Annotated in this window: 99 protein-coding genes, 7 pseudogenes and 1 other annotated feature (1 of these 107 running past the window's edge); of the genes and pseudogenes, 52 read left to right on the plus strand and 54 right to left on the minus strand. The window is 68.3% G+C overall.

Annotated features, from left to right (window positions below; genetic code table 11):
- Positions 1-378: 378 nt before the first annotated feature.
- Positions 379-1,382, plus strand: a pseudogene (locus ASC98_RS29335) (IS3 family transposase); the annotation flags it as partial.
- Positions 657-773, plus strand: a sequence feature (AL1L pseudoknot). (Overlaps the previous pseudogene by 117 nt.)
- Positions 1,383-1,475: 93 nt before the next feature.
- On the opposite strand, the gene ASC98_RS31265 reads toward ASC98_RS29335, so the two are convergent.
- The 3 genes and pseudogenes from ASC98_RS31265 to ASC98_RS07275 all read right to left on the minus strand — a co-directional run bounded on the left by ASC98_RS31265 (position 1,476) and on the right by ASC98_RS07275 (position 3,181).
- Positions 1,476-1,643 carry a hypothetical protein gene (locus ASC98_RS31265; RefSeq protein ID WP_200953083.1) on the minus strand — a complete coding sequence of 56 codons (168 nt, stop codon included), beginning with the start codon at positions 1,641-1,643 and terminating at the stop codon, positions 1,476-1,478.
- A pseudogene (locus ASC98_RS31535) lies at positions 1,567-2,013 on the minus strand (integrase); the annotation flags it as partial. The gene ASC98_RS31265 and the pseudogene ASC98_RS31535, both read right to left, overlap by 77 nt.
- Positions 2,014-2,155: 142 nt before the next feature.
- Positions 2,156-3,181: an IS30 family transposase gene (locus ASC98_RS07275; RefSeq protein WP_056813125.1), complete on the minus strand. Its 1,026-nt coding sequence runs from the start codon at positions 3,179-3,181 to the stop codon at positions 2,156-2,158.
- Between the two features lie 173 nt (positions 3,182-3,354).
- On the opposite strand from ASC98_RS07275, the gene ASC98_RS30150 reads away from it, so the two are divergent.
- Positions 3,355-3,621 (plus strand): hypothetical protein, encoded by a 267-nt coding sequence (locus ASC98_RS30150; RefSeq protein WP_157598133.1) that lies wholly within the window; start codon positions 3,355-3,357, stop codon positions 3,619-3,621.
- A 24-nt stretch (positions 3,622-3,645) separates the two neighbouring features.
- Here the strand turns inward: ASC98_RS30150 and ASC98_RS30155 are convergent, their stop codons facing one another.
- On the minus strand, positions 3,646-3,840 hold the full coding sequence (locus ASC98_RS30155) for a hypothetical protein (RefSeq protein WP_157598132.1): 195 nt from the start codon (positions 3,838-3,840) through the stop codon (positions 3,646-3,648).
- Between the two features lie 350 nt (positions 3,841-4,190).
- Positions 4,191-5,344, minus strand: a protein-coding gene (locus ASC98_RS07280; protein WP_157598141.1) for an IS3 family transposase whose coding sequence is annotated in 2 segments (ribosomal slippage) — positions 4,191-5,077 and positions 5,077-5,344 — 1,155 coding nt in all. Because the reading frame shifts where the segments join, the coding sequence is not laid out codon by codon here.
- Positions 5,345-5,982: 638 nt separating this feature from the next.
- Here ASC98_RS07280 and ASC98_RS32305 point away from each other — a divergent pair.
- From ASC98_RS32305 to ASC98_RS30165, 7 genes and pseudogenes are all read left to right on the plus strand, one after another.
- Positions 5,983-6,519: a GNAT family N-acetyltransferase gene (locus ASC98_RS32305; RefSeq protein WP_162260030.1), complete on the plus strand. Its 537-nt coding sequence runs from the start codon at positions 5,983-5,985 to the stop codon at positions 6,517-6,519.
- A gap of 271 nt (positions 6,520-6,790) precedes the next feature.
- Positions 6,791-7,204: a GNAT family N-acetyltransferase gene (locus ASC98_RS29345; protein ID WP_235581200.1), complete on the plus strand. Its 414-nt coding sequence runs from the start codon at positions 6,791-6,793 to the stop codon at positions 7,202-7,204.
- A 99-nt stretch (positions 7,205-7,303) separates the two neighbouring features.
- Complete coding sequence (locus tag ASC98_RS30160; RefSeq protein ID WP_157598131.1) at positions 7,304-7,687, plus strand: HEAT repeat domain-containing protein; 384 nt, start codon at positions 7,304-7,306, stop codon at positions 7,685-7,687.
- Between the two features lie 235 nt (positions 7,688-7,922).
- Positions 7,923-8,333: a hypothetical protein gene (locus ASC98_RS07290; RefSeq protein WP_157598130.1), complete on the plus strand. Its 411-nt coding sequence runs from the start codon at positions 7,923-7,925 to the stop codon at positions 8,331-8,333.
- A 748-nt stretch (positions 8,334-9,081) separates the two neighbouring features.
- The gene (locus ASC98_RS07295) at positions 9,082-9,285 is read left to right on the plus strand and encodes a lysozyme inhibitor LprI family protein (RefSeq protein ID WP_056813133.1); all 204 of its coding nucleotides are present in this window, start codon (positions 9,082-9,084) and stop codon (positions 9,283-9,285) included.
- Between the two features lie 106 nt (positions 9,286-9,391).
- Positions 9,392-9,769: a hypothetical protein gene (locus ASC98_RS07300; RefSeq protein WP_157598129.1), complete on the plus strand. Its 378-nt coding sequence runs from the start codon at positions 9,392-9,394 to the stop codon at positions 9,767-9,769.
- Positions 9,770-9,870: 101 nt separating this feature from the next.
- A pseudogene (locus tag ASC98_RS30165) lies at positions 9,871-9,999 on the plus strand (IS481 family transposase); the annotation flags it as partial.
- 115 nt (positions 10,000-10,114) lie between these two features.
- Here ASC98_RS30165 and ASC98_RS07305 read toward each other — a convergent pair.
- The 3 genes and pseudogenes from ASC98_RS07305 to ASC98_RS07310 all read right to left on the minus strand — a co-directional run bounded on the left by ASC98_RS07305 (position 10,115) and on the right by ASC98_RS07310 (position 11,748).
- Complete coding sequence (locus ASC98_RS07305) at positions 10,115-10,597, minus strand: GreA/GreB family elongation factor (protein WP_056813141.1); 483 nt, start codon at positions 10,595-10,597, stop codon at positions 10,115-10,117.
- A gap of 102 nt (positions 10,598-10,699) precedes the next feature.
- Positions 10,700-10,941, minus strand: a pseudogene (locus ASC98_RS30170) (transposase); the annotation flags it as partial.
- Between the two features lie 78 nt (positions 10,942-11,019).
- Positions 11,020-11,748: an SDR family oxidoreductase gene (locus tag ASC98_RS07310; RefSeq protein WP_056813144.1), complete on the minus strand. Its 729-nt coding sequence runs from the start codon at positions 11,746-11,748 to the stop codon at positions 11,020-11,022.
- Positions 11,749-11,855: 107 nt separating this feature from the next.
- Between ASC98_RS07310 and ASC98_RS07315 the strand changes: the two genes are divergently transcribed.
- Together ASC98_RS07315 and ASC98_RS07325 are read left to right on the plus strand one after the other, a co-directional pair.
- Positions 11,856-12,752, plus strand: a complete 897-nt coding sequence (locus tag ASC98_RS07315; RefSeq protein WP_056813147.1) for a LysR family transcriptional regulator — start codon at positions 11,856-11,858, stop codon at positions 12,750-12,752.
- 918 nt (positions 12,753-13,670) lie between these two features.
- Entirely contained in the window at positions 13,671-14,177 is a 507-nt protein-coding gene (locus tag ASC98_RS07325; RefSeq protein ID WP_157604798.1) for a hypothetical protein, read from the plus strand.
- A gap of 734 nt (positions 14,178-14,911) precedes the next feature.
- Here the strand turns inward: ASC98_RS07325 and ASC98_RS07330 are convergent.
- Positions 14,912-16,356: pseudogene (locus tag ASC98_RS07330) on the minus strand (IS1182 family transposase).
- Between the two features lie 237 nt (positions 16,357-16,593).
- On the opposite strand from ASC98_RS07330, the gene ASC98_RS07335 reads away from it, so the two are divergent.
- From ASC98_RS07335 to ASC98_RS29355, 4 genes are all read left to right on the plus strand, one after another.
- Positions 16,594-17,106, plus strand: a complete 513-nt coding sequence (locus tag ASC98_RS07335) for a hypothetical protein (RefSeq protein ID WP_157598126.1) — start codon at positions 16,594-16,596, stop codon at positions 17,104-17,106.
- Positions 17,107-17,215: 109 nt separating this feature from the next.
- Complete coding sequence (locus tag ASC98_RS07340; protein WP_056810713.1) at positions 17,216-17,776, plus strand: NADAR family protein; 561 nt, start codon at positions 17,216-17,218, stop codon at positions 17,774-17,776.
- Between the two features lie 238 nt (positions 17,777-18,014).
- Positions 18,015-18,440 carry a VOC family protein gene (locus tag ASC98_RS07345; protein ID WP_056810716.1) on the plus strand — a complete coding sequence of 142 codons (426 nt, stop codon included), beginning with the start codon at positions 18,015-18,017 and terminating at the stop codon, positions 18,438-18,440.
- Positions 18,441-18,693: 253 nt separating this feature from the next.
- On the plus strand, positions 18,694-19,047 hold the full coding sequence (locus ASC98_RS29355; RefSeq protein ID WP_200953081.1) for a hypothetical protein: 354 nt from the start codon (positions 18,694-18,696) through the stop codon (positions 19,045-19,047).
- Positions 19,048-19,421: 374 nt separating this feature from the next.
- Here ASC98_RS29355 and ASC98_RS07350 read toward each other — a convergent pair whose 3' ends face one another.
- Entirely contained in the window at positions 19,422-20,945 is a 1,524-nt protein-coding gene (locus ASC98_RS07350; protein WP_056810719.1) for a glycosyltransferase family 39 protein, read from the minus strand.
- 42 nt (positions 20,946-20,987) lie between these two features.
- Entirely contained in the window at positions 20,988-21,752 is a 765-nt protein-coding gene (locus ASC98_RS07355) for a MipA/OmpV family protein (protein WP_056810722.1), read from the minus strand.
- Positions 21,753-22,002: 250 nt separating this feature from the next.
- On the opposite strand from ASC98_RS07355, the gene ASC98_RS07360 reads away from it, so the two are divergent.
- Both ASC98_RS07360 and ASC98_RS07365 read left to right on the plus strand, forming a co-directional pair.
- Positions 22,003-22,695: a response regulator transcription factor gene (locus ASC98_RS07360; RefSeq protein ID WP_162249325.1), complete on the plus strand. Its 693-nt coding sequence runs from the start codon at positions 22,003-22,005 to the stop codon at positions 22,693-22,695.
- The gene (locus ASC98_RS07365) at positions 22,695-23,933 is read left to right on the plus strand and encodes a HAMP domain-containing sensor histidine kinase (RefSeq protein ID WP_056810728.1); all 1,239 of its coding nucleotides are present in this window, start codon (positions 22,695-22,697) and stop codon (positions 23,931-23,933) included. The genes ASC98_RS07360 and ASC98_RS07365 overlap by 1 nt, the downstream gene beginning before the upstream one ends.
- Positions 23,934-24,139: 206 nt before the next feature.
- Here the strand turns inward: ASC98_RS07365 and ASC98_RS07370 are convergent, their stop codons facing one another.
- Both ASC98_RS07370 and ASC98_RS07375 read right to left on the minus strand, forming a co-directional pair.
- A complete protein-coding gene (locus ASC98_RS07370; protein ID WP_056810730.1) occupies positions 24,140-25,825 on the minus strand; it encodes a hypothetical protein in 1,686 nt (561 codons plus the stop codon).
- Between the two features lie 24 nt (positions 25,826-25,849).
- Positions 25,850-27,316, minus strand: a complete 1,467-nt coding sequence (locus tag ASC98_RS07375) for a glycosyltransferase family 39 protein (RefSeq protein ID WP_056810733.1) — start codon at positions 27,314-27,316, stop codon at positions 25,850-25,852.
- 206 nt (positions 27,317-27,522) lie between these two features.
- Between ASC98_RS07375 and ASC98_RS07380 the strand changes: the two genes are divergently transcribed.
- On the plus strand, positions 27,523-29,781 hold the full coding sequence (locus tag ASC98_RS07380; RefSeq protein ID WP_157604799.1) for a S41 family peptidase: 2,259 nt from the start codon (positions 27,523-27,525) through the stop codon (positions 29,779-29,781).
- A gap of 8 nt (positions 29,782-29,789) precedes the next feature.
- On the opposite strand, the gene ASC98_RS07385 is transcribed toward ASC98_RS07380, so the two are convergent.
- Entirely contained in the window at positions 29,790-30,506 is a 717-nt protein-coding gene (locus ASC98_RS07385) for a hypothetical protein (protein ID WP_157598123.1), read from the minus strand.
- A 148-nt stretch (positions 30,507-30,654) separates the two neighbouring features.
- Here ASC98_RS07385 and ASC98_RS07390 point away from each other — a divergent pair.
- Positions 30,655-30,912, plus strand: a pseudogene (locus ASC98_RS07390) (NIPSNAP family protein); the annotation flags it as partial.
- Positions 30,913-30,933: 21 nt separating this feature from the next.
- Here ASC98_RS07390 and ASC98_RS07395 read toward each other — a convergent pair.
- Positions 30,934-31,824 carry an MBL fold metallo-hydrolase gene (locus tag ASC98_RS07395; RefSeq protein ID WP_056810742.1) on the minus strand — a complete coding sequence of 297 codons (891 nt, stop codon included), beginning with the start codon at positions 31,822-31,824 and terminating at the stop codon, positions 30,934-30,936.
- Positions 31,825-31,936: 112 nt separating this feature from the next.
- On the opposite strand from ASC98_RS07395, the gene ASC98_RS07400 reads away from it, so the two are divergent.
- Positions 31,937-32,839 (plus strand): LysR family transcriptional regulator, encoded by a 903-nt coding sequence (locus ASC98_RS07400; RefSeq protein ID WP_056810745.1) that lies wholly within the window; start codon positions 31,937-31,939, stop codon positions 32,837-32,839.
- Between the two features lie 149 nt (positions 32,840-32,988).
- Positions 32,989-33,834, plus strand: a complete 846-nt coding sequence (locus ASC98_RS07405) for a hypothetical protein (RefSeq protein ID WP_056810747.1) — start codon at positions 32,989-32,991, stop codon at positions 33,832-33,834.
- An 84-nt stretch (positions 33,835-33,918) separates the two neighbouring features.
- Here ASC98_RS07405 and ASC98_RS07410 read toward each other — a convergent pair whose 3' ends face one another.
- From ASC98_RS07410 to ASC98_RS32090, 4 genes are all read right to left on the minus strand, one after another.
- Positions 33,919-35,823: a TonB-dependent siderophore receptor gene (locus ASC98_RS07410; protein WP_162249324.1), complete on the minus strand. Its 1,905-nt coding sequence runs from the start codon at positions 35,821-35,823 to the stop codon at positions 33,919-33,921.
- Between the two features lie 174 nt (positions 35,824-35,997).
- Positions 35,998-37,377 (minus strand): HAMP domain-containing sensor histidine kinase, encoded by a 1,380-nt coding sequence (locus ASC98_RS07415; RefSeq protein WP_056810754.1) that lies wholly within the window; start codon positions 37,375-37,377, stop codon positions 35,998-36,000.
- On the minus strand, positions 37,374-38,039 hold the full coding sequence (locus ASC98_RS07420; RefSeq protein WP_056810756.1) for a response regulator: 666 nt from the start codon (positions 38,037-38,039) through the stop codon (positions 37,374-37,376). The genes ASC98_RS07415 and ASC98_RS07420 overlap by 4 nt, the downstream gene beginning before the upstream one ends.
- Before the next feature lie 175 nt (positions 38,040-38,214).
- The gene (locus ASC98_RS32090) at positions 38,215-39,783 is read right to left on the minus strand and encodes a methyl-accepting chemotaxis protein (protein ID WP_056810759.1); all 1,569 of its coding nucleotides are present in this window, start codon (positions 39,781-39,783) and stop codon (positions 38,215-38,217) included.
- Between the two features lie 320 nt (positions 39,784-40,103).
- On the opposite strand from ASC98_RS32090, the gene ASC98_RS07430 reads away from it, so the two are divergent.
- Positions 40,104-41,366, plus strand: a complete 1,263-nt coding sequence (locus ASC98_RS07430) for an ATP-binding protein (RefSeq protein WP_056810763.1) — start codon at positions 40,104-40,106, stop codon at positions 41,364-41,366.
- Complete coding sequence (locus ASC98_RS32095) at positions 41,363-42,772, plus strand: ATP-binding protein (RefSeq protein ID WP_056810765.1); 1,410 nt, start codon at positions 41,363-41,365, stop codon at positions 42,770-42,772. The genes ASC98_RS07430 and ASC98_RS32095 overlap by 4 nt, the downstream gene beginning before the upstream one ends.
- Before the next feature lie 55 nt (positions 42,773-42,827).
- Here ASC98_RS32095 and ylqF read toward each other — a convergent pair whose 3' ends face one another.
- Positions 42,828-43,736, minus strand: a complete 909-nt coding sequence (ylqF, locus tag ASC98_RS07440; RefSeq protein ID WP_056810769.1) for a ribosome biogenesis GTPase YlqF — start codon at positions 43,734-43,736, stop codon at positions 42,828-42,830.
- Positions 43,737-43,847: 111 nt separating this feature from the next.
- Entirely contained in the window at positions 43,848-44,765 is a 918-nt protein-coding gene (locus ASC98_RS07445; protein ID WP_056810770.1) for an AraC family transcriptional regulator, read from the minus strand.
- Positions 44,766-44,864: 99 nt separating this feature from the next.
- Between ASC98_RS07445 and ASC98_RS07450 the strand changes: the two genes are divergently transcribed.
- Positions 44,865-45,614, plus strand: a complete 750-nt coding sequence (locus ASC98_RS07450; protein ID WP_056810773.1) for an SDR family oxidoreductase — start codon at positions 44,865-44,867, stop codon at positions 45,612-45,614.
- A gap of 14 nt (positions 45,615-45,628) precedes the next feature.
- Here the strand turns inward: ASC98_RS07450 and ASC98_RS07455 are convergent, their stop codons facing one another.
- From ASC98_RS07455 to ASC98_RS07465, 3 genes are all read right to left on the minus strand, one after another.
- A complete protein-coding gene (locus ASC98_RS07455) occupies positions 45,629-46,144 on the minus strand; it encodes a hypothetical protein (RefSeq protein WP_157598122.1) in 516 nt (171 codons plus the stop codon).
- A 14-nt stretch (positions 46,145-46,158) separates the two neighbouring features.
- A complete protein-coding gene (locus ASC98_RS07460) occupies positions 46,159-46,668 on the minus strand; it encodes a hypothetical protein (protein ID WP_056819838.1) in 510 nt (169 codons plus the stop codon).
- A gap of 93 nt (positions 46,669-46,761) precedes the next feature.
- Entirely contained in the window at positions 46,762-47,280 is a 519-nt protein-coding gene (locus ASC98_RS07465; protein WP_056810783.1) for a hemerythrin domain-containing protein, read from the minus strand.
- 192 nt (positions 47,281-47,472) lie between these two features.
- Between ASC98_RS07465 and glf the strand changes: the two genes are divergently transcribed.
- Together glf and ASC98_RS31560 are read left to right on the plus strand one after the other, a co-directional pair.
- The gene (glf, locus tag ASC98_RS07470; protein ID WP_056810785.1) at positions 47,473-48,651 is read left to right on the plus strand and encodes a UDP-galactopyranose mutase; all 1,179 of its coding nucleotides are present in this window, start codon (positions 47,473-47,475) and stop codon (positions 48,649-48,651) included.
- Between the two features lie 1,289 nt (positions 48,652-49,940).
- Positions 49,941-50,609: pseudogene (locus ASC98_RS31560) on the plus strand (sugar nucleotide-binding protein); the annotation flags it as partial.
- Between the two features lie 127 nt (positions 50,610-50,736).
- Here the strand turns inward: ASC98_RS31560 and ASC98_RS07475 are convergent.
- Genes ASC98_RS07475 through ASC98_RS30175 form a run of 3 tightly spaced genes read right to left on the minus strand, consistent with a single transcriptional unit; the run spans position 50,737 to position 53,930 of the window.
- On the minus strand, positions 50,737-52,518 hold the full coding sequence (locus tag ASC98_RS07475) for a glycoside hydrolase family 2 protein (protein ID WP_056810788.1): 1,782 nt from the start codon (positions 52,516-52,518) through the stop codon (positions 50,737-50,739).
- Positions 52,519-52,539: 21 nt separating this feature from the next.
- Positions 52,540-53,760, minus strand: a complete 1,221-nt coding sequence (locus ASC98_RS07480) for a glycosyltransferase (protein ID WP_056819841.1) — start codon at positions 53,758-53,760, stop codon at positions 52,540-52,542.
- Positions 53,761-53,777: 17 nt separating this feature from the next.
- Positions 53,778-53,930 (minus strand): hypothetical protein, encoded by a 153-nt coding sequence (locus ASC98_RS30175; protein WP_157598120.1) that lies wholly within the window; start codon positions 53,928-53,930, stop codon positions 53,778-53,780.
- A 261-nt stretch (positions 53,931-54,191) separates the two neighbouring features.
- Between ASC98_RS30175 and ASC98_RS07485 the strand changes: the two genes are divergently transcribed.
- Both ASC98_RS07485 and ASC98_RS07490 read left to right on the plus strand, forming a co-directional pair.
- Positions 54,192-54,731, plus strand: a complete 540-nt coding sequence (locus ASC98_RS07485; RefSeq protein WP_082542133.1) for a hemerythrin domain-containing protein — start codon at positions 54,192-54,194, stop codon at positions 54,729-54,731.
- Positions 54,732-54,810: 79 nt separating this feature from the next.
- A complete protein-coding gene (locus ASC98_RS07490) occupies positions 54,811-55,575 on the plus strand; it encodes an OBAP family protein (RefSeq protein ID WP_056810793.1) in 765 nt (254 codons plus the stop codon).
- An 18-nt stretch (positions 55,576-55,593) separates the two neighbouring features.
- Here the strand turns inward: ASC98_RS07490 and ASC98_RS07495 are convergent, their stop codons facing one another.
- Positions 55,594-55,851 (minus strand): DUF378 domain-containing protein, encoded by a 258-nt coding sequence (locus ASC98_RS07495; protein WP_056810796.1) that lies wholly within the window; start codon positions 55,849-55,851, stop codon positions 55,594-55,596.
- Positions 55,852-56,009: 158 nt separating this feature from the next.
- Between ASC98_RS07495 and ASC98_RS07500 the strand changes: the two genes are divergently transcribed.
- From ASC98_RS07500 to ASC98_RS07510, 3 genes are all read left to right on the plus strand, one after another.
- Positions 56,010-56,402: a hypothetical protein gene (locus tag ASC98_RS07500; RefSeq protein ID WP_056810800.1), complete on the plus strand. Its 393-nt coding sequence runs from the start codon at positions 56,010-56,012 to the stop codon at positions 56,400-56,402.
- A gap of 81 nt (positions 56,403-56,483) precedes the next feature.
- Positions 56,484-58,133 (plus strand): cytochrome c oxidase subunit I, encoded by a 1,650-nt coding sequence (gene ctaD, locus ASC98_RS07505; protein WP_082542132.1) that lies wholly within the window; start codon positions 56,484-56,486, stop codon positions 58,131-58,133.
- A 69-nt stretch (positions 58,134-58,202) separates the two neighbouring features.
- Complete coding sequence (locus tag ASC98_RS07510) at positions 58,203-59,063, plus strand: MBL fold metallo-hydrolase (protein WP_056810803.1); 861 nt, start codon at positions 58,203-58,205, stop codon at positions 59,061-59,063.
- 25 nt (positions 59,064-59,088) lie between these two features.
- On the opposite strand, the gene ASC98_RS07515 is transcribed toward ASC98_RS07510, so the two are convergent.
- From ASC98_RS07515 to ASC98_RS07555, 9 genes are read right to left on the minus strand one after another with little or no spacing between them, the layout of a single operon-like run.
- Positions 59,089-59,988: a cytochrome c oxidase assembly protein gene (locus tag ASC98_RS07515; RefSeq protein ID WP_056810805.1), complete on the minus strand. Its 900-nt coding sequence runs from the start codon at positions 59,986-59,988 to the stop codon at positions 59,089-59,091.
- Positions 59,988-60,293, minus strand: a complete 306-nt coding sequence (locus ASC98_RS07520; RefSeq protein ID WP_157598119.1) for a hypothetical protein — start codon at positions 60,291-60,293, stop codon at positions 59,988-59,990. Before ASC98_RS07520 ends, ASC98_RS07515 begins: the two co-directional genes overlap by 1 nt.
- A gap of 2 nt (positions 60,294-60,295) precedes the next feature.
- A complete protein-coding gene (locus tag ASC98_RS07525) occupies positions 60,296-60,922 on the minus strand; it encodes a cytochrome c oxidase subunit 3 (RefSeq protein ID WP_056810811.1) in 627 nt (208 codons plus the stop codon).
- Positions 60,919-62,841, minus strand: a complete 1,923-nt coding sequence (gene ctaD / locus ASC98_RS07530) for a cytochrome c oxidase subunit I (RefSeq protein WP_056810814.1) — start codon at positions 62,839-62,841, stop codon at positions 60,919-60,921. Before ctaD (ASC98_RS07530) ends, ASC98_RS07525 begins: the two co-directional genes overlap by 4 nt.
- Positions 62,838-63,836, minus strand: coding sequence for a cytochrome c oxidase subunit II (gene coxB / locus ASC98_RS07535; RefSeq protein WP_200953080.1), 999 nt, complete (start codon positions 63,834-63,836; stop codon positions 62,838-62,840). Before coxB ends, ctaD (ASC98_RS07530) begins: the two co-directional genes overlap by 4 nt.
- On the minus strand, positions 63,820-64,419 hold the full coding sequence (locus ASC98_RS07540) for a cytochrome c (protein WP_056810817.1): 600 nt from the start codon (positions 64,417-64,419) through the stop codon (positions 63,820-63,822). Before ASC98_RS07540 ends, coxB begins: the two co-directional genes overlap by 17 nt.
- A complete protein-coding gene (locus tag ASC98_RS07545) occupies positions 64,400-66,235 on the minus strand; it encodes a methanol/ethanol family PQQ-dependent dehydrogenase (protein WP_369821158.1) in 1,836 nt (611 codons plus the stop codon). The genes ASC98_RS07540 and ASC98_RS07545 overlap by 20 nt, the downstream gene beginning before the upstream one ends.
- 10 nt (positions 66,236-66,245) lie before the next feature.
- Complete coding sequence (locus tag ASC98_RS07550; protein ID WP_056810819.1) at positions 66,246-67,145, minus strand: ZIP family metal transporter; 900 nt, start codon at positions 67,143-67,145, stop codon at positions 66,246-66,248.
- Positions 67,142-68,164 carry a manganese catalase family protein gene (locus tag ASC98_RS07555; protein WP_082542131.1) on the minus strand — a complete coding sequence of 341 codons (1,023 nt, stop codon included), beginning with the start codon at positions 68,162-68,164 and terminating at the stop codon, positions 67,142-67,144. Before ASC98_RS07555 ends, ASC98_RS07550 begins: the two co-directional genes overlap by 4 nt.
- 322 nt (positions 68,165-68,486) lie before the next feature.
- Between ASC98_RS07555 and ASC98_RS07560 the strand changes: the two genes are divergently transcribed.
- Genes ASC98_RS07560 through ASC98_RS07570 form a run of 3 tightly spaced genes read left to right on the plus strand, consistent with a single transcriptional unit; the run spans position 68,487 to position 71,347 of the window.
- A complete protein-coding gene (locus ASC98_RS07560; RefSeq protein ID WP_056810822.1) occupies positions 68,487-68,741 on the plus strand; it encodes a hypothetical protein in 255 nt (84 codons plus the stop codon).
- A gap of 54 nt (positions 68,742-68,795) precedes the next feature.
- Positions 68,796-70,844, plus strand: coding sequence for a S9 family peptidase (locus ASC98_RS07565; protein WP_056810825.1), 2,049 nt, complete (start codon positions 68,796-68,798; stop codon positions 70,842-70,844).
- 20 nt (positions 70,845-70,864) lie between these two features.
- On the plus strand, positions 70,865-71,347 hold the full coding sequence (locus ASC98_RS07570; protein WP_162249323.1) for a hypothetical protein: 483 nt from the start codon (positions 70,865-70,867) through the stop codon (positions 71,345-71,347).
- Between the two features lie 13 nt (positions 71,348-71,360).
- Here ASC98_RS07570 and ASC98_RS07575 read toward each other — a convergent pair whose 3' ends face one another.
- On the minus strand, positions 71,361-71,876 hold the full coding sequence (locus ASC98_RS07575) for a DUF2231 domain-containing protein (RefSeq protein ID WP_056810829.1): 516 nt from the start codon (positions 71,874-71,876) through the stop codon (positions 71,361-71,363).
- Positions 71,877-71,997: 121 nt separating this feature from the next.
- Between ASC98_RS07575 and ASC98_RS07580 the strand changes: the two genes are divergently transcribed.
- The gene (locus ASC98_RS07580) at positions 71,998-72,579 is read left to right on the plus strand and encodes a hypothetical protein (RefSeq protein WP_056810832.1); all 582 of its coding nucleotides are present in this window, start codon (positions 71,998-72,000) and stop codon (positions 72,577-72,579) included.
- Here the strand turns inward: ASC98_RS07580 and ASC98_RS07585 are convergent.
- The gene (locus ASC98_RS07585) at positions 72,531-72,983 is read right to left on the minus strand and encodes a hypothetical protein (RefSeq protein WP_235581198.1); all 453 of its coding nucleotides are present in this window, start codon (positions 72,981-72,983) and stop codon (positions 72,531-72,533) included. The genes ASC98_RS07580 and ASC98_RS07585 overlap by 49 nt on opposite strands.
- Before the next feature lie 86 nt (positions 72,984-73,069).
- Between ASC98_RS07585 and ASC98_RS07590 the strand changes: the two genes are divergently transcribed.
- Both ASC98_RS07590 and ASC98_RS07595 read left to right on the plus strand, forming a co-directional pair.
- Positions 73,070-74,368, plus strand: coding sequence for an SDR family oxidoreductase (locus ASC98_RS07590; protein WP_056810839.1), 1,299 nt, complete (start codon positions 73,070-73,072; stop codon positions 74,366-74,368).
- Positions 74,356-74,820: a DUF2269 domain-containing protein gene (locus ASC98_RS07595; protein WP_056819843.1), complete on the plus strand. Its 465-nt coding sequence runs from the start codon at positions 74,356-74,358 to the stop codon at positions 74,818-74,820. Before ASC98_RS07590 ends, ASC98_RS07595 begins: the two co-directional genes overlap by 13 nt.
- 9 nt (positions 74,821-74,829) lie before the next feature.
- On the opposite strand, the gene ASC98_RS07600 is transcribed toward ASC98_RS07595, so the two are convergent.
- Entirely contained in the window at positions 74,830-75,513 is a 684-nt protein-coding gene (locus tag ASC98_RS07600; protein WP_056810844.1) for a glutathione S-transferase family protein, read from the minus strand.
- 90 nt (positions 75,514-75,603) lie between these two features.
- Between ASC98_RS07600 and ASC98_RS07605 the strand changes: the two genes are divergently transcribed.
- A complete protein-coding gene (locus ASC98_RS07605; RefSeq protein WP_056810847.1) occupies positions 75,604-76,173 on the plus strand; it encodes a cysteine dioxygenase in 570 nt (189 codons plus the stop codon).
- A gap of 13 nt (positions 76,174-76,186) precedes the next feature.
- Here the strand turns inward: ASC98_RS07605 and ASC98_RS07610 are convergent, their stop codons facing one another.
- The 4 genes from ASC98_RS07610 to ASC98_RS07625 all read right to left on the minus strand — a co-directional run bounded on the left by ASC98_RS07610 (position 76,187) and on the right by ASC98_RS07625 (position 81,732).
- Positions 76,187-77,200 carry a lactonase family protein gene (locus ASC98_RS07610; RefSeq protein WP_082542154.1) on the minus strand — a complete coding sequence of 338 codons (1,014 nt, stop codon included), beginning with the start codon at positions 77,198-77,200 and terminating at the stop codon, positions 76,187-76,189.
- A gap of 125 nt (positions 77,201-77,325) precedes the next feature.
- Complete coding sequence (locus ASC98_RS07615; protein ID WP_200953079.1) at positions 77,326-78,747, minus strand: polysaccharide lyase family 1 protein; 1,422 nt, start codon at positions 78,745-78,747, stop codon at positions 77,326-77,328.
- Between the two features lie 149 nt (positions 78,748-78,896).
- On the minus strand, positions 78,897-80,789 hold the full coding sequence (locus tag ASC98_RS07620) for a diguanylate cyclase domain-containing protein (RefSeq protein ID WP_162249322.1): 1,893 nt from the start codon (positions 80,787-80,789) through the stop codon (positions 78,897-78,899).
- A 52-nt stretch (positions 80,790-80,841) separates the two neighbouring features.
- Positions 80,842-81,732, minus strand: a complete 891-nt coding sequence (locus ASC98_RS07625; protein ID WP_056810854.1) for a LysR family transcriptional regulator — start codon at positions 81,730-81,732, stop codon at positions 80,842-80,844.
- A gap of 137 nt (positions 81,733-81,869) precedes the next feature.
- On the opposite strand from ASC98_RS07625, the gene ASC98_RS07630 reads away from it, so the two are divergent.
- Positions 81,870-83,120, plus strand: coding sequence for an MFS transporter (locus ASC98_RS07630; RefSeq protein WP_056810856.1), 1,251 nt, complete (start codon positions 81,870-81,872; stop codon positions 83,118-83,120).
- Here ASC98_RS07630 and ASC98_RS07635 read toward each other — a convergent pair.
- Together ASC98_RS07635 and ASC98_RS07640 are read right to left on the minus strand one after the other, a co-directional pair.
- Complete coding sequence (locus ASC98_RS07635; protein ID WP_056810859.1) at positions 83,099-84,091, minus strand: MBL fold metallo-hydrolase; 993 nt, start codon at positions 84,089-84,091, stop codon at positions 83,099-83,101. The two genes, ASC98_RS07630 and ASC98_RS07635, sit on opposite strands and share 22 nt — an antisense overlap.
- 40 nt (positions 84,092-84,131) lie before the next feature.
- Positions 84,132-84,581, minus strand: coding sequence for a heme-binding protein (locus ASC98_RS07640; protein ID WP_056810862.1), 450 nt, complete (start codon positions 84,579-84,581; stop codon positions 84,132-84,134).
- Positions 84,582-84,648: 67 nt separating this feature from the next.
- Between ASC98_RS07640 and ASC98_RS07645 the strand changes: the two genes are divergently transcribed.
- From ASC98_RS07645 to ASC98_RS07660, 4 genes are read left to right on the plus strand one after another with little or no spacing between them, the layout of a single operon-like run.
- Complete coding sequence (locus ASC98_RS07645) at positions 84,649-85,605, plus strand: LysR family transcriptional regulator (RefSeq protein WP_200953078.1); 957 nt, start codon at positions 84,649-84,651, stop codon at positions 85,603-85,605.
- Between the two features lie 57 nt (positions 85,606-85,662).
- Positions 85,663-86,568, plus strand: coding sequence for a cysteine synthase CysM (gene cysM, locus ASC98_RS07650; protein ID WP_056810867.1), 906 nt, complete (start codon positions 85,663-85,665; stop codon positions 86,566-86,568).
- A 17-nt stretch (positions 86,569-86,585) separates the two neighbouring features.
- Complete coding sequence (locus ASC98_RS07655; protein ID WP_056810870.1) at positions 86,586-87,140, plus strand: NUDIX domain-containing protein; 555 nt, start codon at positions 86,586-86,588, stop codon at positions 87,138-87,140.
- 11 nt (positions 87,141-87,151) lie between these two features.
- Positions 87,152-87,379, plus strand: coding sequence for a sulfurtransferase TusA family protein (locus tag ASC98_RS07660; RefSeq protein WP_056810873.1), 228 nt, complete (start codon positions 87,152-87,154; stop codon positions 87,377-87,379).
- 5 nt (positions 87,380-87,384) lie between these two features.
- Here the strand turns inward: ASC98_RS07660 and galU are convergent, their stop codons facing one another.
- On the minus strand, positions 87,385-88,251 hold the full coding sequence (gene galU / locus ASC98_RS07665) for a UTP--glucose-1-phosphate uridylyltransferase GalU (protein WP_056810876.1): 867 nt from the start codon (positions 88,249-88,251) through the stop codon (positions 87,385-87,387).
- Between the two features lie 100 nt (positions 88,252-88,351).
- On the opposite strand from galU, the gene ASC98_RS07670 reads away from it, so the two are divergent.
- Positions 88,352-89,329: a D-isomer specific 2-hydroxyacid dehydrogenase family protein gene (locus tag ASC98_RS07670; protein ID WP_056810879.1), complete on the plus strand. Its 978-nt coding sequence runs from the start codon at positions 88,352-88,354 to the stop codon at positions 89,327-89,329.
- Here the strand turns inward: ASC98_RS07670 and ASC98_RS07675 are convergent.
- The gene (locus ASC98_RS07675; protein WP_056810883.1) at positions 89,271-92,111 is read right to left on the minus strand and encodes a valine--tRNA ligase; all 2,841 of its coding nucleotides are present in this window, start codon (positions 92,109-92,111) and stop codon (positions 89,271-89,273) included. The genes ASC98_RS07670 and ASC98_RS07675 overlap by 59 nt on opposite strands.
- A gap of 111 nt (positions 92,112-92,222) precedes the next feature.
- Here ASC98_RS07675 and ASC98_RS07680 point away from each other — a divergent pair, with 111 nt between their 5' ends.
- The 3 genes from ASC98_RS07680 to ASC98_RS07690 all read left to right on the plus strand — a co-directional run bounded on the left by ASC98_RS07680 (position 92,223) and on the right by ASC98_RS07690 (position 95,696).
- Positions 92,223-93,560, plus strand: coding sequence for a S41 family peptidase (locus tag ASC98_RS07680; RefSeq protein ID WP_056810886.1), 1,338 nt, complete (start codon positions 92,223-92,225; stop codon positions 93,558-93,560).
- A 115-nt stretch (positions 93,561-93,675) separates the two neighbouring features.
- Positions 93,676-94,389 carry a response regulator gene (locus tag ASC98_RS07685; protein ID WP_056810890.1) on the plus strand — a complete coding sequence of 238 codons (714 nt, stop codon included), beginning with the start codon at positions 93,676-93,678 and terminating at the stop codon, positions 94,387-94,389.
- Positions 94,389-95,696 (plus strand): ATP-binding protein, encoded by a 1,308-nt coding sequence (locus tag ASC98_RS07690; RefSeq protein ID WP_056810893.1) that lies wholly within the window; start codon positions 94,389-94,391, stop codon positions 95,694-95,696. The genes ASC98_RS07685 and ASC98_RS07690 overlap by 1 nt, the downstream gene beginning before the upstream one ends.
- Positions 95,697-95,754: 58 nt before the next feature.
- Here the strand turns inward: ASC98_RS07690 and ASC98_RS07695 are convergent, their stop codons facing one another.
- The 3 genes from ASC98_RS07695 to ASC98_RS07705 form a co-directional block, all read right to left on the minus strand.
- The gene (locus ASC98_RS07695; RefSeq protein WP_162249321.1) at positions 95,755-97,062 is read right to left on the minus strand and encodes a DUF4397 domain-containing protein; all 1,308 of its coding nucleotides are present in this window, start codon (positions 97,060-97,062) and stop codon (positions 95,755-95,757) included.
- A 170-nt stretch (positions 97,063-97,232) separates the two neighbouring features.
- Positions 97,233-98,210, minus strand: coding sequence for a GMP reductase (locus ASC98_RS07700; protein WP_056810899.1), 978 nt, complete (start codon positions 98,208-98,210; stop codon positions 97,233-97,235).
- A 128-nt stretch (positions 98,211-98,338) separates the two neighbouring features.
- Positions 98,339-99,475: an acyltransferase family protein gene (locus ASC98_RS07705; RefSeq protein WP_056810903.1), complete on the minus strand. Its 1,137-nt coding sequence runs from the start codon at positions 99,473-99,475 to the stop codon at positions 98,339-98,341.
- Positions 99,476-99,543: 68 nt separating this feature from the next.
- Here ASC98_RS07705 and ASC98_RS07710 point away from each other — a divergent pair, with 68 nt between their 5' ends.
- The 4 genes from ASC98_RS07710 (at position 99,544) to ASC98_RS07720 (ending at position 107,710) form a co-directional block, all read left to right on the plus strand.
- Entirely contained in the window at positions 99,544-101,910 is a 2,367-nt protein-coding gene (locus ASC98_RS07710; protein ID WP_056810905.1) for a UvrD-helicase domain-containing protein, read from the plus strand.
- A gap of 234 nt (positions 101,911-102,144) precedes the next feature.
- Positions 102,145-105,126 (plus strand): trehalase family glycosidase, encoded by a 2,982-nt coding sequence (locus ASC98_RS07715; RefSeq protein WP_056810908.1) that lies wholly within the window; start codon positions 102,145-102,147, stop codon positions 105,124-105,126.
- A 152-nt stretch (positions 105,127-105,278) separates the two neighbouring features.
- Positions 105,279-105,701, plus strand: a complete 423-nt coding sequence (locus tag ASC98_RS30180; RefSeq protein ID WP_157604800.1) for a hypothetical protein — start codon at positions 105,279-105,281, stop codon at positions 105,699-105,701.
- Positions 105,698-107,710 carry an alkaline phosphatase gene (locus ASC98_RS07720; protein WP_157598116.1) on the plus strand — a complete coding sequence of 671 codons (2,013 nt, stop codon included), beginning with the start codon at positions 105,698-105,700 and terminating at the stop codon, positions 107,708-107,710. The genes ASC98_RS30180 and ASC98_RS07720 overlap by 4 nt, the downstream gene beginning before the upstream one ends.
- Before the next feature lie 3 nt (positions 107,711-107,713).
- On the opposite strand, the gene ASC98_RS07725 is transcribed toward ASC98_RS07720, so the two are convergent.
- Entirely contained in the window at positions 107,714-108,403 is a 690-nt protein-coding gene (locus tag ASC98_RS07725; protein WP_056810911.1) for a mobilization protein, read from the minus strand.
- A 225-nt stretch (positions 108,404-108,628) separates the two neighbouring features.
- On the opposite strand from ASC98_RS07725, the gene ASC98_RS07730 reads away from it, so the two are divergent.
- Positions 108,629-110,587: a PhoX family phosphatase gene (locus ASC98_RS07730; RefSeq protein ID WP_056810913.1), complete on the plus strand. Its 1,959-nt coding sequence runs from the start codon at positions 108,629-108,631 to the stop codon at positions 110,585-110,587.
- Between the two features lie 89 nt (positions 110,588-110,676).
- On the opposite strand, the gene ASC98_RS07735 is transcribed toward ASC98_RS07730, so the two are convergent.
- Together ASC98_RS07735 and polA are read right to left on the minus strand one after the other, a co-directional pair.
- Positions 110,677-111,540, minus strand: a complete 864-nt coding sequence (locus ASC98_RS07735; protein ID WP_157598115.1) for a hypothetical protein — start codon at positions 111,538-111,540, stop codon at positions 110,677-110,679.
- Positions 111,540-112,217 carry the final stretch of a DNA polymerase I gene (polA, locus tag ASC98_RS07740; RefSeq protein WP_056810920.1) on the minus strand. Its footprint extends 2,151 nt past the window's final position, so only the last 678 of its 2,829 coding nucleotides appear in the window; its start codon lies off the right edge, out of view; the stop codon is at positions 111,540-111,542. Before polA ends, ASC98_RS07735 begins: the two co-directional genes overlap by 1 nt.

A 112,217-nucleotide genomic window follows, 5' to 3' on the forward strand; every position in this document is an offset into this window, starting at 1 on the left:
CAATCGTTCAAAACCCGCGGAAACTCGCGCTCGCCGCGGTGCACCGGTGTTCGCAGAGAAGCTGTCGGCTCCAGAAATTGAATTGATCAGCACATCCCTAGACAACCCAAAGCGGAGGTTGGCACGGACTGAGCAAGGCTCCGGAATGCGGACGCTCAACGTTTCCCATGAGGGGCGCGCAAAGGCGCTTGCCTTTGCGCGTCACCCTCGATGGGAAGGGTTCGGCCACACGCGTCACCGCCGTTTTCGTACGTCGCGATTCGTTCCTGAGCTTGGCCGAGTGAAAAGGCATCGAGGTCGCGTGCCCAGTCTTTGAAGTGAGCCATATTGAATCGCCCCGGGTTTCGAGGAGGCTCCAACCCTTGAGAAGATGGAGCCATGAACAAGTCGAACAAGTTTTCACCTGAGGTGCGCGAGCGCGCGGTGCGCTTGGTGCAGGAACATCGTGGGGAGTACCCATCGCTGTGGCTGGCGGTGGAGTCGATCGCGCCGAAGATCGGCTGCGTGCCGCAGACGCTGCTGACGTGGGTCAAGCGCCAGGAGATCGATGCCGGCGTGCGCGAGGGCGTAACGACGTCCGAGGCGCAGCGTGTCAAGGAGCTCGAGCGCGAGGTCAAGGAACTGCGTCGGGCCAACGAGATCCTCAAGGTGGCCAGCGCGTTTTTCGCCCAGGCGGAGCTCGACCGCCGACTCAAGTCCTGAGGGACTTGATTGACAAGCACCGAGACACATTCGGGGTCGAGCCGATCTGCAAGGTTTTGCAGATTTCCCCGTCTGGATATCGACGGTATGCGGCGCTTCGACGCAACCCGCAGGAGCGCTGCGCACGCGCCCAACGTGACGACGTTCTGAGCCCTCGGATCGAGCGCGTCTGGCAGGCCAACATGCAGGTCTACGGGGCTGACAAGGTCTGGCGCCAGCTGGCGCGCGAAGGCACGGCAGCGGCGCGCTGCACGGTGGAGCGGCTGATGCGTCGGCTGGGACTGCGCGGCGTGATGCGAGGCAAGATCGTGCGGACGACGATCAGCGACGGCAAGGCGCCATGTCCGCTGGACAAGGTCAACCGCCAGTTCCGCGCCGAGCGCCCGAACCAGCTCTGGGTCTCGGACTTCACCTACGTGTCGACGTGGCAGGGCTGGCAGTACGTGGCCTTCGTCATTGACGTCTTCGCCAGGCGCATCGTCGGCTGGCGCGTCAGCAGTTCGATGCGAACGGACTTCGTCCTCGATGCCTTGGAGCAGGCGTTGTACGCGCGGCAACCCGAACGGGATCGCAGCCTGGTGATTCACTCCGACCGCGGGTCGCAGTACGTGTCTATCCGCTACAGCGAGCGCCTTGCAGAGGCCGGCGTTGAGCCGTCGGTGGGCAGCAAGGGCGACAGCCTACCCGAGAACAGCCGTTCATGAACTTCTGCTCGTGGCCGGTCGACGTCATTCGTAGAACTTGCCGGCGACCAGGATTTGAGCAGCGCGCCTCTACGGGTTCTCCGGCTTCTCGTAGAAGCGTAAGCCGTCGATCGAGGCTTCACCCCAGGATGCGGCCGCTTCGAGCAGCGCACCGAAGGTCCTGTTCCAGCCCCAGTTCATCGACCCAGTGCCCGAGGATTCTGGCGTACTGCCGAGTACCCAGATGGAGCGACTCATGGAGGCGGCTTGGAAACAGATAGTCCTCCGGCTTCAGCCTAGCGAGCTTGATCCAAGCCTGCACGGCATCTCGGGCGGCTGGCGTGATCTCGAACTGAACCGGGCGCTGGGTCTTGTGCTGGACAACGATGGCACGCGTGGCCACCTGATCGCCGTGACACACATCGCGGACCTTCAGGCCGACCAGATCACAGGCGCGCAGCTTGCTGTCAATGCCGAGGTTGAAGAGTGCCAACTCACGAACCCGGCCTTCCATCTGCAACCGGACGCGCAGGGCCCAGATGTCCTTCAGCTTGAATGGCGCTTTTTACCCGACGAGCTTGCCCTTGTTCCACGGTTCGCGATGAACGGCGCTACATGCAGTGCCCATGATGGTCTCCCATCGAGTTGAGGGCCATGCAGGATGCGCGCGGTCACCGCTTGCACTTGCTCTGAGCCGCACCCCTGGCGGTGTAGCCTCGAATGCTGAAGGGCAGGGCGGTCTCAAGTCTGAAGTGCAACACCCGCCGGCATCAATGCGTGGTTGAGAGTTGACGTTGAGAGTCGGCGTTGAGTATGGCGGCAAATACCCGGATGGGCGAATCCCAGTCGTGCGTTGCGCGAGGTCGGTTGTTCATCTCGTCGGCGATGGCATCGAGCTCGTCCTGGCTGAACACCGACAGGTCCGTGCCTTTGGGCAGGTACTGCCGCAGCAGCCCATTGGTGTTCTCGCAGGTGCCTCGCTGCCACGGGCTGTGCGGGTCACAGAAGTAGACCTTCACGCCTGTGCGACGGGTGAGCTCCTGGTGCCTGGCCATCTCGCGCCCCTGGTCGTAGGTCAGCGTCTGGCGCATCGGCTCGGCAATCGAGTTGAGCTTCGCGCTGAACGCCCGCAGCGCCGATTCGGCCGTCGCATCCGCCATCTTCGCCAGCAACACCAGACGCGTGCTGCGCTCCACCAGCACGCCCACCGCCGACTTGTTCTCGGCTCCGCGGATGAGATCGCCTTCCCAGTGCCCTGGCATCACGCGGTCTTGCACCTCGGGTGGACGCACGTGGATGCTGACCATCTCGGGGATCTGGCCGCGCCGGTCCTGCCCCGCAGAACGCGGCCTGCGCGTGCTCTTGCTCTGGCGCAAGCAGCTGATGAGCTGGCGGCGCAGTTCTCCGCTGGCGTGCGCGTAGATCGCGGTGTAGATCGTCTCGTGCGAGACCTGCATGTCGGGTTCGTCGGGCCACATGCGCGCCAGTGTGCATGCGATCTGGCGAGGCGACCAATGCCACGACAGGCACGTCTTCACCACCAGCCACAGCTTGCCTTCGCGGTACAGCTTCGGCCATGGCCGCCCAGCCTTGCGACGGGTCTGCGCCATGCGTTGCGCCCGGGCCGACGCGTACGCCTTCCTCTGCTCCGTGTTGCGTTGCAGCTCCCGGCGCACTGTGCTCGCCGAGCGGTCAATCGCTCGCGCGATCGCCCTCACTCCAAAGCCTTGCTGCCGCAGGCTCGCAATGCTCATGCGATCTTCTGCCTGCAATTGCTGGTATCTCGTCTTGTGCATTCGCTGACCTTACCCGTTGGCAAGGTGTTGCACTTCAGGCTTGAGACCGCCCAGCTTTGGAGCGGTCTGGCAAACTCACGCTGCCGGCCACAAGCTGTCCGTCGCGGCTGACCGCTTTCGGGAGCCGAGAAAGCGCGGGAGAATGCGGTCCAAGCTTTGAGGCGGGTCCGAAAATGATGAGTGCGTGCGTGCGTGGTGTTGGCTATCTGCTCGTGCTCGTTGGACTGGCGCTGCTATCGCCAGCAGCTGACCTGCTGCCTGTAGATGTCTTGCTCATCTCTCGACCGTCCAGTACCGGTGAACATCAACAATTCCTGCGCCTCGTACCGGGAGCAACCGCGAAGCTCGCTCCGCTGACAATGTGCGGGATCGGTGCCGTAGCGATCGGCGTCTTCACGATCGCGGTTGGTTGGTTCATCGACTCGCGCAAGGCACGTTGAGGTGCGATGTGCAGGCAGTCCTCTTCACGGCTCTGCGATAGTGAGCGCCATGCCAAGATCAATAGGTGCCATCTTGCGGTCGTACTCCCAGGGCTTGAGAAGGTCGAGTGATCTGTCGTGACTTCCAGTGACGAGCTGCCCACCAAATTGCATCGCGGCGCAGCCGGGTTCTTGTTGCTTGGTTTTGCGCTCCTTTTTGCCTCTGTTCCCCTTGAACATGGCATATTGCGAAAGGTTGCCGTGGTCACGTTACTGGCGTCAAGCTGCGCTGTGCTGGCGGCAGATCTCTATCAAATGTTCGCCACTGGCGCAGGTTTCGGAAGGATTGGTCGCGGTGTTAGCCGAAGGTCCACTCCAGCAAGTTTCTGGCTTCACATCGTCATCCGCGTGATCCTGCTCTTACTCTTTGTCAGGCCGTTCCTTGTCTACGCGATGACATAGGGTCCAGTGCCAGACCATTGCCCGGGCGTTCAATCGACAGAACAACCCGAACGGCCTGTGTCGGCCAGATGCGGTCCTGTCGTGGTCAAGTCTTTTCGGACACGCCAATGAGTTGGTTGGGTTGAATATCAGTGAGTGAGTTCGGCGTGTCGCTCATGCTCGACAGGCGAGCGATAGCCGAGAGTGGAATGGAGCCTGACGGGGTTGTAGAAGCAGGCGATGTAGTCGGCGACATCGATCATCGCTTCGGCGTGATTGGCGTAATCGCGCTGCCAGACGCGTTCCATCTTCAGGTTCAGGAAGAAGCGTTCCATCACGGCGTTGTCCCAGCAGTTGCCTTTGCGGCTCATGCTGGCGACCAGGTTGTTGCTCGCGATCAAGGTGGCATGCTCGCTGCTGGCGTACTGGCTGCCGCGATCGGAATGCACGATCAAGCCAGCAGCGGGCCGACGGCTGACGATCGCCATGTTCAGCGCCTGGCACACCAGCTTTGCCGGCATGCTCGGCGCCATGGCCCAGCCAACGACTCGGCGCGAGTACAGATCCAGCACGGCGGCGAGATACAGCCAGCCGCTGCGCGTGCGGATGTAGGTGATGTCCGAGACCCAGGCCCGGTTCGGCGCCGCGGGACGGAACTGCCGATCCAGCACGTTGGCCGCCACCGGCAAGCTGTGACGGCTGTCGGTGGTGTGAACGAACTTGCGCCGCCAACGCGGCTGCAACGCGTGGCTGCGCATCAATGTTCTGGCTCTGTGGCGTCCCACGTTCACGCCCAGCGCCCGCAATGCCGCGCTCACGCGCCGGCTGCCGTAGCTGCGCCCGCTGGCCTCGAACACGGCCTTGGCATGCGTAGCCTGGGCACACGTGCGCGGTTCGCGCTGGCGCCTGGCGTAGTACCCCGAGCGGCTGACTTCCAGCACGCGGCACAACTGTTTGATCGAGGCCTTCCCCGCCCACTGTGTGATCAGCATGTGAATCACTTCAGTTCCCGGGCAAAGAAGGCCGACACTTTTTGTAGCAGGTCGTTGTCCGACTTCAGTTGCCGGTTCTCGGCTTCGAGCTGGCGAATGCGTTGCTGCTCCGCCGTCAGCGGCTTGCCCGCACCGGGGCGGCCCGCCGCTTCCTCGTCGAACTGATCGAGCCAGCGGCGCACGCCACTGTCCGTCAAGTTCATGTCGCGGCACACCTGCCCGACGCTCAATCCCTGGTCTCGCACCATGCGAACCACTTGCAGCTTGAACGCCGCATCAAATGCCCGGCGGGCTCTCTTTTTCTCGGTCATGCTCTTCTCGTCCTCTGCGGGAAAATCTCCCATCGAGGTGTCCATCAGAATTGGACCACGTCAGTCCTTCACGAGAGTCTGCTGTGGGGAAGATACACTGTCCCACCACGGATACGTCCTGTCGCCTATGCGTGCGTTGGTACATGTTCGGCGAGTCGGCTACTTTGCCGTTGCCCACTTCATACTGTGGTTCTCAGCAGCTGTCACCGCATTTGGCTTTGACTTGGATCAGGTACCCAGTCGCTCTGCACTTGCAGGTCGCGCTGCGTCCGTGGCTGCCGTGCTTCAGTACCCCCACGATGTCATCCTCCATGCGCTTCCCAGCACTTGGTTGCAGCATCTGCCACAAGGTGCTCTTGCGTTAGTGCTATTGAACTGCCTTCTGTGGGGTTGCGCGCTGGCCCTCGTCTTTCACGTGGCCGCACGTCGGGCGCGGCCGAACGGTGGGACGGACATCGATGGGCGGCAAGGATTGCGCAGGCGTCCCGGTGGATCATCCCCGTGAAGTTATGACTCAGTGCGGCCAGGAGTGGTCTCTCGCCGACGACCGCTTTCGAGCGGCACCCGTGACTTGAGGCAAGTACGATGTCGTGGTGCTGCTTCCGCCCCACACGTCGGGCCGCACGAAACCCATGCTCATGCGACCACTACTGATTCCAGGCTTTTCTGTGCGTCCAGCTCGGCTCGAAGACGCAGCCTCTTGGGCCAGGTATGCGTGCCTGCCGGAGGTGAAGCAGCACACGAGTTCCACAGCAGAAACTGTGGACGACGTCAGAGCCGAGATTCGCCGCACACTCGCTGGCGAACCCAACACACCTATCCGCTTCGTGCTTCTTCAGCAGGAGAGCAAAGCAATCGTTGCCACCGTCGGCTTTCACACCATCTCTGCTGCGTTTGGCACAGCAGAGGTCACATACGACGTCGCACCTGACCATTGGGGACAAGGCATCGCAACGGCTGCATGCCGCAATGCCGCTCTTTGGGCGTTCGAAGTCAAGAGGTGGAACAGAGTCCAGGCCACTACTGTTTTGCCGAACTTTCGATCTCAACGTGTTCTGGAACGGTGCGGCTTCAGGCGGGAGGGCCTCGTGCGCAATTTGAGGCTTGTACGAGGCACGCCTACCGACTATTGGATGTATGCGGCCATTCCTGGTGAGGTCCAGCAGGTGGCGTGACCCTAAGCATGGCGCGCGTAGGGGCTGCAACCGGCAAGAACCAGCCGATCAACGATGGCTGCTTTGCGGCAGCTTGTGCTGGTACTCTGGATGCGCTGCGCTTCCTGTAAGCGACTGAGGAGACGACGTGCGCCTTGTTTGGCCATCTATTGAGTTCTTGCCGAGCTACGTCACTGCGCTGAAGCGAGGCTGGTCCGCTGACAACGTTCGCGGAAGCGTCGCGGCTGAGGAAGAACTGGCTTCAATATCGCAGGATCCCGAAGCATTCCTTGTGAGCCTGGTCGACCGAGAGGCAACCGGTGCACGGGTCGCGTTGCCCGATGGCTCAACCGTTGCGAGATTGCCCGGATATCGACGCTGGATATGGGACGACGAGTTCTGTGGAGCCATAAGCTTCAGATGGCAGCGCGGAACTTCGGACCTTCCGCCATATTGTCTTGGGCACATCGGCTACGCCGTCGTTCCGTGGAAGCGACGACTCGGTTACGCAACGCGTGCTCTACGGTGCCTGCTTCCGGAAGCGCGCAGCGAAGGCCTGGAGTACGTTGAAATCACGACGGATCCAGACAACCTCGCGTCTCAACGTGTCATTGAGTCCAACGGCGGGGTCTTGCATGAGAGATTTGTGAAGCCCGGGCAGTTTGGCGGCACCGAAGGTCTGCGCTATCGCATCTCGCTTGGCTAACATTCGCGCCACGCCCAGTGTCCGAGTCCGGACAGAAGCAGGCGGTCACCGACGACCGCTGTGGGGTAGGCTAGTGCGAGGAAACAGCGACGTATGACGATGAATGAATCGAAGGATACCGATGCGCTTTGTGCCGCGCTGGATGCACTGCCAGAAGGTGAAGCACGTGTGCCGCTGCTGATCGGGCTTCTCGGCCAAAGCGGACATGAACGTCACGAAGACATCGTGTTTGAGCTGGGCCTGCTAGGTAGCAATGCCGCAGTCCTGTCCATCGCCAAGGCGGTTGTAGATCCCTTCCCATACATGGACGCGTGGGGCAATCGACACGAGTTCCAGCGCAAGTGCGCGTACGCACTGGCCCGAATCGGAACCCCTGAGTCCCGTTCCGTGCTCGAAGACTTGGCGAAGCACTCGGATCCTCATGTGCGAGAGTACGGTGAGGAAGGGTTAAGCCATTGGCCTCTGCCTTTCGAGGCGCGCTGACTCAGTTCGGCCACAAGCTGTCTATCACAGATGACTGCTTTGGAGCTGGTGATCGAAGGGGTTGCAGAGGCGTTTTTGCGCCGAACTTCATGCCGGCACAATGGGGTCGGAGGGGTGGCCCATCGAAGGACGACGAGGCCGTTGCCGAAGAATGCGTTTGCGTACCCTCTGAAGAGCGATTGCTCGGCGACCCTGACGAGCGGACACTCGCGTCAATCTGCTTTCCCTGCTGCGCATGAAAAACGGACTTCTTGGTGCCCTACTCCGATTCATCGCCGTCGGTATTGCCACCGTAGTAGTTTCGGTGCCGACGTCGATACTGTTGTGGGTGTCTTTCAACAACTTCAAGTTCCCGTTCCTGGCGGCCTACTTCTTTCCGTTCCTTGTTGCTGTGAACGCATCGGTATACGACGCCAACGGGCGCCCGGCCGCATCCTTCGACCCACAAGCGGCGGTGGCAGCGACGGTCGCCGAATGGGCAGTGGCCTGCATCGCCTACATCGCGTGGACGCAGAGGGCTTCAGTTGGGAGGCGCATCTGGACCAGCGCCTTCGTTGCGATGCTGATCATGCTCGCATTCAACTACTACTGGATGGTCGCCTTCGGGCTCTCGCTTCCTGAGGCTCACTTTCACTTTCACATCTAGATTCGTTCACCATGCGAGGACTGCTGCATCGTGATTCATTGTCAATGACGTTGAACGACTGCTTCGACGCGTCACGATCCGCATCCTGAATGTCGGAGTTGGGTCGATAGTGCCAGTTCGCGCGGGCGCACAGCGGACGTTCAACCGACCCCGATCCGCTGGCGGCAGTGCGCGTTGACGAGCGTCAGTGAGTGCCGCGTCGCTTGGCCGATCGGTTGGCTACCTCCGTAGCGCTGCTGCGCCCGCATTGAAGCAGCAAGCGGCCGGTCGCTAGCTCGAAGCGACCGACGGCAAACGCTGCACAGCCGACACTCGCAGCAATGCCGATAGACAGGACGGAGCAGGCATGGGGCCACGCTTTCAAGCGGGCACCGATGACTCAAAATCACTGCGAGGAAGCCTCTGAACGAGAGAATTATTTCTCGCAGAGACGTGTGGCAGTGCGCCGAAATTACGCCAAACCATCCGCAAGCAAGCATCTGTGCGGTCTTCCGACTCCGACCCGAGGCACCAGAACCCCTTTCTGGTCTGCGCCACAGTGCGCCACTATCTCCGATGACCTTCCATGAGCCGTGGCCCAGGGCGATCGTGCGCGAGATCATCGTTGTGGGCTGCACTTTCATCGCTGCCGCTCTTCATCGCCCGTCTGCTCACCCCGCCCGAGGCTGCCGGCGCTTCAATGGCGTTTGGCTGAAGACGAGTTGTTCAGCGTCGACTTGTTGAGTGTGCACATGGGGGCACCGCCGAGGTGAAGCTGGAGAACAAGGACATCGGCTTCGTCCGCGAGGGCCAACGAGACTGGCTGAAATTCCAGAAGTCGCATTGCGCATTCGAGGCGACGTATGAAGGCGCGGGCGGCTCTTTTGTTTCAGCCAAACTGGGTGACTGCATGGCCGAAACCACTGCGGAGAGAACGAAGTACCTTGAGGATTTGTTGTCCTACTTCAAGTGAGTTCCCGTCGGCCGCGGTCCGAGTTTCTCGAACAGCTGGCGACAAGTTCCATCGCCTCGCAATCTCAGGGGAGCATGTGCTTCCGAATCAGAAGGTTCTTCTCTTCATGGAGGTCGCGAGTCGCAGTTGCTTCGACGATCTCGACGAACTCGTGCAGAAGCTTTCAGCCCACGGCGTCGAAGAAGAAGACGCGGAATGCCTGATTGCGTTTGTGCCGATGGCGTTCGCGAAAATTCTGCTGTCGCCGCTCGGAGTCAAGTTCCAAGATACGTTTCTGATCAGGGATCTTGACGGCGGCAAAGCCTCACGAGGCGTCCTGGCGAATGAAGCGATCTACACGGCCGCTCTCGAGCTTGCGAGTGTGATGGCATCGGGGGATGCCAATTCGAGAACGCGGTTTGAGCAGATGGCAGCGATCAGCGCGGATACCAGGTTGCGCGGCAATTGGCAGCCGACGACGGCGACCCGCATGGCGTTGTTTTGACGGAGACTGTGTTGCCCCGCGTTCCACTCTCGCACCTGCAGGCCCCAGGTCGGGTACTCTGGCATCGATTCTGGCGCCGCGTTTTGGGTTCGTGACAAACCGAGACCTTCAAGGACGACGAGCCCGGCTTCGTGCTCATCGACATCAAGTACCTGCCGCAGATGCCCGATGGGCACCAGCGGCGCTACCTGTTCGTGGCCATCGATCGCGCCACGCGCTGGGTGCATGTGGGCACCGCACTTGTTCCGCAAACGCGTTCATGATCTCCCGGGGCTGGACAGAGCGTCCCGAAAGGGGTCGGGGGCGAGTGATTTTTGATCAATTCGGCGTCAACTTGCTTGCGCCTCAATGAACTCGCAGCACTTCAAACTGCTGTCGGATTGGAGCGACCTGTATCGACACCTCATCACCCTCGCATTTACCCAGTATGGCCCTGCCCAAAGGCGCTTCGCTGCTGATGACCTGAACGAGCTGACCGCCGCTGACCAACTTCATGCTGCCCCCATCCGGGCCGAGAAAGAGCTGTTGCTGCTTGTCGTCGGAATCGACGAGGCAGACCAGCGCGCCGAGCTGTATACCTTTGCTGGCGTCGTAGGGGCGCGGGCGGAATTGGCGCCAATTGGTCATCGCCTGACGGATGGCCGCGGCGCGGCGAGCTTGGCCGGTGGCCAGGTAGGCGGCTTCGAGTCCCAATGTGTCGTATTTGTTTTCGGCGATGTTTTCTTCGTGAGTCGCCGTTTCATGGGCCGCGCGCATTGCCTGTTCGGCTTGCAGCAGGTCTTCGGCGAGCTGTTTCAGCACCTGCTGCTGCAGCAAGAATTTATCCATGAGGAAAGGTCGGCATCTGGAACAAGCGGGGGTCAGGTTTTGATTATGAAGGGCTCCACCAGCCGTGGATTGCGTGTCGCTTGACCGATCGTTCGGCTAAGTATGCTTGGGCCACCCGGCGATTTGCTCCGGTGACCAAGCATCCGAAGCCTGTCCGCCACGATGCCAGCCAGAGCGCGGTTCTTGATCAACTTGCAGAGCTGCGGTCGAAGAGCGCGCTCCCAGGCGGCTTGGCCTGCCAAGGTCGCCCGATAGTCATCCAGGCCGCCGTTGCGTCCGATCTCCCGGCTGACGGTCGACGATGCTCTCCCAAGGCGGGCGGCGATTGAACGCATCGACTGGCCGAGACGCCTGCGACGCCACGTCGATAAACGGGTGGCGGAAGCCGCTTTCGCTGTCTAGTCCTCTGGCCGACTGCGGCGCTAGACCAACACGCCGCCACCATCCACCACCACGACTTGGCCCGTGGAGTAGCGGTTGCTCATCAGATAAAGGTAGGTTTCCGCGATGTCCTGCGCCTCGCCCACGCGACCCACCGGCAGGGTCGCACCGACGTCCGCGTACATGGCCTCGCGCTGGGCTTCGGGAATGTTGGCCCACAACGGCGTGCGCACGAAGCCCGGACTCACGAGGTTGACTCGGATGGGCGCCAGCTCCACCGCAAGTGCGCGCGTGAAGGCTTCCATCGCACCACAGATGCTGGCACCCACCGTCCAGCCTTTCTGCGGTCGCTGACTGGCCACGCCGCCGGTCAGCACCACCGAGCCCCCGGGGCGCAGGTGTGGCGCCGCGTGCTTCACGGCGGCCATCGCGCCGAAGAGGCGCAGGTCGAAGGCCTTGCGCACCGCGTCGAAGTCGGTTTCGGCGAGCCGGCCGATCTGCAGCGATTCCCCCGCGCTGTAGACGAGGTGGTCGAACGGGCCGAGCCGCTCGAACAGCCCGCGCACCGCGGACTGGTCGCTCAGGTCGACCACATGGCCCTCGGCGCGCTCGCCGAGCATGGCAAGCACTTCGGTCACGCGTTGGCTGCGCGAAGAAACGACGACCACCGAAGCACCGGCGGCCAGCGCCGTCTGTGCCGTGGCCAGGCCGATGCCCGAGGTGCCCCCAAGCAGGACGACGCGTTGATTCTGGAGATTCGTGAGAGTCATGGAGAGCCCCGTACAAGGTGTGAGTCGAACAAGGCCACGACTATCATCCCTGAATGCCGCTTGATAAACAGGTCCGCCCTTCGATCACTCCTTAACAGGGCTTATGAATGGATCGCTTCACCAGCATGACGATGTTCGCGCGAGTGGTCGAGTGCGGCAGCTTCGCGGCCGCAGCCCAAGGCAGCGGCATGACGCCCACCATGGTGGGCAATCACGTGCGCGAACTCGAACGGCACCTCAATGGCCGGCTACTAAACCGCACCACGCGACGCCAGAGCCTGACCGAGCTTGGCAGGCGCTATCACGCGCAGTGCGTCGAGATCATCGCGCGGGTCGAAGCGGCCGAACTTGACGCACGCGAGATGCAGACCCGCCCGCGTGGGCGGCTCCGCGTGAGCTGCCCTGTCATCTACGGCACGCGCGCGCTGGTGCCGGTGCTTGCGAGCTATCTCGATCGCTACCCCGAGGTGCAGGTCGAGCTGTCGCTCAGCGACCGTTTCGTCGACCTTGCGGAAGAGGGTTTCGACGCCGCGATCCGCGTCGGCGAGCTGCCCGACTCGGGCCTGGTCGCACGGCCGCTGCGGCCTTCTCAGCGCATTGCCTGCGCCTCGCCGGCCTATCTCGCGCGGCACGGAACGCCGCAGGTGCCAGCCGATCTCGCCCAGCACAACTGCTTGGCTCTCCTCTTCGCGACCGGGCCCGAGCGCGATTGGCGCTTTCCGAGGCCCGACGGTAGCGGGGTGGAGCACATCACCGTGCGCGGCCGGTTCGACGTGAGCGGTGGCATGGCGCTGCGCGAGGCCGCGCTCGCAGGCTTGGGTGTGATCCTGCAGCCCGAACTGATGCTCAAGGACGACATCGAAACCGGTCGGCTCGTGCGTCTGTTTTCCGACTGGCCGCCACCCACCTGGCCGGTGCACGTCATGCATCTGCCCGACGTCCGCATGCCGCCGAAGCTGGGGAGCTTCATCGCCTTCCTGCAGGAGACGCTGGGGCGCCGGTAGCTCAAATCTTCGCGAAGCGTCCGTCGAACGCCAGGATCGGCAACCCGCTGCTTCGCCAAGCTGCTTCATGGCCTGTCAGTCCGGCGCGAAAGAGACGGCCAGCCGAGAGTCATGCTTGATCTGAAAATGTGAGGCCTCGACTTGGCGGTGAATGACCGCAAAGCACCCTGTCGCCTATGACCGGTTCTGGCCGCCCTCTGCTTTAGCGAAGATCGTCCAAGCAGCCGTTGGCGACCGGCAGCAAGTGGCCGACTGTGCCCTTCGTTCGTGGCCTGCAAGCGGTCGCCCAGCGAGTCGGCATGGCCTCCGACCGACTGCTCGCGGGCGAGGCGGCGAACATGCACTGTCGGCCACTTGCCGGCACTCGCGAAGGGCTGCTTCTCGGCAGCACGATGGTAGGCTCCATAGCATGCAGACGATCAAGGTCCTCCCGGTTGGGGCGCCATGGCCAGGCATCGGCTATGTCGAATCGGCCCTCCTCGCCATCTCTGAGGTGGATCTGCAGGAGCGCATTTCTACAAAGCTAGCCCGGGGCACGGAAGACGGGTTGGGGAGCTGGGCTGCCGTAGGCTTGCGGCTTCCGTCCGGCGGGATTGTCGAGCTCGTCAACTATCACGAGAGGCCTGGGCAGAATGCTTTCATCGTTCGCACGGTCGCTACCGCAGCCCCAGAACTTGTGCTCGACGAACTGCTCTCGTGTCTTGGTCTCACACAACCGTCTGTCATTTGGCGTTGGGGCGATTCCACTGCCTAAGCCTGGCTATCGCTGGTCGAAAGTTCGAGTTGCGCCGAAGCCGTGCCTCGGTTCCACGATGCGTCGGCCGGTACTTCGCGGTCCATGCGAACAGAGGCCGCAGTCTGCCAAGAGCGGCCGCAGGCAAGCGACCGCTATGCGAATGTTTCTAGAGGGACTCCGCTGTGGAAGTTGGAATTCACGCCAACATGGTTGGCCAAGACACCCAGAAGATCGGAAGTGCCCTGCACGCCCCGTTCAAGGAGCTTGCCAATAGGCTGAGCGGCGACTACGGAGGTGTCATGGAGCACCTGTGGATCGACCTGGAACTGTTGCGCAGCCATGCCAAGGAGGACGGCAGCGCGAAGCATCCGTTCAGATTCCAGAAGCGCGTTTCCGGCCGAGGGCCTTTCGGCCTTCCTGATCAGCCAGATTCGTTCAACGTCGGTCACTTCAGCGTGCGACCAGATTTTGATCGCTTGCTATTGCTTCCTATGGACGAGGTCATCCCATATGTTCTGTCGTTGATTTATCGAGCGTCGGGCGTCTTGATTGAAAAGAAGAAGAAGCTCGGCGCATTCGATGCTGAGTTGTTCTTGACCCGATTTAAGGCCGAGTCTCACACGCTCGGATTCGAGTTCGAGAGCTTGTTTCCAACCAACGAACTCGGTAGGAAACTCAAGGGGAAGTAGCGCGTCGAAAGACTGGTTCCGGGCGCCCGAATCGGCCTCTGCGATTTCCGCTATGGGTCGTCGGAAGCCCGTGATCGGCCACTTGCAGTCAATCGCGAACGACGCCTTTCGCGTGCTTCACGAGGTTGCCGCGATGATCCGATTGAGATGGCTGAAGCTCGACGTGGATTGAAGAGCGCCGCGGAATGCGACTAAAGGCGAGAGGTATCGATGTTGAGGATTGCTGTGCAGTGTTCAGGATTGTCAGAGGCGGAGGGGGCCGCCGCGGTGCCCGGCATCCTTGAGGAGTTCTCTCACCGGCCATGGCACACGGATGTGGAATGCAGTTGGGCTTCAGGCACGCTCACCCTTACTGCGTCAAACGACTTCGACTCAAACGGCCAGGCACTTCTTGACGAGTTCGGCGATGCGATCCTCGCGTGCATTCATTGTTCCGGGCCGATACGAGTGGACGTTGTGTCCGTGGTTCTGAGCTGATCAAGGCTCCTCGCCATCATGCCGTGAGACCGGCGCCGGTACGCGGAGCATGGCCCCGTCCAACGGTCCGCCCTGTCGTACCCGGAACTGTCGCATGTCGGCCGAGGCTGTGTGAGAACTACGCAATAGCACCGCATCCATCGGCGATGCGAGCCGTTGAACGATTGCGTCGCGATCCACAGTGTCGTGATGCCGCCTGAGGGCTTCACGCAGGCTACGGGACGCCCCCGAACGGGTATTTTGAGGCAACAAGGGGCTCACACCCCCATCGAACTGACCGCCTTCATCGTCTTGGCCATGCCCAGGATTCGCAACACGCGCTTCAGGTTGTAGGCGAGCACGTGCAGGCTCATCTCGGTGCCGACGTTGCGCAGCGGGCGGGTCAGGAAGTGCGCCGAACCCATCCAGTGCTTGAGCGTTCCGAAGACGTGTTCGACCGTGCACCGGCGCAGCGTCATCGCCTCGGGTTGCTGGTCCAGGCGCCGCTGCATGGCATCGAGAACCTCCTCGTGCTCCCACCGGGAGATCCGCCTGTAGTCGCTGGGCGGGCACTGCGCCTTCATCGGGCATTGCGGGCATGCGCTGCTCCAATAGCGCCGGATCTGCTGGCCACGCTCGTCTCGCGTAAAGCGGTAGATCGCGCGCTGGCCCGCCGGGCATTGATATTCGTCGTCCTTGGCGATGTAGATGAAGTCGCGCTTGTCGAAGCGGCCTTCGGCCTTCGCGTTCGAGGTCAGCGGCTTCGGCACGAACGGCACGATGCCCGCGTCATCGCACCCCTTGATCTGCTGCGCATTGAAGTAGCCTCGGTCGGCGTAGGCGCGTAGCTTCGGCTTGGCCATCGCTTCGCGCGCTGCGGCCGCCATCTTCGTGAGCTGCGCCCGATCGTTGCCGATGTTGGTGACCTCGTGCGCCACGATCAGATGGTGCTTAGTGCCGACAGCACCTGCACGTTGTAGCCCACAACGCCCGTGCCTTTGGCCTGCGACATCATCGAACGCGAGTCCGGGTCGGTCAGCGAGAGTTGTGGCTCGGGTTGCCGCGCCAGGCGCTCCTGCCACCGATCCATGCGCCGCATCTGCTCGCGCAGCGTCTTCACCTTGTCCTTGAGCCTGTCGGTCTTGGCGACGAACTCGCCGGGCTGCGTCCGGTCTGCCGAGTCCAGCACGTCCAGGTAGCGCTGGATGCTCTCCTCGATCTGCTTCTTGCGTGCCTCGATCTTGGCCGGCGTGAAGTTGCGGTCACGGCTGTTGACCGCCTTGAACTTGCTGCCATCGATCGCCACGGCCGCTTGCGAGAACAGCTTCAGGTCGCGGCACAGTTCGACGAAGCGGCGGCACACGGCGCGGATGCCCGCCCCATTGTCGCGGCGGAAGTCGGCGATGGTCTTGAAGTCCGGCGCCAGGCGGCCGGTCAGCCACATCACTTCGACGTTGCGCTGGCATTCCCGCTCCAGACGTCGGCTGGACTGCACGCGATTCAGGTAGCCGTAGATGTAGATCCTGAGCAGCACCGCTGGATCGTACGACGGGCGGCCTGTCACCGCTGGTGTCATGCCCTCGAAGCCCATTGATGCCAGATCCAGTTCCTCGACGAACGCATCGACGACTCGGACCGCGTTGTCTTCGGCAATGAACTCGTCCAGCGACTCGGGCAGCAGCGTCACGTGGTGCCGATCCTGACCTTCAACGAACCTCGGCATATCGACTCTTTCTCGATATGCCTTCAAACTCTACGCGGGCTCTCCAGATCTCGGATCGGGTTTTCACACAGCCTCGGCCACAAGCAGTCCTTCGCCGATGGCCGCTTTGAGGGACTCCGTCACTAACCAGTTGGTCGAGTGGTGGGCAGAGCGACACCTGCGCTGGTGAGATCGGACATTCGGTCGATTCGAACTACGATGCTGCGAGATGCCCCGTCGAGACTGAGAACACGTCCCATGTCGCCACTTCGCCAGCTGAGAGAGCCTCGCAATCTTCTCGCGTTGTTGCCGCTTGCCATAGCGGCAGTTGCGTGGTGGCGAGAGGCCATGTGGTTCCAGTCGTCCGGCTTCGATACGGGCGTTCAAGTGGCACTGTTCATCCTCCTGGCGGCTTCTGCCACCTATCCAGCATCGCTCCTTGTGCTCCACAAGGTCAAATCAAGAATCGGAGTATCCGTGCTCGCACTGGGTCTCGCTGCTGCGACATTGTTTATTGCCCGAGAAGCCGTCATTGCGCTTGTCCAATGGGGGTACAGCCAGGAACTCCACGCGTACACAAGTGTGATCGCCGTTGCGGCAAGCAAGCGAGGGTTGCTCTTCGTCCTGTGCGCAGCGGCAGTGCCTTTGCTCGTGGCCATCTTGCTCTTGCATGGACGCTTGCGTGCGGCAGACGAGTCTGTTGTCTCCCCGTACGAGCCTTCCGAGGCTCGGATTGACGGCTCGTTCGACGACCGACCCACTGATGGTTGACGGCCATGAGCTTCCTCTCGCGAGCGGCGGCTTTTGGATGGGGCTAACTACATCGATCATGCCCCGCGCAGTTCGTCACCGTTATCGATTGCATCTACCAACGACTGCCATGATGGAAAACGTGCGCCCTCGCACTGTCGACGACCTGCTACGTTTGCTCGACGCAGGCGCCTCGCTCAAGTACCTGTTCTTTTGGGGCCACCAACCGACCGCCGACGGCTCCGTCGGAAAGGGGTGTCTCAGCCAGTGGTTCGAGGCCGGCTTCGAGGTGGATGGACAGCACTACCCGACCGCCGAGCATTTCATGATGGCGGAGAAGGCGCGGCTCTTTGGCGATGAGGCGGCCCGCATTCGAATCATGGCCTGCAGAACGCCAGCAGAGGCAAAGAAGCTCGGCCGAACTGTGGAGGCCTTCGACGACGCCGTTTGGGAGACCTCGCGCTCTGAGATCGTCGTGAGGGCAAACCAGGCGAAGTTCTCGCAGAATCTTGCCATGCGGGACTACTTGCTCGCCACGGGAAACCGCGTGCTCGTCGAGGCCAGCCCGGTAGATCGCATCTGGGGCATTGGCTTGGCCGCGAACGATATGGCCGCCTCGCATCCGGGAGCGTGGCACGGGCTGAACCTTCTCGGCTTTGCTCTGATGGAAGTACGAAGCCGGCTGACGTAGGCACCGCTGTCTTACTCCGGCCAGATAAGGACGGTCGAGAACGCCCGGTTTCGGATACCGTTGCCCCTTATGCTCGTCAAGCTACAACCGCTGTCCGAGGAACGCTTCCTAGAAGCGCTCTCCCCATGCGCGACGTCACAAAGTCTGCCGAAGAAATCGTGGACCCGGGCTCCCCAGGTGTTCCAACGCATCGCCGATACAGTCATTGCTCCATCAACTGTGCGCTGGCGATTCGAAGATGAAGCAATCACTTGGGCTGGTTTCTGTCGTGGTTCGAGATTACGACGAGGCCCTGTCGTTCTACGTGGACACACTTGGGTTCTTGCTGGTCGAGGACTCAGTTGTCCCTGAACAGAACAAGCGATGGGTGGTCGTTTCCCCGCCTGGCGCCACAGAGTCGCGGCTTCTTCTCGCTCGCGCATCAGATCCTCAACAGGTGGAGCGGACAGGGGATCAGACTGGCGGGCGAGTTTTCCTGTTCCTCTACACCGACGACTTCGAACGCGACTACGCACGTTACAGGGCCAAAGGTGTGTCGTTCGTTCGCCCTCCAAAGGTCGAACCCTACGGCAAAGTTGCGGTGTTCGAGGATCTCTACGGCAACCTGTGGGACCTGCTTCAACCCAGCCTGCCCGCTGGTTGCGACACTGCCAACCCGCTTTGATGGGGGCCGCGTCGGACAGCGTGTGGAGAGGTCGTTCTTGCATGAACTTCTCGGACTCACCCGCCCGGCTCATCCCGACGCGATCGGCCACAAACCGTCTGTCGCCATTGACCGCTTTGGTGACTGGCTTCTGCCCTCCAACTTCGGTGACCTCTCTGATCAAAGAATCCTTCTTTGATCGACCAACCCCGAGGTTGCGGCCGGCTACCATCGAGAACAATATCCCCAACCCCATCAATACAGAGAGACTTCCATGGAAGAACTGCACCACGGCAGGCCGATCAATGAAACTCGACGGACTTCATCTGCAATGATCTTCGCCGTTGCCATGGGGCTTGCCAGCACTTCAGCCAACGCAGTCGATTGTGGTCCGTACAAAGTCGCGTCAGTACAAGCTCAACAAGGAGATGTCCTCATTTACGTAACTGATCAGAACGGGGGCTTCTGGAAGACGCTTGGCGCATGGTCGGCGCAATCAACGAAGCCTTATATGGCCGTCGCTCAGCAAGCGATAGCCATGGATCGTCCAATCCTCTTGCGCTATGCCGACGGCTACTCCTGCGCTTCAACGGACTTCACCACACAGCCGTATATGGTGCACATGTAGAGCGACTTGGGAAATCGCTGCTGAGCCGCCTTGCATCAACTCCGTGCATCGCCGATACGAGCAAGTCACCTCGACGCTCAGCGACCGCTTCTCGGTGCCGATTCGGCGACTTCGAACATCAGCCTCGGTCGACTGCGTGAATTCGTTCGTCTGCTAGCGACCGTTCAAGCGGCCTTGAATCGGTGAGATCACGCGAGGTTCCACGGGGGCTCGCTTCGGGAACTTCCGGACCAAGGCTGAGGCCCCGCGTCGGGCCACAGAACGCGTGGCCGAGATCGAAGATGGTCGCATTGGCAAGCTGCCTCGCAGGGCCCCTCGACAGGCCTTCGAGTGATACGAGGAAACCGAGTTTGAGGCGCCGATGCTGGTGCTGATCAATTGGGCCGATCACGGGCGCACATTCTTTCGCTGAACAACACGCCGAGAGGCGAAGGCAGGTGGAACAGGACGAAGCCGCCGGCCTCGGTTCGCTGCGTGACGCAGTCGAACCGTGCAAGGAGGCTGGCGTCGTCATCGCGCAGCGCGACAAAGCCGCCGTTCGGTGCCAGGCGCTTCAGCGCTTCGGCCAGGGACGTGACGAACTCCGCCCGGCCTGCGCTGTAGAACGAAGCCGAGTGAAGTCGTTCGGTCACGAACACCAACGGCTCGTCATTCTGTCGGCGCTGCGCTTCCCAGGCGGTGACAACGGCCTTGGCGGACCTGCTGCCGACAGTGCCCGCACGCTCGGCGTGGATGAGAAGTCCCAGTGCGCCGGCGGTCGACAATGCCAGTCCCCCGGCAATCCAGGCGTGCATGCGTCCTGAGCCGACGCGACGCCGCAGCCAATGGCTTGCCAGCAACGCCATCGCCGGGAGGGCCGGCAGCACATACGGCAGGATGATGTTGCGCGCCGTCGTGAAGAACACGAGCGGCGCCAGTGACCAGCACGCGAGGTAGGCTTGCCATGAGCGCGTGTCGGCATCGGGGGTGGCAGCCTCTGACCTCGGCACGCGAGGCGTGGATGCAGCGGCCAGCAGCAGCGGCGGCCACGGCAGGGTCGAAACCAGCGCGAAGAGCCAGATCGTTCCCGCAGGAAAGGCATGGGCAAAGCCATAGCGGTCGCCGGACCATCCCGGCGTGAGGAAGCGGTGCCAATGTTCGCCGACGATGTAGTAGTCGATGAAGCCGGGCGTCTTCAATTCCGCCGCGATGTACCACCAGGCCACCGCCGCGGTCGTCGCGGCCAGCCCCGGAATCCACGGGACGTCCCTCAGCAAGCGGCGCCCCTGCCCTGTCCACATGGCCCAGGCCGCCGTTGGAAAGCCTGCCAGCACGAGTACGAGCGGGCCCTTGGCCAGGAGTCCGATCGCCAGGCCTGTAAACAGCAAGATGGCGCCGTCGCGATGCCGCGGCCCATGCAAGGCCTGCCACAGGCCGCACAGGGCGAGCGTGGTACCGACCACGAGGGCTTCGTCGGTCATCACCGCGCCGGCCGATACCAGGGACAGGGCCGCACCGCACAGCAGGCCGACGGCGGCCAGCGGTGGGGTGTCGCGGCGTGATGCCGCCAGGCGGCCGCATGCCGCGGCGACGAACAGCATGCAGAGGAAATGGGGCAGCCGTGCCGCGAACTCGTTGACGCCGAACACCTTCATGCTGGCCGCGGTGAGCCAGAACGACAGCGGCGGCTTGGCCCAGAACGGCACGCCGTCGTCATGCCAGGGCGTGATCCAATCGCCGAGCTCGAGCATCTTGCGGCCGATCTCGGCATAGCGCGCCTCGGTGGTGTCCATCAACGGCAGCCACGCCATGGCGAACAGGCGCAGCGTCAACAAGGCGGCGATGAGCAGCACCGCGGCCAGCGTCCCGGCTTCGACACGGACGGGCAGCCGTCGGGCACCCGTGGCAGCGCTTGCCATCGCCTTCGACAGGCGACCCGGAGGGCTTGTGGCCTGCATCGCTCAGAAGAGATACAGGTAGCCGAATCGGACGCCGTCTTGCCTGGAGCGCTCCACCAGGGGGCTTTCCTTGATGCTGGAGCCCAGGCGGATCGTGCTCAGGTCGAGCGACAGGTTGTGGCGCGGTGCGAGCGAATAGCCGATCCGCACCCCGGCTTCAAGGTTCGTCGCGGCCTTGCCCAGGTAAGACCCGCGCGTCGAGGTGGCTTCGTCCGCGCGCACGCCGTAGTAGTAGGTGACGTACTTGCCGTCGAAGCGGTGGACTGCGAGGCGCGGCGTGAAGTCGAAGTCTCCGGCCTTGAACTCGCGTTCGATGCCCAGGCTGGCGCGTTTGCCCTTGCTGTTGCGGGAGGCGTCTCCCAGGAGTTCGACGGACAGCGTTGCAACATCGGTCTTCCAACTGCTCGCGCCGCCGACCCAGAAGCTCGCCTTGCGTTCGGCCATGCCGGCCAGGTAGGGGGAGTCGCCGGGCTCGTATCCGTCCCCGGCATAGTGCAGCCTCGCGCTGAAGGACAGGGAGTCGATCGACGGCAGCTTCAGATCGAGGGTCGGTCCGATCAGGCTGACCCAGCGGCTGTCGTAGAAGACGAAGGGCAGGGCCTTCGCCTTGTTGTCGAAACTTCGATAAGGCTTGCGGTCGTACAGGGTCACGAGGCCGAGGCCCCATTGCGAGCCCTGCCGGTCCTCGTCGGCCTGGGCAGGGAACAGTGTGAGGATGCCCAGCGCGAGGACACCGGCTCTGGCGACGAGACGAACGTTGGAAAACATGGAACTCCAGGGGTGGGTTGAAGCGGTGCGCCATCGGGCGCTTGTCTGCCGGACGTGGCCGGGTGGCCTCCGGTCGGTGAGTGCATTGAGGCACCCGATGCGTGAAGCAACCGTGATATTGGCCAGGCGTCCCGAGCCCCCTTTCTGGGGCGGCTTGAGCGAATGAGGTGACAACGGCCAGAATGAAAGGCAGTGACGTTTCCCGGCTGCGCAGCGAATCCGCAGGCGACGTCCATCCATGAGGCCCGTGATGCATCGCGAACGTGTTTTGCTCGTCGAAGACAACCGAGACCTGGCAGCTTCGATCCTGGAGATGCTGGAAGAGTCCGGCTTCGAACCGGACCATGCCAGCGACGGTGCCCAGGCGCTGCGACTGGTGGAGAGCACGTCGCCTCCCTTCGATGCGGTGCTGCTCGATGTCGGTCTCCCGCGCATCAGCGGATTCGACGTCTGCACGCGACTGCGCAATGATGGTTTTCGTTCACCCATCCTGATGCTCACCGCCCAGGGCGCCCCGGACCAGGTTGTCGAGGGGCTCGACCGGGGAGCCGACGACTACATCGTCAAACCCTTCGAATCCAGGGTGCTGGTCGCGCGCGTCCGGGCCGCGATCCGGAGGTTCCTGACCGTCCCGAACAGTGCCGGCGTCGTTCAGGGCGCCGGCCTCACGCTGGACACCAAGCACTGGAGGCTGCTGATCTCGTCGGGCGAGACCTGCACGCTGACGCCGCTCCAGGGACGCCTCCTTCACACCTTGATGCGACACGCGCCCCGCGTCGTCTCGCGCGATGAGCTCGAAAGCGCCTTGTGGGGCGATGATGACCGGCCTGCCAGCGACGCATTGCGCACGCATCTCTACCAGCTTCGCCGACTGATCCACCACGCTGGCGGCCGCGCAGTCATCCAGACGCGAGGCAAACAAGGCTATTGCCTGGAGCCCTGATGGCCATCTTCGTCTCCATCCGCGAGCGGTCGCAGACGCTGTTCGCGAGGATGTGGCATCTGCTGCTGTCGGTCCTCGTGCTGACGTTTGCGGTGAACGCGTTTCTCGTGAAGGGGGCGCTGCACCTGGGCTCGGACTTCCAGACCGAGCGCCGCCTGCAGTACATCGGCGACCACTGGGCCAAGCGGGCAACGTTGGAGGAGCCGCTCGGGATCGATCCTGTCACCGTCATCTATCCCCGCCATGACCTGCTCCCGCCCGAGCTGCAGCGGATGTTGTCGCCGGACAAGCGCGGCATCGTCGAGCTCGGCGACCAGGACCTGGACTACTACGTCCTGGCGCAGTCCCATGCGAGCGGCCGCACCTTCTACGTTGTCGAGTCCCATGCCGAGGTCAAACCGACCGAGACCATCGAATCTCAGGTCTTCATCTGGTACCTGACGGGCGTCGTTCCATTCGGCCTGCTGCTGCTGTGGCTGTGCAAGAGGATCACCGGACGCGTTACCGCGCCGATGCTGGAGGTCGGGCGCCTGGTCTCGGCGCGCGATCCCCGAAGCCTCGAGAAGGTCGCACTGCCGGCCAATTCCCCGGTCGAGATCGAGGCCCTGGTCGTCCAGATCAACAGCGCACTGCAGAGAACCACGGACGTCCTGGACCGGGAGCGCAGTTTCACCCGCTTCGCGAGCCATGAGCTGCGTACGCCGGCGGCCATCGTGCAGGCGGCTCTCGAGCGCATCGAGGCGCACGGCAGGCCTGAGCAGGGGCCGGCCATCGAGCGCGCTCGCCGCGGGCTGCGCGACATGCACGCGCTGGTCGACACGTTCCTGCAACTGTCCGGCGACACGGTGCGGCCGGTGTCGGACGCGGTGTCGATCGATGAAGCGTGGGTGAGAGCGTTGATCCGCCATCTGATGGGCGAGAACCCGAGCCATGCGTTCTCGGTCCTGGAGCGGCATCCGCTGTCGCTGTCGGCCCCAGCGACGACGGTCCACGTGCTCGTGGCCAACATGCTGAAGAACGCCGTCTTCCACGGTGGCCCGGATCGCATCGACGTGGTCGTCGACGAGTGCAGCATCGAGGTGCGGAACGGGCTTCCCGACACGCCATCGACGGCAGGCTTCGGTCTTGGGACCCAGATCGCGCATCGGATCTGCGAGCGGTTCGGCTGGACATTCGAGCTGACGGTGGGACAGCACCTCGCGGTGGCCCGGTTGCAGGTTCCCCCCGAGCGCGCATGACGTCAACGCATCGCATCCGTCCGCGCGGCGGGCATCCCAAGCTGGCGCCGCACTGAGACCGAGGTCGAGGGACCACTGCGTCGTCTTCGATCAGGAGAACTCTCATTCATGCATCCCATGCAACGGGTCAGGGTGGAGGTACTGCCATCGGGGGGCGGCCATGCTGGCCTCGAGGCCTTGGTGGCGACTTGGTCGACAAGGCAGCATCAGAAGCTGCGCTTGGCCTCGACGATGAACTGCACCTTCTTGATCGACTTGTCGCCGTCCATCGGGAAGGCAGCATCCACGTGCACCACGGTGCCCAGGCCGGAGCGGCTGTTGCCCAGGCGCAGCCCGAAACCGGCGTCGCGCAGCAAGCCCTGCGCCGAGTCGCCCGGCAGTGCGCCGTCCCAGGTGCGGCCCATGTCGTAGAACACGGCGCCGCCGACGTGGAAGAGGCGGAACGGGAACCAGTCGGAGAACGCCCGCTCTTCGATGGTGGCGAGCCACCGACCGCTGCCGCTCTGGTAGCGCAGCGGGTAGCCGCGCAGGCCGGTGTCGCCGCCCAGCGTGATCTGCTGGTCCGGGTCGAGACGCACGCCGCGGTCGATGCTGACCGAGGCGAACAGGCTGCGCTGCGCCGACTGCCTCTGGTACCAGCGGGCCGACAGCTTGAACAGGCCGCCGCTCAGGCCTGCGCGCTCGATGCGCCCTTCGGCGCTGCCCGCCAACAGCCAGGTCTGCGATGGATCCGGCATCCATCCCTTCGAGAAACCGGTGTCGAACACGCCGGCGCTGCGGTCGGACCCGAGCCGGCTCGAGCTCGCGCCGAGCTGGCCGCGAACGTTCCAGCCGAGCGCGATGTCCTCGGTCTTGCCGATCTGGTCCTGGTTGTGCGTCGCGATGAACTGGTCTTCGACCCAGCTGAATCCGACCCAGGGGTACAACAGCCGGCGGCCGTCCGGCGCGACACTGGCCGCGCCCAGCGCGGGCAGCGGGTCGTAGCGGCGCTCGTCGAACGTCGCACCGGCCATCCAGCGCAACGCAGCGCCGTCGTGCAGGCCCTCGGACCAGCCGGTCCAGCCCGTCGCGTGCCGATCGCGCACGTCGTACTGGTTGACGACCTCGCCCTGCGAGTAAATCGAGTCGACGCGGCGCTCGTTGCGCAGCGACAGGCCGCCGGCGCGGCGCGTGTCCAGCGCATAGAAGGGCCGCTCGAGCGCAAGTTTCTGCGCGCGTCCGTCGCTGTTGTCGTCGTACTCGCCCGACAGCGTCCAGCGGCTGCCGAACAATTGCCGGTCCTGGTAGGTCAGGGCCTTGGACGTGCGGTCCACGCCGGAGCTGACGTCCACCCCCAGCTGCTTGCCCAGGCCGAGCAGGTTGGTCTCCTGGATGCCGATGCTGCTGCTGTTGCGGCCGCCCTTGCGGCCGAACGACACGCCCGGCTTCAGCGTCCACACATCTTGCGTCGACACCACCAGGTCGACCACGCCGTCGTGCACCGCCGTCACCTGGATGTGTGCGTCGCGCAGGTACCCGTCGGCGCGAAGCGCGCGTTCCGACTCGCGCAGCAGCCGCGCGTTGTAGCGCTCGCCGCGCGCGAACAGCAGTTGCTGCTCGATGGTCTCGCGCCTCGTCTGCAGGTGCAGCCAGTTCGCGAGCCGGAACATGGTGTTGTCCTCTTCTTCGAGGCGCGTGTCGAAGATGTCGAGATTGTCGATGCGGATCTCGCCGATGACCACGCCAGCCTGCTCGAGTGCCTCGTCGGAAGGCAGTCCGGCCTCCAGTGGGGCAGGGGGTTCATCATCGGCCCACGAAGTCGACGGCGACAGCACCGTGCAGGCGATCGGGCCGAGCAGCAGGCTCGCGCAGATGCGGTGGATGGGGCGGGCGACGTGAATCAGGCTCGGCATGCACGCACTGTGCGGAGCCAAGCATTAGTCGATCCTTAAGACGCTGCGGTGCGGCCCCTCGGTCGTGGGAGATCGCACGGAATGGGCGGGGTCGCCGAGTCGCCATCGAGTGCCCGGCCGCCGCAGCGAGCCGGCTTCGCCGCTGAATGGCTTGAATGATGCCCGCGATGGATGCCGCCGTAAGGTGTGGCGTTCCGGCAGGCAGGGCTGCCGTCGCCCGGCGGGGGCAGATGCAAGTGAAGCAACACGAAACCGGCAACCGAGGTCCGTTGCGTGACGCAATCGAACTGTGATCACGAGGGCCAGTGCGCCGGCCGTCGACAGCGCCAGCCCGGCAGCGACCCAGGCGTGAATGCGTTCGGTGCCGACGCGACGCCGGAGCCACTGACCGGCCAACAACGCCATCGGCGGAAGGGCCGGCAGCGCATACGGCAGGATGATGTTGCGCGCGACGGTGAAAAACACCATCGGAGCGAGTGACCAGCAGGCGAGGTAGATCTGCCACGAGCGTGCATCGGCATCTGCGCCGGCATCGTCCGGCCTTGCTGCACGGGGTGTGAATGCGGCAGCCAGCAGCACCAGCGGCCATGGCAGGGTCGAGGCCAGCGCGAAAAGCCAGATGGTGCCCAGCGGGAAGGCGTGCGCGAAGCCGTAGCGGTCGCCCGACCATCCGGGTGTGACGAAGCGGTGCCAGTGTTCGCCGACGATGAAGTAGTCGATGAAACCCGGCGTCTTCAGCTCGGCCGCGAGGTACCACCAGCCGGCGCACGCGACCGTCGCCGCCATCCCGGCGATCCACGGAACGTCCGTCATCACGCGGCGGACCTGCCGCGTGCACACCGCCCATGCCGCCGTCGGAAGGCCTACCAGCACAAGCACCAGCGGGCCTTTGGCCAGCAGCCCGATCGCGAGGCCGGCAAAGAGCAAGGCGTTGCCGGTGCGCCGTCGTGGTCCCTGCAATGCCTGCCACAGGCCCCACAGGGCCAGCGTGGTGCCGACGACGAGTGCCGCATCGGTCATCACGGCACCGGCTGCCACCAGCGACAGTGCGGCGCCGGCCAGCATGCCGATGGCGGCCAGCGGCGAGGTGTCACGGCGTGTGGCCGCCAGGTGCCCGCAGGCGGCGGCCACGATCACCATGCAGAGGAAGTGAGGCAGCCGAGCCGCGAACTCGTTGACGCCGAACAGCTTCATGCTCGCGGCGGTGAGCCAGAACGAGAGCGGGGGCTTGGCCCAGAACGCGACACCGTAGTCGTGCCAGGGCGTGATCCAGTCGCCGAGCTCGAGCATCTTGCGGCCGACCTCGGCATAGCGCGCCTCGGTGGTGTCCATCAGCGGCAGCCAAGCCATCGCGAAGAGGCGAAGCAGCAGCAGGGTGGCGATGAGCAGCAGAACCGCTTGGGTCGGGGCTTCGGAGCGGCAGCGTGCTTGCGCCAAAGGGCGCGCGAGCGGCGCACCGTTCGCCGCCAGCGGCAGCGCGGCTTTCAACATGGGTGTCATCCACCCATGTTGGTTCGCTGTGGCTTGGCGCTCGCTTAGCGAAAGCTTAGGCGCGCCTTAGCGAAGGCCGGCCTCAGCGCTGGTGCCACACTGCGACCGATGAACAAACTTGCGAGCCATGTTGAACATGGCCATCAGATGGGTGGCAGTCTTGTCTGCACTTGTCATCGTGGGCCGAGAGGATGCGCATGCCTGGCATGACCCGGCTGTCGTTGTGTCGCGTCCTGGTCGGCGTCATCCTCGCGATCCTCGGCGTCGGAGCCCATGCCGGTGACGAATGCGCTCCGGAGCGGATCGTCGGCATTGCCAGGCTATGGAGCGCCGTTCGCTGGCAGCACCTGAATCTGTCGGCGTCCGAGGTCGACTGGGACAGGTCTCTGGCCGAAGCGCTGCCGGCGTTGTGCGCAGCCCGCAACGATCGCGAATTGCGGGTGGTCGTCGACCGGATGATGCTGCCATTGCACGATCCCTTCTACCGAGTCACGTCCGCAGGGTCCCGGTTGTTCGTGAAGCCGGTCCTCGGGCTGGACGAACTGGTCGAGTGGATGCCGGGAGACGTCGCATTGCTGCACCTTCACCAGGGCATGAGCTACTCGCGTGCGGGGAACTCCTTCGATGCGCGGCTGGAACGCGCGGTTGCCTCCCTCGCCGCTCGCGCGAAGGCCATGGTGATCGATCTGCGCCCCGTGAACCAGCACGACTTTCTCGACGCGAACGCGCTGGAATCCGTGCTGGCTCATTTCATCGACACGGACCTCTGGCTGCCCGGCGAGCGCAGCCTGGTTCGCTCCGACTTCCGATTCGACCCGGACACATTCGTGGGCGGGCGACGTTCGGGTGTGTTCGTGCAGAACAGCCGCGTGCTCCACCCGGCCGTGGCGGCCCGGCGGATCCCGATGGCGATGCTGGTCGACGCCGGCACGCAGCTGCCTGCAGTGGCGTTGTCGCTGCAAAAGCATGGAGCGGCCAAGGTGTTCAGCGTGGGGGCCGCCCTGCCACGGGCCGGTCGGGTGGAGATGGTGGCGCTGGATGCGGGGCTGGGCATTCAGTTCAGCGTGGGTGACTACGTCTTCGACGATGGCACCCAGCTGGCGGCCGTCGACGGCAGCATTCCGGACGACCGCCGCTCCGCGGCGACTGCGCCTTCCGTGGGCGTGGCGGTCGCCAGCCTGGCGACAGGCGCCGATGGGGGCGTCCCCCCGGTCTACCAGCGCGTGCCTGCCACCGTGCGCGCCCGCGGCGTGGATCCTCGCGTGGAGAGGGGCCTGCCCGATCTGCAATGGCGCCGGGTCGCGGCGATCAAGTACTGGTCCACTGCCGATGCCGTGATTCCCACGGACCAACGCCTCCCGGCGGCTGTTTCGGCCGAGGCCTTGGTGAAGGTCTTCAACGCGATGGCAGCGGCCGAGACGCCCGGCCGCTACATCGAGGCCTTGGCAGTCTTCACCGTGGCTCTGGCGGACACGCATGCCCAGTTGACCGGCGCGATGGCCTCCGACCATTTCGGCCGCGGCACCATCGCGATCCGGCTGAAACGGGTCGAGGGCCGGTACCTCGTCGTCGCGAAGACGGCCGGCCTCGTGCCCCGCAGCGCAGCGCTGGAGGTCGGGGACGAGGTGCTCGGGATCGACGGCGTGCCGCTGCAAGTCGCCATCGACCGTCGTCTCCCGTTGATCGGGGGCTCGACCGAGGCGGCCCGTGAACGCGACGTGTTGCGAAGCTTGTTGCGAGGTCCCGCAGGGAGCGTCGTGGACCTGTCCGTGATCGGCCCCTCGGGCGGCGTGCGTTCGGTCAAGCTCGATCGTTCAGGATCGAGCTTCCACCAGGAAGAGGCTCCCTCGGGGCCAAGCTATCGGCGCCTGGCGGGCGACGTGGGTTACGTCGACCTGGTCAATCTGTTGCCCGACCGGGTGGACGCGATGTTCGAAGCGCTGGGGACCTGCCGAGCGTTGATTCTCGATCTGCGCGGTTATCCGAAAGGCAGCGTGCAGGCTGTCGCGCGGCGGTTGAATCGCATCGGGGGCACGCAGGGCCCGGTCTTCAGCCAGCGCTTGGTCGCCGCGTCCGGGTCTGGACAGGACAGCACCGAAGTCGTTCCCGTCGGGTTCGATGCCACGCATGCGCCTTATGCCGGGCGCATCGTGGTGCTGACCAGCATCGAAGGGCAGAGCGCTACCGAGCACGCCGTCCTGGTCCTGGAGGCGGCTGCCCCCATCACGGTGGTCGGCGAGCCCACCACCGGAACCAACGGCGAGATCGCGGTGGACGTGCTGCCCGGCGGCGTCAACGTGACGATGACGACGATGGATGTCCGGCACGCCGATGGCACGCGGCTGCAGCGTGTCGGCATCCAGCCGCACGTCGTCGTGCATCAGACGATCGATGGAGTCCGAAGCGGGCGGGACGAGCCATTGGAAGCGGCGCAACAGTTGCTCTCTGTTGCACGGCAGAACTGACGGCGTGGTCAGGCATCTGGCTGGGTACGCGAGGCGCTTTTCGGAATGGCGGATCCGAGCGTGCTCTCGAATGTGCCGAAGCAGCAGATTCTTCCGTATTGGCTGAAGGAGTAAAGAGCGGCCGCCTTCGAGTCATTCTGCAGTTCCAGGGGCAATGGATGGGGAACGCGCAGCTTGTAGAGGTGGCTCTTGATCAGGTAGTCAACCTGCTGGAGGGCGAATGCGGATTCTTGAGCGCGTGATGCCCATATGCGGGAGACCCGCAACGACGTCTCCACAGGTGCGATCTCGGCCACCAGGATGAGCGATCCCGTCCAGCTGCGGCAGAAGTAGACGAGGTTCTCGTACAGGTAGATGTCCCATTTCTCTTCCATCACGGCTGACTTGAAGAGGATTCCATCGAGTGATTCACCTCCGTATTCGTACGACAGCGCGCAGGGGATCTCGATGCAATCTTCAGGGAGCCTGCCACGCATCGCTTGACCGTCTGCCGACCTGAGCGAAACGAACGATCTTGCGATGTCGGGATCTTTCGTCGTCGAAAGCATGGAGCTTGTAAATGCGTGGCAGTCGAACCCGTCAACCGCGAGTGTATTTTCGGGGTCGTCCTTTGCGAGCCATCGTGCGAGTGGTGCGTCGTCACCTTGGGGCGAGGACGATGGAGACTGCTGCTTCGTACTTGTGGAAGATGAACCCTGGAACAGGGAAAGGAGCTTCTTGAGCATCGCAGGTTGCCTGGTGTTTGAGCTGGGTGGCCGACGCCGGAATGACGCCTGGCCCGCGAGGCGGATGATGACAGCGAGCGCCTCGCGGGCCAAATGCCTTGCCGGTAGCCGACGGACGTTCGACCGATGACGATCGGCCCGCTTTCGCGACCACACGGTGGATATCTGGAATCGGCACAGCATCCGCCAGCTCGGATACTGGACCACGGCGGTCGGACCGGACAGCAATGCGCTCACCTACATGCTGGTGTGGGACAGCATGGCCGATCGGGAGACGAAGTGGGGCCAGTTCGTGACGGACCCGGAATGGATCCGGGTGCGGCAGGCCAGCGAGAGTTCGGGGCCGATCGTCGCCAGGATGGACAACTCCTTCCTGGCGCCGACTTCGTTCTCGCCGCTCAGATAGGCCGCTCCCTGGGCTGCGCGTTCACCATTTCATCTCGCCCTTGTTGACCTTCGCGCCGATGTCCAGCGCCATCCCGAGGCCGGCTTTCGGATACGACTTCTGCATCGTCGCGATCAACTCGGCAGCGTTCGCCGCCTTCGGCAGTTCGGCCTCGAAGCGCTTCAGGTAGTCGCGGGTATAGGCGATCGCGCTCGCGTCCAGCCGCGTGCCGGCAGCCATGTGACCGGGCACGACGAGGGTCGGCTGAAGCGCCTGCATCTCGTCGAGCTGCGCGAGCCATGCCTGGCGCTCGCTGGTCTTCTGCGTGTCCGCGGTCCACACGTGCAGGTTGCCGAACACGCCGATGTTGCCGGCGATGGCCCGGATCGACGGGATCCACACGTACGGACGGTGCGCCAGCTCGCCCGCGGTGCCGTGCACCTCGATGGCCTGACCGTCCACGCTCAGCGTGGTGCCGGCAATCGCCTCGGGCACGATGGGTTGCGTCGGCGCGTTGGCGCCCATCTTCGGGCCCCAGAACGCGAGCTTGCCTGCCAGCTTGGCCTGGATCTTCTCGCGCACCGCCGGCGTGCTCAGCACCTGCGCCTGCGGAAAGATTCCCTTGAGCGTCTCGGCGCCGAAGTAGAAGTCGGGGTCGGCGTTGCTGATGAAGATCGTCTTCAGCGTCTTGCCGCTGTCCAGCACGTTGGCGGCGACGCGCAGCGCGTCGGCGCGGGTGAACCCGCTGTCGATGACCATCGCCTCGCTGGGGCCGCTGACGACGACGGCGTTGACGTGGAAGCTGCTGGCCTCGGCGTTGTAGACCTTGACGGTCAATGGTGCGGCGGCGGTCTGCGCGCCGACGCCGTCGGCGACGACGATGCCGAGCGCGAACAGCGGAAGCAGACGGGCGTAGTGGAAGCGGGTGAGCATTCGGTTCTCCTGGGTCGATGGGATGGAGACGACTCTATTTGCTGCACTTCAATTGATAAACAGTGCGTCGATACAATGACCGTTGCACGTTTCGTTTGAATCCAGATCCTGCATGGACCGCCTCACCGCCACCCGCGTCTTCGTCACCGTCGTCGAGCACGGCAGCCTGACCCAGGCGGCCGAGCGCCTCGACATGTCGACCGCCATGGTCAGCCGCTACGTCGCCGCCCTCGAAACCTGGCTCGGCGCACGATTGCTGCATCGCACCACGCGGCGCATCAGCCTGACCGAGGCGGGGCAGGTGGCGTTGCCCGGGTGCCGTCAACTCCTCGACCTCGCAGAAGACGTCAAGCACCAGGCCGGCGAGATCAGCCGCGTTCCGTCGGGCCGGCTGCGGATCACCAGTTCCGCATCGTTCGCCGAGGCGCAGCTGGCCCCGGCGCTGGTCCGGTTCCAGCGGAAGCATCCGGAGGTGGTCTTCTCTCTGGTGGTCGCGGACCGCAGCGTCGACCTGGCCGCCGAACGCATCGATCTCGCCGTGCGCATCACCAACTCGCTCGACCCCACGATGATCGCGCGGCCGCTGGCGCTGTGCCGCTCGGTCCTCTGCGCCGCGCCCGCTTATCTTCGACTGCATGGCGAGCCCCAGACGGCGCGGGCGCTGCAATCGCACCAGTGCTTGACGCATGCGATCGTCGGGGCCGCGCAGTTCCGCTTCCGGCAGCGCAAGCAACTCGTGGAACTGCCGGTCGCCGACCGGCTGTCGACGAACGACACCGGCGTCCTGCGCCGTGCGGTGCTCGACGGCGGGGGCATCGGCATCCTGCCGACCTACCTGGTCGGCGACGACTTGAAGCGCCGTCGGCTGGTGCGTGTGTTGCCCGCACTCGAACCGGAGACGCTGGGCATCCACGCGATCTTCCTGTCGCGCCAGCATCAGCCCTTGGCCCTGCGACTGCTCGTCGACTTTCTCGTCGAACAATTCGGCGGTGAGACGCCGCCCTGGGACAGGTGATGCGGCGTCTGGAGCGCAGATCGCCAGGCGAGTCGCTAGACTGGGTCGTCGGTGCACTCTGCGAGCACTCGACCCGCCCGATGCCAGAACAGTCCGAACACCCCGGGTCCGCTGCGGCCGGTCCATCCTCTGCGAACGCATCGCCGCCGGTGCGCGCGCTCGACATCGCTGCCCTGGGTCTCGATGCACGCGATCGTGCCGTGCTGGTCTCGATGACGCGCATGCTCGACGGCCAAGCCGGCCTGCGCCTGCGCTGGGTGGAAGACGCCACCGCCTGCACCACGCTGTTCGTGCCGCACGACTGGTCGAAGTACGTCTCGCCACCGCGGGTGCTGGTTCGGCTCACGCCACGCGGCGCGACCCCGGCCGACTCGCCGCGCGGCCTGTCGGTGGCCTCGCCGCTGCGGGTCGGCGAGATGACCGATGTGCTCGAAGCCGCCGCGGCGCTGTACGAGCTGGCGCGCGGCGCCGTGCAGCGCGAGCATGCCCGCATGGCGCTGCACGCATTGCGGGACCAGCTGGTCGGTGCACTGCTCGCCGGCGAGCGCCGACGAACGCTGTTCGGCGTGGGTGACGGGCACGGCCTGGTCGTCGACTTCCGCACCGGCGACATCGCGAGCTCGCTGTCGCAGGCCGAGCTTCTGGCGCGGCCGTTGCATCTGGCCGACCCGCAACGCGCGCCCGACGCCGTGTCGTGGCCGGGTGCGACCCACGCCTTGCGACTGTCGACCCTGCTGTGGGGCCTGACGCACGTGCTCATCGACCAAGGCGTCTCGCCCCGCACCATCAATGGCCGCTACCAGCTCACACGCCCGCCGGAGCCTGCGGCCCTCGCGCGACCGAGCACGCCGCGGCTGGTGGCCGCCTGGACGCAGCGCGCCATGAGCGTTGGCGAAGCGGCCTCGGCGGGCCGGCTCTCGGCCTTCGAGATCCTGTGGTTCCTGAGCACGGCGTTGGCCCTGGGCATCGCCGTGCCGGCGACCGAGCCAGGCTGAAGAGAAGTCGACGGTCGGCCTGCACGACTGCCCGAACATTTCGAGCCTTGCACCGGCCTTTCGATCCCCCGCGAGGCGCCAACGCTAGAACGCGTACTGGACCCCGAAAGAGACCAGCACCGGCAACTGGTAGACGTCTTCGCGGGTCGTGTAGTCGAGGCTGTAGCGGTAGCCCGAGACGTTCTTCCGGTTGTAGGCGTTGATCAGCTCGGCGTAGTAAGTGAGGCGGGGCGACACCTTGCGGTCCAGCCGCAGGTCCAGCCGGTGGTAGGCCGGCACGCGCAGCGAATTGATGGCGCCGTAGACCGGCTTCGTGCGCCCGTCGGGGTACACGCCCGTGCCCACCACCGGCGTGTACGGCGAGCCGGTGTGGTAGCTCCACCTGGTGCCCCAGGTCCAGGCGTCCGACTGCTTGTACTGGCCCACCAGCGTGGCGATGACGGGCTGGTCGTAGTCGAAGCGGAAGCTCTCGCCCGTCAGGTCGTTGCGGCGTTTCGCCTGCGAGACGCTGAGCGAGAAGAAGCCGGTCAGCTTTCCGCCGCCGTCTTTCTTCACCAGCAGCTCGAAACCGCTGGCCGTGCCGCTGCCGCCGTTGCGGTACTTCAGCGCCGGGTCGTCGACGGCATAGCCGGTGAAGGTCTTGCGGTAGACCTCGGCACGCACCGACCAGCCCGCGTCGAATGCCTGCGTCACACCCAGCACGTGGTGCGTGCTGCGCAGGTGGGCGAGCTGGGGGTTGCCGATGTCGCGCAGCGCCTGCTCGATGGGCGGCGGCTGGTGGTGCCGGCCCACGCCCACCGACACCACGGTGCGCGGCAGCACGGTCCACTCCAGTCCCGCGCGCGGTTCGGTGAAGGTCTGTCGCAGGTAGAAGTCGCGGCTGGCGCGCAGGCCGCCGGTGGCCGTCCACTGCGGCGACAGCTGCCATCGGTGATGGGCGTAAGCCTCGGCCTGGTTCTGGCGCGTCTTCTGCAGCGAGACCACGCGGCCGGCGGTGCTGATGTCGCAGTTGGGGTCGAACTCGGTACAGCGCGGATCCTGGATGTCCAGCTCCAGATCGACGAGGCGGCTGTTCACCGCGCCGCCCAGCGTCGTGGCGTGCTCCGGCGTCCAGGCCAGGCGCAGTTGCTCGCGCAGGTAGGTGGTGGCGACCTCGGCGTCGTAGGAGCCCGCGCTGCCGATGCGCGTGAAGTCGCGCGTCGTCATCCGGCCCAGCGCGAGCTGGTGGGTGGTGGACTCGGTGAAGTCGCCTTCCCAGCTGAGCGCGAAGCTGCTGTAGGACTGGCGCAGGCTGCTGTTCCCCAGCAGCGCCGGGTCGCGCTGCACGGCCCTGGAGCCTTCCTTCGTCGTGAAGTCGATGCGGTCGTTTGCGGTGCTGAAGTCCAGGCGCAGGCGATGGCCGGGGTTCAGCGCCCACAGCAGCCGGCCCTGCGAGTCGTGGTACACGGGCACGGTGAGGCTGACGCCTTCCTTCTCGTCGTCCACCGTCCTGACGGCCAGGTCGAACCAGCTGCGCCGGCCGGCGACGAAGAAGGACAAACCCTCGCCGACGGGCCCTTCGGCCAGCGCGCTGGCCCCCAGCAGGCTGAAGTCGAGCTTGCCGCCGAGGCGGTCGCTGCGCGGGTTGCGCAGCGAGACGTCGAACACCGCGCCCACCACGTCGCCGTACTCGGGACTCCAGGCGGCGCTGGCCAGGTCGAAGCGGCGAATCAGGTCGGGGCTGAAGGTGCTGGTGAAGCCGCCCAGGTGGAACAGGTAGCCCACGGGCAGGAAGTCGACGTAGTAGGCGTTGTCCTGCGGCCGCGCGCCTCTCACGGCGGGAGCGCTGCTGCTGTCGTCGGTGGTGGTCACGCCGGGCAGGGCCATCACGGCCTTCATCGGGTCGCCGCTGCTTCCGGGGATGCGCGACAGCTCCTCGCGCGTCAGCGTCTGCTGGCCGGCGGCATTGCGCACGCGCTTGCCCTGGATCTCGACGGTCTCCAGGCGCATCGGCTCGGCGGGTGCGCCAGCGTCCTGCGCCCAGGCAGCGGGGACGCAGGCCAAGGCGATGGCGCCGAGGGCGAGGCGGTGTGGGGGGCGCTGGCGTGGCATGAAGCAACAGGGGCAGTGACGGGGAGCGAGATGCTCGCCGCAATCACCTTCGTGCTTCCTGAAGACGGACTCCTAGCTTCGAGGGAGGTCGACGGTGAAACTGCAGCCGCGCCCGCCCGGGCCGACCTGCAGGTCGACGTCGCCGCCCAGCGAGCGCGCTGCCTCGCGCACGATGGCCAGGCCCAGCCCCGCGCCGCGCTCGTCCTGGGATCTGGCGCGCCAGAAGCGCTCGAACACCTGCTCGCGGTGTGCGGCAGGAATGCCCGGGCCGTCGTCGACCACGCGCAGTTGCCAGCGCGCGGGCTGCAGGTCGACGCTCACGTCCACCAGCACGCCCCGCCCGCCGTAGCGCAGCGCGTTGTCCACCAGGTTGCTCAGCACCGAGCGCAACGCACGCGGGTCGGTGGCGAGCACGGCGTTGTCGGGGCCGCTCAGCGACAGCTCGCTGCCGAGTTCGGTCGCCAGCTCGGTCATGCCGGCCAGGGTGTCGCGTGCGAGGTTCATCACGTCCACCGGTTCGCGTGGCGCGAGCGCCGTCGCGTCGGCCTGGGCCAGGCGAAGCAGCTGGTGCGTCAGGTGCGAGGCGCGCTCCATCGCGCCCTGCAGGCGGCGTGCGGCCTCGTCGCGCGCCGGGCCCTCGCTGGTCTGCAGCACATGGGCCTGGGCGCCGATGACGGCCAGCGGGGTGCGCATCTCGTGCGCCGCGTCGTGCACGAAGGCCTTCTCCCGGGCGAAGGTGGCGGCCATGCGCTCGAAGAGCCGGTTCAGCGCCGTCTGCAGCGGCAGCAACTCGCGGTAGCCCTTGGGCAGCACGATGGGGCTCATGTCGGCGGGAGCGCGCACCGCCACCTGGTCCGACAGGCTCTGCAGCGGCGCCAGTGCGGCGCGCAGCGCCAGCCACACCGGCAGCAGGATGACCGGCAGCGTGAGCGCCAGGTAGCCCAGCAGCTCGACGCCGGCTTCGCGTGCGGCCCAGCGCGTGCGCCGCACATCGTCGTCGAGCAGCGTCACGGTCCAGTGCGGGCTGCTGGCGGTGTAGCTGCGCAGCGTGGCGCCCTGGTGCACGGCGTCCGACAGCCCCTCGGGCAGGCGCAGCGGGTCGGCGTCGCCGGGCCGCGCCGCCGGCAGGCGCAGGCTGCCGTCGCGGCGGGACACCAGCAGCAGCGGCCGGGGTTCGCCGCTCGGGTCGTTGGCCGAGGCGTCGGCCCTCAGGTTCAGGAAGACGGTGACGCCGGCGCTGGCGCTGGCGTCGTCGGGCATGCGCTCCAGCGTGCGCGCCAGGCTCTGCGCGTTGCGCAGCAGCGTGCGGTCCAGCTCGCCCGAATCGCGCCTGAGCGCTTCCCACAGGATGATGCCGAAGAAGACGAGGAACAGCAGCACGATCACGCTCAGCATCGCCAGCAGCACGCGCCGCTGCAGCCGCGGCGGGCGCGCCGCGGCGGCTGCGCTCACGCCCGTTCTCCGGCCAGCAGGTAGCCGATGCCGCGCACGGTCTTCACGCGCTCCGCGCCGACCTTGCGCCGCAGGTTGTGCACATGCACCTCGATGGCGTTGAAGTCCAGCGGCTCGCCCAGTGGCGCCAGGGCCTGTGCCAGGCGGTGCTTCGGCACCACGCTGCCGCCGGCGCGCGCCAACGCCGCCAGCACGTCGAACTCGCGCGCCGAGAGGCTCGTCGGCTCGCCGTCCACCGTGCAGGAGCGCTGGCGCATGTCGATGGCCAGCGTGCCGATGGTCCAGACCGACGCCGCCTGCTGCGCGGCACGCCGCGTCACCGCGCGCACGCGCGCAATCAGCTCGACCACGGCGAAGGGCTTGACGATGAAGTCGTCGGCGCCTTCGTCCAGGCCGGCCAGCCGATCGTCCAGCGTGTCGCTGGCGGTGATGACGATCAGCGGCACGGCCAGGCCGTCGCGGCGCCATGCGCGCAGCAGGTCGAGCCCGTGGCCGTCCGGCAAGCCCAGGTCGAGCACGATGCAGTGGTGCCCGCCTGCCATCGCGAAGCGGTGCGCATCGGATGCCGTGCGCAGCCATTCGCTGCTCAGTCCGGCGCCGCGCAGTCCCTGCTGCAGCGACGCGCCCAGGTCAACATCGTCTTCGATCAGGAGCAGGTGCATGGTGCGCGATGGTAGGCGAGCCGGATCGGCTGTCAGGCCTTCATCGTCGAACGGCGCGGGCCCACAGGCTCTCGCCGGGGGGCGCGAGGAAGCGCGCGCCTGCGGCGGCCGGACCCGTCATCGCGCGCAGGTGCAGGTCGGCACGTCGCGCACGTCGCCGTCCGGCGCTCGGGCTTCAGGCGGCGGCAACCGCCGTCATGTCCAGGCGGAATTCGCCGACGACTTCCGTCAGGCGCCTGGCCTGCGTCCGCAGGCTTTCCGCGGCCGCCGCCGACTGCTCCACCAGCGCCGCGTTCTGCTGCGTCACCTGGTCGAGCTGGTTGACCGCATCGCTCACCTGGCTGATGCCGAGGGATTGCTCTTCGGAGGCGTTGCCGATCTCGTGGATGAGCTGGCTCACCCGCTGCACGTGCGAGACGATGTCCTGCATGGTCGTGCCGGCGCTGCCCACCAGCTGCGAGCCGGCTTCGACGCGCCCGACGCTTTCGCCGATCAATGCCTTGATCTCCTTCGCCGCGGTCGCCGCGCGCTGGGCCAGCGAGCGGACTTCGCCGGCGACGACGGCAAAACCGCGGCCCTGTTCGCCGGCGCGCGCCGCTTCGACCGCCGCGTTGAGCGCCAGGATGTTGGTCTGGAACGCGATGCCGTCGATCACGCCCGTGATGTCGGCGATCTTGCGCGAGCTGGCCGCGATGTCGTCCATCGTCGACACCACCTGCGCGACGACCGCGCCGCCCTTGGTCGCCACCGAGGTGGCCGACGCGACCAGCTCGGTGGCGGCGCGTGCCGCCCCGGCGCTGTTCTTCACCGTGGCGGTGATCTCTTCCATGGAAGCGGCCGTCTGCTCCAGGTTGGCAGCCTGCTCTTCAGTGCGCTGCGAGAGATCGGCGTTGCCGGTGGCAATCTGGCCGGACCCGGTGGCGATCGAGTCGCTGCTTTGCCGCACCTGGTCGACGATGCGCACCAGGCTCTGGTTCATGGATTTCAGCGCGGTCAGCAGCTGGCCGGTCTCGTCGGTGCTCTTCACCTCGATGACCGAGGTCAGGTCGCCGGCCGCGACGGTCTGGGCGATCTTGACGGCGGTCGCGATGGGGACCGTGATCGAACGCGTCAGCAGGACCGCAACGCCGACCGCCACGAGGACCGCGAGCCCGGACAGGCTCACGGTGAGGATGCGCGCCGTGCTCGCCAGCGCGGACGCGTCTGCGCCGAACTGCTCCATGCCGTCGACCTGCGTCTTCGTGAAGGCCTCGATCGATGCCAGGTACGCGGTCTGCAGCGGCAGGATGGCCGCGACCAGCAGGCTGCGCGCTTCTTCGCTCTTGCCCGCCTTGATCAGCTCGACCAGCTCCACCTCGCGCTGCTTGAACTTCGTGCGGCTGTCGATCATGTCGTTCAGCGCCGCGCTGCCTTTCTGGGTGTGCACGGTGGCCGTCAGGCGCTCGATCGCCGCGTTGACCACCGGCGCCGAGTCCTCGATCTTGCGCAGCTCGGAGTGCGCGACACCGGCGTCCGTGGCGATGATGGCCGTGCGCACGGCCCGCAGCTGCTTGTTGACCTCGTTCTCGACCGTCTGGGCCAGCGCGACCTTGGCGTAGCGGTCGTGAAGGATCGTCTCGGTGCTGGCATGGACCGCATCGATCTTCGTGTAGCCGACGGCGGCCACGGCGATCAACAGGCCGATCACGATCGCGAAGGCCCCCGTCAGGCGCGTACCGATCTTCAGGTTGGCAACGGTGTTCAAGGTTTCCTCGCTCGGTGAAGCGCAGGACAGCCTCGGGGCCGCCGGAACGCGCGAATGCGCTTCTCTTCGGAGGCGAAGCCGTCTTCTTGAGCGGCAAGTCAGATGCGGCCGGCCCCGACCGTGCAGCAATCCTCAGCGGTGGCATGTGGACAGGCCGGACTCCAGGCGTCGTCCCGGTCCGCGAGGACGGAATTGATCCGGCTTCGCCGCGCTCTTCGGTGGACCGGCGGGGCCGCGTCCGGCGGATCATGGCGGCCACAGAAGGCACGCACAGTGCCGGGGAGCACTTCATGTCTTGCGTCATCCGTTCCAATCCGCCGGTGGATGTCGACGATCGCGATCTGCTGCGGGCGCTGTTGGACAACTCGCCGGACCACATCTATTTCAAGGACAGGCAGTCGCGCTTCATCAAGTCGAGTGCAGCCCAGGCCCTCCAGTTCGGGATGACGACGCCGGACGGGCTGGTCGGCAAGTCGGATTTCGACGTGTTCTCCGAGGCGCACGCCCGGCCGGCTTTCGAGGACGAGCAGCAGATCATCCGCACCGGCCTGCCGATGGTCGGCAAGGTCGAGCGGGAAACCTGGATGGACGGGCGGCCCGACACCTGGGCCCTGACCACGAAGATGCCGCTGCGCAACCGCGACGGCGAGATCATCGGCACCTTCGGCATCACCAAGGACATCTCCGAACTGAAGGAGGCCGAGCGCCGGATCGGCGAGGTGCATCGGCAACTGCTCGAAGCGTCGCGGCTGGCCGGCATGGCCGAGATCGCCACCAACGTGCTGCACAACGTCGGCAACGTGCTCAACAGCGTCAACATCTCCGCCGGCCTGATCGGCGACCGGCTGCGCGCCTCCAAGCTCAAGGGCCTGGAGCGCGCGGTCGGCCTGATGGACGAGCATGCCGGCGATCTGGGCGCCTTCCTGACGCAGGACACCCGCGGCAAGCTGCTGCCGGGCTACCTGCGCGACCTGGCGCAGGTGCTGCTGGCCGAGCAGGCTGCCATCGCCGAGGAACTCGCGTTGCTGGCCAAGAGCGTCGACCACATCAAGGAGGTCGTCGCGACGCAGCAGTCGTATGCCGGCGCATCGCGTGTCGTCGAGTTCCTGAAGTTCGACGAACTGCTGGACGACGCGCTGCGCATGAACGCGGGCGCGCTGACGCGCCACAAGGTCGAGGTCGTGAAGCAGGTTCCCGAGTTCCCCGAGCTCCCGCTGGACCGGCACCGCCTGCTGCAGATCCTGGTGAACCTGATCAGCAATGCGAAGCAGGCGATGAGCGGCACACCGGCCGGCCAGAGCCCGTGCATCACGCTGGGCGCCGCGCTGCTGCCGGCGGCGGATGGACGTGTCCTGCGCATCACGGTGGCCGACAACGGAGAAGGCATCGTGCCGGAGAACCTGGTCCACGTCTTCGCCCACGGCTTCACCACGCGCAGCAATGGCCACGGCTTCGGCCTGCACAGCTGCGCCATGGCGGCCCAGGAGATGGGTGGGACGCTGAGCGCGCACAGCCAGGGCGCCGGCTGCGGCGCCACCTTCGTGCTGGAGATACCGATCGGCTCGCAGGAGGACTCGCGATGACACCGGCGCAGAACCGCCGGATCCTGCTGGTCGACGACATGCCGGCGATCCACGAGGATTTCCGCAAGATCCTCGTGCCGCCGGCGGCATGCGGCGCACTGGGTGCCGTCGAGGCGGCGCTGTTCGGCGACGAACCGCCGGCGGCGGCGAGCGCCTTCGAACTCGACTCCGTCTACCAGGGGCAGGAAGCGCTGGCCCGCGTCGACGCTTCGATGGCGGCAGGCCTGCCCTATGCGCTGGCCTTCGTGGACATGCGCATGCCACCGGGGTGGGACGGCGTGCAGACGATCGAGCGCCTGTGGCAGTCGGACCCCCGGCTGCAGGTCGTCATCTGCACCGCGTATGCCGACACCTCGTGGGACGAGGTGCTGGCCACGCTGGACGTGCGCGACCGGCTGCTGATCCTGAAGAAACCCTTCGACGCGATCGAGGTGCGCCAGCTCGCGAACATGCTGACCGCCAAGTGGCAGATGACGCAGGACGCCGCGGTGCAACTGACGCGGCTGGAAGACGCGGTGGTCGAGCGCACGCGCGAGATCACGAGCAGCAACGAGGCGCTGCAGGCCGAGGTGGCCGAGCGCAAGCACCTGCAGGGGCAACTGGTGCAGTCGGAGAAGCTCGCGTCGATCGGCCAGCTGGCGGCCGGCGTGGCGCACGAGATCAACAACCCGATCGGCTACATCTTCTCGAACTTCGGCACGCTGGAGGACTACCTCGGCAAGCTGTTCGAGATGCTGGCCGCGTACGAAGCCGCCGAGGCCAGCGTCGGCCCGCCCGACGTGGCTGCGCGGCTGCGCAGGCTGCGCGACGAGATCGAGCTGGCGTTCCTGAAGGAGGACATTCCGGTGCTGATGCGCGAGTCCCGGCAGGGCATCGTGCGGGTGCGCCAGATCGTGCAGGACCTCAAGGACTTCTCGCGGGTGGATTCTTCGCAGGATTTCCAGCTGGCAGACCTGCACCAGGGCATCGACTCGACGCTGAACGTGGTGGCCAACGAGGTCAAGTACAAGGCCGACCTGGTCAAGGAGTACGGCGTGATTCCGGATGTCGAGTGCCTGCCGTCGCAGATCAACCAGGTGGTGATGAACCTGGTGGTCAACGCGGCGCAGGCGATGGGCGACGAACGCGGCCGCATCGTGATCCGCACCGGCGCGGCGGCCGACAACACCGACGTCTGGATGGAAGTGGCCGACACCGGATCGGGCATCCCGCCGGACACGCTGAAGCGCATCTTCGAGCCCTTCTTCACCACCAAGCCGGTCGGCAAGGGAACGGGGCTCGGGCTCTCGCTGTCGTACGGCATCGTGCAGAAGCACCACGGCCGCATCGACGTCGAGAGTGTCCTGGGCCAGGGCACCACGTTCCGCGTGACGCTGCCGGTGCATCGGCCGGCGACGAACGCCTGACGGCTGTTTCGCGGCAGGCCGGCGAACCCCGGCTGTCCATCGAAACGACGTGCCGTCACGCCTTCGCGCGTGCTTCCTTCTTCGCCTTTCGCGCCTCTTCGGCCGCCAGGCCGGCTGCCTGCCAGTGCGCGAACTCGTCGGGCGTCTCGAGCGTGACGCGGCCCCAGGCACCGCTGCGGAAGTCGTTCAACGTGACCTCGGCAGCTTTCTGCATGTTCACGCGGCCGCCGGGCAGCAGGCCGCCGCGCTTGCGGCCCACCTCGGCCAGCAAGGCCTCGTCGGTCATCGCCGAGATGTCGGCCAGCTTGTAGCGCGCCACCAGCCGGTCCGCGTAGCGATGGCGCACGCGGGCCAGCAGCGCCATCGACACCTCTTCCTCGTCGTAGGCATTGCGGCCGATGCCGCCGCTGGCCGCCAGGTTGTACCCGCCCTCTTCGATGAGGATCCGCGGCCACAGCATGCCCGGCGTGTCGAACAGGTGGAAGTCGCTGGCCAGCAGGATCCTCTGCTCCAGCTTGGTGATGCCCGGTTCGTCGCCCGTCTTGGCGGCGCGCTGGCCGTTCAGCGTGTTCACCAGCGTCGACTTGCCCACGTTGGGAATGCCGCAGATCAAGACCCGCACCGGCTTGACCATGCCGCCGCGGTGCGGCGCCAGCGCCCGGCACGCGTCGATCAGCGCGCGTGCCGGCGCGGTGGCGCCGGCATCCAGCGCCAGCGAACGGGTGTCCGGCAGGGCCTGGTAATGCGCCAGCCACAGCGCGGAGATCTCCGGATCGGCGAGGTCCTGCTTGTTCAATACCTTCAGCGCAGGCTTGCCTGCCGTCAGCTGGGCCAGCAACGGATTGGTGCTCGAGCCCGGCAGCCGCGCGTCGAGCATTTCGATCACGACGTCGATCTCCGGCAGGCGATCGGCGATGGCCTTGCGGGTCGTGTGCATGTGGCCTGGGAACCACTGGATGGCCATGGCGTGCTGCTTTCTGTGTCTCGCGGCGGGCCGCATCGGGGGTGTCGGGGCGATCGTTGCCGATCGTTCTGTTGCCATTTTCCGTCGGCGAGCGCCTCGTGGGCCTCCGTTTCACGCGCCGAGGCGCTGAAAGGCTGCCTGCTCGCGCGCGTAGTGCGTCGGCGGCCGTCCGACGTGGCGGGCGAAGGCCACGCTGAAGGTGCTCGCCGAGCTGTAGCCGACGCGCTCGGCGATGTCGGCGATGCTGCCTTCGTCGCGGCGCAGCAGGTCCTTCGCGAGCGCCATGCGCCATGCGAGCAGGTACGCCATCGGGGCCAGGCCGACCGCGCGGTGGAAGCGCTCGAAGAACGTCGAGCGCGAGAGCGCGGCTTCGCGGGCCAGCTCCGCGACCGTCCACGCCCGCGTCGGCTGCTCGTGCATCGCGCGGATCGCCGCCGCCAGGCGCGCGTCGGCAAGCCCGCGTGCCAGGCCCGGCGACGTGGCCGTGCCGGTGGTCGACCGCAGCGCCTCGATCAGCAACACCTCCAGCAGGCGCGCGAGCACCAGCTCGCGGGCGGGCCGTTGCGCGCTCGACTCCTGGCCCACCCACTGCACGAGCGTCGCCAGCCGCGGCTCGCCGCGCACGTGCACGAGCTGCGGCAACAGCGAGACCAGCAGTGCCGCGTCCGGCGAGCCGAAGCTGCAATGGCCCGCCAGGATGCGCAGGTCGGTCGGGCCGTCCTGCACGCCGATCCTGAACCGCCCCGGTCCCAACGCGACCGGCATCGAGTCGGCCGCGCCGGCCGGCGCGTCGAGGCTGGACATGGCGACCCCGAAGACCGCGGGGACGAGCAGGAAGTCGCCGGCCTGCAGCACGATCGGCTCGTGCCCGTCGAGCGTCAGGCGGCAAGCGCCCTCGAGGACGGCGCAGTAGAACGGCTGCCCGGCGTCCGAGCGGCGAATCTGCCACGCACCCGCGCCGACGATGTTCTTGGAGAACCGGGCCGTCGGCTGCAGCAGCGTGACCACCTCGGCGAGCGGATCCACCACGGCCGGACTCTCGCAAATGATTCATGGACTTCGGAGTGTAGCGAGTACGGTTCTGGCGGCCTATCGTGCGGTCATCGCCATCCACGTTGAAAGACCTCCATGAAGACCGTCCTGATCACCGGCTGCTCCTCCGGCTTCGGCCTCGAGACCGCACGCCATTTCCTCGAGCGCGACTGGCGGGTGATCGCCACGATGCGCACGCCGCGCGACGACGTGCTGCCGCCGTCCGCCTGCCTGAGCGTGCTGCAGCTCGACGTCACCGATGCGCAGAGCATCCGCCGCGCCGTCGACGCCGCCGGCCCGATCGACGTGCTGGTCAACAACGCCGGCTTCGGCGCACCGGCGCCGTTCGAGCTCACCCGCCTGGAGACGGTGCGCGAGCTGTTCGAGACCAACACCTTCGGCACGATGGCGGTCACGCAGGCCGTGTTGCCGCAGCTGCGCGAGCGCCGATCCGGTGTCGTCGTGAACGTGACGTCGAGCGCCACGCTGAAGCCGCTGCCGCTGGTGGGCGTCTACCGCGCGGCGAAGGCGGCCGTGAATGCGTTCACCGAATCGCTCGCGGCCGAGGTCGAGCAGTTCGGCGTGCGCGTGCACATCGTGCTGCCCGGATCGTCCGGCGAGACGCGCTTTCGCGACACCGCGCGGGCCCAGCTGCGTGGCATCGACGACGCGGCCTACGGCGAGTTCATGCGGCAGGCCATCGCCCGCATGCAGGCGTCGACGGGGCCGGGAACGCGCTCGAAGGACGTGGCCGAGGCCGTGTGGCGTGCCGCGACCGATCCGTCGGCGCCGCTGCGCCTCCCGGCCGGCGCCGACGCGGTGCAGTGGGCGGCCGAAGCCGGTTGATCAGCCCCTGCAGATCACTTCGGTCGCTGCCTCGGCTGGTCGACCCGGATGCCGACGCGGGTGGTCTCAAGCTCGTGAAGGTAGGCGGCGCCGCAGGCCTTGCCGCGCTCGGTCGAGCGCAGGGCTGCGTCGGTTTCGATGGCCCGCATCCGGCGCCGCAGTTCTCTCGCCGTCTGGGTCATCGTCCACGACGACGCGGCGGCGCAGATCTTCGGAACCTCGTTCAGCGAGAGCAGGGACAGCACGTTCTCGGTGCAGGTGCCGACGGCGATGCGAAGCGCTTCCCGGTGGCCGTCCGTGGTCTTCGAATTCCGGCCGCGACTCAGCTTGACGGTGAGGTCGATGGCCTGCGTGTCGCAGTCGGCGGTCCGCTGGTGCAGATCCGCCATGATCGACGCTTGCCCGCCCAGGTAGGCGTTGACGCCTTCGATGCCGTCCGCACGCAGGCGGGTCTCGAGCGGGCCGACGGGCTCGCTGGCCGGCATGGCTGCGGCGGGAAGCATGAGAAGTGCGATGAGGAGTGCGCGCATCGCGACGGTCGTGACTAGCGTCTGACGTGGGAGGCCGCACGGCCCGCACCGGCCGGCGGGCGCCTCTCGTTGGACGGGTGGGCGCGCTGGGGCCCATAGGCACCCACCATCGCCTGAAGGCTCGCCCGTTCGACGGCGGGAAGGCTCTGCGCGAGCGACCGATCGGCCAGGACACCTTGGGCCACGGCGGCCTCGTCGCTGTTTCGAATGGCGCCGCGTTTCAGCATCGCGGCGTACCGGCCCCAGACCCGCGACCGTACCTGCGACAGGCTGGGGATGCCGGTGGCCTGCATCTCCGCGTCGAGTGCGATGACCTGGGACAAGGGCCAGGGAGACGAGATCTCCAGGCAGTTGTTGACGGCCATGCGCAGTGCCGACTCGGCGCTGGCTGCAGACACCCGCTCGTGCCGTTCGAGCATGTTCATCGGCCGATCGTCCGCGGATCGGCAGCGCTGATCCAGAAAGCGTGAGGAGAAGAAGCGCAGGAACGCTTTCATCTCGGGGTACCCGAGCTTGGAGTTCATCGCGGGTACTCTAACGCCTGACGCAGCCCGGGCCCCGGCGACGCGGGGCCCGGGCCGGCCGGCCATCCGACGGGTGCGGCGCTTGCGCGCAGCTCACACCGACGAGTTTTCGCCGGCCTCGGCCAGCAGGTCGTCCTTGCGGCTGGCCATCGCGAGGCCCAGCACCTGCAGGTCGAGGCCGGCGTTGCGAACCTTCGGGAACATCTCGCCTTCCTCTTCCTCGACGTGGTGGTCGATCAGCTCGCCGAGCACCTTGACCTTCGCGTCGTACAGGTCGTCGCCCGGTTCCATGCCTTCGATCTGCGCGATCAGGTCCTTCGCGCTGGCATGCTCGACCACCGCCTCGTCGACCAGGTCGTCTTCCTTCAGCGCGTCGCGCGCTGCCGGATAGAAGAGCTCCTCTTCGATCGTGGCATGCACCGTCAGCATCGTGCAGATCTGCAGCGCGATCGCCTGCTTGTCGGCTTCGCTGCCTTCGTTGTCCGCCAGCTCGTCGTACTGGTCGAACAGGTCCTTCACCTCCTGGTGGTCCTGCTCCAGCAGTTCGATCGCGTCGGTGGACGCGTCGTCTTCATCATCTTGCGACTGGGATTGCGATTGCTTCGTGGCCATGTTCAGCTCCTGAGTGGGTGCGGCCGACATGGCCGCTCTGCCTGGGTGCCTGCAGGCTAGTACGTCGCTTCTCGCAATGGGAGTCCTCGCTGCAAAAGAGGACAGCGCCTACAAGTCCCAGGACACCTGCTCCTACAGGTTCATCGGCGTGTACAGCGCACGATCGGCTGTCACATGAAAGGGACTGAGCAAATGGCAGGGAAAGACATCGGCCAGCGAGGCAGCGCCACCGGCCGCAAAGGATTCGACTACCTCATCGTCGGTGCCGGGTTCGCCGGCAGCGTGCTCGCGGAGCGCCTGGCCAACGAGCTGGACAAGCGGGTGCTGATCGTCGACAAGCGCCCGCACATCGGCGGCAATGCCTACGACCGCTACGACGACCACGGCGTGCTGATCCATCCCTACGGGCCGCACATCTTCCACACCAATGCCGCGGACATCCGCGACTACCTGTCCCGCTTCACCGAGTGGCGGCCGTACGAGCACCATGTGCTGGCCAGCGTCGACGGCCAGCTGGTGCCGCTGCCGATCAACCTCGACACGGTGAACCGGCTGTACGGCATGACGCTCACGTCGTTCGAGATGACGTCATGGCTCGACTCGGTGGCCGAGAAGAAGACCGAGATCAACAACTCCGAGGACGTGATCGTCAACAAGGTGGGGCGCGAGCTCTACAACAAGTTCTTCCGTGGCTACACCCGAAAGCAATGGGGGCTCGACCCGTCCGAGCTCGACGCGAGCGTCACCGCGCGCGTGCCGACCCGCACCAACCGCGATGCGCGCTACTTCAACGACAGCTTCCAGGCGATGCCGCTGCACGGCTACACCCGCATGTTCGAGAAGATGCTGGCGCACCCGAACATCAAGGTGATGCTGAACACCGACTACCGCGAGATCGCCGGGCTGCTGCCGTGGGACCACATGGTCTACACCGGGCCGATCGATGCGTTCTTCGACTTCGAGTTCGGGCGCCTGCCGTACCGCAGCCTGCGCTTCGAGCACCGCAACCTGCCGACCGCGCAGTTCCAGTCGGTCGGCACGGTGAACTACCCGAACGACTGCGCGTACACCCGCATCAGCGAGTTCAAGCACATCACCGGGCAGCAGCACCCGACGACCTCGGTGGTCTACGAGTACCCGACGGCCGACGGCGATCCCTACTACCCGGTGCCGCGCCCCGAGAACGCCGCGCTGTACAAGCGCTACGAAGAAGCCGCCGAGCGCTGCACCGACGTCACCTTCGTCGGCCGGCTCGCGACCTACAAGTACTACAACATGGACCAGGTGGTGGGCCAGGCGCTGACGGCGTTCAAGCGCCTGCGCGCGCGCCACGGCGCGGTCGAGGCCGGGTCCGGAGCCACCGACGGATGACGCCGCTCGAGTTGTGGGCCGGGCCGGAATGCACGGTCAACCGTGTCGGCCCGACGACCCGCGACCAGCTTGAAGAAACCGGCTTTGCCGCGCGGCTGGACGACCTCGACCGGCTGGCCGATCTGGGCATCCGCTGCATCCGCTTCCCGATCCTGTGGGAGCGCACCCAGCGCGACGATGGCCGCTGCGACTGGGCCTGGTGCGACGCACGGCTGGACCGCATGGCGCGCCTGGGCCTGCGCTGCATCGCCGGCCTGGTCCACCACGGCAGCGGCCCGCCTTCGACGAACCTGCTCGATCCGGGCTTCGCACCTGGACTGGCCCGCTTTGCCGGCGAGGTGGCCCGCCGCTACCCGCAGCTCGACCGCTACACGCCGGTCAACGAGCCGCTGACGACCGCGCGGTTCAGCGGCCTCTACGGCCTGTGGCATCCGCACGGCCGCAGCGACGCCTGCTTCGTGCGCGCGCTGCTGAACCAGGTGCTGGCGGTCCGCTCGGCGATGCGGGCGATCCGCGAGCACGCGCCGCAGGCGCAACTGGTGCAGACCGACGACCTCGGGTTCACGCACGCCGCTGCCGCGCTGCAGTACCAGGCGGATTTCGAGAACGCACGCCGCTGGCTGGCCTTCGACCTGCTGGCCGGGCGGGTCGTGCCGTCGCACCGCATGTGGTCGTACCTGCGCCGGCACGGCGCGGCCCGCGACGAGTTGCGGGACCTGGTCGACCAACCCTGCCTGCCCGACGTGATCGGCATCAACAGCTACGTGACCAGCGAGCGCTACCTCGACGACCGGCTCGCGCTCTACCCGGTGGAGCGGCACGGCGGCAACCAGCGCCATCGCTATGTCGACACCGAGGCGGTGCGCGTGCGCGGCGCGCCGCTCGGCGGGCCGGTCGCGCGCCTGCGCGAGGCCTGGCAGCGCTACGGCCGGCCCGTCGCGTTGACCGAGGCGCACATCGGCTGCACCCGCGAGGAACAGATGCGCTGGCTGAACCAGGCCTGGCAGGGCGCGCTGCACCTGCAGCAGCAGGGCGTCGACGTGCGTGCGGTCACCGCCTGGGCCGCATTCGGCACGGTTGACTGGGACAGCCTCGTCACGCGCCGCGCCGGCCACTACGAGCCCGGCCTGTGGGATTCGCGCAGCACGCCGCCGCGGCCGACCGGGCTCGCCACGCTGGCGAAGGCGCTGGCGCAAGGCGCGGCAGCGGCGCATCCGGTGCTGCACGGCGCCGGCTGGTGGCAGCGCAAGCTGCGGCACCACGTCCCGGTCGTCGGCAGCCGGGCCGCGATGCCGCTGCAGGGGCCGGTGCTGCTGATCGTCGGTGCCGCCAGCGGCCGCGGCGGCGTCTTCGCCCGCTTGTGCCGCTTGCGCGGATTGCCGTTCCGGCTGGTCGACACGGCGGTGCGGCCCGACGGAGGCGAGGGCGCGATCGACAACGCGTTGAGGCGCCTGCGCCCGTGGGCGGCGATCGATGCGCGCAAGGCGGGCAGCGGCGATGCCGTGTCGCTGGCCGCGCGCTGCGCTGCGCAGGGCATCCCGCTGGTGGCCTTCTCGACCGACCAGGTCTTCGCCGGCGACAAGGCCGACGCGTACGTCGAAAGCGACGCGCCGTGTCCGGCGAGCCGCTGCGGCGAGCTGCAGGCCGAGCTGGAACGGCGCGTGATGGCCGAGCATGGCGGCGCGCTGATCGTGCGCAGCAGCACCGCATCGTTCTGCGCCTGGGACCGGGAGAACCTCGTCACCCGCGCGCTGCAGTCGCTGCGCCGCGGCGAGCGGTGGGATGCGGCCGGCGGCCACCTGTTGTCGCCGACCTACGCGCTCGACCTGGCGATGGCCACGCTCGATCTGCTGGTCGACGGCGAGCAGGGCGTGTGGCACCTCGCGAACCAGGGCGCCGCCAGCTGGCATGGGCTGCTGCTGCAGGCAGCGGCCTCGGCCGGCGTCGCGCGGCATGGGCTGTGTGCCGTGCACGACGGCGCCCGCACGCAGCGCCGGACCGTGCTGGTCAGCGAACGCGGCAGCGTGATGCCGGCGCTGGAGGACGCGCTGCGCCGCTACGTCGTCGACTCGATCGATCCACCGGTCAGACGCCGCCCGGGATGTGGGTCCGGGACGCGCGCGTCGCCTGCGCAATCGCTTCGATCGGGATCTTCGGGGTCCGGTCGGCGCACAGCAGGCCGTTCGCTTCCTGGAACGTGTCGGCGAACTGCGTGTAGCAGAAGCCGGAGAACAACGCCGTGTGGATGATGGTCTGCAGCAGGTCGGCGTACATGCGGTGGAACGTCTCGAGGTCCTCGGCCACGGTGTAGCCCCACACGGTGCCTTCCTTCGCGGATCCGGGCGCGGCGTACGCAATGCCGCCGAACTCGGTCAGCATGATCGGCTGCCCGCGGTGCGGGTAGCCGTCGAGCGTCAGGATGCGCCCGCCGGGCCGGCGCCGGTCGAACAGCTGGTCGGCCTTCACGTCGGCGCCATAGCGGTGGCGGATGTGCTCGACGTTCGCGTCGTAGTCGTGGATGCCGATGATGTCGGTGGCGCTGCTTTCCCAGCCGTCATTGCCGATCACCGGGCGCGTCGCGTCGAGCGTCTTCGTCAGGTGGTACAGCGCCTCGACCGCATGGCGCTGCTTGCCGACCGCGGGCAGCTCCGGCACGCCCCAGCTTTCGTTGAACGGCACCCAGACGATCACGCAGGGGTGGCTGTAGTCGCGGTCGATCACCTCGGACCATTCGCGCACCGTGCGCCGGATCGCGGTGCGCGTGAAGCGGTACGCCGACGGCATCTCCTCCCAGACCAGCAACCCGAGCCGGTCGGCCCAGTAGAGGTAGCGCGGATCCTCGATCTTCTGGTGCTTGCGCACGCCGTTGAAGCCCATCGCCTTCGCGAGTTCGACATCGCGCTTCAGGCCGGCATCGCCGGGCGGGGTCATCAGCGTGTCCGGCCAGTAGCCCTGGTCGAGCACCAGCCGCAGCATGTACGGCCGGCCGTTCAGCATGAAGCGGTCGCGCAGGATGGTGACCGAGCGCAGCGCGGTGTACGACGTGAAGGTGTCCAGCACCTGGTCGCCGCGGCGCAGCGTGATGGTCGCGTCGATCAGCGTCGGCCGCTCGGGGCTCCACAGCATTTCATTGCGGTAGTCGTCGATGCCCGGGTCGGGCAGCACGATGGAGCGCTCCAGCTCGCGGTCCGACAGCGCATAGCTGTCGCGTGCCAGCATCCGCTTGCCGCAGCGCAGCGCGACGTCGATCGACAGGCCGTCCGGCGCGTCGCCGGCGACATGCGCTTCGAACGCGATCGCGAAGTTCTCGACATGCGGCGTCCAGCGGATCTTGTCGATGTAGGTGCGGTCCACGCGTTCGAACCACACCGTCTGCCACAACCCGGTGGTGCGCGGGTACCAGATCGAATGCGGCTGCTCCTGCCAGTCCTGCTTGCCGCGCGGCTTCGCGAGGTCGTGCGGATCGTCTTCCACCAGCACGCTCAGCACCTGGCGGCCGCCGGGCGACAGCATGCCGGTGATGTCGACCGAGAACGGGGTGTGCCCGCCCTCGTGGGTGGTCGCCAGTTGCCCGTTGACCCAGACGGTGGCGGCGTAGTCCGCCGCACCGAAGTGCAGGACCACGCGGTCGCCCGCCGGCATGCACTCGAACTCGCGCTGGTACCAGCACGCGCTGTGGAAGCCGGTGTCGGCCACGCCGCTCGCGCGCGCCTCGGGGGCGAACGGCACCTCGATGCGCAGCGGCCAGTCGGTGACCTGGCTGGGGTGCGAGAACCGCCGCTCGTCGTCGAAGCGGAACTGCCACGCGCCGTTCAGCGAGGTCCAGTCGGCGCGTTGCAGCTGCGGGCGTGGGTAGGCGAACTCCATCGGTGGCATGGCACGGCGGCGCTAGATCGTCTTCGCCACGGCCAGCGCTGCGCCGCCGGCGGCCGGGCGCTGCGCCACGATGGCCTGGACCGGTTCCAGCGCGGTGTTCGCCGCCTGCACCGGCACGGGCCGCACCACGTCGCCGATGGCACGGACGATCGTCTCGGCGGTGCGGTCCCACGAGTACATCGCCACGCGCTCGTTCATCCGGCCGACGCGGGCCTCGTGTTCGTTGGCCGTTTCGTCCAGCGCGTCGGCGCAGGCGTCGATGAACGACGCCGCGTCGCGGCCGATGCGCACCAGGTCGCCATACAGCTCGACCACGTCGTGCACCGCGGTGCTCACCACCGGCTTCTCCGCAGCCATGTACTCGAGCGTCTTGGTCGGGCTGATGAAGCGCGTCGCCTCGTTCAGCGCGAACGGCAGCAGGCAGACGTCCCAGCTGCGGACCAGTTGCGGCAGCAGCGCGTACGGCTGCTGGCCGAGCCATGCGATGTTCGGGCGCTGCGGCAGGCTCGCCGGGTCGATCTTGACGACCGGCCCGACCATCACGATCTGCCAGGCGGGGTGGGCGTCGGCCAGCGCGGCGATCAGGCCGATGTCGAGGCGTTCGTCGATCACGCCGAAGAAGCCCAGCCGCGGGCCGGGCACTCCGGCCTGCAGTTCCTCGGCTTCGCGGACCAGGTCGTGCCGCTCGGCGGCGCAGCGCGGCGCGTAGTGGGCCGCATCGACGGCGCTCGGCAGGCACATCACGTTCGGATTCAGGTGGCGCTTCGCGGCGTACAGGCTGGGCCCACCGGTCAGCACCAGGTCGGCCCGCTTCATCAGTGCCGATTCGCGCTGGTGCAGTTGACGCGGCGCATCGCGAAACGCCGACAGCTCGTCCATGCAGTCGAAGATGACGGCACGCGGCTCCAGCTCGGCGATCAGCGGCAAGGCCATCGGCGTGTAGAACCAGGCCGCGTAGTCGGTGATCCCCTGGTTTTCGAGGTAGGCCCGCAGCAAGGGCAGTACCGCGGCCAGCTGGTCGTCATGGAAGCCTGGGGCCTCGACCGGCGTGTGCGGACGCAGCACGGTGATGCCCGGTGCCGGCGTGGTGACCTCCAGGCGCGCTTCGGACGCATCCTTCATCGGTTCTTCGACGAACAGGACGCGGTAGCGCAACGCCAGGCGCGACAGCAGGTGCTGGGGGCGCTGGTAGACGAAGTTCCAGCGCAGGTGCGAGAAGGCGACGAGGTGCATGGCGATCCTTCGGCAGGTCAGGCGTTGGGCGTCACGGGCGGTGCCGCGGGACGCCGGGAGGCCGTTGCGGCCGAGGGAGCGTCGACGCCGGCCTGGCGTGCGCGATAGACGTCCCAGGCCTTCTTGGCGAGGCCGGACGTGATGGCGAGGACGATGAGTTTGCGAAGCATGGTGGACTCCCGAGGTGGTGGCCCAGCTTAGGGGAGGGCACGCCGTTGCGCGATGGCGAAACGCGCATCGGCGCGTAGGCGAACGCGCCGATGCGTCGCAGGGGGTGTGGGATAGGGTGGGGCGTAGGCGCGCTTCGACATGCAAGGTGGCCGCTTCGCCTACGCGCAAATCCGTGTCGTTCCTAGGGACGTCGGCTCAGGTCGCTTCGATGATGCGCAGGCTCGAAGAGCACGCATTTCAAACGACTCAGGAGAATCGACATGGCAACTGCAACCCAGAAGACCGCCTCGAAGAAGGCGACGACCGCGCGCAAGGCGCCGGCCGGCAAGACCCCCCGCGCGAAGACGGCCGCGCCGAAGGCGCAAGACGCCACGGCATTGCTGCGCGCCGACCACCAGGCAGTCAGCGCGCTCTTCGAGCAATACGAGAAGGCGCGGGCGACGACGCGCAAGAAGGACATCGTCAGCAGGATCTGCAGCGAGCTGACGGTGCACGCGCAGGTCGAGGAAGAGATCTTCTACCCGGCCGTCAAGCAGGCGTTGAAGGACAAGGAACTGATCCCCGAGGCGACGGTCGAGCATGCGACGCTGAAGGACCTGATCGCCCAGGTCGAAGGCGTCGAGCCGGACGGCGAGATGTTCGACGCGAAGATCAAGGTCTTGTCCGAATACGTCAAGCACCATGTGAAGGAAGAGCAGAACGAGATCTTCCCGAAGGCGCGTGCGACGAAGCTGGACATGGCGGCGCTCGGCGCCGAGATCGCTTCGCGCAAGCAGCAGCTGATGGCCGGGGCGGCCTGACGGCGAGCCGGTCGTCGAGCGGGCGCAGGGGAATGGCGATTGCCGCTGTGCGGCATCGCCATCACCCCCGGAGGCCCCCATGCCCACACGCTCGATGCCCGGTTCGACCTGCTGCGCCACGCTGCTGGCTTGTCTCGCCGCAGCTGCAGTCGCCGCACCCCCCGGCGACGACAAGTCCGCCACCACGCGAACCCTCGAAGCCGGTGCGAAGCTGCTGCAGCGCTCGGCGCCGCTCGCGCCGATGGACGTCTACCTCGTCGGCTTCCATCCGATGAAGGAGGCGCCGTCCCGGCAGATGGAGGCGCATCACTTCTGCCACCAGATGAACGAGGACTTCGCGCAGTGCGCGCTGTTCGACGGCAACACGCGCGATGCGCGGCTGGTCGGCGTCGAGTACATCGTGTCCGAGAAACTGTTCGCGACGCTGCCTGTCGCGGAGCGGCCGTACTGGCACCCCCACAACGGCGAGATCCTCAGCGGGCAGCTGGCGGCACCCGGGATTCCGCTGATCGCCGAGAAGGCCTTGATGCGCCAGAAGATCAACAGCTACGGCAAAACCTGGCACTTCTGGAACACCGGTACCGACGGCCGGGGCGCCGACGCGCTGCCGCTCGGCCCGCCGATGCTGGCCTGGTCGTTCAACCGGGACGGCGAACTCGATCCGACACTGCTGCAGCGGCATGATGCCGACCTGACGATGCGCAGCGGCGAGCGCCGCCGCCAGCGCACCGACCTGTTGCCGCTGGCCCGTCCGCAAGCCGGTGTCGATGCGTTGAAGAACGCCTTCCCGCGCAGCTCGGCGATTCCCGGCGTCGTCGACAGCCAGGCGTCCGGCGTGCGCTGACCGCCGCTTTCGGTCGCTTCAGTCCAGCCCGCCGGACTGCACCGCGCGCACCATGCCGTACAGCGCGGCGCAGCCGACCAGGCCGTGCAGCAGCCGCGCCGACAGTCCATTGCCGCCGAGCACGGCACCGACCGCGTCGACGCCGAACACGGCGTAGAGCCCGAGGTTCAGGCCGCCGATCACCAGCAGCAGGAAGGCCGCCCAGTCGAGCAGCGTGATCCGGCGCTCGAGGGATGACGACAGTGGGGTCTGGGGCAACGGATTGACGTACGGCATGTGGCTCTCCTTGGGACAGGTGCACCGATCGGGCAATCGACGTTCCGCCACGAAGCGGTTCTTCGCATGCCGATTGCTGCGATGGCGGCAGCGACGGCGCGGTCACCTGGCCGGGACGTCGCATCCGCATCGTTTCAACTCCACAGGAGATCCTCATCATGACAAGCATCAGGTTCGCCAGGACGGCCCTCGCCGTCGCGTCGCTCATCGCATCGGTCACGCTGGCCGCGGCCCAGGGCACCTCCGGTTCCGGATCGACGACCGGTGGGACCGGCGGCAACGCAGGCACCAGCGGCGCCGGCGGCAGCGCGACCGAAGACCGTTCGAAGGACAGGGCCGACCAGGCAGGGTCCGCGGCATCGGCCGCCAAGCGCAAGCACAAGAACGTCAGGGACAGCGACAAGCGCAACGGCAACAACAGCAACGGGAACAGCAACGGCACCGGCACCGGCATGGGCGGCAACGGGGGCTCGAACAGCAACGGCACCTCCGGCAGCGGCTCGACCACGCCCAACGGGACGAGCGGCACCGGGTCCGGCACCGGCCGCTGACCGCAGCGACAAGACGCACCAGACCTGAACCGGAGCGAGCCTGCGTCGCGGGCTCGCTCCCTCGAGAGGGAGTGAACCGCGATGAGTACCTCGACGACCCTGGGCAGCGACCCGTCCGTGCCGGGTTCGCACGCCGACGAGGCGCACGCCCTGCCGCACGGCTGGCGGCGCTGGTTGTTCGCGACCAACCACAAGGACATCGGCACGCTGTACCTGTTGTTCAGCCTGACGATGTTCATGGTCGGCGGCGTGCTGGCGCTGCTGATCCGCGCCGAGCTGTTCCAGCCCGGGTTGCAGATCGTCAACCCGCACCTCTACAACCAGATGGTGACGATGCACGGGCTCATCATGGTGTTCGGCGCGATCATGCCGGCCTTCGTCGGCTTCGCGAACTGGATGATTCCGCTGCAGATCGGCGCGTCGGACATGGCCTTCGCGCGCATGAACAACCTCAGCTTCTGGCTCACCATTCCGGCAGCGATCGTGCTGGTCGCGAGCTTCTTCATGCCCGGCGGCGCGCCGGCCGCCGGCTGGACGCTGTACCCGCCGCTGACCTTCCAGATGCCGCAGAGCCTCGACTTCGCGATCTTCTCGCTGCACCTGCTCGGCGCGTCGTCGATCATGGGCTCGATCAACATCATCGTGACGCTGCTGAACATGCGCGCGCCCGGCATGACGCTGATGAAGATGCCGATGTTCTGCTGGGGCTGGCTCATCACCGCCTACCTGCTGATCGGGGTGATGCCGGTGCTGGCCGGCGCGCTGACGATGACGCTGACCGACCGCCACTTCGGCACCGGCTTCTTCAACGCCGCCGCCGGCGGCGACCCGGTGCTCTACCAGCACATCTTCTGGTTCTTCGGCCACCCGGAGGTCTACATCATGATCCTGCCGGCCTTCGGCATCATCAGCCACGTGGTGCCGGCCTTCGCCCGCAAGCGGCTGTTCGGCTACACCTCGATGGTCTATGCGCTGGCGGCGATCGGCGTGCTGTCGTTCATCGTCTGGGCGCACCACATGTTCGCGACCGGCATGCCGGTGACGGGGCAGCTGTTCTTCATGTACGCGACGATGCTGGTGGCCGTGCCGACCGGCGTGAAGGTGTTCAACTGGATCGCCACCATGTGGCGCGGCTCGATGACGTTCGAGACGCCGATGCTGTTCGCCGCCGGCTTCATCTTCGTGTTCTCGGTCGGCGGGCTCAGCGGCGTCATCCTGTCGGTCGCGCCGATCGACATCCAGGTGCACGACACCTACTACGTCATCGCGCACTTCCACTATGTGCTGGTCGCCGGTTCGCTGTTCGCGATGTTCGCCGGCTTCTACTACTGGGCGCCGAAGTGGAGCGGCGTGATGTACCCCGAGCGGCGCGGCCAGGTCCACTTCTGGGTCTCGCTCGTCAGCCTGAACCTCACGTTCTTCCCGATGCACTTCCTCGGGCTTGCCGGCATGCCGCGCCGCTATGCCGACTATGCGATGCAGTTCACCGACTTCAACCGGCTGGTCTCGGTCTCGGCCTTCGTGTTCGGCCTCGCGCAGGCCGGCTTCGTCCTCTTCATCGTGCTGCCGGTGCTGCGCAAGCGCGGCGCGCCGGCAGCCGCGAAGCCGTGGGAAGGCGCGGAAGGGCTCGAATGGGAGGTGCCGTCGCCGGCACCGTTCCACACCTTCGAGCAGCCGCCGCTGCTCGATGCGAAGGGGACTCGTGTGCGGCGCGAGCCCGGCACCGCTTGACCCGGGCCTGTGGCGCTTCCTCGCACACCGTTTGCCGCAACGGCAGCACCGTCACCGAGGAAGTTCCCCATGCGCATCCACCACCTGAACTGCATCTCGTCCTGCCCGCTCGGCGGCTGGCTGATGGACGGCCGCGCCGCGTCCGTCTTCGAACGTGGAAGGCTGTGCTGCCACTGCCTGCTCGTCGAGTCGAACGATGGGCTGGTGCTGGTCGACACCGGCTTCGGCCTGCAGGACATTGCGCGGCCGCGCGAACGGCTGAGCCGCTTCTTCCTGTCGGTGATGAGCCCGGACTTCAAGGAAGAGATGACCGCGTTGCGGCAAATCGAGGCACTCGGCCACCGCGCTGCCGATGTCCGGCACATCGTGCTGACGCACCTCGACTTCGACCACGCCGGCGGCCTGGACGACTTCCCGGACGCGCGCGTGCACCTGCTGGCCACCGAGCGCGACAGCGCACTCGCGCAGGCGACGTGGCTCGACCGGCAACGCTACCGGCCCGAGCAGTGGTCCGGGCAGGGCCGCTGGGTGGTGCACGGCGTGGACGGCGGCGAACCCTGGCAGGGCTTCGACGGCTGCTGCACCGGCAACGGGCTGCCGCAGGGCATTGCGCTGGTGCCGCTGGCCGGCCACACGCTGGGCCATGCGGGTGTCGCGATTCGCGGCGGAGCGGGCTGGGTGTTGCAGGCCGGCGATGCCTACTTCGACCGCCGCGAGCTCGACCCGCACCCGCGCTGCCGCCTCGGGCTGCGCCTGTACCAGGCGCTGATGGAAAAGGACCGCCGTGCCCGCCTCGCGAACCAGCGCCGGCTGCGCGAGCTGAAGCGGCAACGCGGCGACGTGTGCATCGTCTGCTCGCACGACCCGGCCGAATTCGAGCAGGTGTCGCAACGCGGGCTGGATGCGCCGCAGCGGCTGGCTGTTGCGTGAGGGTCGGGCGACGGCGGCGTGCTCGTCAGCGTGCGGCCTGTTGCAGTCCGCCGCCCTGCAGCGCACGCTGCACCTGCCACAGCGCGGCAGCCAGGTACGCCGCGCCGGCCGGCACCCACATGATCAGCCCGCCCAGCTGCTGGTCTTCCAGCGGATCGAGGCCGAGCACCGGCGCGCTGCCGAGGTAGTGCGGGTACCAGACCAGCGGCGACAGGCTGAACAACGCGCCGAGCGCGCCGGTGTGCAGCATCGTCGTGAACAGCGACAGCAGCGCGCCGCCGATCGCGCGGCGCGGCACCGCGGCCAGCGTGCACCACCAGAACAGCAGCGCGGTGCCGAGGAAGCTGGCGTGCTGCAGCGCATGCCAGGCCGGCGAGCGCAGCGCCGCCTCGAAACACAGCGGCAGGTGCCAGGCCCACAGCGCGAGCGCATGCAGGCTCCAGGCCGACAGCGGATGGGTCAGTGCCCGCCACGGCACGCGCCACGCCGGATGCCGCAGCCACCCGCCGACGCGCTGCCGTGCAGCCGGCGGCAGCGCCCAGGCCCACGCGGCGAGCGGCCGGCCCAGCACCAGCAGCGGCGCGGCGACGACCATCAGCAATTCGTGCTGCACCATGTGGGCCGCGAAGAGCCGGTCGGCCAGCGCATCGACCGGCGACGCGAGCGCGAGCGCGAGGACGGCGAAACCGGCAGCACCGGCTGCCACCGTGCCGGCATGCAGCCCGCGGCCGGCTCCCGCATGCCGCCACAGCCGGGCGGTGCCGATGGCATACAGGCCGATCGACAGCGCCAGCCATGCGAACACCCAGGGCTCGGTGCCGACGATGCTGGCCGGGGCCGCCTCGCCCGCCGGCGTGCCGGGGTGCGCGACCACGACCGCCGGCAGCAGCAGCGCCGGCAGCGCCGAATGCCTCGGCCGCGGCATCAGTTGATGCACGGCGAGAGCACCCACACCGGCATCCACATCGCGAGACTGGCCAGCGCCGACAGCGCGCCGGTCCAGGCCGCGACGGCGGCGAGCAGCCGGCGCCGGCCGTCGCCGGGCCCGTGCCGGCGTTGCCATTCCGCGATCGCGGCCGCGGTGGCCGCGAGCACCAGCAGCAAGGCCAGCGCCGAAACCGCGTGCAGCGTCGACGTGGACTGCCGGCTGCACGACGGCGTCACCAGCGCCAGCAGGATCGACTGCTGCGCGAGCGCCGCGAGCGGCGCGCCGATCAGGGCCGGCCACACCGTCACACCGCTCCCCCGCGCGGCGCCCAGTACAGCACTGCGTACAGCGGCAGCCAGCTCAGCACGACGAACAGCCAGTAGATCGCGTTCTCGTGCACGTCGACGAAGCGCTTGCCTTCCCACGGGCCGGTGAACAGCAGCGCGACCAGCACCGCGCTGTCCCAGGTGTCGGTCACCAGGTGCAGCGTGTGCAGGCCCAGCAGCGTCCAGACGATGGAGCCGTAGGCATCGCTGTCCCAGCGGCAGTTGAGGCTGCCGAACTCGAAGGCGCGCAGCAGCACCGCCAGCAGGGCGGCCACCAGGGTCACCGTGGCCCAGCGCCGGCAGGCCGCATGGTCGAGCCGCTCGCCGGCACGCTTCGCGAGGTGGTTGGGCAGCAGGCTGGCGACCAGCAGCACGGTGTTCAGCGTGCCCCACGCGAGTTGCGGCGGCGGCTCGTTCATCGGCCACACCTCGACGTGGCTGCGCAGGAAGAAGTAGCTGGCCACCGCCAGCGCGAACAGCGTGCCCTCGATCGCCATCATGCCGAGCGTGCCCCACCAGGTGAGGCTGCGCCGGCCGAAGCCGAAGCTCGGCAGCGCCGACACGTCCAGCGCCTGCGCGCGGTCGCTGTCCCGTGCCGCGCTCATGGGGCCTTCTCCAGCGCGACGCTCGCCCGCGTCTCGGCGGCCTTCGGCCAGAACCAGGCCGTCAGCGCCACCGCCACCGGCAGCGCGAACCACACCACCGCCCATGGCGTGAAGACCGAGCCGACGAACAGCAGCGTGGCCGCCACCGCGGCCCAGAACGGCCACGCCGTCGGTCCCGGCAGGCTGTCGCGCGATTCCGGTTCGGCATCGAGCACCGTCGTGCACAGCAGCTCGCGGCTGTCGACGGCGAGGCCGGCCACGTGCGTCGGCACGGCGGACGGCTCCCACAGCGGATCGCGCCCGTGCACCACCGGGATCGCATCGAAGTTGCAGGCCGGCGGCGGCGACGGCAGCGACCACTCCAGCGTGCCGGCCCCCCACGGGTCGGCACCGGCCGGCGCCCCGTGGCGCAGGCTGCGCGCGACGTTGACGACGAACAGCAGCACCGCCACCGCCACCACCAGCGCGCCGGCGCTGCTGAGCGCGTTCCACGCGCCCCAGCCCATCTCGGCCGGGTAGGTGTAGACCCGTCGCGTCATGCCGGCCAGGCCCAGCAGGTGCATCGGGAAGAACGCGATGTTGAAGCCGATCGCGAACAGCCAGAAGTGCCAGCGGCCGAGCCGCTCGTCGAGCAGCCGGCCGGTCATCTTCGGGAACCAGTAATAGACCGCGCCGAACAGCGGGAACACCGCGCCGCCGATCAGCACGTAGTGCAGGTGGGCGACGACGAAGTAGGTGTCGTGCACCTGCAGGTCGATCGGCACCGCCGCGAGCAGCACGCCGCTCAGCCCGCCGATCACCAGGATCACGAAGAACCCGAGCACGAACAGCAGCGGGGTCCTGAACACCAGCCGGCCGGTGGCCAGCGTCGCGAGCCAGCAGAAGATCTGCAGCGCCGACGGGATCGCGATCAGCATGCTCGCCGCGGTGAAGAAGCTCTTGCCGAGTTCCGGCAGGTTGGTCGCGAACATGTGGTGCACCCACAGCCCGAACGACAGGAAGCCGGTCGCGATCAGCGCGAGCACCATCGCGCCGTAGCCGAAGATCGGGCGCCGGCTGAAGGTCGGGATGATCGACGACATGAACCCGAGGCCGGGGATGAAGATCAGGTAGACCTCCGGGTGGCCGAAGAACCAGAACAGGTGCTGCCACAGCACCGCATCGCCGCCCTCGCCGGGGTTGTAGAAGTGGGTGCCGACGAGCCGGTCCATGATCAGCGCGGTGCTGGCGAGCATCACCGACGGCATCGCGAACAGCACCATGAAGGCGGTCACCAGCATGCCCCACACGAACAAGGGCATGCGGTCCAGGCGCATGCCCGGCGCGCGCAGCTTGAAGACGGTGACGATCAGGATCACCGCCTCCAGCAGGCCGGACAGTTCGGTGAAGGTGATCAGCTGGGCCCAGAAGTCGACCCGCTTGCCGGGCGCGTAGTCGGGGCCGGCCAGCGGCGGGTAGCTGAACCAGCCGGCGTCGGGCCCGATGTTCAACGCGAACGCGATGTACAGCATCAAGCCGCCGAACAGGTAGATCCAGTACGCGAAGGCGTTCATGCGCGGAAACGCGACGCTGCGCGAGCCGACCATCAGCGGCACCAGGTAGACCGACATCGCCTGCATCACCGGCACGGCGAACAGGAACATCATCGTCGTGCCGTGCATCGTGAAGAGCTGGTTGTAGAGGTCCGGCCCGACCAGCCGGCTTTCGGGCCGGGCCAGTTGCAGCCGCATCAGCAGCGCCAGCAGCCCGCCGGCGATGAAGAAGCCGAAGGCCGTCACGATGAAGCGCCGCCCGATCGCCTTGTGGTTGACCGCCGACACCCAGCCGCGCAGGCCCGGCGGGTCGCGCCAGGTCTGCTCCAGCCGGGCCGACTGCCCGGCGGTCGGTGGCACGCTGTTGCGCACAGGCGCTTCGCTCATCGCAGGCTCCCGAGGTAGGCGACGATCGCATCGAGTTCGTCGTCCGCGAGGTTCGACGCCGGCATCAGCGCGCCCGGCTTGAAGGCCTGCGGGTCGCGGATCCAGCGCTTCAGCTGGACGGCCGTGTTGGGCAGCGTGCCGGCGCCGAGCATGCGGCGCTGCGCAAGGTGGGTCAGGTCGGGCCCGCGCTGTGCGCCGGCCGCCGTGCCCTGGACCGCATGGCACATCACGCAGGTGCCGCGCGTGAACAGCTCGCGGCCGCGCCGCTGCACCGCATCGGCCGGCTCGGTGGCGGCCTCGCGCTGGCGCGCCGCCCAGGCCTCGTAGTCGGCGGCCGGCTCGGCGATCACGTCGAAGGCCATCCAGGTGTGCTGCGCACCGCAGAACTCGGCGCACTGCCCGCGGTACACGCCTGGCGTGTCGACGCGGAACTGCAGCTGCGCCGTGCGGCCGGGGATCAGGTCCTTCTTGCCGTGCAGGCTGGGTGCCCAGAAGCTGTGGATCACGTCGCTCGACTTCAGCGTCAGCACCACTGGCCGGCCGACCGGCACATGCAGTTCGTTCGCGGTGGTGAAGCTGCGCGACGGCACCGGGTCGTCGTAGCGCAGCTGCCACCACCACTGGCTGGCCGTCACCTGCACGTCGAGCGCGCCGGCCAGCGACAGCCGGGCCAATGCGCGGTCGGTCATCACGCTCGCGACGATCAGGAACAGCAGCAGCAGCGTCGACGCGGTGATGGCGGCCGACACGCCGCGCCGCGGGCCGGGCTCCGGCCGGTCCAGCGACGACAGGTCGGCGCGGCTGTCGGGCCCGGCACGCGGCGTGCGCCACAGCGACCACGCGAGCGCCACGGCGAGCAGCACGAACACCAGCGCGCAGATGCCCAGCCCGAGGCGCCACAGGTCGAGGATGTGGACGGCCTGCGGCCCGGCCGGCAGCAGCGCGTCCTGCAGCGGCGTGCCGGGGCCGGCGAGGCGGTCAGCGACGGGTTCCATCGTCGATCACCTGGGCTTGCGGGGTCTCGCGGCTGCGCCGCGTCTCGGGTTCGCGCCCGGCCATGCCGTCGCTGCGGCCGGGCGCCACGTCGGAACGCAACTGGCCGGACAGCGAGCGCACATACGCCACCAGTTGCCAGACCTGGTCTTCGCTCAGGTGGCTGCCGAACGACGGCATGCCGGCCGGCCGGCCCTGCACGATGGATGCATAGACCTGGGCCGGCTCGCTGCCGTAGATCCACGGCGCATCGCTGAGCGCCGGGCCCCAATCGCCCCCGCCACCCGGCGCGTGGCAGCCGCTGCAGTTGAACCAGCGGTACAGGCGCTTGCCTTGCGAGACCGCATAGGCGTTGCCTTCGACGGTGTAGCCGGTCGACGGCAGGTGGGGATCGCCGGCCGCGACGCCGGCGGGCTTGCCGGGCTGCAGGTCGGTGTGCCGCAGCGGCGGCGCGCTGGCCGAGGTCTGCGGCGGGTCGAACTCGCGCCGCTCGCGTTCGCAGGCGCTCGCCGCGCAGGCCAGCACGCAGGCCAGCGCCCGCGCTGCGGCCTGCGGCCACCACCGGTCACGGCAGCGAGAAGACATACAGGGTGCCCCCTTTCTGCGTGTGCTGCTTGAGGTCGGCCATCGCCCCGGAGAAGCCCTTGGCGGCGGTGCGGTCGCGCACGTCCAGGTCCTTCGACACGACCGCGCCGGCCCAGCCGCCGACACCCGAGACCACCGCGACGTACTGCTTGCCGTCGGGCCCGCGGTAGCTGATCGGCTGGCCGACGATGCCCGAGTCGGTCTTGAAGCGCCACAGCAGCTCGCCGGTGCGCGCATCGACCGCCTTGAACCAGCCGTCCATCGTGCCGTAGAAGACCAGGTCGCCGGCCGTCGCGACGGCGCCGCTCCAGACCGGGAAGTTCTCGCGGATCGACCACACCATGCGCGCGCCCACCGGGTCCCAGGCGCCGAACACGCCGCGGTGGCCGCCGGGGCCGGCGTACATGCGCACCTCGGCGCCGAGGTAGGGCGTGCCGGAGATGTAGCTCGCATCGAAGGCCGTCATGTCCTGGCACAGGTTCTGGTGCGGCATGTACAGCAGCCGCGTGCGGGGCGACCAGGCGGACGGCTGCCAGTCCTTGCCGCCGGGCGAGGCCGGGCAGACGTTGCGCACCACCTCGCCGAGGCGCGGGTCGACGGCCGGGTTCATGCGGGGTCGCCCGCTCGCCAGGTCGACGCCGGTGCTGGTGGTGACCTTGACGAAGGGCGTCGCCGACAGCACCTCGCCGCTCTCGCGGTCGATCACGTAGACGAAGCCGTTGCGGTCCGGGTGCACCAGCACCTGGCGCTCGCGGCCCTGCAGCGCGAGCGTCAGCAGCACGTTCTCGTTGGTGCCGTTGTAGTCGTGCCGGTCGTGCGGCGCGTACTGGTAGAACCAGCGCGCCGCGCCGGTGTCGGGCTGCCGCGCGAAGATGCCGGCCGTCCACTTGTTGTCGCCCTGGCGCTGCTCGGCGTTCCACGGCGCCGGGTTGGCGGTGCCGTAGTACACCAGGTCGAGCGCCGGGTCGTACGAGATCCAGCCCCATGCGGTGCCGCCGCCGCGCTGCCAGGCATCGGCCGGCCAGCTGTGCACGCCGAGGTCGCGGCCGCGGTCCTGTTCGTAGAAGGGCTTGAACCCGGGGCCGATCAGCACGTCGCTGTCCGGGCCGGTGCTCCAGGCCTTCCAGACGGTGCGGCCGGTCGCGGTGTCGAGCGCGGTCAGCCAGCCACGCACGCCCAGCTCGGCGCCGGCATTGCCGACCAGCAGCTTGTCCTTGACGACCAGCGGCGCCATCGTGATCGTCTCGCCGGTCGACGGGTCGCCGAGCTGGCGACGCCACAGCTCGCGGCCGGTGGCGGCATCGACCGCGACGGTCTGTGCATCGAGCGTGTTGATGAACACGCGCCCGTCCGCATAGGCGGCACCGCGGTTGACGACGTCGCAGCAGGCCACGCCCTGCGCATACGGCGTCGGGTGCGGTTCGAAGTGCCACTTGACGTTGGCGCCGGGCTTCGTCAGGTCCAGCGCGTAGAGGTCGTTCGGATACGGGCCGACCAGGTACATCGTGTCGCCGACCACCAGAGGGGCTTCTTCATGGCCGCGCTTCACGCCGGTGAAGAAGCTGAACGCGAGGCGCAGCTTCGCGACGTTGCCGGTGTCGATCTGGTCGAGCGCCGCGTAGCGCGTGCTGGCGTGGTCGTGCGCGGCCATCGGCCAGTCGCCCCGGTCGCCGCCAGTCCGGCCCAGCACGCCAGGAGGCCCAGCGCCTTCGCGAACCGACCGGCGGGCCCACCGCGTCGCGAACCTCGTTGTCGACCTGCCATCGCATCCCTGGATCGCACGGCACATGCCGCGCTGCAACACGGCAAGCGGCATGCCGCGGCGCTCACGCGAGTGCGGTGTCCAGCACCATCATCAGCACGAAGCCCAGCATCAGCGCGGTGGTGGCGCTGGTGGCGTTGCCTTTCTCGTGCGAGCCCGGGATGACCTCGTGGCTGACCGCGAACAGCATCGCGCCGGCCGCGAACGCCAGCCCCCACGGCAACAGGCTGCCGGCAATCGTGACGGCAATGGCGCCCAGCAGCGACGCCACCGGCTCGACCAGCCCCGATGCGGCGCCGAGCCCGACCGACAGCAAGCGGCCATGGCCGACGCCGCGCAGCGCGAGCGCCACCACCAGGCCCTCGGGAATGTCCTGCAGCGAGATGCCGGTGGCCAGCGCACGGGCAGGGCCGGCGTCCTGGCCGGCGAAGGCGACGCCGATCGCGAGCCCTTCGGGAATGTTGTGCAACGAGATCGCCAGCACGAACAGCCAGGCGCGCTTCAGCGCGCGGGCCTGTGCGCTGTCGCCGGCCGGCTCGAACCAGCTCGACGGCAACCATCGGTCGGCCAGCCGCAGGAACAGCCCGCCGAGCAGGATGCCGCCGCCGACCACTGCAGCGGCGCCCCAGGAACCGGCGCCGCGCTCGCGCGCGGATTCGAGCGCCGGAATGATCAGCGAGAACGAGGTGGCGGCCAGCATCACCCCGGCGCCGAAGCCGAGCAGCGCATCGCTGCAGCGCTGCGAGATGCGCTGCGACAGCAGCACCGGCAGCGTGCCCGCCGCGGTGGCCGCGGCAGCCACCAGGCCACCCGTCAACGCGCCGGCGATGCGGTCGTCGAGCAGTGTGAACTGCCGCAGCGTTGCCAGGGCCAGCAGGCACAGGCCGGCGACGGCGACGACCGCGCCGATGCAGCGGCGCGGCTGACGCCACGCCGGCACCTGCACGGCGGGCAACGAACTCACAACTTGCCGCTCGTCGCCGTGCCGGATCGCGCTGCACCGGCGGCCTTCTTCGACCGTGTCGACGCGAGCCCGCCGGCGTCGGTTCCGTCCGCGCCGTCAGTGCCGTCAGTGCCGTCCAGGCCGTCGCTGCCGTCGAGCAGGCTGCCATCGACCTGCCCGCCGAGGCGCGCCAGGTCGACGCCGGTGGCCGGGTTCGATGTCGGATCGGACGCGGTCCGCATCGCCAGCTGCGACACGATGCCGGCTTCGTCGTCGGTCAGCTGCGGTTCGGGCAGCCCGGAGCCGCCGTCGACCGCCGGCGTCGCTTCGCGGTACTCGAACACCGGCTCGTTGTTCCACGGGCCGCGCGTGTCGCCGTCGCCCTGCGACATGTTGAAGTAGACGTTGCTGAACTCCTTCATGCCCGGCAGCTTGCCCGGCGGGAAGCTGGCCGACATCGAGTACAGCGCCTTCTCGAACGATTGCTGGTGCGAGATCTCGCGCGTCATCAGGAAGCCGAGCGCTTCCTTCACGCCCGGGTCGTCGGTCAGGTTGATCAGCCGCTCGTAGACGATCTTCGCGCGCGCCTCGGCCGCGATGTTCGAGCGCAGGTCGCAGCTCGGGTCGCCGATGCTGTCCACATAGGCCGCGGTCCACGGCACGCCGGCCGAATTGATGAAGGCCGGCCCGCCGCCATACAGCACCTGCGTGACGTGCGAATCGTTGCCCGCGCCATGGATGCTGCGGTACAGCTCGGCCTCGCTGTCCATCGCCTCGGCGAGCTGGCCCTTGGCGCCCTTGTTGAGCATCGCGACGATGGTGCCGATCACCTCGAGGTGGCTCAGCTCTTCGGTGGCGATGTCGATCAGCATGTCCTTGCGGCCCGGGTCTTCTTCTGCCAGGTACTGCGAGAAGTAGCGGCAGGCGGCCGCCAGCTCGCCTTGCGGTCCGCCGAACTGCTCGAGCATCAGGTTCGCGAGGCCGGGGTTCGTCTCCTGGACCCGCACGGTGTACTGAAGCCGCTTGTTGTGAGAGAACATGGAATTCCTTTCAGCCGCATCGCTGCGCGGCACTGCGTTGAGGGAAGGCGACGTCGACAGATGCACGCCTTCGGCTGATGTGGCATTCCGCGTTCCCATCGCACCGGCGCGCGGTGCAGCGCGAGGCAACGAGCGGTCGTCGCGTGCTGGTCGCGCGGTGGTCGCGGGGGGTCGAGCAGCCCGTGGGTTGCAGCACGGTTTTCCGATGGCCGGTTGCTTCCGACCCACCGTTGCTGACGATCCGTGCGGCCGGTCCGCGGGTACGGAGATTGCCGAAGAGGGGTGTCGGCAAGGTCGCCGATTCAACCCACAGGAGATCGCGATGAGCGAACAAAACCGCAACCAGCAGGCCACCAACCAGCAGGGCCAAGGCCAGTCGGGCAACAACCAGGCGCAGGGCAACGAGCAGAACCGCAACCAGGAGCAGCAATCCGGCCAGCGTTCGCAGAACCAGGCGGGCCAGGACGCATCGCAACAGCGGCAACAAGGCGGCCAGCAAGGTCAGCAAGGCCAGCAGGCCAACCGCGACGAGCAGAACCAGCAACGCCGCCAGGAATCCGGCAACGGCCAACGTTGACCGGCTGTCTGCCCGCGGGGCCTGGCCCTCGCGGGCTCTTCACCCTCCTTGCCCATGACCAGCCGCCAAGCCTTTTCCATCGATGACCTCTTTCTCGATCAACGCATCACCGACGTGCACCTCGCCGCAGGCGGGCAGCAGGCCGTCTGCGCGGTGCGCAGTCCGTCGCGCGCCGACGACCGCTACCGGTCGGCGCTGTGGTGCTTCGACCTCGGCGGCGCGCCGCCGCGCCGGCTGACGCACAGCGACAGCCGCGACGAGGCGCCGCGCTGGGCGCCGGACGGCTCGCAGATCGCGTTCCTGTCCGACCGCGCCGAGACGGGCACCTCGCAGATCCACCTGATCCCGGCCGATGGCGGCGAGTCGCGTGCGTTGACGCGGCTGCCGCGCGGTGTCGGCTCGTTCGCATGGCGGCCTCAGGGCGACCTGCTGCTGGCGGTCTGCCCGGTGTCGGTCGATCCGGACCGGCGCGCCGATGCCGACGAGATCACCGAGGGCGCGCAGGCCCGGGCGCGCGACACGCAGTTGCCGCAACTGGTGTGGCGCACGCCGTACAAGGCCGACGGCACCGGCTACGAGCTCGACACCCGCCACCACCTGTTCCTGATCGATGCCGACAGCGGCGAGGCGACGCAGCTGACGCACGGGCCGTTCAACGTGCGCAGCGCGGCGTGGGCGCCGGACGGCGAGCGCATCTGCCTGAGCCGCACGCGCGAGGACGCAGGCTTCGAGCATTGCACCGACATCTGGATGCTGAGCCTCGACGGCCGGCAGGCCGGCGCACGCCAGCGACTGTCGCACCGGCAAAGCAATTCGAGCTGGCCAGGCTGGTCGCCGGACGGCCATTGGATCGTCTTCAGCGGCTCGGTCGAGGACGGCGATGCACAGCAGTCGCTGTGGTTGATCGATGTCGAAGCCGTCGGCAAAGGCGACGGCAATGAACGGCGCACGTCGGTGCAGCCGCTGGGCGACGAATCGATCGAGGTCGTCGCGGGCGAGCTGCACTGGCACCGCGACTCCGGCGCCGTCGCGTTCGTGCAGGCCCACCTCGGCCTGCAGCGCATCGCGAGCATCGCGGTGCCGGGCGGCGCGTTGACCGCGGTGGTCGGCGGGCACCGCCATGTCGACCGCCTCGCCTGCAACGAACGCGATCTGGTGTTCACCGCGCAACGGGCCGATGCCGCCTGCGAGCTGCACCGTGCCGACTGGCGCGGCGAGGGCGAGACGCCCTTGAGCCGGCTGAACGACTGGTGGGACCGGCGCAGCGTGCCGCAGGTCGAACTGCGCCGCTTCAACGTGCCGGACGGCCGCGGGCGGCACGAGGAGATCGACGGCTGGCTGCTGCGCCCCGCCGGCGTGCGCGACGACGAGCCGACGCCGCTGCTGGTCGACATCCACGGCGGCCCGGCCAGCTACGCGATGCTGAGTTTCTCGACCCATGCGTATTGGCAGGTGATGGCGTCGCGCGGCTGGTCGGTGCTGGCCTTGAACACGGTCGGCTCCAGCAGCTACGGCCGCGACTTCGCGGCACGGCTGCGCACGCGCTGGGGCGAGCTCGACCTGCCGCAGGTGCTGGCGGCCATCGACGACCTGCAGGCCAAGGGGCTGGTCGACGAACGGCTCGCGATCATCGGCGGCTCGTACGGCGGCTACCTCAGCGCGTGGGCGATCGGCCATTGCCGGCGCTTCAAGGCGGCGGTGGTGTGCGCACCGGTCGGCAACCTCGAATCGCACTTCGGCACCTCCGACAGCGGCTACTACGCCGACGCCTATTCGATCGGCGGCGAGCCGAAGGAGCGGCGTGCGCTGATGGCCCGGCTGTCGCCGATGACGAGCATCGAGCAGGCGACGACGCCGGCGCTGTTCCTGCAGGGCAAGGACGACCAGCGCTGCCCGGTCGGCCAGTCGGAGGAGCTGTACACGAAGCTGCGGCGCTGCCGCCGCGCGCCGTGCGAGATGGTGCTGTACCCGGGCGGCGACCACCACGTGCTGACCACCGGCAAGCCGTCGCACCGGCGCGACGGGCTGCAGCGCATCGTCGACTGGCTGGAACGCTGGGTCGATGCCGATTCGCAGGCGGATTCGCAGGCCGATGCGGCCTGAACCACGACAAGGAGTCGATGATGGGGATGTCATTGCCGATCGACAAGCAGGCACGCCGGCTCGCCGGCGAGGCGCAGTCCGCGCAGGCCAAGGTGCCGACCTACCAGGAACTGCTGGACGAGGCGCTGGAAAACACCTTCCCGGCCAGCGATCCGGTCGCGACGAGCGTCGCGCTGCATGTGCACGAGCCGCGCCTGAGCGAGCGCGATGCGAAGGACTGGACGCTGGCCCCCGGCGCGTGCCCGCCGGTCGGGCAGCGCAGCGACGCGGTGGCGGCCACCACCGGACGCGCCGCTGCGCACGTCATCGTGCCGTTGTCGTGGAACGACGGCGCGCAGCGCTTCGTGATCGTGCCGGCCGGCCCGTGCACGATCGAGCAGACCGACGAGTTCGCGCTGCTGCGCTGGAACCAGCAGGGAACCAGCCGTTCGGTGTCGATGCGCCTGCAGGAATTGCAGGTGCTGCTGGCCGAGGGCCGGATCGAGCGGGCCGAACTCGAATGACCCGCGGCTGAACTCAGCGCCGCGCGCCGCCGTGCGCCGTGGCGACGCCGGCATCGTCGCGCGCGTGCAGCGAACTCGGCGCATCGAGGCCGGCGTGGTCGGAGATGCCGATGCCCAGCCGGTCCACCAGCTCGCCGCCGAGCCAGGCGGTGACCATCGACAACGCCGCGCCGAGCACCGACAGCAGCACCGCGAGGCCCGGTGGCTGCGCCGGCGCATCGATGCGCAGCCAGCCGCTGGTCGCGAACAGCAGCAGCACGATGACGTTGCCGATGCCGTGCATCGCCCCCACCGAGCGGGCGCGGGTGCCGTGCGGGATCGCCAGCCAGTCGATGGTGCCGAACGGCGCGGCCACCAGCCCGCCGATCACGCCGGCCCAGATCAGGTAGTGCGCAGCGGCGGCCATGCCCGGTAGCGTCAGCGCGATGTTCAGCACGTCGAAGATCACCGAGGTGGCCAGCAGCCCGAGCGGGAACACGATGAGCATCTGGTGCACCGGGTGGCCGAGAAGTTTCGCCTTGCTTTCCATGGAGGTTTCTCCGTCGAGGGGAAGGAACCGCAAAGACGGCAAGCCGCATGCCGCGAGCGGGCGTGCCGATTGCCGCGACGGCATGCTTGCCCGTCTGCGCGACATTCCGGAGCGAAACGAATTGACCCCTGCGCCTCTCGAACTGCTGCTGTTCGCCGGCCTGCTGCCGCTGTGGCTGGTGGCCGGCTGGGCGGACTGGCTGTGCCACCGCGTGCAGCGCATCGAGCACAGCAGCGGCCTGCCCGAGACGCTGATGCACGGTGCGATGCTGCTGTCGATGGCGGTCGCGGTGAGCGCGGCGCTGCTGCTGGAGATCGATGCCGCGGTGCTGCTGCTGGCCGCGGCCTGCTGCATCGTCCACGAGGCGGTGGTGTGGTGCGACCTCGTCTATGCCGACCGCTGCCGCCGCATCCCGCCGGCCGAACAATGGGTGCATGCGATCCAGATCGCCGCGCCGTGGGTCGGCCTCGTCGGGCTGGGTTGGGTCCACGCTGACCAGGTCCGCGCGCTGTGGGACGGCAGCGGCACGGCCGACTGGTCGTGGCGCGCGAAGGCCGATCCGGTGCCGCTGCGCTGGCTGGCCGCCACCGGGGTCGCGGCGCTGCTGCTGGTGCTGCTGCCGTTCGCCGACGAATGGCGGCGCGCGTGGCGTGCTCAGCTGCGCCGTGCGGCGAGTGCCAGCCCGAGCGCGAAGGCGGCGTAGACGCAGACCAGCCCGCCGGTCGACAGCCGCCGCTCGAAGCCGGGCGTCAGCCGCCGCGGCACCAGCTTCAGGTCGACCACCGCCGCGGTGGCGGTCACCGCCGCCGCATCGACCACGGCCGCCAGCGGCCCGGGGCGCGCGCGCCGCGAATGCAGCCACGCGAACGCGGCGCCCCACAGGAACGACGAGGCCGCATGGATCAGCAGGCCGGCGCCGGTGTGCCGCGCGTCGACCTCGTCGTGCTGCAGCGCCTCGTCGCCCCACAGCCAGTGGCTGACGGCGTTCAGCGGCGCGGCGGCGCTGGCGTTCTCGCGCCGGCCGCGCCAGGCCAGCACCGCGGCCGACAAGGTGTTGGCGAGGGTGCTGCTGCTCGCGGCGAGTCGCAGCATGTGGTTCGGGGGCATGGCAGGCTCCTTTCGTTCGTCGACACCGGTTCGCACGCGGCATCCGGATTGCCGGCAACGCAGCAATCGATGTTCCTGCGACTCCCATGAACGTATTGCTGACCGGCGCGAGCGGTTTCATCGGCAGCCACCTGCGCGATGCCTTGCTGCGTGCCGGGCACGCGGTGATCGGTGTCGGGCGACGGCGGCCGCCGGCGATGCCGGTCGACCAGTGGCGGGAGCTCGACCTCGGGAGCGCGACGCCGCAGGAATGGCGGCGGGCGCTGACCGGCATCGATGCGGTCGTGAACGCGGCCGGCATCTTCAAGGAGGGGCGCGGCGCGAGCTTCGACGCGGTGCACGTGCGCGGGCCGTGCCGCTTGTTCGATGCCTGTGTCGCCGCGCGCATCGCGAGGGTGGTGCAGGTGTCGGCGCTCGGCGCGGACGAGGCCGCCGGGACCGCCTACCACCGCAGCAAGCGCAGCGCCGATGCGCACCTGCTGGCGCTGCCGCTCGACGCGGTGGTCGTGATGCCGTCGCTGGTGTTCGGCACCGACGGGGCCAGCGCGCGGCTGTTCCTGGCCCTCGCCGCGCTGCCGGTGCTGCCGCTGCCCGCCGGGGGACACCAGCCGGTGCAGCCGATCCATGTCGACGATGCGGTGCAGGCGATCGTCGCGCTGTTGCAGGCCTCCGCCGACGAACGGCGCGGGCGGCGCATCGCGCTCGTCGGACCGCGGCCGCTGTCGTTCGGCGAGTACCTGCAGCAGTTGCGGCAGGCCTTGCAACTGCCGCCGGCGCGCGCGGTGAGCATTCCGGAGCCGGTGATGCGGTGGGCGGCGCGGGCCGGCGACGTGCTGCCGGGCAGCCTGTTCGACACCGCGGCCTGGCAGATGCTGCAGCGGGGCAACGCGGCGCCCGCGACCGACATCACCCGCCTGCTCGGGCACGCGCCGCGCGAGGTCGCGGGCTTCGTGCGGCCCGGCGAGGCACAGGCCTGGCGCGATGCGGCGCGGCTGGCCTGGGTGCTGCCGCTGCTGCGGATGTCGCTCGCGTTCGTGTGGCTGCTGACGGCCGCGGTGTCGTTCGGCCTGTACCCGGTCGCCGATAGCTACGCGCTGCTGCAGCGCACCGGCGTGCCGCCGGCGTGGCAGCCGACGATGCTGTACGGCGCGGCTGCGCTCGACCTGGTGCTCGGCCTGCTGACCTTGTGGCCACCGACGGCGCGGCGCTGGCTGTGGCTGGCGCAGGCCGCATTGATCCTGTTCTACACCGCGGTCATCTCGTGGCGCCTGCCGGAGTTCTGGCTGCATCCGTACGGGCCCTTGTCGAAGAACCTGCCGATGCTGGCGGTTCTCGCGGCGCTGCTGGCCCTCGACCCGCGAAAGGCACGCGCATGGAGTACCTGATCGCCAAGTGGCTGCACATCCTGTCGTCGACGGTGCTGTTCGGCACCGGCATCGGCTCGGCCTTCCACATGCTGCTCGCCAGCCTGTCGCGCAACCCGCAGGCGTGTGCGGTGGTGGTGCGGCAGGTGGTGCTGGCGGACTGGCTGTTCACCACGACGACCATCGTGTTCCAGCCGCTCAGCGGCCTCTACCTGGCCCACCTGGCCGGGGTCCCGCTGACGACGCCGTGGATCCTGTGGTCCTTCGTGCTGTACCTGGTGGCGGGTGCCTGCTGGCTGCCGGTGGTATGGATCCAGATCCGCATGCGCGCGCTCGCGCAGGCCGCCGCCGACAGCGGCGAGCCGCTGTCGCCGGCCTACTTCCGGATGCTGCGCTGGTGGACCGCGCTGGGCGTGCCGGCATTCGCCGCGTTGACCCTCGTGTTCTACCTGATGGTCGCGAAGCCGGCCTGAGCGAGGCGGCTACGCCGGGTCGTGGAAGCGCCGGGCCAGCCCGTCGCGCCCCGGGTAGAACTGGAACCAGGGCCGCGCCTCGTCGATGGCGTGCGCCACCGACGGGCGGTCGACCAGGCGCTCGAAGTAGGCCGACAGCCGCGCGTGCTGCGGCAGCAGCGGCACGTAGGTCAGCGCATAGAACAACGACGGCGCGGCCGCGCAATCGGCCATGCTGAACGCATCGCCGGCGATCCAGTGGCGGCCTTCGAGCTGCTGCTCGATCAGCGCATAGGCCGTCAGCAGCGTGTCGCGGGCGCGCGCCACGGCCTGGGCATCGCGCTCGCCTTCGGCGCGCAGCCGGTCGGCGGTGAAGGCCTGCATCGGCGTCATCACGTAGAGGTCGAGCAGGCGGTCCCACAGGCGCACGTCGAGCGCTTCGCCCGGATCGTGCGGGATCAGCGTGCGGCCCGGGCGCGCGTGGTGGCGCTGCAGGTGCTCGATGATGATGCTGGTCTCGGGGATGGCCCGGCCGCGGTCTTCCAGCAGCGGCATCTTGCCGAGCGGCCAGCGCGCCAGGTGTGCGGCCCGCTCGGCCGGATCGCCCAGGTTCAGCAGGCGCTTGTCGACCTCGATCCCCAGTTCGTCGATGGCGATCAGCACCTTGTGGCAGCAGGAGGACAGCGGGTGGTAGTGCAGGGTCGGCGCGGTCATGGGGTGCGATGTGCGGTTCAACTCGCGCAAGCGTCGGTCCAACCGCGCTGCGAGTCAAGTGCGGTCCGGACTTGGCGCGACAATCGGCCGATGACCTCTGCCGCCCTCGACGCCTTCATCGCCGAAGCCACCGCCCGAAGCTGCCGGCAGCCGGACCCGGCCGACTGCGTGCTGGCGCTGGCGCCGCTGATGCTCGACCTGATCGACCATGCCGGCAGCTTCCTGGAGCCGCAGCACTACCGCAGCAGTGCGTCGGGGTATGCGCGCAACCTGATCTACGACGCCCCCGATGCGAGCCTGTCGCTGTACGCGATCGTCTGGTTGCCCGGCCAGTGGACGCCGGTGCACGACCACGGCAGCTGGGGCGTCGTCGGCGTCGTCGAAGGCGTGCTGGAAGAGCGCAGCTACGTGCGGCTGTCGCCCGACCGCGGCGCCGACGACGAGATCGAGCTGGCGCGCGGCGGCACCATCCTGCTGCGGCACGGCGCGGTCACCAGCTTCGTGCCGAACCCGGACCACATCCACGTGACCGGCGTGCCGGCCGAACGGCCGCGCGCGGTCAGCCTGCACCTCTACGGCAGGACGATGAGCGACTTCAACATCTATGACGTGCCGGCGCGCAGCCGCCGGCGCATCCAGGTGGCGCACAACGAGAGTTGACGCGCCGCGGTGCTCAAGGCAGGTCGACGATCTCGACCCAGTTCGGGTTCTTGCCGACCGGCAGCCGGGTGACCTCGCCGAGCGCGCCGCTGCGGGCGTCGATCGCATGCACCGACAGCGAATGCGATTCCTGCCCGGCGGCGATCAGGAAGCGGCCCGACGAATCGATCGCGAAGCCGCGCGGGGTCTTCTCGGTCGGCGTGCTGCCGGCCGCTTCGAGCTTGCCGGTATCGGCATCGACCTTGAAGCGCGCGATGGTGCTGGACGTGCGCTCCGACGCATAGAGGTTCCTGCCGTCGGGGCTCAGGTGCAGGTCGGCCGCCCACGGCTTGCCGGTGAAGCCGTCCGGCAGCGTGGTCGTGCGTTGCAGCTCGCGCAGCGTGCCGCGCACCGCGTCCCAGGCGAAGACGTACAGCGAGGCATCCACCTCGTTGAGCAGGTACAGGTGCTTCTGGGCCCGGTCCCAGACGAAGTGGCGCGCACCGGATTTCGGCGCGTTCTGCACGATCGGCGGATCGTTCGGCGTCAGCTGCCCCTTGGCCGCATCGAAGCGCCACACCGACAGGTTGTCGCCGCCGAGGCTGGTGGCCAGCACGAAGCGGTTGGTCGCGTCGGCGTGGATCGCATGCGCATTCGGCGCCGTCGGGATCAGCTGCTGGATCGCGGTGACCGCGCCATTGCCGTCGATGCTGTTGACGGTGATCTTGTGCCCCGGGTACGAGGCGGCGAACAGCCACTTGCCGCTGGCGTCGACATCGATGTTGGCCATGCTGTCGGCCAGCGGCGCCTCGCCGAGCTTCTTCAGGCGGCCGCTCGCCGGGTCGACGGCGAAGCTGAGCACGCGAAATGGCTGCGAGCGCAGCGCGGCGTAGAGGAAGCGCTTGTCGGGGCTGACCGCCAGCGGCATCACCGTGCCGCCGACGGCCACCGTGTCGACCGGGCTCAGCCGGCCGGTCGCGCGGTCGAAGGCCAGCACCGACAGCTCCTGGCTGTCGGCATTGGACACGTACACGAAGGTGCCGGCCATCGCGGTGGTGGCGGCCAGCAGGCTGCCGGCCGCCACGACCGCACGCAGCGGGGTTGCGAATCGCACTGTCGTGGGTGTCTCCCGCCGCTGCGCGGCTTGTCGTTCGTCGTGTCGTCTGCGCAGGCTCAGTTGCAGCTCAGCACCGCCAGGCCCTTGCCTGCACCCGCCACCGCGGGCAGCTTCTGCTTCACGCAGGCCGGGTCGTGGGCAGTGTAGGCGTAGGGGATGCCGACCGGGAAGCTGCTGGTGCTGACCCAGTCGCTGGCGTCGCGCGACGGTGACGACTCGCTGGCCACCCAGGTGATGCCGTAGCGAGCGAAGTCGGCCGGGCTCCTGACGTTGTTGTTGCGCAGGTCCCAGTAGCCGATGGTCGAGCTGTCGCGCGAGGTCACCGGGTTCTGCGCGTTCTCGAACCAGTTGGCCTCGATCAGCGAGAAGCCGCCCATGCGGATGTTGGCGCCCGAGGTGTGCACGCCGCTGTAGAGGTTGTTGTAGAGGTGGGTGTAGCCGCCGCGCTGCAGCGGCAGCCGCGACTTCACGTTCTCGTAGACGTTGTGGTGGTAGGTGATGAAGCGGTCGCTGGCATCGCTGTCGCTCGACCCGATCAACCCGACCTTCTGGTGGTCGTGGAGGTGGTTGTACGAGTAGGTGATGTGGTGCGCGCCGGCCTTGTTGTCGACCAGGCCGTCGAACTCCATGTCGCCGGCGCCGGCGCATTCCTTGATGCTGCTGAACAGCGTGTTGTGGTCGACCCAGATGTAGCCCGGAGCCTTGCCGCCCTGGCCTTCGATGCCGATCGCGTCGATCGAGCCGGGCAGCAGGCCGATCGTCATGTTGCGGATGATGACGTTGGTGGCGCCGCCCTTGACCGCCAGCCCGAAGTTCGCGGCAGAGCCGTCGGCGCCTTCGATCGTGACGTTGCTCTTGTTCTTGACCTCGACGATGGCGCCGGCCGGCTTCGTGCGCTGCGCGCAGGAGTCGGTGATCGACGCGAAGTCGAAGCTGCCGGTGTAGCGGATCACCAGGCCGCCGGTGCCGGTGTAGGCGTCGATCGCGGCCTGCATCGCGGCCGCGGTGCTCACCGTCACGGCCGCGGCCTTGCCGCCGCCAGTCACGGTCCCGGCGAAGCCGGCGGTCTGGCCGCTCGGTGCGGGGGCCGGTGCAGGAGCCGGCGACGGAGCCGGGGCCGGAGCGGGGGCGGGGGCGGGGGCGGGGGCGGGCGACGGTGCGGGAGCAGGCGCCGGCGACGGTGCCGGTGCCGGTGCAGCCACCGGCCCGACCGCGCACTTCTCCTTCTTGTCCGCATTCGGGTTCGCGCCGCCGAAGGTCGCGCTGGTGCAGGCAACGGTGCCCGACAGCGTCTTGACCACCCACTTGTTCTTCACGCCGAACGACACCTGGTGCGCCCTCGAGCCGACCTTGCAACGCTCGCCTTCGTCCGCGCACTTCGAGAAGCCGGCCGGCCAGTCGACGGCGAAGGCGGGTGCCGCGGCAGCGCAGGCGAGCGTGATCAGGGACAGGCGCAGCGGCTTCATTCCGGTTTTCATGGGGAGCTCTCTCGGGGATTTGAATGGCCCGCAGGCTACCCGGTGAGCTGCGAAAACAAGCCGTGTTCGCATACTCTGAAACACTGCTTGCAAGCGCGAGACTTGCATGTCCGAGCCATCGCCGATCCATGACCGGCGAGTGACGAACCTCAGGCGCTCGTGGCCACGCGCTCCGGCGCCGCGCTCCACAGGCAGACGCGATGCTTGCCGGCCCGCTTCGCGGTGTACATCGCCTGGTCGGCGCGCGCCGTCAGCGTGTCCGGATCGTCGCCGTGCTCCGGCCCGATCGCGACGCCGATGCTCGCGCCGACCGCCACCTCGCGCTGCGCGAGGCGGATCGGCTGCTCGACCGCGTGCAGCACGCGCTGCAGCACCCGTTCGACCTCGCTCGCGTCCTGGATGTTGCTGAGGATCAGCGCGAACTCGTCGCCGCCGAAGCGGGCGACGACGTCGTTGGTGCGGATGCAGCCGAGCAGCCGCTTCGCGACCTCGCGCAGCACCGCGTCGCCGGCGTCGTGCCCGAACGCGTCGTTGACGCCCTTGAAGCCGTCGAGGTCGAGGTAGCACACGCCGGTCATCTGCCGGCGCCGCTGCGCATCGGCCAGGATGTAGAGCAGCCGTTCGGCGAACAGCCGGCGGTTCGGCAGCCCCGTCACCGCGTCGTGCAGCGCCAGGTGCTGCGCATGCGCCTCGCTGTCCTTGATGGCCGTGATGTCGGTCATCGACCAGAACGATTCATGCGGCGACACCGCGGCGCCGCACAGGTCGACCCAGATCGCATGGCCCTGCTTGTGGCGCATGCGCAGCTGCGCCCTGAAGCGGCCGCTCGCCTGCAGCATCGGGTAGGCGCGGCGGCCGATGTCGTCGAAGGAGTCGTCGTCGAGGTAGAGCTGCCGCATGCCGGCGCCGACCAGCTCGTGCGGCTCGTATCCGAAGATCCGGTCCAGCGCGCGGTTCTTCCACAGCACGACCCGGTCCTTCAGCTTCGCCATGCCGACGATCTCGTTGTCGAGCATCACGCTCTGCTCCTGCGCCAGGCGGGCGATCTCGCGGCGGGCGATCGCCTGGCGCCGCTGCTGCAGGAACAGCAGCGCCGAGAAGCCGGCGATCGTCGCGATCGCGATCGCGAGCAGCGCCGCCATCTGCGCCACCTCGCGCCGCCAGCCGGCGAGGAAGTCGCGGGTGCCGAGCCCGACGAACACCCGCAGCGTGCAGCCCGGGACACGCTTGTACGCGGTGTAGCGCTCGATGCCGTCGAGCGCCGTCGGGGTCAGGTAGGAACCGCGCTCGGGGTCGGCTGCGAGGCGGCGCGTCATCTCGTCGGAGATGGTCGACGTGCCGATGTTCTTCTCCTGCGCGCCGTCGATCACCGAGTACCGGGTGATCAATCGCAGCCCGCCCGACCGAAGCGCGACGGCGCCGGCGCTGCCCAGCGCGATGCGCCTGAACCGATCGAGGAAGTGGTCGCTCGACAGGTTGGTGAACGCGACGCCGGCGAACGAGCCGTCGGCCCGCTGCAGCCGGCGGGCGACGACGATGCCCCATTTGCGGACGATGCGGCCCTGGATCGGCTCCGAGACCACCATGCCGTCGCGCGCCTGCGCTTCGCGGAAGTAGTCGCGATCGGCGATGCTGACCGGTGCGGCGCCGGCCTCGATGCCGAAGCGGACGATGCCGTGCTCGTCGGCGACCCGGATCGCATCGACCTGGGGCAGCAGCGAGCGCTGCTCGACGATGCTGCGCTCGATCTCGGCGCGTCCGTCGACGCGGCTGGAGTCGGCGGCATGAACCCGCATCGCGATGGTCGACAGCGCATTGTCGAGCTGCTTCAGCTCGGCGCCGAGTTCGATGGCCAGGCCGTTGACCAGGTTCTCGGCCGATTCCCGGGCGCGCACCTCTTCGGATTCGCGTCCCGCGCGCAAGGCCACGGCGGCCGCGAGCACGAGCACCAGGATGACCACGACGTTGCCCGCCGCCAGGGCAAAAGCCAGGCGGCGGAGCGGCACTGCGAGGGAACGCGCTGCGCGCGAAGGGTCGGTCATGAGGCGCTGGGCGGATCGTAAGGCACGGCGCCCGGTTTTCGTCCCCATGTCCTCAGGGGTTGCAGGCCGCGCGCACCAGCTCGCGCAGCCAGCGGTGGGCCGGGTCGGCGTCGAGCCGCGGATGCCACAGCAGGGCGACCGCGAAGCCGGGCGTGGCCACCGGCAGCGCGAAGCTGTGCAGGCCGGTGCGCAGCGCGGCGGTGTGCCGCTCGGGCACGCAGGCCACCAGGTCGCAGGCGCGGGCCAGCGCGAGCGCGGTCGCGAAGCTGTCGACGACCGCGCCGACCTCGCGCTGCAGCCCGAGCGCGCGCAAGGCCTCGTCGACCGGCCCCTGCTCGCGGCCGCGGCGCGACACGACGACGTGCCGGCCGGCCGCGTAGCGTGCCGGCGTGACCTCGCCCTCGCCGAGCGGATGCCCGTGCCGCACGACGCCGATGTGGCGGTCGCGGAACAGCGACTGCGCGCGCAGCTCCGGGCCGGTCTCCGGCCCGACGACGCCGGTCTCGAGGTCGACCGAGCCGTCGCGCAGCGGCGTGCTGTCCTTGTCCGGCTTCTGCACGAAGCGCAGCCGCACGCCGGGCGCCTCGCTGGCGATGCGCGCCAGCAACGCCGGGGCGAAGCTTTCGGCAAATCCCTCGCGGGTGCGCAGCGTGAAGCTGCGCGTCAGCCGGGCGAGGTCGAGCGTGTCCGCCGGGCGCAGCACCGCCTGCGCGTCCTGCACGAGCACGGCGACGCGCTCGCGCAGTTCGAGCGCGCGCGGCGTGGGCACGAGGTCGCGGCCGGCGCGCACCAGCAGCGGGTCGCCGGTGGTGTCGCGCAGCCGCGCCAGCGCCCGGCTCATCGCCGACGGGCTGAGCTGCAGGCGCCGGGCAGTGCGCGCGACGCTGCCTTCGGCGAGCAGCGCGTCCAGGGTCAGCAGCAGGTTCAGATCGGGGGTCGACATGCGCCCACCATAGCCGACGAAGGGGCGTGCGTCGCGTGCACGGACTCAGTGCACGCGGCGCGCCTTCCGCCGGGCGGCACCGGCACCTACGCTTGCAGGCATCGAGCCGCCCTGCGGCGCCACGACCCGGAGTCCGCATGAAAACCACTGTCGCATTGCCCCACGACCCGGCCCGCTGGGCCCTCGCCAGCCTGTCGCTGTCGATGCTGCTGGCCTCGCTGGGCATCAGCATCGCCACCGTCGGCCTGCCGGCGATGGCGCAGGCCTTCGACGTGTCGTTCGAGCGGGTGCGGTGGATCGTGCTCGCGTACCTGATCGCCAACACGGCGCTGCTCGTCGTCGTCGGGCGGCTCGGCGACCGCGTCGGCGCGCGCCGCCTGCTGCTGGCCGGCATCGTTGTCGTCACGGTGGCCTCGGCGCTGTGCGGCCTCGCGCCCGGCTTCCGGCTGCTGCTGGCGGCGCGCGCGATGCAGGGGCTGGGCGCGGCGATCCTGGTGGTGCTGGCGCTGGCCCTGGTCGGCGATGCCGTGCCGAAGGCGCGTGCGGGCATGGCGATGGGCGTGCTCGGCACGATGTCCGCGGTCGGCACCGCGCTCGGGCCGTCGCTCGGCGGTCTGCTGATCGCGGGGTTCGGCTGGCGCGCGATCTTCCTGGCGCAGGTGCCGCTGGGGGTGGGGGCGTTGCTGCTGGCGCGCCGTCACCTGCCGGCGCAACCGGCAGCGGCGCCGACGGCGTCGGCGTGGATCTCCCCGGCGATGTGGCGCGATCCCGCGCTGCGGGCCGGCCTGGCGATGAGTGCACTGGTGTCGACGGTGATGATGACGACGCTGGTGGTCGGGCCCTTCCACCTGGCGCGCTCGCTCGGGCTCGATGCCGCGGCGGTCGGGCTGGCGATGTCGGTCGGCCCGGCGGTCGCGGCGCTGGCCGGCATGCCGGCCGGCCGGCTGGTGGACCGCTTCGATGCGTCGCGCATGACGCTCGCCGGGCTGGTCGGGATGGCGCTCGGGGCGCTGGCGTTGTCGCTGCTGCCGCCGTCGCTCGGCGTCATCGGCTACATCGCTCCGCTGGCGGTCGTCACCGCCGGCTATGCGCTGTTCCAGGCGGCCAACAACACCGCGGTGATGGCCGCCGCCGGGGCTTCGGGCCGACGCGGCGTTGTCTCCGGGTTGCTGAACCTGTCGCGCAACCTCGGCTTCATTGCCGGGGCCGCGGCGATGGGCGCGGTGTTCGCCCACGCGAGCGCGGCGGTGGATGTCGCGCTGGCGCCCGCGCAAGCGGTCGCCGGCGGCATGCGGACCACGTTCGCGGCGGCCACCGCGCTGCTCGCCGTCGCGATCGCCATCGCCGCGGCAGGCCGCGCGAGGCGCTACTTCAGCTGGGTCGTGTAGTCCACCGGCAGCCAGCGGTACGCGCTGCCGGCCTGGCGCAGCCGGCCGAGGCCGGGGAAGGGCAGGTGGGCCGCGCCGATCAGCAGGTTCTCTTTCGCCGCCTGCGCGAACACCGTGCGGCGCGTGGCGGCGGCGGCGGGCTCGTCGCTGTCGTACGCGATCGTGACCCGCGGGTCCTCGAGCTGCACCGCGCCGACGTGGACCAGGTCGCCGATCAGCAGCATCCGCTGCCCCTGGCTCTCCACCGCATAGACGGTGTGCCCGGCACTGTGGCCGCGCGCCGCGATGGCGCGGATGCCGGGCAGCAACTCGGCGCCCGCGGCGAAGGGCTTCAGCCGGCCGGCCTCGGCATACGGGTTCAGCGACGCCATCGCGCCCTGGAAGAAGCCCTTGCTCTGCGCCGGCGCGGCGTCCATCCGCGCGGTCGACAGCCAGTACTGCGCGTCGGCGTCATCAAGGCGCACCGTGGCGTTCGCGAACGCGACGCCGCCCGGGCCCATCAAGCCGCCGACGTGATCCGGATGGGGGTGGGTGAGCAGCACCTCGTCGACCTGCTCCGGCTGGTAGCCGGCGGCGCGCAGGCTGGCACCGAGCTTGCCGAGCGTCGGGCCGAACAGCGCGCCGGCGCCGGTGTCGATCAGCACCAGCCTGTCGCCGGTGTTGACCAGGAAGCCGATGACCGAGGTCTCGACCGGGTTGGTCAGGTGCGCGGCCGCGAGCTTCGCCGCGACGCTGCCGGCCGGGGCGTGCAGCAGCGTGGCGGCCGGCACGTCGACCGTGCCGTCGCTCAGCGCGGTCACCTCGAAGGCGCCGAGCATCATGCGGTAGAAGCCGGGCGCCTGGGTCTTGACCATCGGCGCGGCGGCCAGCGCGGCCGAGGGCGTGACCGAAGCGCCGAGTGCGGCCAGGGCGAGGGCGGTGGAAGCGAACGCGCCGGCGGTGGCGCGCAGGGAGAACAGGGAGGTGAACATGGGAGGCAGTCTTTCGATCAGGAAGGGGAAGGAAGGGCGATCAAGCCGACGCAGCCAGGCCGAGCGCGGCGATCGCCCGCTCGGCCACCTGGTGGTCCTGCTCGGCGTCGCCACCGGAAATGCCGATGCCGCCGACCAGCTGCTCGCCGTCGAAGACCGGGCAGCCGCCGCCGACCGCGACGAAGCGCGGCCGGTGCGCCAGCTGCGCCGCCATCGGGCGTTCGAGGATGGCCGTCCATTGGCGCGTCGACACGCCGTACGACGTGGCCGTCCAGGCCTTGTCGACCGCGATCGACGCGGTCAGGAAGCGGGCACCGTCGTCGCGCTCGAAGGCTTTCAGCTCGCCGGTCGCGTCGGTGATCGCCACGGCGACCTGGAGGCCGAGCGAGCGTGCCGCGGCCTGCGCTTGGCCGACCAGCAGGGTGGCCGCCTCGCGGGTGATCGAGGCCATCGGGCGGGTGTGGGTGGAGGGCGCGAAAGAAGAAGTCATGGGGCAGTGCTCCGTTGAAGGGTGTCGCATGATTCAATCGAAGCCTTCATCACGCAAATCGATTGAAATGATCGGCACTATCAGAGAGCGCGATTTCAGGGGCGTCGACCTCAACCTGCTGGTGACGCTGCTGGTGCTGCTGCGCGAGCGCAGCGTCTCGAAGGCGGCAGCGTGCCTGCACCTCGGGCAGCCGGCGGTCAGCGGCGCATTGGCGCGCCTGCGCGAGCTGTTCCACGACGAGTTGCTGGTGCGCGGCAAGGGCGGCATGCAGCCGACGCACCGCGGGCTCGAGCTGCAGGCGGCGCTCGCGCCGGCGCTGGCCGAGCTGCAGGCGGTGGTCTCCGACGCACCGGCCTTCGAGCCTGCCCGCAGCGACCGCAGCTTCGTGCTCGGCCTGCCGGACTGGATCGACACCTGGCTGCTGCCCGGCCTGCTCGCGCGGCTGGCCGCCGACGCGCCGCTGGCGCGCATCGCGGTCGTCGCGACCGATCGCTTCCGCGTCGCCGACATGCTGCTGCAGGAACAGCTCGACCTCGCGATCGGCGCCTTTCCGGCCGGCCCGGCCTGGCAGCGCAGCCGGCCGCTTGCGACGGTGCCGTACTGCTGCGTCGCGCGGCCCGGCGTGATCGGCGCGCGGGGCCGGCTGACGCTGAAGCAGTTCGTCGCGCTGCCGCACCTGATGGTGACCTACCGCGGCGCGTTCCACGGCACGGTGGACGAAGCGCTCGATGCCCTCGGGCTGGCGCGCCGCGTCGTCTGCACCAGCCCGCGCTTCTCGTCGCTGCCGCGGGTGCTGCAGCAGGTGCCGGCGATCGCGACCGTGCCGCAGGTGCTGGCCGCCGGCTGGCAGCGCGACTTCGGGCTGGTGCGCGCCGCGGTGCCGCTGCAGCTGCCGGCGAGCCCGGTGGCCATCGTCCACCATGCGAGCCGCGACAAGGACCCGGCGCTGCGCTGGCTGTGCGGGGTGATCGAAGCGCTGGTGGCCGAAGACGGCGCGAACGACCCCGGCGGGCGCCGCGGCTGAAGCCCTCGCGCGCGCCGCGCCATGCACTCCCCTGCGACAATCGCCCGAGGAGACCCCATGACGCCGTACAAGACCCTCGAAGACGTGATCGGACAGACGCCGCTGGTGCGGCTGCAGCGCCTGCCGGGCGCCGACAACGACCGGCGCGGCAACGTGATCCTGGCCAAGCTCGAAGGCAACAACCCGGCCGGTTCGGTGAAGGACCGGCCCGCCATCAGCATGATCCGGCGCGCCGAGGAGCGCGGCGACATCCGCCCCGGCGACACGCTGATCGAGGCGACCTCGGGCAACACCGGCATCGCGCTCGCGATGGCCGCGGCGATCCGCGGCTACCGCATGCTGCTGATCATGCCGGAGGACCTGAGCATCGAGCGCGCGCAGACGATGAAGGCCTTCGGCGCCGAGCTGATCCTGACGCCCCGCAGCGGCGGCATGGAATACGCCCGCGACCTGGCCGAGCAGATGCAGCGCGACGGCAAGGGCCGGGTGCTCGACCAGTTCGCGAATGCCGACAACCCGCGCATCCACTACGAGACCACCGGCCCCGAGATCTGGGCCGACACCGGCGGGCGCATCACGCACTTCGTCAGCGCGATGGGCACCACCGGCACCATCACCGGCACCTCGCGCTTCCTGAAGGAAAAGAACCCGGCGGTGCGCATCATCGGCGCGCAGCCGGCCGAAGGCTCGCGCATTCCCGGCATCCGCAAGTGGCCCGAGGCCTACCTGCCGAAGATCTACGACCCGCGCTGCATCGACGAGACGGTGAACGTCGGCCAGGAAGCGGCCGAAGAGATGGCCCGCCGGCTGGCACGCGAAGAGGGCCTGTTCGGCGGCATCTCGGCGGCCGGCGCCTGCTGGGTGGCGCTCGAGACCGCGAAACGGGTCGAGAACGCGACCATCGTGTTCGTCGTCTGCGACCGCGGCGACCGCTACCTCTCCACCGGCGTCTTCCCCGCCTGAACCGACCGAGTGCACCCATGACCCACGAGACCCGCTTCTGCACGAACTGCGCGACCGGCCTGCAGCCGGTGACGCTCGATGAAGACGGCGGCCCGAAGACCCGGCTGCGCTGCCCGGCCTGCGGCTGGACGCACTGGAACAACCCGACGCCGGTGCTGGCCGCGGTGATCGAGCTGGCCGATCGCGACGGGCAACTGCTGCTGGCCCGCAATGCGGCGTGGCCGGGCCGGTACTTCGGGCTGATCACCGGCTTCATGGAAGCGGGCGAGACGCCGCAGGAGGGCATCGCCCGCGAGGTGATGGAAGAAACCTCGCTCGCGGTCGATCGCCTGCAGATCATCGGCGCCTACGATTTCCAGCGGATGAACCAGGTGATCATCGCGTACCACGCGGTGGCCCGCGGCGAGATCAAGCTGTCGCCGGAACTCGTCGAGTACAAGCTCTTCGCGCCCGAGGCGGTGCAATGCTGGCCGGCCGGGACCGGCTATGCGCTGGCCGACTGGCTGACCGCGCGCGGCATCACGCCGCAATGGCGCGAGCTGATGCCGCGACCGGTCGTCGACCCGAACTGAAAGGACACGCGATGGATGTGCAGAAAGAAGTCGACGCCCGCGGCATGAACTGCCCGCTGCCGATCCTGAAGGCGAAGAAGGCACTGGCCGACATGAACAGCGGCGAGCTGCTGAAGGTGATCGCTACCGACCCGGGGTCGATGCGCGACTTCCAGGCGTTTGCGCGGCAGACCGGCAACGAGCTGGTGCAGCAGCAGGCGGTGAACGAGGAGTTCATCCACCTGCTGCGTCGCCGCTGAGACGTCTAGAACTCGAGGTTCTTCAGGTACTTGCGGAAATCCGCGCCGAGCACCGGGTGCGCCAGCGCCAGTTCCACGTTGGCCTCCAGGAAGCCTTCCTTGCTGCCGCAGTCGTAGCGCCGGCCTTCGTAGCGGTACGCGAACACCTTCTCGCGCCGCAGCAGCCCGGCGATGCCGTCGGTCAGCTGGATCTCGCCGCCGACGCCGCGCTGCTGGTTCGCGATCTCGGTGAACACGCCCGGCGTCAGGATGTAGCGCCCGGCCACGCCGAGCCGCGACGGCGCTTCTTCCGGTGCCGGCTTCTCGACGATGCGCGTGATGTCGATCAACCGGTCGTTGACCGCGCGGCCGTCGACGATGCCGTAGCGCCGGGTCTGCTCCGGCGGCACTTCTTGCACCGCCAGCATCGACACCCGCCATTCGGCGAACTGCTCGACCATCTGCTGCAGCACCGGCGTCTGCCCGACCATCAGGTCGTCGGCCAGCAGCACCGCGAACGGCTCGTTGCCGATCAGCCGCTGCCCGCACAGCACCGCATGGCCCAGGCCCAGCGCCTGCGGCTGGCGCACGTAGACGCACTCCATGTCGTCCGGCTTCACGCTGTGCACGACATCCAGTAACTCTTGCTTACCCGCCTGTTCGAGGGCTACCTCCAACTCGAAGGTCATGTCAAAGTGGTCTTCGATGGGGCGCTTGTGCCGGCCGGTCACGAAGATCATTTCGCGCACGCCGGCCGCATAGGCCTCCTCGACCGCGTATTGGATCAGGGGCTTGTCGACGACCGGCAGCATTTCCTTCGGTTGGGCTTTGGTCGCAGGAAGAAAACGCGTGCCGAGGCCCGCCACCGGAAAGATCGCCTTGTTGACAAACATTTAGTTACAATCCCCTGTGTGAATTAGTCGACAAAAAACCATTGTGTCATGGGCTTTCGGAAGGGCCTGTGACACTCGGGCAGAAGCCTCTCGAAGCCGCATGGACTTGCTGATCATCGAACCGCTGGAAGCAGAAGTCATGCAGTGGCTCGATGCGCGCTATTCGCTGCGGCATGCGCCCGAACTGGCGCGCGACACCCGGGCCTTCCGCCAGGCGCTGTACAACGTGCGGGCGCTGATCCTGCCGCCCACCGTCGCGCTCGATGCGCAGGCGCTGCACTACGCGCCGGTGCTGCGCGCGGTCGGCCGGGTCAGTGCCGGCGCCGAGAACATCGACCTCGACGCCTGCGCGCGCGCCGGCATCGAGGTGGTGCGCAGCCAGACCGCCACCGCGCAGGCCGAGGCCGAGTTCATGATCGGCGCGCTGCTGTCGCTGCTGCGCCGCGTGCCGGTGGTCGGCTCCGACGGCATGCTGGTCGGCCGCGAGCTGGGCGCGTGCACGGTCGGGCTGATCGGCATGCCGCCGGCCGCGAAGGCGATGGCCAGGATGCTGAGCGGCTTCGGCTCGAAGCTCGTCGGCTACGACCCTTCATTGCATGCGAGCGACAGCGTCTGGAACCGCTGGCATGTCGCGCCGCTGGGCTTGCGCGAGCTGCTGGAGCAGGCCGATGCGGTGTGCGTGCAGCTGAACTACTTCAGCCGCTACCACGGCCTGCTCGGCGAGCGCTTCCTGCCGTTCTGCAAGCCGAACCAGGTGATCGTCAGCATCGCGCACTCGGGCCTGTTCGACGAGAAGACGCTGGCCGACGTGCTGACCAGCGGCCGCGTCTCGGCCGTCTGGCTCGACAGCCTGGAGCCGGGCGCCACCGAACCGGGCCGCCCGCTGAGCGGCATGGACACGCTGCAGGTCACGCCGCGCGTGGCGAGCACCACGCGCGAATCGCGGCTGCGCAGTTCGTGGGCGGTGGCCCGGCGGATCGACGAGCTGCTCGCGATCACGCCCGGCGCACCGCGCGAGTTCAGGACGACGGACCCAGGCGTGCCGCTTGATGTCGAACCCGATCCAGCTCTGCCGTGAAGTCCGCGACGCGCTGCTTCTCCTGGTCGACCACCGCCTGAGGCGCACGGGCGACGAAGCTCTCGCTCGACAGCTTGCCCTGGGCCTTCGCGATCTCGGCTGACAGGCGCTTGTCTTCCTTGGCCAGGCGCTCGCGCTCCGCGGCGACGTCGATCTCGACGTGCAGCGCGAGCCGCGACTCGCCCTGCACCGCCACCGGCAGCTGGCCGGTTGCCGCATGGAACGCGGCTTCGTCGTCGAACACCTGCACGGTTTCCAGCTTTGCGAGCGACTGCAGCAGCGGCGCGGCCTCGCGCAGGTAGTCGCTGCCGCCGCAAGCGTACAGCGGCACGCGCTTCGTCAGCTGCATCTCGCTGCGCAGGTTGCGCACCGCACCGACCATGCCCTTGAGCCGCGCCACCCAGGCATCGGCCTGCGGGTCGACGCGTTCGAGCTGCGCCTTGGGGTAGGGCGCCGTCACGATGCTCTGGTCCGAACCCACCGGCTTGCGGCCGGCGATCGGCGCCACGGCCTCCCACAGCTCGGCGGTGATGAACGGCATGATCGGGTGCATCAGGCGCAGCACGGTTTCCAGCGTGCGGATCAGCGTGCGACGCGTCGCGCGCTTGACGGCGTCGTCGCCGTTCTGCATCTGCGCCTTCGCGATCTCGATGTACCAGTCGCAGTACTCGTCCCAGACGAACTGGTAGATCGCGTTGGCCACGTTGTCGATGCGGTAGTCGTCGAAGCCCTGTCCGACCGCCGCTTCCACGCGCTGCAGCTCGCCGGCGATCCAGCGGTCCGCATGCGAGAAGCTCAGGTAGCCGGCGAACTCGCCGCCCGGCGCGCACTGCGCCTTCGTGTGCTCCGCAAGGCCGCAATCCTGCCCCTCGCAGTTCATCAGCACGAACTTGGTCGCGTTCCAGAGCTTGTTGCAGAAGTTGCGGTAGCCCTCGCAGCGCTTGGTGTCGAAGTTGATGTTGCGACCCAGGCTGGCGTACGACGCCATCGTGAAGCGCAGCGCGTCGGCGCCATAGGCCGGCATGCCGTCGGGGAACTCCTTCTTCACGCGCGCCGCCACCTTGGGCGCGGTCTCGGGCTTGCGCAGGCCGACGGTCGACTTCTGCACCAGCGTGGCCAGGTCCCGGCCTTCGATCAGGTCGACCGGGTCGAGCACGTTCCCTTCGGACTTGCTCATCTTCTTGCCTTCGCTGTCGCGCACCATGCCGTGGATGTAGACGGTGCGGAACGGCACGCGGCCGGTGAAGTGCGTGGTCATCATGATCATGCGCGCCACCCAGAAGAAGATGATCTCGTAGCCGGTCACCAGCACGCTGGACGGCAGGAAGAGATCCATCTCCTTGGTCTTCTCGGGCCAGCCGAGCGTCGAGAACGGCACCAGCGCCGACGAGTACCAGGTGTCGAGCACGTCCTCGTCGCGGCGCAGCGTGCCGCTGTAGCCGGCGGCCTCGGCCTTGGCGCGCGCGTCGGCCTCGTTGCAGGCGACGAAGATCTCGCCGCCGCTGCCGTACCAGGCCGGGATCTGGTGGCCCCACCACAGCTGGCGCGAGATGCACCAGTCCTGGATGTTCTTCATCCACTGGTCGTAGGTGTTGACCCAGTTCTCGGGCACGAACCTGACCTCGCCGGACGCCACCGCGTCGACCGCCTTCTGCGCAATCGACTTGCCGTCGGGGCCCGGCTTGCTGACGGCGACGAACCACTGGTCGGTCAGCATCGGCTCGACGATCGCGCCGGTGCGGGCGCAGCGCGGCACCATCAGCTTGTGCTTCTTCACCTCGACCAGCAGGCCGAGCGCTTCCAGGTCGGCGACGACCTTCTTGCGGGCGACGAAGCGGTCGAGGCCGCGGTAGGGCGCGGGCGCGTTGTCGTTGACCTTCGCGTCGAGGTCGAGCACGCCGATCATCGGCAGCTGGTGGCGCAGGCCGACCGCGTAGTCGTTGACGTCATGCGCCGGCGTGACCTTCACGACGCCGGTGCCGAACTCGCGGTCGACGTAGTCGTCGGCGATCACCGGGATCGTGCGGTCGCACAAGGGCAGCGTGACCTGCCGGCCGATCAGCGCCTGGTAGCGCTCGTCGTCGGGGTGCACCATCACCGCGGTGTCGCCGAGCATGGTCTCGGGCCGCGTGGTGGCCACGGTGATCGAGCCCGACCCATCGGCCAGCGGGTACTTGATGTGCCACAGCGAGCCTTCTTCTTCCTCGCTCTCGACCTCCAGGTCGGAGACGGCCGACTTCAGCACCGGGTCCCAGCTCACCAGCCGCTTGCCGCGGTAGATCAGCCCCTGCTCGAACAGCTGCACGAAGGTGTCGGTGACGATCGGCGAGAGCTTCTCGTCCATCGTGAAGTACTCGTGCTGCCAGGCCACCGAGGCGCCCATGCGGCGCATCTGCTGCGTGATGGTCGAGCCCGACTGCTCCTTCCATTCCCACACGCGGGCGACGAAGTTCTTGCGGCCGAGGTCGTGGCGGCTCTGGCCGGCCGCCTCGAGCTGGCGCTCGACGACGATCTGCGTCGCGATGCCGGCATGGTCGGTGCCCGGCACCCACAGCGTGTTGTCGCCCTTCATGCGGTGCCAGCGGGTCAGCGAGTCCATGATGGTCTGGTTGAACGCGTGCCCCATGTGCAGCGTGCCGGTGACGTTGGGCGGCGGCAGCTGGATGCTGAACGACGGCTTGGCGGCGTCCAGCGTGGGTTCGTAGACGCCGGCCTGCTCCCACAGCGGTGCCCAGCGGGCTTCGATGGCGGCAGGTTCGAACGATTTGGCGAGCTCGGTCATGGTGGGGTCGGGTCGGATCCGCAGGCAGGGCAGGGGGAAGGCGGAATTGTAGGCGGGCCCCCCGTGCTGCTATGGTGGCGGATCACGCCGATCCTGGAACGGGAGCCCCCCATGCGACGACTGCCCACGAAGCTGTTCGCGTCCGCCACGCTGGCGCTGCTGACCGTGCTGGCCGGCTGCGGCGGCAGCGACGACGGCCTGCCGCGCAACGGCGGCGCCCCGAGCTGCGACCTCGGCACCCAGAAGAGCTGGCTGCGCGGCTACATGGCCGACTGGTACTACTGGAGCGGCAGCTCGCCGAACCCCGAGCCCGGTCCCTACGCGAGCGTGCCGGACTACTTCGATGCGCTGCTGTTCACCGGCGCCGCGCCGGTGCCGGCCGACCGCTGGAGCTACATCGAGAGCAGCGCGTCGTACAACCAGTTCTTCGGTGCCGGGCGCACGCTCGGCTACGGTGTCTCGGTCAACGGGCTGGAGCTCCAGCTGCCGCTGAAGGTGCGGTATGTCGAGCCGCTGTCGCCGGCCGCCGCGGCCGGGCTGGCGCGCGGCGACACGATCAACTCGGTCAATGGCCGAAGCGCCGCCGAACTGGTCGCGGCCGACGATTTCTCGATGCTGACGCCCGCACAGGCCGGCGACGTGCTGACCCTCGTCATCGATGCCGCCGGCGGCCCGAAGACCGTCACGCTGACGGCGGGCACCTATGCGCTGACGCCGGTGCCGACGACGCGGCTGCTGACGCTGTCGAGCGGCGCGAAGGCCGGCTACCTCGTGCTGAAGGACTTCATCACGCAGGCCGAGCAGCCGTTGGACGATGCATTCACGCAGTTCCGCGCCGCCGGCGCGACCGAGCTGATCCTCGACCTGCGCTACAACGGCGGCGGCCGCGTCTCGACCGCCGCGCTGCTGGGCACCGAGGTGGTCGGCTCGGCGCGGCTCGACCAGGTGTTCGCGCGCCTGACCTTCAACGCCCGCCAGTCGGCATCGAACGGCCGCTATGTGTTCGGCTCGGTGCCGGGCGCCGCGTTCGGCCGCATCGTCGTGCTGACCGGCGCGCGCACCTGCTCGGCCAGCGAGCTGGTGATCAACGGGCTGAAGCCCTATGCCACCGTCGTGACGATCGGCGACGCCACCTGCGGCAAACCGGTCGGCTTCCAGCCGCGCGAATCGTGCGGCAACACCTACAGCGCGGTCAACTTCGAGAGCACCAATGCGCTCGGCGAAGGGGGCTACTACGACGGGATCGCGCCGACCTGCAGCGCGGCCGACACCTTCACCGGTGTGCTCGGCGATCCGGCGGAGGCGTTGACCGGGGCGGCCGTCGCCTACCTGCAGAGCGGAAGCTGTCCGGTGGCCCGGGCGTCTGAACGCGAGCGTTCAGCGCGGTTCACGCAACGGGCGGCGCAGCGCGCGGAACCGGGTGAGCGAAGCGGGATGTGGGCGGACTGAGCTTTCCCGGCTGGGCATCCGGCGGCGACCGGGGGGATGTCATTGACATGATTCGACATGCGAAGACACGCGCCAGAAGCAAGCCGGCAACCCGGTCTCACTAAGCTGAGCGCCCATGAGCAAGCCCTACCACCTCTACGTCGTCGAGGACGACAACCCGCTGCGCACGATGCTGTGCGACTACCTGGAGAAGCAGGGCCTGGTCGTCACCGGCATGGCCACCGCCGAAGACCTGCTGCGGCGCATCCACCGGCTGCGGCCCGACCTGGTGGTGCTCGACGTCAGCCTGCCCGGCATGAGCGGGCTGCAGGCCTGCCAGAAGCTGCGCTCCGAAGGCGACCGCGTGCCGATCATCATCCTGACCGCGCGCAGCGAAGAGATCGACCGCGTGCTGGGGCTGGAAATGGGTGCCGACGATTTCCTCGGCAAGCCGTTCTCGGCGCGCGAGCTGCTGGCGCGGGTGCATGCGGTGCTGCGGCGCGCGATCGTGCCGCCGGGGTTGTCGCAGATGAACCAGGCGCCGGTCAAGTTCGGCGGCAGCGTGTTCGACGTCAGCGCGCGCTGCCTGTTCCGCAACGGCGCCACCCGCGTGCTGAGCACCGTCGAGTTCTCGGTGCTGGCCGAGCTGGTGGCCAACCCGGGCGTCGCGGTGTCGCGCGAGCGGCTGCTGGCGGTTTCGCACTCGCGCAGCGAGTCGCTGCTGCTGCGCGCGATCGACGTCACCGTGATGCGGCTGCGCAAGCTTGTCGAATCCGATCCCGGCACCCCGCGCTTCATCCAGACGGTGCGCGGCCACGGCTACATGTTCGTGCCTGAAACCTCGCGCTGATGCACTGGCTGCCCCGCTCGCTGGCCGGCCGCGTCACCTGGCTGGTGGGGCTGATCAGCGTCGCGTCGCTGATCGCGCAACTGCTGCTGCTGCGCGCGCTGCTGTTCGAGCCGTTCAGCGAGGGCATGCTGGTCGCGGTGGTCGGCGAGGCGCACCAGGCGCAGCAGAACCTGCTGACGACGCCGCCCGACGAGCGTGACCGGGTCGCCGTCGAGCTGTCGTACGGCCCGTTCTGGGTCGGCCGCAGCGGTGCGCCGGACGGCGGGGCCGACATCGTCGGGCCGCTGCGCCGGCCGTCGATCGAGCTGCCCAGCGGATTGCAGGACATCGTCACCCGATCGCTCGGCCATGACGCGGTGCTCGACATCAGCGACCGCAACGGGCTGGTGCTGCGCATCGAGGCCGACATCGACGGCGAGCGCTGGAATTTCGTGCACCGCCATGCATCGCCGCGCAACGCGCCGACGATCACCTTGCTGGCGCTGCTGGCGCTGTTGTTCGGCACCGCGGCGCTGAGCCTGTGGATCGGCTTCCGCGTGATCGCGCTGCCGCTGAAGCGCCTGGCGCACGAGATCGCGACCCGGCGCGGCGCGCTGCGGGCGATCGAACTGCAGCCTGGCGCGAGCGACGAGCTGCAGCAGATCGCGCGCGCGTTCAACTCGCTGGCGCGCAGCCTCGACGAGGCCGATCGCACGCGCGGCCAGCTGCTGGCCGGCGTGTCGCACGACCTGCGCACGCCGCTGTCGCGGCTGCGGCTGCGCATCGAGACGCAGTGCGACGAATCGGTGGGCGACGCGCTGCTGCACGACCTGGGCTCGGTGCAGCGCATCGTCGACCAGTTCCTCGCCTACGTGCAGGGCGGTGCCGACATCCAGCTCGGCCGCCTGCAGCCGCTGTGGGACACCGGCCGCGCGGTGGTCGCGATGTACGCCGACCCCGGCGTCACCTTGCGCGGCGATGGCGTCGACGAACTGCTGCCCGACATCGCGGTGCAGCGCCTGCTGAGCAACCTGATCGACAACGCGCTGGCCTACGGGGTGCGGCCGGTGACGGTCGACCTGTGCCGCTGCGAAGGCGGCGTGTCGATCGCGGTGTTCGACCACGGCCCCGGCCTGAACGCCGCCGAATTCGCCCAGGCGCTGCAGCCCTTCGTGCGGCTGGACCGCCAGCGCAGTTCGCTCGGCCATTGCGGCCTGGGCCTGGCGATCGTGTCGCAGATCGCGCGCCAGCTCGGCGGGACGCTGAGCCTGGCGCGGGCGCCCGACGGGGCGTTCGGCATCGCGTTGACGCTGAAGATCGCCGCCTAGCGCTCACCCCGCAGGCCGAGCGCCGCGTCGCCCGACGTGCTCGTCGGGCGAGGGGTTGTCATCTGTCCAGCCGCAGCACCGCAGAAGGCGTCGCCGCATCCCCCAGCATGAACAGCGTATAGACCCCCGGCGTCAACAGCGCGACGTTCGCGGCGTACAGCGCGCTCGACGAGGTGGCTGAATCAACCTCCAGCGGCGTCGGGCTGGCCGTCGTGCTGCCGATCACCTGCGTCGATTCGGCGGCGGCACCGAACGCGATGTTCGAGCTCTTCGTCAGCACGCCGTTGTTGGCCTGCAGTGTCAGCGTCGAATTCAGCCCGTTGACGCCGTTGACCAGCCGCAGCTTCACATACCCGCTGGTCAGCGCCGGGCTGTTGTCGTCGCTGATCAGCGAGACCTGCGGTGCCGCAGCGGTGCCCAGCACCAGCAGCGTCAGGTCGGCACCCGGTGCGGCGGTCAGGCCGGTCGGGCTCACGTCGGTGCCGTTGATCGACACGCTGGCGGTCAGCGCACCGGCCGGTACCTGCAGGTAGGTGCCGATCGCCGGCGGCTTGCCGGTCGACACCGTGCCGCTGGACAGGGCGATGCCGTTGACGGTTGCCGCCACCGTGCCCGAGGCCGCCGCGCCCGCGACCAGCCGTACGCGTGCGTAGCCGTTGACCTGGGCCTGCAGCGGACCTTGCTGGTTCAGCAGCAGCCCGTTGACCAGCACGCCGCCCGGCGTCGAGGTCAGCACCAGCGTCAGGATCTGCTGGTCGGTCAGCACGACCGTCGGGATGTCGAGCCGCACGTCGGTCTTGTCGCCGGCGGCGGTCACGCGGATCCGGTAGGTGCCGGCGGTGATCTCGCCATAGGTCGAGAAGCGTTCGCCGCCGACCGTCAGCGCGTTCGCGGTCGCGTTGGTGAGCGAGTCGGTCGGCGCGGTGACGTAGATGTCGACATTGCCGGCTTCGTACGAGGTGTTGAAGACGCGGAACTTCGCGGTGCCGGAGGTCGGCGCCGCTTCGTTGTCGGTCAGGTAGCGGGTGCGCAGGCTGCTGGCGGTGGTGTAGGCGACCAGCGTGTTGTGCACGCCGTCGCTGACCGACTGCGCCGCTGCAGCGACCGCGGTGCTGGAGCCGGCCGGCTTCAGGTAGAAGGTGTACGAGCCCGCGCCGATGGTCGCGTAGTCGCCGACGGCGTTGCTCGCGACCGCCGCGCTGGCCTTCACGTCGTTGTCGTACAGGTCCAGCGACGCGTAGCTGGCGGTGGCATTGACGAGGCGGACATAGCCCGGGCCGTCGTCGCTGCTGCCGCCGCAGCCGGTCAACAGGAGGGGCGCGGCCACCACGGCCGCGAGCAGGGGCGCGAACAATCTCAGCTTCACAATGTTTCCTTTGGATCGAGGGGGACGATGGCGTCGCGCCCGCAGTCGCGGGCGTGGCGCTGTCGCACCGGTCGATTCAAACGAAACCGTGTTGCGCGCAGGTTGCGTCTTCGTGGGGCCGGGTGTCGCCGGGTGTCGGGGTTGACACACGGCGCTCGCCGGCCTTCGTGCTACATGAGCAGATGTTCCCCCGCGTTGTCCCCACCCAGGATCACGTAGTTCACCTTGCGGATGTCGTTCAGCCGCGTGCCGCCGGCGTAGCTGATCGAGCTCTGCACGTCCTCGCGCATCTCGCGCAGCGTGTCGGCCAGCCTGCCCTTCACCGGCTCGAGGATGCGCTTGCCTTCGACGTGCTTGTACTCGCCCTTGTTGAAGTCGCTGGCCGAGCCGTAGTACTCCTTGAAGACCTTGCCGTCGACCTCGACCGTCTTGCCGGGCGACTCCTCATGGCCGGCGAACAGCGAGCCGATCATCACCATCGCGGCGCCGAAGCGCACGCTTTTCGCGATGTCGCCATGGTCGCGGATGCCGCCGTCGGCAATGATCGGCTTGGTCGCCACGCGGGCACACCACTTCAGCGCGCTCAGCTGCCAGCCGCCGGTGCCGAAGCCGGTCTTCAGCCGCGTGATGCAGACCTTGCCCGGGCCGATGCCGACCTTGGTCGCATCGGCGCCCCAGTTTTCCAGGTCGATCACCGCCTCGGGCGTGCCGACGTTGCCGGCGATGATGAAGGTGGCCGGCAGGCGCTGGCGGATGTGGTCGATCATCTTGCGCACGCTCTCGGCATGGCCGTGCGCGATGTCGATCGTGATGTAGTCGGCGCCGACGCCCTCGGCCGCGAGCCGGTCGATCACCGCGTAGTCGTCGGGCTTGACGCCCGAGCTGATCGAGACGAACAGGCCGCGGTCGCGCATGCGCTTCGCATACGCCACGGTGTCGAGGTCGAAGCGGTGCATCACGTAGAAGTAGCCGTTGGCGGCCAGCCACTGCGTGATCGGTTCGTCGACCACCGTCTTCATGTTGGCCGGCACCACCGGCAGCTTGAAGCTGCGGCCGCCGAGTTCGGTCGATGCGTCGCATTCGGCGCGGCTCTCGACGCGGCACTTGCGCGGCAGCAACAGGACGTTGTCGTAGTCGAAGATTTCCATGGTCAGGCTCCAAAGGGTGATGAAGAGCGCTTGACTTGGAACCCGGCCGGCCGGCGGAAGGCCTCGAAGCAATGCGAGGGCGCCGAAACGAAAAACCGGGCGCCAAAATTTGGGCCCGGTGACGAATTCTACGCGGCGGGGCTTGCCCCCTCGGCCGGTCCTGTTTCTGTGGTCGCGGCCGCCGCGGGCGGGCGGGATTTGCCGATGAACTGCGGCACGAACCGGTTCAGCAGCGCCACCAGCGGCACGCACGCCACCAGCGACGCCGCGCTGATCGCCGCGGCATACGCGGCGACCGCCAGCGGCGTGTCGGCCAGCGGGATGCTCTCGGCCAGTTTCGGGTTGAAGAAGTGGAAGAAAACGCCGTTCAGGCCCATCAGCGGCAGGCTGTTGCGGCCGATCCAGGCCGCCGCCCGCGTGGCCGGCAGCAGCATCGCGAGGCCGATCACCGCCAGCGTGCCGGCCAGCGCGCTGAACGCGAAGCCGAGCGCATCGCCGTGCTGGGCCGCCGCCATCATCACCGCCTGCGCATCGTGCGGATGGTTCAACCGGTAGGTCGCGAGCAGCGCGCTGCTGCAGGCCAGCGTCACCACCAGCGCGATGCCGCGGTGCGTGGCGAGCTGCTGCAGGAAGGGCCGCAGCACCTGGCCGATCGTGTAGAAGCCGAGTGCGACGATCGCCTCGCGCACGAACCAGACGCGGCTGACCTGCGCGACCCAGCCCTCCAGCGCACCGCCGTGGTTGCACAGGAACACGCCACCGACGATGCAGGCGGCCGCGAAGGCGAGCCGTGCCGCCACTTGCTGCAAGCGCGGCAGCAGCACCAGCGCCATTGCCTCGCAGACGAACATGCAGACGAGGAACCAGGTCACCCAGTTCAGCTCCGGCATGCCGCGCAGGTAGGCCGCGCCGAGCGGCTGCGCGTAGTACCACCACGCGAAGTGGTGCTTGACCGCGCTCAGCGACCACAGCGGCAGCAGCAGCAGCCCGAAGAACAGCACCGGCAGCAGGCGCAGCCGCGCGAGCGTGCGCAGCCGCGGCAGCAGTGCGGCCACCGGGTGGAAGAACAACCCGGCCAGCACGAAGAACAGCGGCATGTGGAACGCGTAGATCAGCCGCAGCTGGTCGATCGCCGACGCGTTGTCGCCGCCGGCGCGGCTTTGCACCACATGGCCGTAGAACATCAGCACGATGCCCAGGGCCTTGGCGGTGTCGACCCAGGGCAGGCGACGCGACGCGCGCTGCGGGGCGAAGCCAGGATCCATCTCGGCCCTCCGACCAAAGCGCCATCGTAGGAAACGGGCTTGCCGGCGTCCATCCCTACAATCGACGGATGCATGACGACGGCTCCAGCGAGCACTTCTCTTCGCCACAGCGCGACCCCGGCGCCGACGGCCGCCTCCTCGACAACCTGAACCCCGAGCAGCTCGCCGCGGTGACGCTGCCGGCCCGGCCGGCGCTGATCCTGGCCGGTGCCGGTTCCGGCAAGACGCGCGTGCTGACCACCCGCATCGCATGGCTGCTGCAGACCGGCCAGCTGACGCCCGGCGGCGTGATGGCGGTCACCTTCACGAACAAGGCCGCCAAGGAAATGCTGACGCGCCTCGGTGCGATGCTGCCGGTGCCGGTGCGCGGCATGTGGATCGGCACCTTCCACGGGCTGTGCAACCGCTTCCTGCGCGCGCACTGGAAACTTGCCGGGCTGCCGCAGGGCTTCCAGATCCTCGACTCGGCCGACCAGCTGTCGGCGGTCAAACGGGTCATCAAGTCGATGAACCTCGACGAAGAGCGCTTCGTTCCGAAGCAGGTCACCTGGTTCATCGCCGGCGCCAAGGAAGAAGGTCGCCGGCCGAAGGACGTCGAGCAGCGCGACGAGCAGGAGCGCACGCTGGTGCGGGTGTACGAGGCCTACGAGGCGCAGTGCCAGCGCGAGGGCGTGGTCGATTTCGCGGAACTGATGCTGCGCACCTACGAGCTGATGCGCGACAACGCCGCGCTGCGCGAGCACTACCAGCGGCGCTTCCGGCACATCCTGGTCGACGAGTTCCAGGACACCAACAAGCTGCAGTACGCCTGGCTGAAGATGTTCGCCGGCCCGCACACCGCGGTGCTGGCGGTCGGCGACGACGACCAGAGCATCTATGCGTTCCGCGGCGCGCAGGTCGGCAACATGGCCGATTTCGAGCGCGAATTCCATGTCGAGCAGGTGATCAAGCTGGAGCGCAACTACCGCTCGTTCGGCAACATCCTCGATGCGGCCAACGAGCTGATCTCGCGCAACTCGCGGCGGCTCGGCAAGAACCTGCGCACCGAGGCGGGCCCGGGCGAGCCGGTGCGCGTCTACGAAGCCACCAGCGATTTCGCCGAGGCGCAGTGGTTCGTCGACGAAGCGCGGCAACTGCACCGCGACGGCATCGCGCGCCGCGACATCGCGATCCTGTACCGCAGCAATGCGCAGAGCCGGGTCATCGAGAGCGCGCTCTTCAACGCCGCGATCCCGTACAAGGTGTACGGCGGCCTGCGCTTCTTCGAGCGCGCCGAGGTCAAGCATGCGCTGAGCTACCTGCGGCTGATCGAGAACGCGAACGACGACACCAGCTTCCTGCGCGTCGTCAACTTCCCGACGCGCGGCATCGGCGCGCGCTCGATCGAGCAGCTGCAGGATGCGGCGCGCCAGAGCGGGCGCAGCCTGTACCAGAGCGTCGGCGCGTTGAGCGGCAAGGCGGGCGGCAATCTGCAGGCCTTCACGGCGCTGGTCGACGCGATGCGCGAGGCCACGCGCGGGCAGACGCTGCGCGAGATCATCGAGCACATGCTGCATGCGTCGGGCCTGGTCGATTTCTACAAGACCGACAAGGAAGGCAAGGACCGGCTCGAGAACCTGGACGAACTCGTCAACGCGGCCGAGGCCTTCGTCACGCAGGAAGGCTTCGGCAAGAACGCGGTGGCGCTGCCGGTGGACGAGCATGGCGGCGCCGAGACGATCGCCGCGCTCGAGCAGACGCCCGACGCCGAGACCGGCGAGATCATGTCGCCGCTGGCCGCCTTCCTGACGCATGCGTCGCTGGAGGCCGGCGACAACCAGGCGCAGGCCGGCCAGGACGCGCTGCAGCTGATGACGGTGCACTCGGCCAAGGGGCTGGAGTTCGACGCGGTCTTCATCACCGGGCTGGAGGAGGGGCTGTTCCCGCACGAGAACAGCGTGTCCGACCTCGACGGGCTGGAAGAAGAACGGCGGCTGATGTACGTCGCGATCACGCGGGCGCGCAAGCGGCTGTACCTGAGCTTCAGCCAGACGCGCATGCTGCACGGGCAGACGCGCTACAACGTCAAGAGCCGCTTCTTCGACGAGCTGCCCGAGGCGGCGCTGAAGTGGATCACGCCGCGCAACCAGGGCTTCGGCTCGGGCTATGCGCGCGAGTACCAGGCGGCCTGGGCCCGCGGCTCGGGACTGAACTCGATCGTCGGTGCCGGGCGGGTCGAGCCGCGGCCGTCATCGGTGGTGCAGCCCGGGGGCCCGAAGACCACCGCGAGCCACGGCCTGCGCACCGGCCAGAGCGTGTTCCACACCAAGTTCGGCGAGGGCGTGATCGTCACGCTCGAAGGCGCCGGCGACGATGCGCGCGCGCAGATCAACTTCGGCCGGCACGGCATGAAGTGGCTGGCCTTGTCGGTGGCGAAGCTGACGCCGGTGAACTGAAAACGCCGGCTCATGGTGAACCCGCAGGCGGCTGCCGGCCCCTTGCGCCGGCGGTCGTCGCATCACTCGGGTTCTACCCGCGATGCTGCCGCCGCGTCTGTCCTGGTAGCGCTTTCACGAATCCGCAGCCGGGGGCGCCGGCATAAGCCTCTCTTATCCCGCCGATCAGCTTTCGTCGTTTGATCGGCGCATCGACACTCCGTAGAGTCCCGCTCCACAACAGGAGGCAAGACCATGCAGGGACGCAACGGAGCGGGATTCTTCATCGTCGCGTGGGCGACGGCCTGGGGCGCGCTGCTCGGCGCCTGCGGTGGGGGCGGCGACCCGGGCGGCACGACGTCGGCGCCCCGCGATGCGAACGCATCGGCCGGCGCGTCGGAGAAAGCCGCCGCCGCCGCGACGCCATGGAGCCGCTACATGCTGTCACCGTCGTCGCGCACCGTGACGCCGGTCGCGGTCTTCAAGACCGTCGGCACGGTGCAGAACCCGAACAACCTGCTGACCGGCAACACCGCGATGATGTCCGGCCGCGGCAGCTACGTGGTGCTGGACTTCGGCAAGGAGGTCGGCGGCTTCGTCTCGCTGGACTTCCCCGCTGCCGGCAGCAGCGCCGAATCGGTCGGCCTGGCCTTCACCGAGTCGAGCGAGTACGTCGGCCCGATCAGCGACGGCTCCAACGCCGGCCTGAACCACGGCGCCGGCAGCTCCACCGACGGCGCGATCTACGCGAGCGTCAACAGCACGACCGGCACGACCTACACGATGCCGGCGGCCAGCCTGCGCGGCGGCTTCCGCTACCTGACGCTGTTCATGAACTCCGACGGCTGGGTGCACCTCGCGAACATCCGGCTGCGCTTCACGCCGGCGCCGGCGATGGCCGACCCGAGCGCCTACCCGAACTACTTCTACAGCAACGACGACCTGCTGAACAAGCTCTGGTATGCCGGCGCCTACACGGTGCAGACCAACACCATCGCGCCCGACCAGGGCCGCAAGCTGCTTGCCTCCGGCTGGGACAACACCGCGGTGGTCAGCGGCGGCACGACGGTGCTGACCGATGCCGCCAAGCGCGACCGCACGGTGTGGTCGGGCGACCTCGGCATCTCGGCCGCGGTCGGCTATGTGTCGACCGCCGACACCTTGTCGGTGAAGAACGCGCTGCAGCGCCTGTACGACAGCCAGAAGGCGAGCGGTGAGCTGCCGTACTCCGGCCCGCCCTTCGACCTGTACGGCTCCGACACCTACCACTTGTGGACGCTGATCGGCACCGAGACCTACCACCTCTACAGCGGCGACATCGACTGGGTGCGCTCGATCTGGCCGAAGTACCGGCAGGGCATGGCCTTCATCCAGGCCAAGGTGAACGGTGCCCATGGCCTGCTGAACGTGACCGGCACCAACGACTGGGCGCGCGGCGGCCAGGGCGGCGAGAACATCGCGGCGAATGCGATGCTGTACCGCGCACTCACCACCGGGGCCAAGCTGGCCTCCGCGCTGGGCGACGGCGCGACGGCCACCGCCTACGCGAGCGCGGCCGCGACGCTGAAGGCGCGCATCAACGCGACGCTGTGGGACGCCGCCGCCGGCGCCTACCGCGACAACCCGGACAGCGTGCTGCTGCCGCAGGACGGCAACTCGCTCGCGGTCTGGTACGGCGTGACCGACAGCGCCGACAAGCCGGCCGCCATCGCCCGCTACCTGAATTCCAACCTCGGCACGCTGGGGGCGCTGACACCGGAGTGGGGCGGCAACATCTCCGGCTTCGCGGGCTCGATGCAGCTGATGGCGATGTCGGTGGCCTCGCGCGATGCCGATGCGCTGGACCTGATGCGCCGGCAATGGGGCTTCATGCTCAACCACCCGACGCGCGGCACCGGGACCTTCTGGGAAGGCTACGGCGCGGACGGCGGCAGCGGCGGCTATGCACCGTGGTTCGTCAGCCACGCGCACGGCTGGTCGTCCGGGCCGACCTCGGCGCTGACCTTCTACACGCTCGGCATCAGCCCGACCACGGCGAAGGGGCAGCAGTACGGCGTGATCCCGCACCCGGGCGACCTGACGCACGTCGAAGGCCAGCTGACATTCGACGGCAGCCGGCGCGTGAAGAACAGCTGGGACCGCGGCAGCGACGGCAGCTTCACGATGACGGTCGACAGCAGCGCACACACCGGCTCGGTCGGCGTGATCGGCATCCCGCGCTTCGGCATCGACCGGCGCGTCAGCATCGACGGCGTGGAGGTGTGGAACGGCAGTGCCTTCACCGGCGCGGCCGGCATCGCGAGCGCCGACCAGGACGCCCGCTACATCTACTTCCGCGGCGTCCAGCCGGGTGTGCGCAGCTTCCGCACGGCCGGGACCGGTGCTGCGTGGGCGAGCTGCGCGCCAGAGGCGGGGCAGTGCGTCTTCGAGGGCGCGCGCGGCGTGCGCTACGGCAACGGCAGCAGCTTCGTCTACGGCAGCTTCAACGGCGGCGTCGCCTGCAACAACGCGACCTTCGGGGACCCGGCCCCGAACGTCGTGAAGCACTGCGAGCTGAGCGACACCGAGCGGCCGCCGGCGATCGGCATCTGGACGCCGTGCGCACTGGAAGGCCAGAGCTGCAGCTTCGACCGCACCAGGACGGTGGCGTATGGCGCGCAGTCGTCGTACCGCCTGCTGACGCGCAGCGGCCCGGTGGCCTGCGACAACGCGAGCTTCGGCGACCCGATCTTCGGCGTGGCCAAGCGCTGCTGGACGAGCAACCTGCCGCAGAACCCGGGCTTCGAGTCGCCGGCGGTGGCCACCGGCAACGGCGTGCAGTACGGTGCGGCGAACGCCGGCTGGACCTTCACGCCGGAGAGCGGCCCCAGCGGCTCGGGCCTGCAGAAGAACGGCAGCGCGTTCGGCGCGGTCGCCGCGCCGGAGGGCGTGCAGACGGCCTTCGTGCAAAGCGGCGGCGCGATGAGCCAGGGCCTGGCCGACCTGTCGGCGGGGCGCTACGCGGTGCGTTTCAAGTCGGCGCGGCGGGGTTGGAGCTTCGGCGGCGTGCAGACCCTCGGCGTCTACCTCGACGGCAACCTGCTGGGCAGCTTCACGCCGGGATCGACGCAGTTCGAGTCGTTCACGACGCCGCCGATCGCGCTCGGTGCCGGCGCGCACACGCTGCGCTTCGCGGGCCAGAACGCCGCCGGCGACAACACCGCCTTCGTCGACGAGGTCGTGCTGCTGAGCCACTGAGCCGGCGTCACGCGCCTGTCATGGCGCCCCGCGATCATCCGACGAGCTCGGGGAGTCGTGGAGGGAGACCCATGCGTCGTTGTTGTAAAGCGTGGCTGCTGGGTGCAGCCACGCTGCTGGGTTCTGTCGCGGCCCAGGCCGGACCTGCGCCCGTGCCCGGGGTCGCGGCCACCGAGCTGAAGTTCCGCGAGTTCTTCCAGCTGCCGGTCGGCCCGCGCGGCCTCGCGCCCAGCGCACGCCTGCTGTCGCTCGACGGCCAGCCGGTGCACATCACCGGCTACCTCGCGCACCAGGACGCCGCGTCGGCCCCACCAGGCATCGCGCTGCTCGCGCCGCTGCCGGTCTCGCTCGGCGACGAAGACGAGAGCTTCGCCGACGACCTGCCCGCGTCGACGCTCTACCTGCACCTCGCCGGCCCGCTGGCCGCGCGGACGATCGCGTACCGCCCCGGCCTCGTCTCGCTCAGCGGCACGCTGCAGGTCGGCGCGCAGCGCGAGGCCGACGGTCGCGCCTCGTTCGTGCGCCTCGTGCTCGACCCCGAATCCGCATCCGTTCTCCTGGAGTCCCCGAAATGATCCGCCTTGCTGTTGCCGCTCTCCTGCTCGCTGCCGCCTCGGCCCAGGCCGCCCCGGGCGTCACGCGCCTCGTACCGCCGAGCGAACTGTTCACGTCGAACGACCCGAACCCGCCGGTGATCGCGCGCTTCCTGCCGGGCCAGCGCTTCGACCTGCAGGCCACCGTGCGGCTCGATGCCGGCGCCACGCTCGCCGCCTTCGAGTTCGCGGTCGACGGCGTGCCGCTGAAGCCGGCCAAGGCCGTCACCAGCGTCGTGACGACCGGCCTGAGCCTGCCGGCCGGCAGCAACGCCGCGGTGGTCTCGCAGCGCGCCTACTCCAACGCGAAGCCCGGCATCCACCGGCTGACGGTCAACGCGACGCAGAGCGACGGCCAGCGCGTCAGCGCCACCGGCAACTTCGAGGTGGTCGCGCTCAAAGGCTTGGAGGCTGGAGGGGCCGGCCGCAAGGCGAAGAACATCATCATCCTGCTCGGCGACGGCATGGGCGCGGCGCACCGCACCGCGGCGCGCATCATGGCCAAGGGCTATGCGCAGGGCAAGGCGCATGCGGCGCTCGCGATGGACACCTTCCCGAACACCGGCATGGTGATGACCTCGTCGCTCGACGCGATCGTCACCGACTCGTCGCCCGGCATGTCGAACTACGTGACCGGCAACAAGGCCGCGAACAACCAGGAAGGCGTGTTCCCGGACGACACGCTGGATGCGTTCGACAACCCGCGCGTCGAGTACCTGTCGGAGTACCTGCACCGCACGCAGGGCAAGGCGCTCGGCGTCGTGACCACCGCCGACGTGTTCGACGCGACGCCGGCCGCGAATGCGGTGCACACCGCGAACCGCGGCAACGGCACCGGCATCGTCGACCAGTTCCTCGACGACCGCGGGCTCACCGGGCTGTCGGTGCTGATGGGCGGCGGGCGCAAGTGGTTCCTGCCGAACGGCGATGCGCTGAAGGCCGATGGTTCGCGCAACGGCCAGGCCGTCAACGGCTCGCAGCGCGACGCGAAGACCGACTACGTGCTGCCGTCGGACCTGGTGGCCGGCTGGGGCGCGGCGGTGGGTGCGAAGGACCCGTCGCGCGACCTGATCGCCGACTTCCAGGGGGCCGGCTTCGCCTATGCGCCCGACCGCCTCGGGCTGGCGGCGGCGGCCGGTGCCGACAAGCTGCTCGGCCTGTTCGCGTACTCGAACATGAACGTCGCGTTCGACAAGATCAACAAGCGCCGCGGGGTCTCGACCATCGTCGACGACTACGGCTTCCCCGACCAGCCGATGCTCGACGAGATGGCCGCCGCCGCGCTGCAGGTGCTGTCGCGCCAGAAGAACGGCTTCGTCGCACTGATCGAGGGCGCGTCGATCGACAAGCAGGCGCACCTGATGGACACCGACCGCTGGCTGCTGGAGGTGATCGAGTTCGACCGCGCGGTGCAGGTGGCGAAGGACTTCGCCGCGAAGCACCCGGACACGCTGGTCATCGTGACGGCCGACCATGAATGCTCTGGCGCGGCCATCATCGGTGCGTCGACCAAGCCGGTGGCCGCGATCCGCGCCGCCGCCGCGCCGGCCGAGGGCGCCAGCGCGCCGAGCGCTGCGACGCTGCGCGACCCGGTGGTCGGCGTCTACCAAGCCGCGAAGTTCCCGAAGTACGTGATTGCCACCGACGGCTACCCGCAGAGCACCGACGTCGACTACAAGATGCTGATCGGCTACGGCGCGAACGCCGACCGCTACGAGAGCTGGCTGGCCAACGCGACGCCGACGCAGGATTCGCAGCAACCGTTCGTCGGCCAGGCACCGCAGAGCGGCTACCCGGCGAACCCGAGCGTGCGCAACCAGGGTGCGGGTTTCCTGGTGACCGGCCAGGTGCCGGGCGACCAGGCCGTGCACACCGCCACCGACGTCCCGCTGTCAGCGCTCGGCCGCGGGGCGTCGCTGTTCAGCGGCGTGATGGACAACACCGACATCTTCTTCAAGATCGCGCAGGCGGCGACCAAGGGTGCGAAGTAGCGTTCAGACCTCGACGTCGTCGACTTCGCGGTAGACGTCGCGCATCCACATCTTCAGGCGCTGGCGGTCCATCAGCCCCAGCGTGCCGTCGGCCTCGCCCTCGCGCGCATTCCAGAAGCTGACGCTCGCCGCGTCGATCTTCTGGATCACGTTGTCGTGCAGCTTGCGCAGCGTCACCACCTTGGCGCCGAACGACAGCGCGCGCGCCTGCTCGCCCGACTGCTCCAGCACCGAGAAGTCGCTGCCGCGGATGTGGTTGCGCACCAGCACGTACTTGAAGCTCGGGCCGAAGCGGTCGAGCAGCTTCTTCAGCAGGTCCACCGAATCCTTGCCGGCGTCCATCACGTGCCAGTAGAAGACCTGCGAGTTCGTCTCGTCCAGCAGGTTCAGCACACCCGATTCGTCCATCCAGCGCACCAGCGGGTCGTGCGTCTGCGCGGCCAGGTCGACCAGCACGCGGCGGTCGGGCTGGTCCACCGCGGCCTCGACGATCGCGTCCAGCGCCTCGTAGCGGTCGACCAGCACCGGCGATGCGTAGCCGGCATAGAAGCGCATCAGCGCGCCGTGCGACCGGTCGGTGTCGAAGCCGAGGAAGGGCATCTGCCGGTCGATCAGGTACTGCGCCAGCACCCGTGCCATCAGCGACTTGCCGACGCCGCCCTTTTCGCCGCCGATGAAGTGGATCTTGCTCATGCCAAGGCTTCTCCGTGTTTGGTGGTCGGGCGACAGTATGAACGCAAGCGCGCAAGCGGCCTTCCGGCGTGCCGCGGCAAGGTGTTTCGAGGCGTCATGCGACTGTCATGTGGGTGTCACGCCGCTTTCACCGAGCCTGCTTAACCTGCCGCACGCCAAGACACACCTCGACACGACCCGCCACGGCGCGGTGACGTGCAACCCTCACTCTCCAAGGAAGCCCAGATGAGCCACCCCACCGTCGACGCGCGCCGCCGTCTCCTGAAGCTGTTGTCCGGAGCCCCGTTGCTGCCCGTGACGAGTTCCACCGCGTTCGCCGGCCTGCTGGCCGCCTGCGGTGGCAGTGATGACGGCCCGGCGCCGGCCGCCCCCGCCGCGACCGTCACCTCGGTCGAGTTCACCGCGATGGCCGCACCCACGAAGGCCGAGCCGGCCGCGATGGCCACCGCCACGGTCGGCTCCAAGCTGGTCGCCACCTACAGCGACGGCAGCAAACAGACCTTCGCGCTGAAGTACGAGCCGTTCTTCGTCACCGGCGACATGGTGCCGGACGGCAAGGGCAGCACCATCCTCGCCGGCGGCTACGTCAACATGGCCGGCGAGAAGATCATGGACACCTCGGTGGTCGGCAAGGAGCGCCAATTCTTCTCCGACTCGCCGGACGGCAGCTCGCTGCTGACCGTGCCGAACCCGACCGTGCCCGGCATCAAGGGCAAGGCGGTGTTCGCCGTCGTGCAGTTCGAGTACACGACCGCCGGCCAGGACGGTGTCAGCACCTACGGCACGCTGCCGTCGCCGATCGCGGTGCTGACGCTCGACCAGGACCAGGCCACCGGCAAGCTGAGCCTGGTGAAATATCACAACGTCGACACCTCGTCGGTGCACGGCCTGTGGATCACCTGCGGCGCCAGCCTGTCGCCGTGGGGCACCCACCTGTCGAGCGAGGAGTACGAGCCCGATGCGCCGTTCGCCAGCACGACCGCGCAATTCCTCGCGTTCAGCAAGAACACCTTCGGCGACCCGGCCAAGGCCAACCCGTACCACTACGGCCACCTGCCGGAAGTGACGGTCAACCCGGACGGCACCGGCAGCATCAGGAAGCACTACTGCCTGGGCCGCATCTCGCACGAGCTGATCCAGGTGATGCCGGACCAGCGCACCGCGATCATGGGTGACGACTACACCAACGGCGGCTTCTTCATGTTCGTCGCCGACAAGGAGAAGGACCTGTCGGCCGGCACGCTGTACGTCGCCAAGGTCGGCGCCGGCTTCTCGATCGACCCGGCCGCCGCGGGTGCGCCGCTGACCTGGATCAACCTGGGCCACGCGACCAGCGCCGAGATCGAGGCCCTGGCCAACACGCTGAAGCCTTCCGACATCATGGCCGTCAGCAAGACCGATCCGGCGGATGCGAGCTACACGAAGGTCTTCTGCGACGGCAAGGCCAACTGGGTCAAGCTGGTGCCGGGGATGGAGAAGGCCGCGGCCTTCCTGGAAACGCACCGCTATGCCAACCTGAAGGGCGCGAGCATGGCCTTCACGAAGATGGAAGGCACGACCGTCAACGCCAAGGACAAGATCGCCTACTCGGCGCTGCAGAACATCCAGGCGTCGATGGTGAAGGGCGATGCCGCCTGGCGCGAAGAAATGGGTGTGAGCCTCGACAAGAAGCTGGTGGCCGGCGGCGTCCTGGCGCACACGCTGGCCGGCGCGCAGAAGGACACGGCCGGTGCGGCGATCAACAGCGAATGGGTGCCGGTGCAGACCAAGGCGCTGCTGGTCGGTGAAGACCTGGCCCTCGCCGACGGCCTGGGCAACACGACCAACCCCGAGAAGATCGGCAATCCGGACAACATCAAGTTCTCCGAGAAGATGCGCACGCTGTTCATCGGCGAGGACAGCAGCACGCGGGTCAACAACTTCCTGTGGGCCTACAACGTCGACACGAAGAAGCTGTCGCGCATCCTGTCGGTGCCGTCGGGCGCCGAGTCGACCGGCCTGCACGCGGTCGACGACATCAACGGCTGGACCTACATCATGAGCAACTTCCAGCACCCGGGCGAGTACATCTCGGCGATCCCGGCCGAGGTGAAGACCGCGGTGGATCCGCTGGTCAAGGCGAACTACAAGGACAAGTTCGGCGCCGCCGTCGGCTACCTGACGGGGCTGCCGGAACTCGGCTGATCAGGGAGGAGCTGGCCGCATGAGTGGCCCACGCTCGAGAGAAGAGGAAAGGGGCCGCAGTCAAGCCTGCGGCCCCTTTTTTCCACGGCTCAGGGCGCGGTGGGCGACGGGACGAAACTCGACGACCCCGGCCGCTCCCGCGCCTGCAGCTTCCAACGCATGTAGGCGGGATCCAGTTCCGGAAGATGGATCGCCGGAATGTGCTCGTCGCCCTCCAGATAGCCGTTGATCAGTCCGGCAACCGTCAGGCCGTGATCGAGCGTCGCGTCCTCGGTCCAGTAGACCGCGGGCATCTGGTCGGCGCCCGTCAGGATCGGGTAGGGGTGGGGTGCCCATGGCAGCTTTCCGATGGCGGCCTTCGACACCGCGAACAGTCCCCCGGCCACCTTCCCCTTCTTGTGCACCGTGCGGTCTTCGACCGGGTACGTCCGCAGGCGCAGGCCCGTCGGATCCTTTCCAGTTCCACCACAGACCTCGCAGGCCTGCCCGAACGCGGGGAACCCGGGCTTGCGGCAGCGCGGGCAGGCGTCGAAATGCGTCACCGTCCCACCCTCCGGAGCGACCGAGTTGAAGGGGTGGAAGCGCGGCGCAATCATCCCCATGCCGGGGCGCCGCGCCGCCGCGACGAGCGCCGCGAGGTGGGCGCGGTCGGCAACGATGTCGTCGTCCATGCAGATGTAGCAATCGGCGTCCGGCATGGTGTCGTTGACGACCTCGAAGAGGTAGCGCATGGCCAGCGCCTTGCCGACGTTGACCGGCTCCTGCGTGGCCTCGTCGCGAACGCACTGCCATTCGAGCCCGGCCTGCCTGAGGATCGTGGCCGCGCCCCCGTTGTCCCAGGCGAAGATCTTGTAGTCGCTTTCGGCGCCGATGGAGCGCAGCCACTTCAGCACGGCATCGAGGTAGCGCGGCCGGTACGCGCAGATCAGCAAAGGAATTTGGGTCTTGTTCATCAGTGCGCCTGGTCCCAGTTCCGCCCGATCCCCACTTCCGCCACCAGCGGCACCTTCAGCTGCGCGACGCCGGCCATCAGTCTCGGTACCTCGGCCTTCACCCAGTCCAGCTCGGCTTCCGGCACCTCGAGCACCAGTTCGTCGTGCACCTGCATCACGAGCTTCGTCGCGCGCCGCTCGGTCAGCAGCGCGTTCTGCACCGCGACCATCGCGAGCTTGATCAGGTCGGCCGCCGTCCCCTGCATCGGCGCATTGATCGCCTGCCGCTCGGCACCGGCGCGCCGCGGGCCGCTGCCGCCGTTGATCTCGGGCAGGTAGATGCGGCGGCCGAACAGCGTCTCGACGTAGCCCTTGTCCTTGGCCGACGCCCGCGTCTCGTCCATGTAGGCCTTCACGCTCGGGTAGCGCGCGAAGTAGCGCTCGATGTAGTTGGTCGCCGCGCTGCGCTCGATGCCCAGGCTCGACGCCAGCCCGAACGCGCCCATGCCGTAGATCAGCCCGAAGTTGATCGTCTTCGCATAGCGCCGCTGCTCGCTGGTGACCGCCGCCGGCTCGATGCCGAACACCTCGGCCGCCGTCGCGCGGTGCACGTCCATGCCTTCGGCGAAGGCCTTCAGCAGGCTCGCGTCGCCGCTGATGTCGGCCATGATGCGCAGCTCGATCTGCGAGTAGTCGGC

Origin of the sequence: Rhizobacter sp. Root1238 (assembly GCF_001425825.1) — a bacterium.
Lineage (GTDB): Bacteria > Pseudomonadota > Gammaproteobacteria > Burkholderiales > Burkholderiaceae_C > Rhizobacter.

Excerpts from the sequence above, each read along its gene's own strand:
- ASC98_RS31265 (WP_200953083.1), bottom strand. The coding sequence starts at position 1,643 with ATGAGTCGCTCCATCTGGGTACTCGGCAGTACGCCAGAATCCTCGGGC.
- ASC98_RS07275 (WP_056813125.1), bottom strand. The coding sequence starts at position 3,181 with ATGCACAAGACGAGATACCAGCAATTGCAGGCAGAAGATCGCATGAGC.
- ASC98_RS30150 (WP_157598133.1), top strand. The coding sequence starts at position 3,355 with ATGATGAGTGCGTGCGTGCGTGGTGTTGGCTATCTGCTCGTGCTCGTT.
- ASC98_RS30155 (WP_157598132.1), bottom strand. The coding sequence starts at position 3,840 with ATGTTCAAGGGGAACAGAGGCAAAAAGGAGCGCAAAACCAAGCAACAA.
- ASC98_RS32305 (WP_162260030.1), top strand. The coding sequence starts at position 5,983 with ATGCGACCACTACTGATTCCAGGCTTTTCTGTGCGTCCAGCTCGGCTC.
- ASC98_RS30160 (WP_157598131.1), top strand. The coding sequence starts at position 7,304 with ATGAATGAATCGAAGGATACCGATGCGCTTTGTGCCGCGCTGGATGCA.
- ASC98_RS07290 (WP_157598130.1), top strand. The coding sequence starts at position 7,923 with ATGAAAAACGGACTTCTTGGTGCCCTACTCCGATTCATCGCCGTCGGT.
- ASC98_RS07300 (WP_157598129.1), top strand. The coding sequence starts at position 9,392 with ATGGAGGTCGCGAGTCGCAGTTGCTTCGACGATCTCGACGAACTCGTG.
- ASC98_RS07305 (WP_056813141.1), bottom strand. The coding sequence starts at position 10,597 with ATGGATAAATTCTTGCTGCAGCAGCAGGTGCTGAAACAGCTCGCCGAA.
- ASC98_RS07310 (WP_056813144.1), bottom strand. The coding sequence starts at position 11,748 with ATGACTCTCACGAATCTCCAGAATCAACGCGTCGTCCTGCTTGGGGGC.
- ASC98_RS07315 (WP_056813147.1), top strand. The coding sequence starts at position 11,856 with ATGGATCGCTTCACCAGCATGACGATGTTCGCGCGAGTGGTCGAGTGC.
- ASC98_RS07335 (WP_157598126.1), top strand. The coding sequence starts at position 16,594 with ATGTCGCCACTTCGCCAGCTGAGAGAGCCTCGCAATCTTCTCGCGTTG.
- ASC98_RS07340 (WP_056810713.1), top strand. The coding sequence starts at position 17,216 with ATGATGGAAAACGTGCGCCCTCGCACTGTCGACGACCTGCTACGTTTG.
- ASC98_RS07345 (WP_056810716.1), top strand. The coding sequence starts at position 18,015 with ATGAAGCAATCACTTGGGCTGGTTTCTGTCGTGGTTCGAGATTACGAC.
- ASC98_RS29355 (WP_200953081.1), top strand. The coding sequence starts at position 18,694 with ATGGAAGAACTGCACCACGGCAGGCCGATCAATGAAACTCGACGGACT.
- ASC98_RS07350 (WP_056810719.1), bottom strand. The coding sequence starts at position 20,945 with ATGGCAAGCGCTGCCACGGGTGCCCGACGGCTGCCCGTCCGTGTCGAA.
- ASC98_RS07355 (WP_056810722.1), bottom strand. The coding sequence starts at position 21,752 with ATGTTTTCCAACGTTCGTCTCGTCGCCAGAGCCGGTGTCCTCGCGCTG.
- ASC98_RS07360 (WP_162249325.1), top strand. The coding sequence starts at position 22,003 with ATGCATCGCGAACGTGTTTTGCTCGTCGAAGACAACCGAGACCTGGCA.
- ASC98_RS07365 (WP_056810728.1), top strand. The coding sequence starts at position 22,695 with ATGGCCATCTTCGTCTCCATCCGCGAGCGGTCGCAGACGCTGTTCGCG.
- ASC98_RS07370 (WP_056810730.1), bottom strand. The coding sequence starts at position 25,825 with ATGCCGAGCCTGATTCACGTCGCCCGCCCCATCCACCGCATCTGCGCG.
- ASC98_RS07375 (WP_056810733.1), bottom strand. The coding sequence starts at position 27,316 with ATGTTGAAAGCCGCGCTGCCGCTGGCGGCGAACGGTGCGCCGCTCGCG.
- ASC98_RS07380 (WP_157604799.1), top strand. The coding sequence starts at position 27,523 with ATGACCCGGCTGTCGTTGTGTCGCGTCCTGGTCGGCGTCATCCTCGCG.
- ASC98_RS07385 (WP_157598123.1), bottom strand. The coding sequence starts at position 30,506 with ATGCTCAAGAAGCTCCTTTCCCTGTTCCAGGGTTCATCTTCCACAAGT.
- ASC98_RS07395 (WP_056810742.1), bottom strand. The coding sequence starts at position 31,824 with ATGCTCACCCGCTTCCACTACGCCCGTCTGCTTCCGCTGTTCGCGCTC.
- ASC98_RS07400 (WP_056810745.1), top strand. The coding sequence starts at position 31,937 with ATGGACCGCCTCACCGCCACCCGCGTCTTCGTCACCGTCGTCGAGCAC.
- ASC98_RS07410 (WP_162249324.1), bottom strand. The coding sequence starts at position 35,823 with ATGCGCCTGGAGACCGTCGAGATCCAGGGCAAGCGCGTGCGCAATGCC.
- ASC98_RS07420 (WP_056810756.1), bottom strand. The coding sequence starts at position 38,039 with ATGCACCTGCTCCTGATCGAAGACGATGTTGACCTGGGCGCGTCGCTG.
- ASC98_RS32095 (WP_056810765.1), top strand. The coding sequence starts at position 41,363 with ATGACACCGGCGCAGAACCGCCGGATCCTGCTGGTCGACGACATGCCG.
- ylqF (WP_056810769.1), bottom strand. The coding sequence starts at position 43,736 with ATGGCCATCCAGTGGTTCCCAGGCCACATGCACACGACCCGCAAGGCC.
- ASC98_RS07450 (WP_056810773.1), top strand. The coding sequence starts at position 44,865 with ATGAAGACCGTCCTGATCACCGGCTGCTCCTCCGGCTTCGGCCTCGAG.
- ASC98_RS07455 (WP_157598122.1), bottom strand. The coding sequence starts at position 46,144 with ATGCGCGCACTCCTCATCGCACTTCTCATGCTTCCCGCCGCAGCCATG.
- ASC98_RS07460 (WP_056819838.1), bottom strand. The coding sequence starts at position 46,668 with ATGAACTCCAAGCTCGGGTACCCCGAGATGAAAGCGTTCCTGCGCTTC.
- ASC98_RS07465 (WP_056810783.1), bottom strand. The coding sequence starts at position 47,280 with ATGGCCACGAAGCAATCGCAATCCCAGTCGCAAGATGATGAAGACGAC.
- glf (WP_056810785.1), top strand. The coding sequence starts at position 47,473 with ATGGCAGGGAAAGACATCGGCCAGCGAGGCAGCGCCACCGGCCGCAAA.
- ASC98_RS07475 (WP_056810788.1), bottom strand. The coding sequence starts at position 52,518 with ATGGAGTTCGCCTACCCACGCCCGCAGCTGCAACGCGCCGACTGGACC.
- ASC98_RS07480 (WP_056819841.1), bottom strand. The coding sequence starts at position 53,760 with ATGCACCTCGTCGCCTTCTCGCACCTGCGCTGGAACTTCGTCTACCAG.
- ASC98_RS30175 (WP_157598120.1), bottom strand. The coding sequence starts at position 53,930 with ATGCTTCGCAAACTCATCGTCCTCGCCATCACGTCCGGCCTCGCCAAG.
- ASC98_RS07485 (WP_082542133.1), top strand. The coding sequence starts at position 54,192 with ATGGCAACTGCAACCCAGAAGACCGCCTCGAAGAAGGCGACGACCGCG.
- ASC98_RS07490 (WP_056810793.1), top strand. The coding sequence starts at position 54,811 with ATGCCCACACGCTCGATGCCCGGTTCGACCTGCTGCGCCACGCTGCTG.
- ASC98_RS07495 (WP_056810796.1), bottom strand. The coding sequence starts at position 55,851 with ATGCCGTACGTCAATCCGTTGCCCCAGACCCCACTGTCGTCATCCCTC.
- ASC98_RS07500 (WP_056810800.1), top strand. The coding sequence starts at position 56,010 with ATGACAAGCATCAGGTTCGCCAGGACGGCCCTCGCCGTCGCGTCGCTC.
- ctaD (WP_082542132.1), top strand. The coding sequence starts at position 56,484 with ATGAGTACCTCGACGACCCTGGGCAGCGACCCGTCCGTGCCGGGTTCG.
- ASC98_RS07510 (WP_056810803.1), top strand. The coding sequence starts at position 58,203 with ATGCGCATCCACCACCTGAACTGCATCTCGTCCTGCCCGCTCGGCGGC.
- ASC98_RS07515 (WP_056810805.1), bottom strand. The coding sequence starts at position 59,988 with ATGCCGCGGCCGAGGCATTCGGCGCTGCCGGCGCTGCTGCTGCCGGCG.
- ASC98_RS07525 (WP_056810811.1), bottom strand. The coding sequence starts at position 60,922 with ATGAGCGCGGCACGGGACAGCGACCGCGCGCAGGCGCTGGACGTGTCG.
- ctaD (WP_056810814.1), bottom strand. The coding sequence starts at position 62,841 with ATGAGCGAAGCGCCTGTGCGCAACAGCGTGCCACCGACCGCCGGGCAG.
- coxB (WP_200953080.1), bottom strand. The coding sequence starts at position 63,836 with ATGGAACCCGTCGCTGACCGCCTCGCCGGCCCCGGCACGCCGCTGCAG.
- ASC98_RS07540 (WP_056810817.1), bottom strand. The coding sequence starts at position 64,419 with ATGTCTTCTCGCTGCCGTGACCGGTGGTGGCCGCAGGCCGCAGCGCGG.
- ASC98_RS07545 (WP_369821158.1), bottom strand. The coding sequence starts at position 66,235 with ATGCCGCTTGCCGTGTTGCAGCGCGGCATGTGCCGTGCGATCCAGGGA.
- ASC98_RS07555 (WP_082542131.1), bottom strand. The coding sequence starts at position 68,164 with ATGTTCTCTCACAACAAGCGGCTTCAGTACACCGTGCGGGTCCAGGAG.
- ASC98_RS07560 (WP_056810822.1), top strand. The coding sequence starts at position 68,487 with ATGAGCGAACAAAACCGCAACCAGCAGGCCACCAACCAGCAGGGCCAA.
- ASC98_RS07565 (WP_056810825.1), top strand. The coding sequence starts at position 68,796 with ATGACCAGCCGCCAAGCCTTTTCCATCGATGACCTCTTTCTCGATCAA.
- ASC98_RS07570 (WP_162249323.1), top strand. The coding sequence starts at position 70,865 with ATGGGGATGTCATTGCCGATCGACAAGCAGGCACGCCGGCTCGCCGGC.
- ASC98_RS07575 (WP_056810829.1), bottom strand. The coding sequence starts at position 71,876 with ATGGAAAGCAAGGCGAAACTTCTCGGCCACCCGGTGCACCAGATGCTC.
- ASC98_RS07585 (WP_235581198.1), bottom strand. The coding sequence starts at position 72,983 with ATGCCCCCGAACCACATGCTGCGACTCGCCGCGAGCAGCAGCACCCTC.
- ASC98_RS07590 (WP_056810839.1), top strand. The coding sequence starts at position 73,070 with ATGAACGTATTGCTGACCGGCGCGAGCGGTTTCATCGGCAGCCACCTG.
- ASC98_RS07595 (WP_056819843.1), top strand. The coding sequence starts at position 74,356 with ATGGAGTACCTGATCGCCAAGTGGCTGCACATCCTGTCGTCGACGGTG.
- ASC98_RS07600 (WP_056810844.1), bottom strand. The coding sequence starts at position 75,513 with ATGACCGCGCCGACCCTGCACTACCACCCGCTGTCCTCCTGCTGCCAC.
- ASC98_RS07605 (WP_056810847.1), top strand. The coding sequence starts at position 75,604 with ATGACCTCTGCCGCCCTCGACGCCTTCATCGCCGAAGCCACCGCCCGA.
- ASC98_RS07610 (WP_082542154.1), bottom strand. The coding sequence starts at position 77,200 with ATGGCCGGCACCTTCGTGTACGTGTCCAATGCCGACAGCCAGGAGCTG.
- ASC98_RS07615 (WP_200953079.1), bottom strand. The coding sequence starts at position 78,747 with ATGAAAACCGGAATGAAGCCGCTGCGCCTGTCCCTGATCACGCTCGCC.
- ASC98_RS07620 (WP_162249322.1), bottom strand. The coding sequence starts at position 80,789 with ATGACCGACCCTTCGCGCGCAGCGCGTTCCCTCGCAGTGCCGCTCCGC.
- ASC98_RS07625 (WP_056810854.1), bottom strand. The coding sequence starts at position 81,732 with ATGTCGACCCCCGATCTGAACCTGCTGCTGACCCTGGACGCGCTGCTC.
- ASC98_RS07630 (WP_056810856.1), top strand. The coding sequence starts at position 81,870 with ATGAAAACCACTGTCGCATTGCCCCACGACCCGGCCCGCTGGGCCCTC.
- ASC98_RS07635 (WP_056810859.1), bottom strand. The coding sequence starts at position 84,091 with ATGTTCACCTCCCTGTTCTCCCTGCGCGCCACCGCCGGCGCGTTCGCT.
- ASC98_RS07640 (WP_056810862.1), bottom strand. The coding sequence starts at position 84,581 with ATGACTTCTTCTTTCGCGCCCTCCACCCACACCCGCCCGATGGCCTCG.
- ASC98_RS07645 (WP_200953078.1), top strand. The coding sequence starts at position 84,649 with ATGATCGGCACTATCAGAGAGCGCGATTTCAGGGGCGTCGACCTCAAC.
- cysM (WP_056810867.1), top strand. The coding sequence starts at position 85,663 with ATGACGCCGTACAAGACCCTCGAAGACGTGATCGGACAGACGCCGCTG.
- ASC98_RS07655 (WP_056810870.1), top strand. The coding sequence starts at position 86,586 with ATGACCCACGAGACCCGCTTCTGCACGAACTGCGCGACCGGCCTGCAG.
- ASC98_RS07660 (WP_056810873.1), top strand. The coding sequence starts at position 87,152 with ATGGATGTGCAGAAAGAAGTCGACGCCCGCGGCATGAACTGCCCGCTG.
- galU (WP_056810876.1), bottom strand. The coding sequence starts at position 88,251 with ATGTTTGTCAACAAGGCGATCTTTCCGGTGGCGGGCCTCGGCACGCGT.
- ASC98_RS07670 (WP_056810879.1), top strand. The coding sequence starts at position 88,352 with ATGGACTTGCTGATCATCGAACCGCTGGAAGCAGAAGTCATGCAGTGG.
- ASC98_RS07675 (WP_056810883.1), bottom strand. The coding sequence starts at position 92,111 with ATGACCGAGCTCGCCAAATCGTTCGAACCTGCCGCCATCGAAGCCCGC.
- ASC98_RS07680 (WP_056810886.1), top strand. The coding sequence starts at position 92,223 with ATGCGACGACTGCCCACGAAGCTGTTCGCGTCCGCCACGCTGGCGCTG.
- ASC98_RS07685 (WP_056810890.1), top strand. The coding sequence starts at position 93,676 with ATGAGCAAGCCCTACCACCTCTACGTCGTCGAGGACGACAACCCGCTG.
- ASC98_RS07690 (WP_056810893.1), top strand. The coding sequence starts at position 94,389 with ATGCACTGGCTGCCCCGCTCGCTGGCCGGCCGCGTCACCTGGCTGGTG.
- ASC98_RS07700 (WP_056810899.1), bottom strand. The coding sequence starts at position 98,210 with ATGGAAATCTTCGACTACGACAACGTCCTGTTGCTGCCGCGCAAGTGC.
- ASC98_RS07705 (WP_056810903.1), bottom strand. The coding sequence starts at position 99,475 with ATGGATCCTGGCTTCGCCCCGCAGCGCGCGTCGCGTCGCCTGCCCTGG.
- ASC98_RS07710 (WP_056810905.1), top strand. The coding sequence starts at position 99,544 with ATGCATGACGACGGCTCCAGCGAGCACTTCTCTTCGCCACAGCGCGAC.
- ASC98_RS07715 (WP_056810908.1), top strand. The coding sequence starts at position 102,145 with ATGCAGGGACGCAACGGAGCGGGATTCTTCATCGTCGCGTGGGCGACG.
- ASC98_RS07720 (WP_157598116.1), top strand. The coding sequence starts at position 105,698 with ATGATCCGCCTTGCTGTTGCCGCTCTCCTGCTCGCTGCCGCCTCGGCC.
- ASC98_RS07725 (WP_056810911.1), bottom strand. The coding sequence starts at position 108,403 with ATGAGCAAGATCCACTTCATCGGCGGCGAAAAGGGCGGCGTCGGCAAG.
- ASC98_RS07730 (WP_056810913.1), top strand. The coding sequence starts at position 108,629 with ATGAGCCACCCCACCGTCGACGCGCGCCGCCGTCTCCTGAAGCTGTTG.
- ASC98_RS07735 (WP_157598115.1), bottom strand. The coding sequence starts at position 111,540 with ATGAACAAGACCCAAATTCCTTTGCTGATCTGCGCGTACCGGCCGCGC.